The sequence below is a fragment of the Streptomyces sp. NPDC050610 genome (assembly GCF_040654875.1).
In the GTDB taxonomy this organism is placed as follows: Bacteria; Actinomycetota; Actinomycetes; order Streptomycetales; family Streptomycetaceae; genus Streptomyces.
Map to the genome: position 1 here is coordinate 57,672 of NZ_JBFAIV010000002.1, position 112,853 is coordinate 170,524.

101 protein-coding genes, 5 pseudogenes and 1 riboswitch (2 of these 107 cut by a window edge) are annotated in these 112,853 nt (G+C 70.9%); of the genes and pseudogenes, 56 read left to right on the plus strand and 50 right to left on the minus strand.

Annotated elements, in window-relative coordinates:
* A protein-coding gene (locus AB0I22_RS02495; RefSeq protein ID WP_363128753.1) for a DUF4097 family beta strand repeat-containing protein crosses the window boundary here: on the plus strand, positions 1–55 show its 3' portion. The gene continues 830 nt to the left of window position 1, outside the view; 55 of the gene's 885 nt are visible here — the last part of the coding sequence; its start codon lies beyond the left edge, outside the window; the stop codon is at positions 53–55.
* Positions 55–1,128, plus strand: coding sequence for a helix-turn-helix transcriptional regulator (locus tag AB0I22_RS02500; protein WP_363128754.1), 1,074 nt, complete (start codon positions 55–57; stop codon positions 1,126–1,128). Before AB0I22_RS02495 ends, AB0I22_RS02500 begins: the two co-directional genes overlap by 1 nt.
* A gap of 80 nt (positions 1,129–1,208) precedes the next feature.
* On the opposite strand, the gene proP is transcribed toward AB0I22_RS02500, so the two are convergent.
* The 3 genes from proP to AB0I22_RS02515 all read right to left on the minus strand — a co-directional run bounded on the left by proP (position 1,209) and on the right by AB0I22_RS02515 (position 5,709).
* Positions 1,209–2,660 (minus strand): glycine betaine/L-proline transporter ProP, encoded by a 1,452-nt coding sequence (gene proP, locus AB0I22_RS02505; protein ID WP_363128755.1) that lies wholly within the window; start codon positions 2,658–2,660, stop codon positions 1,209–1,211.
* Between the two features lie 365 nt (positions 2,661–3,025).
* Positions 3,026–3,991, minus strand: a complete 966-nt coding sequence (locus AB0I22_RS02510; RefSeq protein ID WP_363128756.1) for a zinc-binding dehydrogenase — start codon at positions 3,989–3,991, stop codon at positions 3,026–3,028.
* Between the two features lie 437 nt (positions 3,992–4,428).
* Positions 4,429–5,709 (minus strand): NADP-dependent malic enzyme, encoded by a 1,281-nt coding sequence (locus AB0I22_RS02515; protein WP_363128757.1) that lies wholly within the window; start codon positions 5,707–5,709, stop codon positions 4,429–4,431.
* Between the two features lie 819 nt (positions 5,710–6,528).
* Here AB0I22_RS02515 and AB0I22_RS02520 point away from each other — a divergent pair.
* From AB0I22_RS02520 to AB0I22_RS02530, 3 genes are all read left to right on the plus strand, one after another.
* Positions 6,529–7,482 (plus strand): ABC transporter substrate-binding protein, encoded by a 954-nt coding sequence (locus AB0I22_RS02520; RefSeq protein WP_363128758.1) that lies wholly within the window; start codon positions 6,529–6,531, stop codon positions 7,480–7,482.
* 296 nt (positions 7,483–7,778) lie between these two features.
* Positions 7,779–8,726, plus strand: a complete 948-nt coding sequence (locus AB0I22_RS02525; protein ID WP_363128759.1) for an amino acid ABC transporter permease — start codon at positions 7,779–7,781, stop codon at positions 8,724–8,726.
* A 5-nt stretch (positions 8,727–8,731) separates the two neighbouring features.
* A complete protein-coding gene (locus AB0I22_RS02530) occupies positions 8,732–9,484 on the plus strand; it encodes an amino acid ABC transporter ATP-binding protein (protein ID WP_363129082.1) in 753 nt (250 codons plus the stop codon).
* A 170-nt stretch (positions 9,485–9,654) separates the two neighbouring features.
* Here AB0I22_RS02530 and AB0I22_RS02535 read toward each other — a convergent pair whose 3' ends face one another.
* Complete coding sequence (locus AB0I22_RS02535; protein WP_363128760.1) at positions 9,655–10,425, minus strand: class I SAM-dependent methyltransferase; 771 nt, start codon at positions 10,423–10,425, stop codon at positions 9,655–9,657.
* 79 nt (positions 10,426–10,504) lie between these two features.
* On the opposite strand from AB0I22_RS02535, the pseudogene AB0I22_RS02540 reads away from it, so the two are divergent.
* Positions 10,505–11,134 (plus strand): annotated as a pseudogene (locus AB0I22_RS02540) (CGNR zinc finger domain-containing protein); the annotation flags it as partial.
* A 65-nt stretch (positions 11,135–11,199) separates the two neighbouring features.
* On the opposite strand, the gene sodX reads toward AB0I22_RS02540, so the two are convergent.
* Entirely contained in the window at positions 11,200–11,622 is a 423-nt protein-coding gene (gene sodX / locus AB0I22_RS02545; protein ID WP_363129083.1) for a nickel-type superoxide dismutase maturation protease, read from the minus strand.
* Positions 11,623–11,776: 154 nt separating this feature from the next.
* Here sodX and sodN point away from each other — a divergent pair, with 154 nt between their 5' ends.
* The gene (sodN, locus tag AB0I22_RS02550) at positions 11,777–12,172 is read left to right on the plus strand and encodes a superoxide dismutase, Ni (protein WP_363128761.1); all 396 of its coding nucleotides are present in this window, start codon (positions 11,777–11,779) and stop codon (positions 12,170–12,172) included.
* Positions 12,173–12,341: 169 nt separating this feature from the next.
* Here sodN and AB0I22_RS02555 read toward each other — a convergent pair.
* A pseudogene (locus AB0I22_RS02555) lies at positions 12,342–12,497 on the minus strand (IS5/IS1182 family transposase); the annotation flags it as partial.
* Between the two features lie 151 nt (positions 12,498–12,648).
* Positions 12,649–13,761 carry a serine hydrolase domain-containing protein gene (locus AB0I22_RS02560; protein WP_363128762.1) on the minus strand — a complete coding sequence of 371 codons (1,113 nt, stop codon included), beginning with the start codon at positions 13,759–13,761 and terminating at the stop codon, positions 12,649–12,651.
* Positions 13,762–14,013: 252 nt separating this feature from the next.
* Here AB0I22_RS02560 and AB0I22_RS02565 point away from each other — a divergent pair, with 252 nt between their 5' ends.
* On the plus strand, positions 14,014–14,625 hold the full coding sequence (locus AB0I22_RS02565; protein ID WP_363128763.1) for an HD domain-containing protein: 612 nt from the start codon (positions 14,014–14,016) through the stop codon (positions 14,623–14,625).
* 108 nt (positions 14,626–14,733) lie between these two features.
* On the opposite strand, the gene AB0I22_RS02570 is transcribed toward AB0I22_RS02565, so the two are convergent.
* On the minus strand, positions 14,734–15,492 hold the full coding sequence (locus AB0I22_RS02570; protein ID WP_363128764.1) for a MerR family transcriptional regulator: 759 nt from the start codon (positions 15,490–15,492) through the stop codon (positions 14,734–14,736).
* 327 nt (positions 15,493–15,819) lie between these two features.
* Here AB0I22_RS02570 and AB0I22_RS02575 point away from each other — a divergent pair, with 327 nt between their 5' ends.
* The 4 genes from AB0I22_RS02575 (at position 15,820) to AB0I22_RS02590 (ending at position 22,815) form a co-directional block, all read left to right on the plus strand.
* Complete coding sequence (locus AB0I22_RS02575) at positions 15,820–16,776, plus strand: hypothetical protein (protein ID WP_363128765.1); 957 nt, start codon at positions 15,820–15,822, stop codon at positions 16,774–16,776.
* A gap of 239 nt (positions 16,777–17,015) precedes the next feature.
* On the plus strand, positions 17,016–18,467 hold the full coding sequence (locus AB0I22_RS02580) for an amino acid permease (protein WP_363129084.1): 1,452 nt from the start codon (positions 17,016–17,018) through the stop codon (positions 18,465–18,467).
* 95 nt (positions 18,468–18,562) lie between these two features.
* Positions 18,563–19,450 carry a GNAT family N-acetyltransferase gene (locus AB0I22_RS02585; RefSeq protein WP_363128766.1) on the plus strand — a complete coding sequence of 296 codons (888 nt, stop codon included), beginning with the start codon at positions 18,563–18,565 and terminating at the stop codon, positions 19,448–19,450.
* A gap of 233 nt (positions 19,451–19,683) precedes the next feature.
* Positions 19,684–22,815 (plus strand): BTAD domain-containing putative transcriptional regulator, encoded by a 3,132-nt coding sequence (locus AB0I22_RS02590; protein WP_363129085.1) that lies wholly within the window; start codon positions 19,684–19,686, stop codon positions 22,813–22,815.
* 490 nt (positions 22,816–23,305) lie between these two features.
* Here AB0I22_RS02590 and AB0I22_RS02595 read toward each other — a convergent pair whose 3' ends face one another.
* The gene (locus AB0I22_RS02595) at positions 23,306–24,688 is read right to left on the minus strand and encodes a carboxylesterase family protein (protein ID WP_363128767.1); all 1,383 of its coding nucleotides are present in this window, start codon (positions 24,686–24,688) and stop codon (positions 23,306–23,308) included.
* Positions 24,689–24,820: 132 nt separating this feature from the next.
* Between AB0I22_RS02595 and AB0I22_RS02600 the strand changes: the two genes are divergently transcribed.
* Complete coding sequence (locus tag AB0I22_RS02600) at positions 24,821–25,858, plus strand: AsnC family transcriptional regulator (RefSeq protein WP_363128768.1); 1,038 nt, start codon at positions 24,821–24,823, stop codon at positions 25,856–25,858.
* Here the strand turns inward: AB0I22_RS02600 and AB0I22_RS02605 are convergent.
* The 4 genes from AB0I22_RS02605 to AB0I22_RS02620 form a co-directional block, all read right to left on the minus strand.
* Positions 25,827–27,125, minus strand: coding sequence for a sigma-70 family RNA polymerase sigma factor (locus AB0I22_RS02605; RefSeq protein ID WP_363128769.1), 1,299 nt, complete (start codon positions 27,123–27,125; stop codon positions 25,827–25,829). The genes AB0I22_RS02600 and AB0I22_RS02605 overlap by 32 nt on opposite strands.
* A 126-nt stretch (positions 27,126–27,251) precedes the next feature.
* A complete protein-coding gene (locus AB0I22_RS02610; RefSeq protein WP_363128770.1) occupies positions 27,252–27,668 on the minus strand; it encodes a YciI family protein in 417 nt (138 codons plus the stop codon).
* 149 nt (positions 27,669–27,817) lie between these two features.
* Complete coding sequence (locus AB0I22_RS02615; RefSeq protein WP_363128771.1) at positions 27,818–28,528, minus strand: amino acid transporter; 711 nt, start codon at positions 28,526–28,528, stop codon at positions 27,818–27,820.
* 166 nt (positions 28,529–28,694) lie between these two features.
* Positions 28,695–29,249, minus strand: coding sequence for a helix-turn-helix domain-containing protein (locus tag AB0I22_RS02620; RefSeq protein ID WP_363128772.1), 555 nt, complete (start codon positions 29,247–29,249; stop codon positions 28,695–28,697).
* Between the two features lie 292 nt (positions 29,250–29,541).
* On the opposite strand from AB0I22_RS02620, the gene AB0I22_RS02625 reads away from it, so the two are divergent.
* Positions 29,542–31,152, plus strand: coding sequence for an MFS transporter (locus AB0I22_RS02625; protein WP_363129086.1), 1,611 nt, complete (start codon positions 29,542–29,544; stop codon positions 31,150–31,152).
* Here the strand turns inward: AB0I22_RS02625 and AB0I22_RS02630 are convergent.
* A complete protein-coding gene (locus AB0I22_RS02630) occupies positions 31,059–31,601 on the minus strand; it encodes a GNAT family N-acetyltransferase (protein ID WP_363128773.1) in 543 nt (180 codons plus the stop codon). The genes AB0I22_RS02625 and AB0I22_RS02630 overlap by 94 nt on opposite strands.
* A 282-nt stretch (positions 31,602–31,883) precedes the next feature.
* Complete coding sequence (locus tag AB0I22_RS02635) at positions 31,884–33,293, minus strand: carotenoid oxygenase family protein (RefSeq protein WP_363128774.1); 1,410 nt, start codon at positions 33,291–33,293, stop codon at positions 31,884–31,886.
* 179 nt (positions 33,294–33,472) lie between these two features.
* Here AB0I22_RS02635 and AB0I22_RS02640 point away from each other — a divergent pair, with 179 nt between their 5' ends.
* Entirely contained in the window at positions 33,473–33,982 is a 510-nt protein-coding gene (locus AB0I22_RS02640; RefSeq protein WP_363128775.1) for an ATP-binding protein, read from the plus strand.
* Positions 33,983–33,993: 11 nt separating this feature from the next.
* Here the strand turns inward: AB0I22_RS02640 and AB0I22_RS02645 are convergent.
* Positions 33,994–34,209 (minus strand): annotated as a pseudogene (locus AB0I22_RS02645) (TetR-like C-terminal domain-containing protein); the annotation flags it as partial.
* Positions 34,210–34,211: 2 nt separating this feature from the next.
* Here AB0I22_RS02645 and AB0I22_RS02650 point away from each other — a divergent pair.
* Positions 34,212–34,574: pseudogene (locus AB0I22_RS02650) on the plus strand (zinc-binding dehydrogenase); the annotation flags it as partial.
* Positions 34,575–34,670: 96 nt separating this feature from the next.
* Here AB0I22_RS02650 and AB0I22_RS02655 read toward each other — a convergent pair.
* Positions 34,671–36,047 (minus strand): aspartate aminotransferase family protein, encoded by a 1,377-nt coding sequence (locus AB0I22_RS02655; protein WP_363128776.1) that lies wholly within the window; start codon positions 36,045–36,047, stop codon positions 34,671–34,673.
* 98 nt (positions 36,048–36,145) lie between these two features.
* Here AB0I22_RS02655 and AB0I22_RS02660 point away from each other — a divergent pair, with 98 nt between their 5' ends.
* The 3 genes from AB0I22_RS02660 (at position 36,146) to AB0I22_RS02670 (ending at position 38,318) form a co-directional block, all read left to right on the plus strand.
* Positions 36,146–37,060, plus strand: coding sequence for a LysR substrate-binding domain-containing protein (locus AB0I22_RS02660; RefSeq protein ID WP_363129087.1), 915 nt, complete (start codon positions 36,146–36,148; stop codon positions 37,058–37,060).
* 176 nt (positions 37,061–37,236) lie between these two features.
* Complete coding sequence (locus AB0I22_RS02665; RefSeq protein ID WP_363128777.1) at positions 37,237–37,611, plus strand: hypothetical protein; 375 nt, start codon at positions 37,237–37,239, stop codon at positions 37,609–37,611.
* A gap of 83 nt (positions 37,612–37,694) precedes the next feature.
* Entirely contained in the window at positions 37,695–38,318 is a 624-nt protein-coding gene (locus AB0I22_RS02670; protein ID WP_363128778.1) for an SRPBCC family protein, read from the plus strand.
* 128 nt (positions 38,319–38,446) lie between these two features.
* Here the strand turns inward: AB0I22_RS02670 and AB0I22_RS02675 are convergent, their stop codons facing one another.
* On the minus strand, positions 38,447–39,265 hold the full coding sequence (locus AB0I22_RS02675) for an RNA polymerase sigma factor SigF (protein ID WP_363129088.1): 819 nt from the start codon (positions 39,263–39,265) through the stop codon (positions 38,447–38,449).
* 331 nt (positions 39,266–39,596) lie between these two features.
* Here AB0I22_RS02675 and AB0I22_RS02680 point away from each other — a divergent pair, with 331 nt between their 5' ends.
* Both AB0I22_RS02680 and AB0I22_RS02685 read left to right on the plus strand, forming a co-directional pair.
* A complete protein-coding gene (locus tag AB0I22_RS02680) occupies positions 39,597–39,983 on the plus strand; it encodes a metalloregulator ArsR/SmtB family transcription factor (protein WP_363128779.1) in 387 nt (128 codons plus the stop codon).
* A 49-nt stretch (positions 39,984–40,032) separates the two neighbouring features.
* On the plus strand, positions 40,033–43,068 hold the full coding sequence (locus tag AB0I22_RS02685; RefSeq protein ID WP_363129089.1) for an HAD-IC family P-type ATPase: 3,036 nt from the start codon (positions 40,033–40,035) through the stop codon (positions 43,066–43,068).
* Positions 43,069–43,632: 564 nt separating this feature from the next.
* Here the strand turns inward: AB0I22_RS02685 and AB0I22_RS02690 are convergent.
* Positions 43,633–45,015, minus strand: coding sequence for a hypothetical protein (locus AB0I22_RS02690; RefSeq protein ID WP_363128780.1), 1,383 nt, complete (start codon positions 45,013–45,015; stop codon positions 43,633–43,635).
* A 104-nt stretch (positions 45,016–45,119) separates the two neighbouring features.
* Positions 45,120–46,559, minus strand: coding sequence for an LCP family protein (locus AB0I22_RS02695; RefSeq protein ID WP_363128781.1), 1,440 nt, complete (start codon positions 46,557–46,559; stop codon positions 45,120–45,122).
* A 239-nt stretch (positions 46,560–46,798) separates the two neighbouring features.
* Here AB0I22_RS02695 and tatA point away from each other — a divergent pair.
* The 3 genes and pseudogenes from tatA to AB0I22_RS02710 form a co-directional block, all read left to right on the plus strand.
* Positions 46,799–46,951, plus strand: a pseudogene (gene tatA / locus AB0I22_RS02700) (Sec-independent protein translocase subunit TatA); the annotation flags it as partial.
* 279 nt (positions 46,952–47,230) lie between these two features.
* On the plus strand, positions 47,231–48,169 hold the full coding sequence (locus AB0I22_RS02705) for a beta-ketoacyl-ACP synthase III (RefSeq protein ID WP_363128782.1): 939 nt from the start codon (positions 47,231–47,233) through the stop codon (positions 48,167–48,169).
* A gap of 378 nt (positions 48,170–48,547) precedes the next feature.
* The gene (locus tag AB0I22_RS02710; RefSeq protein WP_363128783.1) at positions 48,548–48,946 is read left to right on the plus strand and encodes a VOC family protein; all 399 of its coding nucleotides are present in this window, start codon (positions 48,548–48,550) and stop codon (positions 48,944–48,946) included.
* Here AB0I22_RS02710 and AB0I22_RS02715 read toward each other — a convergent pair.
* The 3 genes from AB0I22_RS02715 to AB0I22_RS02725 all read right to left on the minus strand — a co-directional run bounded on the left by AB0I22_RS02715 (position 48,880) and on the right by AB0I22_RS02725 (position 50,970).
* The gene (locus tag AB0I22_RS02715; protein ID WP_363128784.1) at positions 48,880–49,746 is read right to left on the minus strand and encodes a helix-turn-helix transcriptional regulator; all 867 of its coding nucleotides are present in this window, start codon (positions 49,744–49,746) and stop codon (positions 48,880–48,882) included. The genes AB0I22_RS02710 and AB0I22_RS02715 overlap by 67 nt on opposite strands.
* The gene (locus tag AB0I22_RS02720; protein WP_363128785.1) at positions 49,743–49,964 is read right to left on the minus strand and encodes a hypothetical protein; all 222 of its coding nucleotides are present in this window, start codon (positions 49,962–49,964) and stop codon (positions 49,743–49,745) included. The genes AB0I22_RS02715 and AB0I22_RS02720 overlap by 4 nt, the downstream gene beginning before the upstream one ends.
* A 94-nt stretch (positions 49,965–50,058) precedes the next feature.
* Positions 50,059–50,970 carry a glutaminase gene (locus tag AB0I22_RS02725; protein ID WP_363128786.1) on the minus strand — a complete coding sequence of 304 codons (912 nt, stop codon included), beginning with the start codon at positions 50,968–50,970 and terminating at the stop codon, positions 50,059–50,061.
* A 175-nt stretch (positions 50,971–51,145) separates the two neighbouring features.
* Here AB0I22_RS02725 and AB0I22_RS02730 point away from each other — a divergent pair, with 175 nt between their 5' ends.
* The gene (locus AB0I22_RS02730) at positions 51,146–51,739 is read left to right on the plus strand and encodes an N-acetylmuramoyl-L-alanine amidase (protein WP_363128787.1); all 594 of its coding nucleotides are present in this window, start codon (positions 51,146–51,148) and stop codon (positions 51,737–51,739) included.
* A gap of 81 nt (positions 51,740–51,820) precedes the next feature.
* Here AB0I22_RS02730 and AB0I22_RS02735 read toward each other — a convergent pair whose 3' ends face one another.
* On the minus strand, positions 51,821–52,615 hold the full coding sequence (locus tag AB0I22_RS02735) for a helix-turn-helix transcriptional regulator (protein ID WP_363128788.1): 795 nt from the start codon (positions 52,613–52,615) through the stop codon (positions 51,821–51,823).
* A 190-nt stretch (positions 52,616–52,805) separates the two neighbouring features.
* Between AB0I22_RS02735 and AB0I22_RS02740 the strand changes: the two genes are divergently transcribed.
* A complete protein-coding gene (locus tag AB0I22_RS02740) occupies positions 52,806–53,732 on the plus strand; it encodes a pyridoxal-phosphate dependent enzyme (protein ID WP_363128789.1) in 927 nt (308 codons plus the stop codon).
* A gap of 167 nt (positions 53,733–53,899) precedes the next feature.
* Here the strand turns inward: AB0I22_RS02740 and AB0I22_RS02745 are convergent, their stop codons facing one another.
* Positions 53,900–55,501 carry a Na+/H+ antiporter gene (locus AB0I22_RS02745; RefSeq protein ID WP_363128790.1) on the minus strand — a complete coding sequence of 534 codons (1,602 nt, stop codon included), beginning with the start codon at positions 55,499–55,501 and terminating at the stop codon, positions 53,900–53,902.
* Between the two features lie 98 nt (positions 55,502–55,599).
* Here AB0I22_RS02745 and AB0I22_RS02750 point away from each other — a divergent pair, with 98 nt between their 5' ends.
* From AB0I22_RS02750 to AB0I22_RS02765, 4 genes are all read left to right on the plus strand, one after another.
* Positions 55,600–55,860, plus strand: a complete 261-nt coding sequence (locus tag AB0I22_RS02750; protein ID WP_363128791.1) for a UBP-type zinc finger domain-containing protein — start codon at positions 55,600–55,602, stop codon at positions 55,858–55,860.
* A 76-nt stretch (positions 55,861–55,936) separates the two neighbouring features.
* On the plus strand, positions 55,937–56,482 hold the full coding sequence (locus AB0I22_RS02755) for a GNAT family N-acetyltransferase (RefSeq protein ID WP_363128792.1): 546 nt from the start codon (positions 55,937–55,939) through the stop codon (positions 56,480–56,482).
* 199 nt (positions 56,483–56,681) lie between these two features.
* Entirely contained in the window at positions 56,682–57,095 is a 414-nt protein-coding gene (locus AB0I22_RS02760; protein WP_116213824.1) for an anti-sigma regulatory factor, read from the plus strand.
* A gap of 16 nt (positions 57,096–57,111) precedes the next feature.
* On the plus strand, positions 57,112–58,029 hold the full coding sequence (locus tag AB0I22_RS02765; protein WP_363128793.1) for an RNA polymerase sigma factor SigF: 918 nt from the start codon (positions 57,112–57,114) through the stop codon (positions 58,027–58,029).
* A gap of 164 nt (positions 58,030–58,193) precedes the next feature.
* On the opposite strand, the gene AB0I22_RS02770 is transcribed toward AB0I22_RS02765, so the two are convergent.
* A complete protein-coding gene (locus tag AB0I22_RS02770; protein WP_363128794.1) occupies positions 58,194–58,634 on the minus strand; it encodes a hypothetical protein in 441 nt (146 codons plus the stop codon).
* A gap of 197 nt (positions 58,635–58,831) precedes the next feature.
* Between AB0I22_RS02770 and AB0I22_RS02775 the strand changes: the two genes are divergently transcribed.
* Together AB0I22_RS02775 and AB0I22_RS02780 are read left to right on the plus strand one after the other, a co-directional pair.
* On the plus strand, positions 58,832–59,800 hold the full coding sequence (locus AB0I22_RS02775) for a diacylglycerol kinase family protein (protein WP_363128795.1): 969 nt from the start codon (positions 58,832–58,834) through the stop codon (positions 59,798–59,800).
* Between the two features lie 322 nt (positions 59,801–60,122).
* Positions 60,123–60,380: a WhiB family transcriptional regulator gene (locus AB0I22_RS02780; protein ID WP_004937597.1), complete on the plus strand. Its 258-nt coding sequence runs from the start codon at positions 60,123–60,125 to the stop codon at positions 60,378–60,380.
* 130 nt (positions 60,381–60,510) lie between these two features.
* Here the strand turns inward: AB0I22_RS02780 and AB0I22_RS02785 are convergent, their stop codons facing one another.
* The 6 genes from AB0I22_RS02785 to AB0I22_RS02810 form a co-directional block, all read right to left on the minus strand.
* Positions 60,511–61,980, minus strand: coding sequence for a PAS domain-containing sensor histidine kinase (locus AB0I22_RS02785; protein WP_363129090.1), 1,470 nt, complete (start codon positions 61,978–61,980; stop codon positions 60,511–60,513).
* A 456-nt stretch (positions 61,981–62,436) separates the two neighbouring features.
* Positions 62,437–63,507 carry an SIS domain-containing protein gene (locus AB0I22_RS02790; RefSeq protein ID WP_363128796.1) on the minus strand — a complete coding sequence of 357 codons (1,071 nt, stop codon included), beginning with the start codon at positions 63,505–63,507 and terminating at the stop codon, positions 62,437–62,439.
* A 44-nt stretch (positions 63,508–63,551) separates the two neighbouring features.
* Positions 63,552–65,087: a glycoside hydrolase family 3 N-terminal domain-containing protein gene (locus AB0I22_RS02795; protein ID WP_363128797.1), complete on the minus strand. Its 1,536-nt coding sequence runs from the start codon at positions 65,085–65,087 to the stop codon at positions 63,552–63,554.
* A 9-nt stretch (positions 65,088–65,096) separates the two neighbouring features.
* Positions 65,097–65,927 carry a carbohydrate ABC transporter permease gene (locus AB0I22_RS02800; protein WP_363128798.1) on the minus strand — a complete coding sequence of 277 codons (831 nt, stop codon included), beginning with the start codon at positions 65,925–65,927 and terminating at the stop codon, positions 65,097–65,099.
* On the minus strand, positions 65,924–66,916 hold the full coding sequence (locus AB0I22_RS02805) for a sugar ABC transporter permease (protein ID WP_363128799.1): 993 nt from the start codon (positions 66,914–66,916) through the stop codon (positions 65,924–65,926). Before AB0I22_RS02805 ends, AB0I22_RS02800 begins: the two co-directional genes overlap by 4 nt.
* Before the next feature lie 224 nt (positions 66,917–67,140).
* Complete coding sequence (locus AB0I22_RS02810) at positions 67,141–68,373, minus strand: extracellular solute-binding protein (RefSeq protein WP_363128800.1); 1,233 nt, start codon at positions 68,371–68,373, stop codon at positions 67,141–67,143.
* 279 nt (positions 68,374–68,652) lie between these two features.
* Between AB0I22_RS02810 and AB0I22_RS02815 the strand changes: the two genes are divergently transcribed.
* The 3 genes from AB0I22_RS02815 to mctP all read left to right on the plus strand — a co-directional run bounded on the left by AB0I22_RS02815 (position 68,653) and on the right by mctP (position 71,626).
* Positions 68,653–69,426, plus strand: coding sequence for a GntR family transcriptional regulator (locus AB0I22_RS02815; protein WP_363128801.1), 774 nt, complete (start codon positions 68,653–68,655; stop codon positions 69,424–69,426).
* 311 nt (positions 69,427–69,737) lie between these two features.
* Complete coding sequence (locus tag AB0I22_RS02820; RefSeq protein ID WP_363128802.1) at positions 69,738–69,995, plus strand: DUF3311 domain-containing protein; 258 nt, start codon at positions 69,738–69,740, stop codon at positions 69,993–69,995.
* A complete protein-coding gene (mctP, locus tag AB0I22_RS02825; protein WP_363128803.1) occupies positions 69,992–71,626 on the plus strand; it encodes a monocarboxylate uptake permease MctP in 1,635 nt (544 codons plus the stop codon). The genes AB0I22_RS02820 and mctP overlap by 4 nt, the downstream gene beginning before the upstream one ends.
* A 60-nt stretch (positions 71,627–71,686) precedes the next feature.
* Here mctP and AB0I22_RS02830 read toward each other — a convergent pair whose 3' ends face one another.
* The 3 genes from AB0I22_RS02830 to AB0I22_RS02840 all read right to left on the minus strand — a co-directional run bounded on the left by AB0I22_RS02830 (position 71,687) and on the right by AB0I22_RS02840 (position 75,924).
* Entirely contained in the window at positions 71,687–73,033 is a 1,347-nt protein-coding gene (locus AB0I22_RS02830; protein WP_363128804.1) for a hypothetical protein, read from the minus strand.
* 113 nt (positions 73,034–73,146) lie between these two features.
* Positions 73,147–74,493: a hypothetical protein gene (locus AB0I22_RS02835; protein ID WP_363128805.1), complete on the minus strand. Its 1,347-nt coding sequence runs from the start codon at positions 74,491–74,493 to the stop codon at positions 73,147–73,149.
* 345 nt (positions 74,494–74,838) lie between these two features.
* Entirely contained in the window at positions 74,839–75,924 is a 1,086-nt protein-coding gene (locus tag AB0I22_RS02840) for a hypothetical protein (protein WP_363128806.1), read from the minus strand.
* Between the two features lie 320 nt (positions 75,925–76,244).
* Positions 76,245–76,378: riboswitch (cobalamin riboswitch) on the plus strand.
* 153 nt (positions 76,379–76,531) lie between these two features.
* On the opposite strand from AB0I22_RS02840, the gene AB0I22_RS02845 reads away from it, so the two are divergent.
* Together AB0I22_RS02845 and AB0I22_RS02850 are read left to right on the plus strand one after the other, a co-directional pair.
* Positions 76,532–78,907 (plus strand): ribonucleoside-diphosphate reductase subunit alpha, encoded by a 2,376-nt coding sequence (locus AB0I22_RS02845; protein WP_363128807.1) that lies wholly within the window; start codon positions 76,532–76,534, stop codon positions 78,905–78,907.
* A gap of 107 nt (positions 78,908–79,014) precedes the next feature.
* On the plus strand, positions 79,015–79,971 hold the full coding sequence (locus AB0I22_RS02850; protein WP_363129091.1) for a ribonucleotide-diphosphate reductase subunit beta: 957 nt from the start codon (positions 79,015–79,017) through the stop codon (positions 79,969–79,971).
* Positions 79,972–80,040: 69 nt separating this feature from the next.
* On the opposite strand, the gene AB0I22_RS02855 is transcribed toward AB0I22_RS02850, so the two are convergent.
* Both AB0I22_RS02855 and AB0I22_RS02860 read right to left on the minus strand, forming a co-directional pair.
* Positions 80,041–80,226, minus strand: coding sequence for a DUF397 domain-containing protein (locus AB0I22_RS02855; protein WP_363128808.1), 186 nt, complete (start codon positions 80,224–80,226; stop codon positions 80,041–80,043).
* Positions 80,227–80,236: 10 nt separating this feature from the next.
* Positions 80,237–81,127 carry a helix-turn-helix transcriptional regulator gene (locus AB0I22_RS02860; protein WP_363128809.1) on the minus strand — a complete coding sequence of 297 codons (891 nt, stop codon included), beginning with the start codon at positions 81,125–81,127 and terminating at the stop codon, positions 80,237–80,239.
* Positions 81,128–81,378: 251 nt separating this feature from the next.
* On the opposite strand from AB0I22_RS02860, the gene AB0I22_RS02865 reads away from it, so the two are divergent.
* The 7 genes from AB0I22_RS02865 to AB0I22_RS02895 all read left to right on the plus strand — a co-directional run bounded on the left by AB0I22_RS02865 (position 81,379) and on the right by AB0I22_RS02895 (position 91,432).
* Entirely contained in the window at positions 81,379–81,801 is a 423-nt protein-coding gene (locus AB0I22_RS02865) for an ATP-binding protein (RefSeq protein WP_363128810.1), read from the plus strand.
* A gap of 94 nt (positions 81,802–81,895) precedes the next feature.
* Positions 81,896–83,401 (plus strand): M1 family metallopeptidase, encoded by a 1,506-nt coding sequence (locus AB0I22_RS02870; RefSeq protein ID WP_363128811.1) that lies wholly within the window; start codon positions 81,896–81,898, stop codon positions 83,399–83,401.
* An 86-nt stretch (positions 83,402–83,487) separates the two neighbouring features.
* A complete protein-coding gene (locus tag AB0I22_RS02875) occupies positions 83,488–83,736 on the plus strand; it encodes a hypothetical protein (protein ID WP_363128812.1) in 249 nt (82 codons plus the stop codon).
* 1,765 nt (positions 83,737–85,501) lie between these two features.
* Positions 85,502–86,104 (plus strand): class I SAM-dependent methyltransferase, encoded by a 603-nt coding sequence (locus AB0I22_RS02880; protein ID WP_363128813.1) that lies wholly within the window; start codon positions 85,502–85,504, stop codon positions 86,102–86,104.
* 285 nt (positions 86,105–86,389) lie between these two features.
* Positions 86,390–86,776: a hypothetical protein gene (locus tag AB0I22_RS02885; RefSeq protein ID WP_363128814.1), complete on the plus strand. Its 387-nt coding sequence runs from the start codon at positions 86,390–86,392 to the stop codon at positions 86,774–86,776.
* Positions 86,773–91,086 carry a polymorphic toxin type 30 domain-containing protein gene (locus AB0I22_RS02890; protein WP_363128815.1) on the plus strand — a complete coding sequence of 1,438 codons (4,314 nt, stop codon included), beginning with the start codon at positions 86,773–86,775 and terminating at the stop codon, positions 91,084–91,086. Before AB0I22_RS02885 ends, AB0I22_RS02890 begins: the two co-directional genes overlap by 4 nt.
* Positions 91,087–91,102: 16 nt before the next feature.
* Complete coding sequence (locus AB0I22_RS02895; RefSeq protein ID WP_363128816.1) at positions 91,103–91,432, plus strand: hypothetical protein; 330 nt, start codon at positions 91,103–91,105, stop codon at positions 91,430–91,432.
* 176 nt (positions 91,433–91,608) lie between these two features.
* Here the strand turns inward: AB0I22_RS02895 and AB0I22_RS02900 are convergent, their stop codons facing one another.
* Both AB0I22_RS02900 and AB0I22_RS02905 read right to left on the minus strand, forming a co-directional pair.
* The gene (locus AB0I22_RS02900; RefSeq protein ID WP_363128817.1) at positions 91,609–91,818 is read right to left on the minus strand and encodes a DUF397 domain-containing protein; all 210 of its coding nucleotides are present in this window, start codon (positions 91,816–91,818) and stop codon (positions 91,609–91,611) included.
* Positions 91,815–92,675 (minus strand): helix-turn-helix transcriptional regulator, encoded by an 861-nt coding sequence (locus tag AB0I22_RS02905; RefSeq protein ID WP_363128818.1) that lies wholly within the window; start codon positions 92,673–92,675, stop codon positions 91,815–91,817. The genes AB0I22_RS02900 and AB0I22_RS02905 overlap by 4 nt, the downstream gene beginning before the upstream one ends.
* Before the next feature lie 186 nt (positions 92,676–92,861).
* Between AB0I22_RS02905 and AB0I22_RS02910 the strand changes: the two genes are divergently transcribed.
* The 3 genes from AB0I22_RS02910 (at position 92,862) to AB0I22_RS02920 (ending at position 94,357) form a co-directional block, all read left to right on the plus strand.
* Positions 92,862–93,332, plus strand: coding sequence for an ATP-binding protein (locus AB0I22_RS02910; protein ID WP_363128819.1), 471 nt, complete (start codon positions 92,862–92,864; stop codon positions 93,330–93,332).
* A 115-nt stretch (positions 93,333–93,447) separates the two neighbouring features.
* A complete protein-coding gene (locus AB0I22_RS02915) occupies positions 93,448–93,906 on the plus strand; it encodes a class I SAM-dependent methyltransferase (RefSeq protein ID WP_363128820.1) in 459 nt (152 codons plus the stop codon).
* On the plus strand, positions 93,899–94,357 hold the full coding sequence (locus tag AB0I22_RS02920) for a hypothetical protein (RefSeq protein WP_363128821.1): 459 nt from the start codon (positions 93,899–93,901) through the stop codon (positions 94,355–94,357). Before AB0I22_RS02915 ends, AB0I22_RS02920 begins: the two co-directional genes overlap by 8 nt.
* Before the next feature lie 35 nt (positions 94,358–94,392).
* On the opposite strand, the gene AB0I22_RS02925 is transcribed toward AB0I22_RS02920, so the two are convergent.
* The 7 genes from AB0I22_RS02925 to AB0I22_RS02955 form a co-directional block, all read right to left on the minus strand.
* Positions 94,393–94,515 carry a hypothetical protein gene (locus tag AB0I22_RS02925; RefSeq protein WP_363128822.1) on the minus strand — a complete coding sequence of 41 codons (123 nt, stop codon included), beginning with the start codon at positions 94,513–94,515 and terminating at the stop codon, positions 94,393–94,395.
* A 275-nt stretch (positions 94,516–94,790) separates the two neighbouring features.
* The gene (def, locus tag AB0I22_RS02930; protein WP_363128823.1) at positions 94,791–95,420 is read right to left on the minus strand and encodes a peptide deformylase; all 630 of its coding nucleotides are present in this window, start codon (positions 95,418–95,420) and stop codon (positions 94,791–94,793) included.
* A gap of 105 nt (positions 95,421–95,525) precedes the next feature.
* Positions 95,526–96,512 carry a hypothetical protein gene (locus AB0I22_RS02935; protein ID WP_363128824.1) on the minus strand — a complete coding sequence of 329 codons (987 nt, stop codon included), beginning with the start codon at positions 96,510–96,512 and terminating at the stop codon, positions 95,526–95,528.
* A 251-nt stretch (positions 96,513–96,763) separates the two neighbouring features.
* The gene (locus AB0I22_RS02940; protein WP_363129092.1) at positions 96,764–97,975 is read right to left on the minus strand and encodes an HD domain-containing protein; all 1,212 of its coding nucleotides are present in this window, start codon (positions 97,973–97,975) and stop codon (positions 96,764–96,766) included.
* Between the two features lie 68 nt (positions 97,976–98,043).
* Complete coding sequence (locus AB0I22_RS02945) at positions 98,044–99,636, minus strand: HD-GYP domain-containing protein (RefSeq protein WP_363128825.1); 1,593 nt, start codon at positions 99,634–99,636, stop codon at positions 98,044–98,046.
* A gap of 294 nt (positions 99,637–99,930) precedes the next feature.
* Entirely contained in the window at positions 99,931–100,341 is a 411-nt protein-coding gene (rsrA, locus tag AB0I22_RS02950) for a mycothiol system anti-sigma-R factor (RefSeq protein WP_363128826.1), read from the minus strand.
* Positions 100,338–101,033, minus strand: a complete 696-nt coding sequence (locus tag AB0I22_RS02955; RefSeq protein ID WP_363128827.1) for a sigma-70 family RNA polymerase sigma factor — start codon at positions 101,031–101,033, stop codon at positions 100,338–100,340. Before AB0I22_RS02955 ends, rsrA begins: the two co-directional genes overlap by 4 nt.
* A 362-nt stretch (positions 101,034–101,395) precedes the next feature.
* Between AB0I22_RS02955 and AB0I22_RS02960 the strand changes: the two genes are divergently transcribed.
* Positions 101,396–101,983, plus strand: a complete 588-nt coding sequence (locus tag AB0I22_RS02960) for an XRE family transcriptional regulator (protein WP_363128828.1) — start codon at positions 101,396–101,398, stop codon at positions 101,981–101,983.
* Here AB0I22_RS02960 and AB0I22_RS02965 read toward each other — a convergent pair.
* Entirely contained in the window at positions 101,910–102,587 is a 678-nt protein-coding gene (locus tag AB0I22_RS02965; RefSeq protein WP_363128829.1) for an alpha/beta family hydrolase, read from the minus strand. The genes AB0I22_RS02960 and AB0I22_RS02965 overlap by 74 nt on opposite strands.
* Positions 102,588–102,984: 397 nt before the next feature.
* Between AB0I22_RS02965 and AB0I22_RS02970 the strand changes: the two genes are divergently transcribed.
* On the plus strand, positions 102,985–103,884 hold the full coding sequence (locus AB0I22_RS02970) for a PaaX family transcriptional regulator C-terminal domain-containing protein (RefSeq protein WP_363128830.1): 900 nt from the start codon (positions 102,985–102,987) through the stop codon (positions 103,882–103,884).
* A gap of 5 nt (positions 103,885–103,889) precedes the next feature.
* Here AB0I22_RS02970 and AB0I22_RS02975 read toward each other — a convergent pair whose 3' ends face one another.
* Positions 103,890–104,708, minus strand: coding sequence for an SOS response-associated peptidase (locus AB0I22_RS02975; protein ID WP_363128831.1), 819 nt, complete (start codon positions 104,706–104,708; stop codon positions 103,890–103,892).
* Positions 104,709–104,886: 178 nt separating this feature from the next.
* On the opposite strand from AB0I22_RS02975, the gene AB0I22_RS02980 reads away from it, so the two are divergent.
* The 4 genes from AB0I22_RS02980 to AB0I22_RS02995 all read left to right on the plus strand — a co-directional run bounded on the left by AB0I22_RS02980 (position 104,887) and on the right by AB0I22_RS02995 (position 108,497).
* Complete coding sequence (locus AB0I22_RS02980; RefSeq protein WP_363128832.1) at positions 104,887–105,600, plus strand: M50 family metallopeptidase; 714 nt, start codon at positions 104,887–104,889, stop codon at positions 105,598–105,600.
* A gap of 102 nt (positions 105,601–105,702) precedes the next feature.
* Complete coding sequence (gene aroA, locus AB0I22_RS02985; protein ID WP_363128833.1) at positions 105,703–107,049, plus strand: 3-phosphoshikimate 1-carboxyvinyltransferase; 1,347 nt, start codon at positions 105,703–105,705, stop codon at positions 107,047–107,049.
* A gap of 10 nt (positions 107,050–107,059) precedes the next feature.
* On the plus strand, positions 107,060–108,070 hold the full coding sequence (rsgA, locus tag AB0I22_RS02990; RefSeq protein ID WP_363128834.1) for a ribosome small subunit-dependent GTPase A: 1,011 nt from the start codon (positions 107,060–107,062) through the stop codon (positions 108,068–108,070).
* Positions 108,071–108,173: 103 nt separating this feature from the next.
* Complete coding sequence (locus AB0I22_RS02995; protein ID WP_363128835.1) at positions 108,174–108,497, plus strand: multidrug efflux SMR transporter; 324 nt, start codon at positions 108,174–108,176, stop codon at positions 108,495–108,497.
* Between the two features lie 187 nt (positions 108,498–108,684).
* Here the strand turns inward: AB0I22_RS02995 and AB0I22_RS03000 are convergent, their stop codons facing one another.
* A complete protein-coding gene (locus AB0I22_RS03000) occupies positions 108,685–109,386 on the minus strand; it encodes a TetR/AcrR family transcriptional regulator (RefSeq protein ID WP_363128836.1) in 702 nt (233 codons plus the stop codon).
* Positions 109,387–109,503: 117 nt separating this feature from the next.
* On the opposite strand from AB0I22_RS03000, the gene hisN reads away from it, so the two are divergent.
* The gene (gene hisN / locus AB0I22_RS03005) at positions 109,504–110,298 is read left to right on the plus strand and encodes a histidinol-phosphatase (protein ID WP_363128837.1); all 795 of its coding nucleotides are present in this window, start codon (positions 109,504–109,506) and stop codon (positions 110,296–110,298) included.
* 112 nt (positions 110,299–110,410) lie between these two features.
* The gene (locus AB0I22_RS03010) at positions 110,411–110,824 is read left to right on the plus strand and encodes a CBS domain-containing protein (protein ID WP_363128838.1); all 414 of its coding nucleotides are present in this window, start codon (positions 110,411–110,413) and stop codon (positions 110,822–110,824) included.
* 146 nt (positions 110,825–110,970) lie between these two features.
* Here AB0I22_RS03010 and AB0I22_RS03015 read toward each other — a convergent pair whose 3' ends face one another.
* Positions 110,971–112,455: a catalase gene (locus AB0I22_RS03015; protein ID WP_363128839.1), complete on the minus strand. Its 1,485-nt coding sequence runs from the start codon at positions 112,453–112,455 to the stop codon at positions 110,971–110,973.
* 157 nt (positions 112,456–112,612) lie between these two features.
* Between AB0I22_RS03015 and AB0I22_RS03020 the strand changes: the two genes are divergently transcribed.
* Positions 112,613–112,853, plus strand: the 5' portion of a protein-coding gene (locus tag AB0I22_RS03020) for a Fur family transcriptional regulator (protein ID WP_030878544.1). It continues 176 nt past the right edge of the window; the window shows 241 of its 417 coding nt (coding positions 1–241); the start codon lies at positions 112,613–112,615; its stop codon lies beyond the right edge, outside the window.

Sequence of the window (112,853 nt, forward strand, 5' to 3'; positions counted from 1 at the left end):
CGAAGCCGGCACCGCCGACGCGACCGGCGCGGCCACCGAGCGGAAGGACCTCTGATGCCCCCCGTCTTCGCCCACGGGCGACTCCGCCTCTACCTCCTCAAGCTCCTGGACGAGGCCCCCCGCCACGGCTACGAGGTGATCCGTCTGCTGGAGGAACGGTTCCAGGGCTTGTACGCGCCGTCCGCCGGCACCGTCTACCCCCGGCTGTCGAAGCTGGAGGCCGAGGGCCTGGTCACGCACGCCACGGAAGGCGGCCGCAAGGTCTACTCCATCACCGGCGCGGGCCGCGCCGAACTGGCCGACCGGCAGGGCGAACTGGCCGAGCTGGAGCTGGAGATCCGCGAGTCGGTCTCCGAACTCGCCGCGGAGATCCGCGAGGACGTACGCGGCTCGGCGAACGACCTGCGCCGCGAGATGCGCGAGGCGGCCCGCGAAACCCGCGCCAAGCCCTCCGGCCCGGGCGCCGGCACCGATGCCGGCTCCTCCCGTATGGGCTTCCCCGACGCGTCCGACTTCTTCGACGGGATGTGGAACGACAAGGAGGGGTGGCAGCGCGCGAAGGAGGAGTTCAAGCAGGCCAAGCAGGAGTGGAAGGAGCAGGCCCGCCGGGCGAAGGAGGAGAGCCGCCGCGCCCGCCAGGACGCCCAGCAGGCCCGCCGCCAGGCCAAGCAGGCCCAGGACCACGCGCGGGACGAGGTGCTGCGCATAAAGGAGCGCGTACAGGAGCAGGTCCGCGAGCACGCGCGCCACGGCGACTGGCCCAGCGGCATCCTTGAGGGCGTCAGCGCGCTGGCGAAGGAACTCGGCTCACTGGCGGGCCAGCAGACCCCCGGCCGCCCCAAGCCCGACGCCGGCACCGACACCGACGTCACGACCGACCGCGTGGACCTGAACAAGGACGCCGACGGCTCGGAGGACCTGCCCGCGCCGGAGTGGGCCACCGCCGACGACGCCGCCTCCGAACACCCGGCCCGCGACCTCGACCGCCTCCTCGACCGCTTCCGCGACGACATCCGCGACGCGGCCCGCGACCACGGCATCACAGCCGACCAGCTGGCCCGGTCCCGCGCCCACCTGGCGAAGACCGCGACCCGCGTCGAAGCCCTCCTGCGCACGCGGGAGAGCTGACGGGGGACGGGGGAGACGGGGGACGGCTTCGGGCCCGTACGCATGATGCGTACGGGCCCGAAGTCAAGGTCGGAGCAGCGCTACGCGCGCGACGAGGCCACCAGCTCCGCGGCCTCCTCCGCCGTGGACACCGACGGGGGCGAGCCCGGCAGCGGCCGGCGGGCGGTCTCCTTCATGGTCACGACGGCGATGACGCCGACCAGCGCCGCGAGCATCGTGTAGTACGCGGGCATCATGTCGTTGCCGGTGCCGCTGACCAGGCCCTCGACGACCAGCGGGGTGGTGCCGCCGAAGAGGGAGACGGAGATGTTGAAGGCGATCGACAGGGAGCCGTAGCGCACGTCCGTGGGGAAGAGCGCGGGCAGCGAGGACGACATCACGCTCACGTACGGCAGCAGGCACAGGCCCAGGATCAGCAGGCCCGCGAAGACCGAGACGACGGTGCCCATCTTGATCAGCAGGAAGCAGGGCACGGAGAGCACCAGGAAGCCGATCGAGCCGGTCATCATGACCGGTTTGCGGCCGATGCGGTCGGAGAGGCGTCCGACGAAGGTGATCGCGGCCATCAGCACCACCATCACGATGATGATCGACACGAGGGCGTCGGTGGAGTCGTAGCCGATGCTGTTCGACAGGTAGGTGGGCATGTACGACAGCAGCATGTAGTCGGTGACGTTGAACGCCGCGACCAGCGCGATGCACAGCACCATCGGCCGCCACTGAGTCGTCAGTATCTGCCGGAACGGGGTGCTCTCCCGGTTCTCCAGCGCCCCCTCCGACTCCAGCTTCTGGAACGCCGGCGTCTCGTCGAGCTTGAGCCGCATGTACAGGCCGACCAGGCCGATCGGGCCCGCGACGAGGAACGGGATGCGCCAGCCCCACGACTCCATCGAGGAGTCGGAGAGCGTCACGGTCAGGACCGTGATGAGCCCGGCGGCGGCCGTGTAGCCGATCAGGGTGCCGAACTCCAGGAAGCTGCCGAAGAAGCCGCGGCGCCGGTCCGGCGCGTACTCCGCGATGAAGGTGGACGCGCCGCCGTACTCGCCGCCCGTCGAGAAGCCCTGGAGCATGCGGAAGACGATCAGCAGGACCGGGGCCCAGAAGTGGATCGACTGGTAGCCGGGGATCAGTCCGATGGCGAGCGTGCTCGACGCCATCATGATCATCGTGAGCGACAGCACCTTCTTGCGCCCGATCCGGTCCCCCAGCGGCCCGAAGACCATGCCGCCCAGCGGGCGCACCAGGAACGCCGCCGCGAACGTCGCGAACGAGGACAGCAGCTGCGCCGTGTCGTTGCCCGAGGGGAAGAAGACCTTGCCGATGGTGACCGCGAGATAGCTGTAGATCCCGAAGTCGAACCACTCCATGGCGTTGCCCAGCGCCGCGGCCTTGACCGCCCGCTTGACCGCCGTCTCGTCCGTGACCGTGATGTCGGTGCGGCGCAGCGGCGGGTTCGAGCGGCGCGCGGCAGCGCGGAAGAGGGGGCGGTGCCGGGTCACGGCCGGGGCTTCGAGTTCTTGCTGAACAGGCACGGGCGGCTTTCGGTCGGGGACAGGTTCATAGCGCAACTACCCAGTGATACCTGCTTCATCCCCGGTGACTTTCACGGACGAAAGCCACTTTCGGGCAGGACTGAAGTCCCTTGGTCGCTGCGACCACTAGGGCCGATCACCCTATTTGATGCTGGATTACCCACTTCAACCGGGGTAGGTCCGTATTGAACGGTAACAGACCGTAGTGAGGGTTACGGGCGGTAAGGCGCTTCGTCGTCCGGGCGGTTTTCCGGCGGGGTCATTCGTACCGGGTCGTCGTCATCCGGCGAGGCCATTCGCACCGGGCCGTGGTCGTTCGCCCCGGGATGCCGGTCATCCGCCGGGGCCGTCCGTCCGCGCGCGGCTCAGACCGTGAGCACGACCTTCCCGAAGAGGTCGCCGCCCGCCATCTTCTCGAACCCCTCCCGCGCCCGGTCCAGCGGCAGCACCGAATCGATCACCGGCCGTACGCCCTTGGCCGCGCAGAAGCTCAGCAGCTCGGCCAGCTCCTCCTTGGAACCCATCGTCGAACCGACGATCTTCAACTCCAGGAAGAAGATCCGGTTCAGCTCGGCGGCCTGCGGGTTCGGTCCGCTGGTCGCGCCCGACACGACGAGGGTGCCGCCCGGCCTGAGCGACTTCACCGAGTGCGACCAGGTCGCGGCGCCGACCGTCTCGATCACCGCGTCCACCCGCCGGGGCAGCCGCTCGCCCGGCTCGTACACGCCCTCGGCGCCCAGCTCCACCGCGCGCTCGCGCTTGGCCGCGTCCCGGCTGGTCGCGAAGACGCGCAGCCCGGCCGCCGCCCCCAGCACGATCGCGGCGGTCGCCACGCCGCCGCCCGCGCCCTGTACGAGCACGCTGTCGCCGGGCCGGACGCCCGCGTTCGTGAACAGCATCCGGTACGCCGTCAGCCATGCCGTGGGCAGGCAGGCGGCCTCCTCGAAGGACAGCTCCGAGGGCTTGGGCAGCACATTCCAGGCCGGCACGGCGACCCGCTCCGCGAAGGTGCCCTGATAGCGCTCGGTGAGGATCGAACGCCGCTCGTCCGGGCCCACGCCGTGGCCCGTCTGACCGATCACCGAGTGGACGACGACCTCGTTGCCGTCGGCGTCGGTCCCGGCCGCGTCGCAGCCGAGGATCATGGGCAGCGACTCCTCGCCCAGCCCCACACCGCGCAGCGACCACAGGTCGTGGTGGTTGAGGGAGGCGGCCTTCACATCGACGACCGTCCACCCCTCCCGCCCTACGACGGGGTCGGGCCGCTCCCCCGTCTGAAGGCCGTTCAGCGGCTGGTCGCGGTCGATCTTGGCGGCATAGGCAGCGAACATGATCCCAACCTAGGACGCCGGGTGCCGCCGCGATAGTGCCCATCGCCTGGGCGGCGGGCCGGTCGCCCCCGTGGAGGGCGTTACGCGGCGGGGCGCGGTCGCCGCCCCCATAGCCCGCGTTACGTGCACGGGGACAGGGGCGGGGCTGTGGGCCCGTACGGCTGTCAGCCCGTACGACTGTGGCTCCGTACGGGCACGGGCCCGCACGCCCGTAGGCCGTGAGGCCCGGGGGCGCGTCCGGCTACGGGCCCGTGGCACACCCCGCGTGTCCGCACGCCCATGAGACCCACTGAACTCCACGGGCCGGGGTGCGCAACCGCGCCCCGGCCCGTACTCCGCCTCACGGTCCACATGCCCGTACGGCCCGCGGACCGGCACGGGCCAGTACCGGCCGTACGGCCCCCGAGCCCGTACGGCCAGTACGGCCAGTACGGCCGTCAGCGGCGGGCGACGCCCTCCGCTCGGGCCGCGGCGGCCACGGCGGCCGTGACCGCCGGGGCGACCCGCTCGTCGAAGGGCGACGGGATGACGCAGTCCGCGCTCAGGTCGTCGGCGACGACGGAGGCCAGCGCCTCGGCCGCCGCGAGTTTCATGCCCTCGGTGATCCGGGAGGCGCGGACCTGGAGGGCGCCCGCGAAGATCCCGGGGAAGGCGAGGACGTTGTTGATCTGGTTCGGGTAGTCGCTGCGGCCCGTCGCGACGACGGCGGCCGCGTACTTGTGCGCGACGTCCGGGTGGATCTCCGGGTTCGGGTTGGCCATCGCGAAGATGAACGCGCCGGGCGCCATCTTGGCCACCGCCTCCTCCGGCACCGTGCCGCCGCTGACGCCGATGAAGACGTCCGCGCCGTCGAGCGCGTCGGCCAGGGAGCCCCGGAGGCCGGCCTTGTTGGTGAAGCCGGCGACCTGGCGCTTGACCTCGGTGAGGTCCGTACGGTCGGCGGAGACGACGCCCTTGCGGTCGCAGACGGCGACGTCGCCGATGCCCGCCTCGGTCAGGATCTTGGCGATGGCCACCCCGGCCGCGCCCGCCCCCGAGATGACCGCGCGCAGCTCGCCGACCGAACGGCCCGTCAGCCGCGCGGCGTTGCGCAGGGCCGCGAGCGTGACGACGGCGGTGCCGTGCTGGTCGTCGTGGAAGACCGGGACGTCGAGCCGCTCCTGGAGCCTGCGTTCGATCTCGAAGCAGCGGGGCGCGGAGATGTCCTCCAGGTTCACGCCGCCGAAGGACGGCGCGAGCCGCACCACGGTCTCGACGATCTCGTCCACGTCCTGGGTGGCGAGCGCGATCGGGATCGCGTCGACGCCGCCGAACTGCTTGAAGAGGATGGCCTTGCCCTCCATCACCGGGAGGGACGCCTCGGGGCCGATGTCCCCGAGTCCGAGCACCGCGGAGCCGTCCGTCACGACGGCCACGACCTGGGACTTCCAGGTGTAGTCGTGGACGAGTTCGGGCTTTTCGGCGATGGCGCTGCACACCTTGGCCACGCCGGGCGTGTAGGCGAGCGACAGGTCTTCCCGGTCGCGCACCGGCACGGTCGCCTGGATGGCCATCTTGCCGCCCCGGTGCAGCGCGAAGGCCGCGTCGAACGGTTCGTCACGGGTGCTGTCCGTACCGGCGTCACCATCGACGCCGGTGTCGCGGCCGACCGCACTGCTGTCGGCGCCGTTCCTGCTTTCGCTGCTGTCGCTGCGAGGATTCACAATCTCCGCTGCCACTTCTGACCCCTTTGTCATCTGTTCGTCGAGGGTTACCGCCCCAGGTTGCGGAGCGGGCGGGCACCGCGTCCGTGGCCCGGCCGGCGGATGGGCCGCCGCGCGGGGGCTGATACGGACGCCGGGCGCGCCGCACGCGCGCCCTGAGCCCCGGGTGAGGGGTGTAGCCCACCTTTCTAGCGCAAGATCCCGAGCGGTTACGAGTCGCTTTCGTCACTTGGACGACACCGGGCGGGGCCGCGTAATTCCCCAAGGGCCGAGGTCAGGGCCGGTCCTGGACCGAATCGGGGACCGGTCCGGGCTGATTCGGGGACTGTTCGGGGCCGGTTGGAGGGCCGGTTCGGGGCTGAATCAGGGTCGGTTCGGGGTCGGTTGGAGGGCCGGTTCGGGGCTGAATCAGGGCCGGGTCGCGGGTGGGCCACGGCCGGGTCAAGGCCGCAGCGAGGCCGGAGCGGGGCCGGAGCGGGGCCGGATCGCTGCTCGGTCAGAGCCAGGAGCGCACCCGACGTCACCCAGGGTCGCGGGGCGCGGGAGCAAGTGGCATCCAAGACGGACAGAACACGTCATCCACGGCGAGCATCCCGCGTATTGAGACAACCCGACTGTGAGACAGATCTCCCCTCCGCGTACCGCGCGGTGGGACTTCCGCACGAACGCTCCGGCCGCCGCACGGGAATAGCCCGTTATCCGATTTTGACATCGCAGGCCCCCCGATCGGCGCGGTCCAGATGGCAAGATGCCCAAATCACACGAGGTCGCGAGGCCCGATGGTGTGTGCTCCGACCAGTTCGGCTACTCCCCCACTCGCAGGAGGAACCAGCAATGACCGCAAGCACCACCCCGCGTCCGACCGCCGCCAGGAGCCGTTTGGCCGCTGTCGGCGCGATCGCGGTCGCCGGCGCCCTGCTGCTCACGGGCTGTGGCGATCAGACGAAGAAGTCCGGCAGCGACCGGGCGTCGGCCTCCAAGGCCCCGCTGCACGACAAGCTGCCCAAGCAGATCCAGGACGCCGGCGTCGTCAAGGTCGGCTCCGACATCGCGTACCCGCCGGTCGAGTTCAAGCAGGAAGGCCAGACCGTCGGCATCGACCCGGACGTCGCGGCGGCCATCGGCAAGCAGCTGGGCGTCGAGTTCAAGTTCAGCAACGCGACCTTCGACACCCTGCTGGCCGGGCTGCGCTCCAAGCGGTACGACGTCGCGATGTCGGCGATGACGGACAACAAGGACCGGCAGACCGGCGTGGACCCCGACACCAAGAAGAAGGTCGGCGAGGGTGTCGACTTCGTCGACTACTTCTCGGCCGGCGTCTCGATCTACACGTCCAAGGGCAAGACGCAGGGCATCAAGGGCTGGGACGACCTGTGCGGCAAGAAGATCGTGGTGCAGCGCGGCACGGTCTCGCACGACAAGGCCAAGGAGCAGTCCAAGAAGTGCGGCTCGAATCCGATCAAGATCGAGGCGTTCGACGATGACGTGCAGGCGCAGACCCGGCTGCGCGGCGGCGGCGCGGACGCGGGCTCCAGCGACTTCCCGGTGGCCGCGTACGCCGTGAAGACCTCGGGCGGCGGCAAGGACTTCGAGATGGTCGGCGACCAGATCCAGGCGGCCCCGTACGGCATGGCGCTCAGCAAGGACCAGACGCAGCTGCGGGACGCGATCAAGGCCGGGCTCGACGCGATCATCAAGAACGGCGAGTACCAGAAGATCCTCGCCAAGTGGGGCGTCGACGCCGGTGCGCTCAAGGAGGCCAAGGTCAACGGCGGCGCGGGTTCCTGACCGGACGTCGACGCGGACGGCGGCGGCTCGGGCGCGAGCCCGGCCGTCCGCCGCGCGAACAACCCGACTCTCCGCTCTCCGCGGCTCAGGCCGGGCGGCTCAGGCCGGGCGGCTCAGGCCGGGCGGCTCAGGCCGGGCGGCTCGGGCCCGGCCGCCCGCGGCACGAGTCCGGCCCGCGGCACGAGCCCGGCGGAGCGCGGCGTGAACCCAGCCCCCGCCGATAGGCCGCGCACCGGCCCAGGCCCGCCCATCCCAGCCCCGCCACCGCCGAAAGGTCCTGCTGAAAGGCGACACCCGTGACTGACAAGCTCAACAAGGCGGAGGAGCCGGCCGACGCGCCTCCTCCCACCCCCGCCGCCGTGCCGGAGGCCATCAAGGCCGTACCGGTACGGCACTACGGGCGCTGGGTATCGGCCCTCATCGCGGTCGCTCTCCTGGTCCTGCTCGTCAACGCCTTCGCCAAGGGGAAGCTGAACTGGGGCGCGGTCCCGGACTACTTCTTCGACGCCGACATCCTCAAGGGCGTCGGCAACACCATCTGGATCACGATCTGCGCGATGGTCGTCGGCGTGGTCCTCGGCGTCATCCTGGCCGTCATGCGGCTGTCGAAGAACCCGGTGACGTCGTCGATCGCCTGGGGCTACATCTGGTTCTTCCGCGGTACGCCGGTCTATGTGCAGCTGCTGGTCTGGTTCAACCTGGGCCTGGTCTTCGAGTACATCAACCTCGGGCCGATCTACAAGGACTACTGGTCGTCCTTCATGACCCCGTTCCTGGCCGCGCTGCTGGGGCTCGGCCTGAACGAGGCGGCCTATATGGCCGAGATCTGCCGGGCCGGCATCCAGTCGGTGGACGAGGGGCAGACCGAGGCGTCGCAGGCGCTGGGCATGAGCCACGCCAAGACGCTGCGCCGGGTCGTCCTGCCGCAGGCGATGCGGGTGATCGTGCCGCCGACGGGCAATGAGTTCATCAACATGCTCAAGACCACGTCGCTGGTGATCGCCGTGCAGTACTACGACCTGTTGCAGGCGGCGTCGAACGTCGGCCGGACGTCCGGCGCGACGGTGGAGATGCTCTTCCTGGCGGCGGCCTGGTACCTGGTGATGACCAGTGTGCTCAGCGTCGGCCAGTACTACCTGGAGCGGCGCTTCGCGCGCGGCTCCCTGCGCCAGCTGCCGCAGACCCCGTGGCAGAAGGTCAGGACCAACCTGCTCTCGCTGGGCACTCGGAGGGGGAACGCATGACCGCCATGGTGAAGGCCGAAGGCGTCCACAAGTCCTTCGGCCCGACGCACGTACTCAAGGGCATCGACCTGGAGGTCGCCCCCCGCGAGGTGTTCTGCCTGATCGGCCCGTCCGGCTCCGGCAAGTCCACCTTCCTGCGGTGCATCAACCACCTGGAGAAGGTCAACGCCGGCCGGCTGTCGGTCGACGGCGAACTGGTCGGCTACCGGCAGCAGGGCAACAAGCTGTACGAGCTGAAGGACCGCGAAGTCGCGGCGAAGCGGCGCGACATCGGCATGGTCTTCCAGCGCTTCAACCTGTTCCCGCACATGACGGCGATCGAGAACGTCATGGAGGCCCCGGTGCAGGTGAAGCGGGAGGCCAAGGCCGTGGCGCGGGAGCGGGCGGAGCGGCTGCTCGACCGCGTGGGGCTGGCCGACAAGGCGGCGAACTACCCGGCGCAGCTCTCCGGCGGCCAGCAGCAGCGGGTGGCCATCGCGCGGGCGCTAGCCATGGAGCCGAAGCTGATGCTCTTCGACGAGCCGACGTCGGCGCTCGACCCGGAGCTGGTCGGCGACGTGCTGGACGTGATGCGCTCGCTGGCCGAGGACGGCATGACGATGATCGTGGTGACGCACGAGATGGGGTTCGCACGGGAGGTCGGCGACTCGGTCGTGTTCATGGACGACGGGGCGGTGGTCGAGGCGGGCAACCCGCGGGAGGTGCTGACGAACCCGCGGCACGAGCGGACGAAGTCGTTCCTGTCGAAGGTGCTGTAGGGGCGCGCTCGGTGCCGTAGGGGACTGGTGCTGTAGGGGCGCCCGGTGCCGTAGAGGACCGGTCCCGTACGGGCCCGGTGCGGTAGCAGGCCGTACGAACGGCGCCGGGCGGATGCCATGAGGGCACCCGCCCGGCGCCGTCGCGCGGGGGGCCGTCATCGGCCCCGAGGTCACTTCAGGCCGAGCACCAGGCCGTCCGAGGGCGAGCGCCACACCGCCCGCGCCTCGCTGAACCCGGCCTCGCGGAGCGTACGGACGTGCCAGTCGAGCGAGGGGGTGTCGCCGTCCGCGTGCTCGCCGTAGATCTCGAACCGCTCGGCGGTCGGCCCGGCGAGCAGCGGGTCGGCGGCCACGACGTCCCACCATTCGCGCCAGTCGAGCGCGCCCTCGGCCTTGGCCCGCTCCTGCCGGGCGTGCCGCAGCGCGCGGTCGGCCGCGTTGATGCGGGGCGTGGACTCGTCGGGCATGTGGTCGGCGTTCATGAAGACGCCGCCGTCCCGGACCAGGTGCGCGAGCTGCCCGTACAGGGTGCGCAGCGGTTCGCTGTGCAGCCAGTGGAGGGCGGTGGCGGTGAGAATCGCGTCGTAACTGTCGTACGGGAGCCGGGCCGGCCAGTCGGGGTCGGTGAGGTCCGCGGTGACGAACTCGACGCGCGAGTCGCCGTCGAAGGAGCCGCGCGCGATGGTCAGCAGCGCGGGGTCGAGGTCGACGCCGGTGCCGGCGGCTTCGGGCAGCCGCTTCAGCAGCCGGTCCGAGATGCTGCCGGTGCCGCAGGCGAGGTCCAGTACCCGGGGCTTCGGGCCGACGAGCGCCTCGACCATGTCGAGCATGACGCGGAACCGCTCCTCGCGGTCCGGCATGTACCACTCCTGCTGGCGGTCCCAACTGGCCTGCCAGGCCGCCCAGTCCGCGGTGGCTATGGGCTGTGCGGTGTCCGTCATCGCGACCACTCCGATTCGTAATACCCTCGAATGAGAACCGACCATTACCGACCCTAGATCGCTCCCGTAAGGATCACAAGTGGAACTGGCCTATTACTCGGACTACGCCGTGCGGCTGGTGAACAGCGAGGAGCCCGCCCGCGGGGTCGACACGCTCACCTCCGCGGACGCGGTGCGCGAACTCTTCGGCAACGGCGCCCAGGCCGCCCGCCGCGTCGCCGACGGCGACGTCACCCGGCTCCGGTCCGTACGGGCGAGGCTGCGCGCCGTCTTCGAGGCGGCGAACGAGGACGACGAGGTACGGGCGGTGGACCTGCTCAACGCGCTGCTGATCGAGTTCCCGGTCAGCCCGCAAGTCTCCGGCCACGAGTTCCGCGACGACAACGGCCGCCCCAAGTGGCACATGCACATCGCGGACCACGCGGTGAACGCGAGCGCGAGCTACACGGCGACGGCGTGCATGGGCCTGGCCGTGCACCTCACCGAGTACGGCGTCGACCGCCTGGGCATCTGCCAGGCCGCGCCGTGCCGCAACGCGTACCTCGACACGTCGACGAACCGCTCGCGCCGCTACTGCTCGGACCGGTGCGCGACGCGAGCGAACGTGGCGGCGTACCGGGCGCGCAAACGCGAGGAGGCGGAGCGGGAACGGTCCCGTACGGACACGGGCACGACGGCCCATACGGACACGGACACGGACACGGCCGCCCGTACGGACTCACTCACGCCTCCCCGTACGGACCCGCTCGCCGCCGCCCGCCCCCAGGCGGTCGCCTACCGGGCGAACGAGGACCGCAGCACGGGACGTACCGCCGAGGCGACCCAGGACAGCAGCGCCACCGCCGAGCGCTGACCCGCGCGCGGCGGCCGGCGCAGCCGCACCACGGCGCGGGCGACCACGAACTCATCGGGCACGGCGCCGAACTCACGGCTGTCGTTCTCCACATAGGGGTTGTCCCCCAGCACCCACCAGCCGCCCTCGCGCCGCTCCACGGCGCGCTTGACGATCAGCAGATCCTGCCGGAACGGATGGCGCATCAGCACCACGTCGCCGGGCCGGACCGGCGCGCCGTACTGCACCACCAGATGGTCGCCGGGGTTCAGGGTCGGCACCATCGATGGGTTGTACACCTCCGCCAGCCCGATCCGCAGCAGTCCCCGACGCTCGCGGTCCGTCTCCTGCCCGCGCTCGTCCACCCGCTCCTGATTCACGGCACCTCCCGGTCCGGTCCTCCGTCTGTCCCAGACTGACACTGGACTTTTGTCCTAAGCACCCCGGGGCACCCGAGAAAAGCCTTCCCACAGCGAGTAATCTCGCACCTGAGAAGACGATCACGAGGAAGGACAGCACATGCTTTCCCGCCTGTTCGCCCCAAAGGTGAAGGTCAGCGCCCACTGCGACCTCCCCTGCGGCGTCTACGACCCGGCCCAGGCCCGCATCGAGGCCGAGTCGGTCAAGGCCGTCCAGGAGAAGTACCAGGCCAACGAGGACCCGCACTTCCGGGCCCGCGCCACGCTCATCAAGGAGCAGCGCGCCGAACTCGCCAAGCACCACGTCTCGGTGCTGTGGAGCGACTACTTCAAGCCCCCGCACTTCGAGAAGTACCCCGAGCTCCACCAGCTGGTCAACGACACCCTCAAGGCCCTGAGCACGGCGAAGGGCTCCACGGACCCGAAGACCGGCCAGGACGCGCTGGACCACATCGCCCAGATCGACAAGATCTTCTGGGAGACGAAGAAGGGCTGATCTCTGGTTAGGCCGTCTGACCTGCGCCTCCGTGCAGGCCCGGACGGCCCGCAGGACCGCACCCGCCCCACGGGCCGCCGAGACCGGCGTGCTCGATGGGGCGGGTGCGGTCTTCTGTTTTCGGCCATGGGTGCGCGTCGGCGATTGGGGGCGGGGGCAAAGCCCTGGGCTCGACGGTGTTGCGCTGCTCGCAGCTCTCGCGGTCGAAGACCGGTGGCCGACCGCCCCGGCTGCGCCGCAGCCTGTGGCCGGGCCGGTCCGCCGGGACCGGGATCACCGACCGGATGCCACGCTTGCGCAGATGCTCACGGATCGCGCGGCTGGAAGGCAAGGCAATCGTGTCGATCCCCCCGGCGATCGCGCCAGCGACCACCCCGCCTCGGTGTCCGGTCCGGCGGCGACGGCTCGATCCGCGCCCACGGCACGTCGGTCGACGGCATACCTGGACCAACGGCCGACCGATCCAGAAGAACTGCCTAGCCGCACAGCGCGTCGTCGAGCGCTTTGTCGATGGGCTTGCCGATGTGCTCATCGGCGGGCCAGTCGGCGAGGTTCGCGGAGAGCACCACGCGCCGCTCGCCGTCCCGCGTGGTGAACGCGAGCGTGGCGTAGCCGGGGATGCCGCCGGTGTGACCGATCGCTGTGCGCCCGCAGCTCAGCTTGCGTTCCTTGAGCCCGAGTCCGTACCGCTCGCCGGGCTCCCCGGTGGCCACGGTGCGGTTCATCTCCTTCCACTGCGCGGGCCGCAGCAGCTCGCCGGAGGTCAGCGCCGTCAGCAGCCTGTCCATGTCGCGCGGAGTGGAGACGATCTCCCCGGCCGGGCCGGCGAAGGACGGGTTGAGGGCGCTGATGTCAGCCCTGCCGAGGTAGCCGTGGGCATGTGGGCCGGGGATGGCGGAGCGGTCGCCGGGTACGGACGTGTGGCGCAGCCCCAGCGGCTCGATGATCCGGTCCCGCACCTCGGCGGCGTACGAGCGGCCGGTCACGCGCTCGATGATCAGTCCGGCGATGAGGTAATTGGTGTTGGAGTAGCCGTAGTCGGTGCCGGGCGGGAAGTCGGCGGACTTCGCCGCGGCCCGCCGCACCTGGTCGGCCATGTCGTGGTGGCGGAAGCGCGTACGGATGAGCTCATCGCCCTGCGGCAGGTCCCGTGCGATGTCGTGCAGTCCGGTGGTGTGCTGGAGCGCCATCCTTACAGTGATCAGGTCGCCCTGGGGTACCAGCCCCGACGGCAGATAGCGCGAGAGAGGGGCGTCCAGCGACACCTCCCCTTGTCCGACGAGCTGGAGCAGCGCCGCCGCCGTGAACAACTTGGTGGCGCTCCCGATGCGGAACTGCCCGTCGCGCGGCACCGGAGCCGTCCCGGCTCTCTTCGCGCCGCCGGACCCGGCCGACCAGGTCCGGCCCTCCTCGACCACCCTCACCTGCGCACCGACCGCGCCGCTCCGGGTCAGCAGGTCCAGATCGCGCTGGACCTTCCGGGCCGTACCGGCCGTACCGGAGTCGGACGCCGCCGCGGCGGGGAGGGCCACGGAGCCCACCGCCGCAGTGGCGAGCAGGCAGGTGAGCAGAGTATGGGAGATGCGCATGGTGCCCCTTGGTGTCATGTGCCGAACGGTTCCGTACGCCCACCCCACACTCTGATTCCCCGCAGGTCACGGGGGCTACCTCCCGTCCTGGGGTGGGGAGTTCCCGAACCCTGCCGTCAGGTGCGGGGAGCAACGGCCCAGTTCACGCCCACTGCACGTCGGTCAGCGACGCACCGGCCCCCGCGCGGCAGACTCTGCCGGAGAGCATCCGGTACGCGATCCGCCTCGCCGAGGCGTGAGAGGAGTCCGACGGTGGCTGAAGATCTGTCCGCGGTGGCGCGCTTCCTGTACGAAGCGGGGACTCTGAAGCAGACGAAGCGCACCGGCTGGTGGATGGCCGGCGTACGCGATCCGGAGTCGGTGGCGGAGCACTCCTGGCGCACCGCGCTGCTGGCGACGGTCATCGCGAGACTCGAAGGGGCCGACCCCGCGCGGGCTGCCTGCCTCGCGGTGTGGCACGACTCGCAGGAGACGCGGACCGGCGACGTGAACCACCTCGGAAAGAAGTACGCCGCCGGGGCCGATCCGGAGGCGGTCACGGCCGACCAGGTCGCCGGCATGCCCAAGACGCTTGCCGCGACCGTGCGGGAACTCATCGCCGAGTACGAGGGCAAGGAGTCCGCCGAGGCGGTCTGCGCTCGGGACGCCGACAAGCTGGAGTGCATGATCCAGGGCATCGAGTACAGGGCCCAGGGCTATGGGAACGCACAGCGTTGGATCGACAACAGCCGCGGCCGGCTCACCACGAAGTCGGCCGCCGAGCTCGCCGACGCGGTGCTGGCGACCGGGTCCCTGGACTGGTTGCGCACAGCACTCGGAGAGAAGCAGGTCGGAGAGGAACAGGGCGGAGAGGAGCAGGACTGACGCCGGGCCGGCCCCCGGCCCCTGGTGACCGCGGTGAAGGCCGCGGCCCCGGCCGGCGAGGCCGCGGCCGCCGTGTACGAGCACGGCCGCGGCCGGTCAAGGGGCCTGTCAGCTCAGCCGCTCCTCCGCGTACACCGCCATCGCCGCGCACTGGTACTCGGCGAGGCCGGCGGCGATCTTGTCGTAGTTCGCGCGCATCCGGGGGTCGTCGACGTAGACCCGGCCGAGGCCGTTGTAGGCCTCGGCGTTCGGGGTCCAGTAGCGGCAGACGTCCTGGTAGTGGGCGTGTATCTCGGCCTGGACGGCGGGGTGGGCGGCCGGGGCGCCGGTGGCCATGAGGTCGGCCAGGCGGATCATCTGGGCCGTCACCTCGCGCTGCCACTGTTCCTTGTCCGCGTCGGTCATCGAGCCGATGGCCGCTCGGGATTCCTCCCAGGCGGCCGGCCAGCGCTCGCGCACTTCGGCGTCGTAGGGGTCGGGCTCGAAGCCCTCGAACAGGTTCTCCGGCCTGTTGATCTTTGTCATGCCGTTGTTCTCGCTTCCCTCCAGTTCGGCGATGGTGCGCGCGACCGTGCGGCTGAGCGTCTCCAGCCGGTCCCGTTCGGCGAGCAGCCGCTGATGGTGCTCGCGGAGTACGGTCACCCGGTCGGTCCGGCTGTCCAGGACCGCGCGGATCTCGCGCAGCCCGACGCCCAACTCCCGCATCAGCAGGATCTGTTGCAACCGCAGCAGATCGGCTTCCTCGTAGTGGCGGAGCCCGTTGCTCCCGGTCCACGCCGGTGGCAGCAGGCCGATCTCGTCGTAGTGCCGCAGCGTCCGGGACGTCACCCCGGACATCCGGGTCACGTCCGCGATCGACCAGGCCATGCCACGCCTCCCATCACCGGGCCGGTCGTTCCGGCCCTGAGAACGACCGTAGAAGTTGACGCCGCGTCAACCGCAAGCCGGAACGCTCCCCTCCGCCACCCCGGCTTGGCATATGCCAAATGCATGGACAAACCCTCGGGGCGCGGATAACCGGAAGAAACCCTAAACGGTGTGGAATCAGATATTCCAGGCGACTGGTTTCGATACGCCTTAGCGATGAGTAGGGTATGGCCCGCTGCTGGTGGATCTTGCGAAAAGATCCGATTGAATTCAGTACGGACGGGACGTACGCGTGACTGGTGCCGTCTTCGGGATCGGGAGGGGATCGTGGCTGTTGACGCGTTCGAGGGGCAGTACGTGTGGCGTCCGGCGGCCGATGATCGTCAGTTGGCACGGGCTTGCATGGATGTGCGGACAGGACGCTATCTGAGTGCGCACGAAGCGCTGAAGGACGCGCGCGGCGCATTCGACCTGCGGGCCCACCGCTCCCTGGTACTCGCTTCCGAGGCGGCGGACTCGGATCTGGCCGAGCGGTGGTTAGCGGAGGAACCGGGCGCGGAAGCGGCGCTGTTGTGGGCGCGGGTCGCGATGCTCCGCGCCCTGCGGATGGCCGACGCGCACGACCGGCGGCAGGGGGCGCTCGTACGGATAGCGCAGACGGCCTGCGAACGGGCGGCCGAGCTGCTGCCCGAGGACCCCACGCCCTGGGTGATACAGCTGGCGCTCGCCCGGCTCCAGAAGGCGCGCGACCCCGCTCCGCAGGGGCTGCTGACCGCGCCGCCCGGGCCCTGGTACCTCTTCGCGCACATTCTGCGGCTCGACCCCTGGAACCGGGAGGCGCACCATCGCTTCCTGGCGTACTTCTTCACCCGCAACGGCGGGTCCGCGAGCGCGCGCTGGGACGTCGCCTCCTTCCTGAGCCAGCGCGCCCCCGCCGCCTCCGCGCTGCGCCTGCTGCCCCTGGTGGCGCTGGTCGAGGACTACGACCCCCACGCGCTGCTGGCCGACCGGACCTGGGAGCAGCCGCAGTGGCGCGCGACCGCCATGGGCATTTACCACAGCTGGTTTCCGCAGGTGGCCCAGTACCAATTCACACCGGTACTGGACCTGGCCTATCTGGCGCACGCGCTCTACATGGCCAAGTGCGAATTCGAGGCGCGCGAGGTCTTCACGGCCATGGGCCCGTACGCGTCCCGGATGCCCTGGAGCGCATTCGGCGAACCGGAGGAGCAACTGACCAAGGCGAGACGCTCGTGCGGACTTCCCGTGCCGGGAGCCGCCTGATTCGAGACTTTCCGACGCCCGATGTGAAGCATTCTTCCGTCGACTTGTTCGCAGAACGCCCACGGTAAAAATCTCGGGCCTTCCAGGGCATTTTTCAGATTTCTCCCGCCCCCCGCTCCCTCTATAGAGACTCTATAAGAAAGGCCACGGTTGTGTCCGAGCGCACGTCCCTGTCCCGCTCGAAATCACGTCATGAACCGGCCGTCGACGCCCTCGACGACGATGCCACCCTGCACGCCATGGGGTATCCGAGAAAACTCACCCGGAGATTCCGGGCCTTCGACAACTTCGCGATATCCTTCACCATCATCAACATCATTTCCGGGATCTTCTCCTCCTTCGGTTTCGGGATGAACGCCGGCGGTCCGTCGATTCTCGTCTTCGGCTGGATCGGCGTCTCCGTCATGGTGCTGTTCGTCGGCGCCTCGATGGGCGAGATCGCCTCCGCCTACCCGACCAGCGGCGCCCTCTACTTCTCCGCCGGCAAGCTCGCCAAGCGGCACCGCGGCGCCTGGTCCTGGTACACGGGCTGGCTCAACTTCGTCGGGCAGGTCGGCGGAACGGCCGCCACCAACTTCGCCGCCGCCACCTTCATCCAGGCGTTCATCTCGATGCAGTGGCCCTCCTACCAGGCCACGGCCCAGCACACGGTCGCCATCACCGCGGTGATCCTGCTGATCCAGGCGCTGGCCAACACATACACCGTGCAGCTGGTCGCCGTGCTGAACCGGATCTCCGTGTGGTGGCTCCTCGTCGGCATGGTGATCATCGTGCTCACCCTCGTCGTGATCCCCACGCACCACCAGCCCGCCTCGTTCGTGACCCATTTCGCCAACAACACGGGATTCACCAGCGGGCTGTACGGCGGAATGCTGGGACTGCTCGTCACCAGCTGGACCTTCACGGGATTCGACGGCAGTTTCCATATGTCCGAGGAAACGGTGCAGGCCACCGTCAACGCGCCCAAGGGCATCATGCGCGCGATCGCCTACTCCGCGATCGCCGGACTCATCCTCATGCTCGCCCTCATCTACGCGATCCGCGATTACGCGCACGAAGCGAGCGCCACCGCGCCGCCGGTGCAGATTCTCATCGACGCGCTCGGCGTGGGCACCGCCAAGCTGCTGCTGCTCATCGTGATCGGCGCCATGCTCTTCTGCGGACTGGCCAACATGACCAGCAATACCCGGCAGATCTTCGCCTTCTCCCGGGACGGCGCGATGCCGGGCTCCCGTTGGTGGCATTCCGTGTCGCCCCGAACACGCACGCCCGTCAAGGCGGTATGGCTCGCCGCCGCCTGCCCGCTGGTGCTGGTCATACCCGGCTGGTGGTCGCACACCGCGTTCACGGCCATTGTGAGCGTCAATGTCGTGGGGCTCTTCCTCGCCTACGGCGTGCCGATTTTCCTTCGGCTCCGGCTGAACGACTTCCAGCCCGGCCCCTGGAATCTGGGCCGCTACGGCAAGCTCGTCGCGGGCGTCGCCGTGACCTGGATCGTGATCAGCAATGTGCTGTTCATGCTGCCGCAGGCTTCGCCGATCACCCCCTCCTCCTTCAACTACGCGCCGATCGCGCTCGCGGCGGTGCTGCTGATCGCCACGGTGTGGTGGTTCGCCACCGCCCGCCGGCGGTTCCAGGGGCCGGTCAGCTACGGCAGCCCGGACGAAGTGGCCGCCATGGACCTGATCTGAACTGACCTGACCTGACCTGACTTCATCTGATCCGATCAGACGCACCTGACCTACCTGACTGTCCATCAGCCACAACGAAGGGAACCACCGAAGACATGCACCCCCTCGGCGAACTCACCGTCAGCACCGCTTCCCTGGACGAATGGCACCAGGTGGAGGAGTGGGCCGCCGAGGAGGGGTGGAACCCCGGCCGCGGCGACACGGCCGCCTTCCACCCGATCGACCCCGCGGGCTTCTTCGTCGGCCGCCTGGAACCCGGCGCCGCACCCATATCGGCGATATCGGTCGCCAACTACTCGGACCAGTACGCGTTCCTGGGCTACTACATGGTCCAGCCCGACCACCGCGGGCAGGGCCTGGGCCTGGCCACCTGGCGCGCGGCCTTCCAGCACGCCGGCACGCGGACGGTCGGCCTGGACGCGGTCCCCGCCCAGCAGGCCACGTACAAGCGGGCCGGGTTCGAGGCCGTCTACGACACCATCCGCTACACGGGCCGCCCGCGCACGGGAGGCGGCTCCGCCCGTAGCGGCGCCTCAGCCGCACCCGGCACATCAACCACCTCCGTCACCGCGGATCACCTCGACGCCCTCGCGGCGTACGACCGGCAGTGCTTCCCCGCCGACCGCCGCGCCTTCCTCGTCCGCTGGCTGACGGCCGACGGTCATATCGCGCGCGTACACCTGCGCGACGGGCACATTGCCGGATACGGAGTGATACGTCCCGCCCGCGACGGCCACCGCATCGGCCCGCTCTTCGCCGACACCCGCGAGGCCGCCGAGGCGCTCTTCGACAGCCTCACCGCCGGTCTCGGGCCGGAAGAAACGGTTGCCCTCGACATCCCCGAACCGCAGCGCGCCGCCCATGACCTCGCCGCGGCGCGCGGGCTGGCGCCCAGCTCGCACACGGTGCGTATGTACGCCGGGCCCGCGCCGTCGGTCGGGACAGCACGTACGTACGGCGTCACGAGCCTCGAACTGGGCTGAACGCGGGCCGCGCACGGGGCGTTTCGGCCAAGAAAATGGATCAAGCAGTGGCGTCTGGTTGCCATTGTTGAAGGTGTGCCATTCTTTGGTAAAAGGAGAGCGGAGCGGACCCGGCGAAGGGAACGCTGGTGGATTTCGAAGTTCTCGTCCTGGGCCCAGTCGACCTGCGGATAGCCGGCCGCCATGACGGCCTGGGCTCCGCCAAGGGCCGTACGCTCCTCGCGGCCTTGGCCGTGGACGCGGGTCGGCCGGTTCCGCTCGACACACTGGTCCACCGGCTGTGGGACCACCGCCCGCCGGCCCGGCCGCGCGCCAGTCTGCACGCGTACGCGTGCAAGCTCCGGCGCCGGTTCCGCGACGCCGACGGCCGCAATCACCTGATCCAGCAGGCCCACGCGTACGCGCTCGACATCGACCCGGACAGCGTGGACTGCCACCGCTACCGGCGGCTGACCGCACAGGCGCGCAGCGTCGCGGACGACGGCGACGACGCTCAGGCGCTGGCCCTCTTCCAGCAGGCGGAGACCCTGTGGCGAGGCGAACCGCTCGCGGGCCTCACGGGCCTGTGGGCCGACAGCGTCCGCGCGAGCCTGGAGGAGCGGCGTCTCGCGGCGATCCTGAACCGCGCCGCGGTCGAACTCCGCATGGGCCGCTTCGCCGACCTCGTGGGCGACTTGTCGATACTGCTGGAGCAGCATCCCACCGACGAGACCTTGGTTGGCATGCTCATGGCTGCGCACTATGGCTGCGGCCGCCAGGCCGACGCGCTACGTACGTACGAGGCCACCCGCCGCCGCCTCAGCGAGGAACTGGGCGCCGACCCTGGCGAGCCCCTCCGCCGCATCTACCACCTCATCCTGAACCAGGCCCCGGTCCGCGAACTCCTCACCCCGCACGCCCCGGCCCCCGCGACGGCCACGCCCGGGACCGCCGCCCCACCCACCAACCTGCCGACGCACGCGGAACTGGTGGGTCGGGAGGCGGAGTTACGGACCATCGTGGACTCGGCGTCCGGGGCCCCCTCCGGGGGCACATCCAGGGGCACGTCGGGGAGCACGTCCAGGGGTGGGCCCAAGGGCATGGCCGGGACCGGTGGCACTGTCATCGCATTGCAGGCTATTTCGGGTATGGCCGGAGTCGGCAAGTCGCTCCTGGCCTTCCATGCCGCGCGGCGGCTGAGCCCGCACTACCCAGAGGGCCTGATCCACCTCGATCTACGCGCCCACTCCCCCAACGGGCAGCCGCTGACGCCCACCGCCGCGCTCACCGGACTCCTGCGGCTCTTCGGGGTGGAATCGGCCGGAACGCCGCGCGGCCTGGACGAACTCACCTCCCGCTGGCGCACCTTGCTGAGTTCGCGGCGCGCCGTGATCATCCTGGACGACGCCGCCGGCCCGGCCCAGCTCCGCCCGCTCCTGCCCGCCGGCTCGTCCTCGCTGATCATCATCACCAGCCGTCGCCGACTCGCGGGCATACCGGGGGTCCGCCCGGTCTTCCTGGACCTGCTGCCGCACGATGACGCCATCGCGCTGTTCACGGAACTGGTCGGAACCGAACGCACCTCGCGTCACGAGGAAGTGGCCGAAATAGTGCGCTTATGCGGCCACTTACCGCTCGCCATCGAATTGGCCGCAGGCAGGTTGATCTCCCGCCCGTCGTGGACCACGAACCACCTGCTACAACGGCTCTCGCGCAGCCGGGGCAGACTCGATGAAATCCGGGACGTACATACCGACATAGCCCGAGTGTTCGAGTTGTCCTACAATGCTCTGACCAATGACGAACGAACGGTCTTCCGCCTTCTCGGACTCCGGCTCGGGCCCACATTCGACGTCTACGCCACCGCCGCTCTCACCGGCCTGCCGCTCGGCAGAACCGAGCGGATCATAGAGAGCCTCCTCGACGCACACCTCCTCCAGGAACCCACAGCGGACAGGTTCACCGCGCACGACCTGCTGAGCGAATACAGCCTCATGCTGGCCAGCCAAGACCCGCAGGAAGAGCGTGATTTGGTACGGGCGAGACTGATCACCTACTACCTCGCCGCGGCGGATCGAGCCGACCGAATTATCAATCCGCGCCGCCCGAAGATCGACATTCATCATGCCTTCCCCTCGGACCAACTGCCGTCGTGGCAAGGGGTTTCAGAGGCAAAGTCGTGGCTGTCGGCGGAGCACAGCGCCTTGATCGCGGCCGAGGAGCACGCGCGCTCCCACGGAAACCCGCGCCAGGCAGCCCAGTTCAGCCATGTACTGGCAGCCTTCCTGGACTCTGACGGGTATTGGGCCGAGGGCCAGGTCATTCACCAGCACGCCGCTCTGCACTGGCGCGCGACAGGCGCGCCGCAGGCCGAGGCCAGAGCCCTGACCGACCTGGCCACCACCCACGCCCACGCCGGCCGCTACGCCCAGGCGGCGTCCGCGTGCGAACGCGCGCTGGACCTGGCCCGCGCCATCGGCGACACCAATACGGTGGTGGACGCACTCCAGCAGTTGGCCGTGCTGCACTGGTACCGCGGCCAATCGCTTCTGATGCTCTCGGTGGCGCGCGAAGCCCTGAGGATCAGCGTGCGTTCGGCGGACCGCTGGAACGAGGCGCGCAGCCGAAACAACACGGGTATCGCGCAACTGCACTTGGGGCACCCAGCCGAAGCATTGCAGGACTTCCAGGAGTCACTTGCCCTGTTTCGTGACGAAAACGACGTCAGAGGGCAGCTTCAAGCCCTCAACAATAGCGCGGAGGTCCAGCTCCACATCGGAGAACGCGAATCAGCAAGGGAATCTTTCACGCAATCGCTCGCCATCGCCCTTGAATCCGGAAGTCGCGCCGAGCAGGGAATTGCTCAACTGAATCTCGCGAACTCTTTTCGCCTACCGGAAGAGCTGAGCGAAGCCTTATCCGGATACCAGTCCGCGCTCCTTTGCTTCCGCAACCTAGGCGACCGTCGCAACGAAACGATCACAGAGATTGGGATCGGCGACGCCCTGCACGAATCCGGTCGGTACGAAGAGTCCGCGAACCATCACCGGAACGCCCTGGAATTGGCGCGCAGCATCGGCGCGAGCCTGGAAGAAGGACAGTCGCTGCGAGGTCTGGGAGCGGCGGAGCGCCGCCTCGGCCACGCGGCTGCCGCCGCTGATCACCTCACGGCCGCCCTGAAGATCGCCTGCGAGATCCACTCCCCTGAGGACGAAGCCAGGGCGTGTGCGGAGCTCGCCGAGGTACGGGCGCAGATGGGCCGACGCGAGGCCGCGCGGGCGCTGTGGCAGCGAGCGCGCCGCCGCTTCGAAGGGCTGGACGCGTCCGAGTGCGCGCGGCTGGACCGCCGGATCGAGGAGTTCGAGCGGGAGGCCCCTGCGGCCTGATCCTCAGCCGCAGGTCAGCAGGGCGAAAATGCCCCTACGGCTACCGCTTGACCGTTTTGCACCCCACCTTTGTGCTGCAACTTCCCTTTATATTTGCAGAGCCCTCTCCTGGCTGATTAGCATCCTGCGTGTCCTACCCGAGGATGCACCCCAGTAGAGAACAAAAGGTACACGTGGATGCAACTCCAGTCCCGCCGGCTGTTGAATATCGGATCGTCTCGCCAGTCGGACATTCCGAGAACTCCTCAGCTCTTCACGCCGACCCTCAAAATGGTGCCCCGTACAACGGTTCGATAAGCATCATAGTCAAGGGCCGCGACCCCCGGCCCCAGGCACCCGAGGCAAGCGTCTGCATGCCATCCGAGCAGCCGGATGAATCCTCGTCGGCAGGCCGTGGGAACCGCACCACGCCGCCCCTGACGAAATAGAAACTTAGCAACAGCCGCGGAACGGGCCGCCAATTCCTTGGCGGCCCGTTCTGCGCGCCCCGCTAACCGAACCGCTTCACCTCTCCCCCACCCCCCGCCCCGTAAGCCGCCCAAGGCTCCAAGCCCTCGCCGTTCGGGGAGCCCGTGGCGGCGAAGGCCGCGAAGGCGGAGGCGAAGGAGGCGGAGAGGGCGTGGTCGGCCGGGGTCGGTTGGCCGAGCATGGGGCTGTCGGCAAAGGCCGTGAACGTACCGAAAAGGAACGGGAGTTCAGCGCAGTGGGTCGCGCCCAGGTCCGAGCCGCCCGGCGCCTCGCGGTCGAATTGGTAGACGTAGGCCGGGGTGCCCTGCGCGGCGCGGTCCGCGGCGATTTTCAGGGTGATGCCGCGCATCATGCGTTCTGTCAGCGTCTGCGCGAGTTCGCCGGCTCCGACGAAGGCCGTCATCTCGTCCTTCACCGTGCCGATCAGCAGCCGGGTGTCCTCCAGCCCCCCGTCCGCGACCGCCTGCGGCAGCGGGCGTGACGGCATGCCGGCTCCGCCGAGCACCGGGTAGAGGGGCGGGCCGATGCGGCCCGGTACGGCGAGTTCGGCGGAGAGTTGGGCGTATGCGGCGAGGAGGCGTTCGACGGGGAGTTCGCGGAGGGCGTCGCCGGGGTTGGGGGCGCTTTCCACGCCGAGGAGGCGGACCAGCGCCGCCGTGTGTGCGGTCGCCTCGTCCGGGTCCTGCGGGTCCATGCCCCACGGGCCGCTCTGGGCGATCACGCCGCGGATCAGCGGGCGGGTCTCGGGTACGAGCGCGAGGGCAAGCGACGAGTACGCGCCCGCCGACTGGCCGCCGACCGTGATCGCATCCGGGTCGCCGCCGAACGCCTCGGCGTTGGCGTGCACCCAGCGCAGCGCCGCCGCCTGGTCGCGCATGCCCACGTTGTCGGAGTCGGACTCCGGCAAGTGGAGGTAACCCAGCGGACCCAGGCGGTAGTTGGCCGTTACGACCACGATGTCGCCCAGGGCTGCCAGCCGCGCGCCCTCGTACCAGTCCCAGCCGCCCGATCCCGAGGTGAAGCCGCCGCCGTGGAACCACAGCAGCACCGGGCGGCGGCCCCGCCCCGACTCGTTCAACAGCCCCGCCGGGGTCCATACGTTGAGGTTGAGGGATTCCGCCTCCGCCCAGTTCGGGGTGCGGCGGCCCATCACCGCCTCAAGCCTCGACGCGTTCTGCGGCACGGACGGGCCCGGGCGCGCCGCATCCCGGGGCTCGGACCAGCCCTCGTGCGGCCGCGGCGGCGCGAAGCGGAGCTTCCCCACCGGCGACGCCGCGTACGGGATGCCGCGGAAGGCCGCCACCGCGCCTTCCGTCACTCCGCGCACCTGCCCCCGGCCCGTGGTCACGACCGGTCGCCGCTCCCCGTCCGCAGTCGCGCCGTCCGGCACCGCGCTGTCCGCCATCCTCGTCACCTCTCCTGTGCGTTTGCCGTACCGGTCTCGCGACCGGGCACGAGATCGTTCTACGGCCTCTGGTCGATTGTGGCCACGATTCTCTGCTCTGTAGAAGAAATACGGACATGGAAACGGCCTACCATGCCGAATGTGCGCCACTCCCTCGACGAGACAGACCGTCTGATCACCGCCGTCCTCCTCGCCTCGCCCCGCGCCTCCTGGCGCACCGTGGGCGCGTGCCTGGGCGTCTCCGAGCGCACCGTCGTGCGCAGGGCCGCGCCGCTGTTCCACGACGGCACCCTGCGGGCGACCGCGGTGCGCAGCCCTGCCCGCTTCGCCGGTCTGGTCCCGATGGCCCTGCGCATCCGCTGCCGCCCCCAGCGCATCCGCGCGGTCGCGGCCACGCTGGCGCGGCGGCACGACACGGTGTGGGTGGACATCATGGGCGGCGGCGACGAGATCTGCACGATCGCGTTCCTGGAGGGGCCCGACGCCCGTAACGCGCTGCTGCTGCGCGATCTGCCCGCCACCGCCGCCGTGGACTCGTGGACCGCGCACAGTCTGATGCGCGTCCATCCGGCGTCGCTGCGTTGGACGGCCGGGCTGCTGACCGCGGAGCAGCTCGCCTTCCTCGCCCCCGCCGCCGTGCCGGAACCCCCGCGCGGCCTCGCGCCCGTAACCGCCGTCGACGACGCGCTCGTCGAGGCGCTGGCGGCGGACGGCCGGGCCACGTACGGGGAGTTGGGGCATCGCGCGGGTGTCTCCGCGCTCACCGCGCGCCGCCGGCTCGACGCGCTCGTACGCGACGGGTCCGTACGGCCGGCCACCGAGGTGGATCTCGCGTTGCTGGGCGTTCACGCCGAGGCGCTGCTGTGGATCACGGTGACGCCCGGCGGCCTGGAGGCGACGGCGCGGGCGCTGAGCGATCACCCGCAGGTCCGGTTCGCGGCGGCCACCACCGGGCAGGCCAATCTGCTGGTCGCGGTGGCCGCGGCCGACCTCGACGCGCTCTATTCCTTCCTCACCGGCACGGTCGGCACAGCCGGTGCGGTCAGTACAACTGCAACAGTCGGCGCGGTCGGCGCGTTGGAGCGGATCAGCGGCATCGAGACGGTCCCGATCCTGGCGACCGTCAAGCGGACCGGGATCATCCGGCGTTCCCAGCACTCAACCTGGTAGCGCGCGCCTGGAGGTAGCGGCGTTCGGGCAGGCTGGCGGTGCGCCGCGCGGCCGACTGGTACGCGGTCCGCGCCGCTTCGAGGTCGCCCGCCCGTTCCAGCAGGTGGGCGCGGACCGCGTCGAGGCGGTGGTGGCCCGCCAGCCGGGCGTCGGCGTCCAGGGTCGCGAGCAGGCCGAGCCCGGCCCTCGGGCCGTGGACCATCGCCAGCGCGACGGCACGGTTGAGCGTGACCATGGGGCCCGGCGCGAGGCGTTCGAGGAGTTCGTAGAGTGCGAGGATCTGCGGCCAGTCGGTGTCCTCGGACCGTTCCGCCTCGTCGTGGAGCGCGGCGATCGCCGCCTGGAGCTGGTACGGGCCCGGCGGCGTACGGGACGAGAGAGCCCGCCCGACCAGCGCTGTTCCCTCGTCGATGGCCTCGCGGTCCCACCTGCCGCGGTCCTGTTCGGCGAGCGGCACGAGGTCGCCGTCCGGGCGGGTGCGGGCGGGGCGACGGGCGTCGACGAGCAGCATGAGGGCCAGCAGCGCCGCCACCTCGCCGTCCTCCGGCAGGAGTCTGTGGACGGCGCGGGTGAGCCGGATGGCCTCGCCGGACAGCTCGGCCCGTTGCAGGCTGCTGCCGGAGGTGGCCGTGTACCCCTCGTTGAACAGCAGGTACAGCGTCGTCAGGACGGCGGCCAGGCGCTCTTGGCGTTCCGGGTGGTCGGAGTGGCCAGGGCCGCCGGAGTGACCAGGGTCGCCGGAGTGGCCAAAAGGAGCATCGCCGAAAGGAACGCCGGAGGACTTGATGCGCTTCTTCGCCCGGCTGATCCGCTGCGCCATCGTCGCCTCGGGTACGAGGTGGGCGCAGGCGATCTCCGCGGTGGTCAGGCCCGCTACGGCGCGCAGGGTGAGCGCGATCTGGGCGGCCGGGGTCAGTTCGGGGTGGCAGCACAGGAAGAGCAACGCCAGCGTGTCGTCCTCGGACGGCGCGCGCCCCTCGCCGGGCGGGGGCGCGCTGAACTCGTCGCGCGGCGTCAGAGCGGCGGCGTTCTCCTCACGGCGACGGCGGGCCTCTTCGCCGCGCAGCTCGTCGGTCAGGCGGCGGGAGGCGACGCGGATCAGCCAGCCGCGCGGGTTGTCCGGCCTGCCCTGACCGGGCCACTGGACGGCGGCGGCGAGCAGTGCCTCCTGCACCGCGTCCTCGGCCGCGTCGAAGTGCCCGTACCGCCGCACGAGCGCGCCGAGGACCTGCGGCGCCAGACTGCGCAGCAGGTCCTCGTCCCCCATGACGTCACCGCTCACGGCGGCCCGGCCCCGACGCCGGCGGAGACGCCGTCACCGCCGGCGCCCCACACATTCCGGCCTCCCACACGTTCCGGCCCTCCCCGGCGGCACCCTCGACGCCTCCGGCCCTCACATCTCGTCCCCACCGATCTCTCCGATCGGCCGCACCACCACCGGGTAGTTCGGCGCGCCCTCCGGCATGGGGCAGGCGTACGCGCGGGCCGCGATCTCGGTGGCGCGCTCGATGTTCTCGACGTCGACCACCCAGTACCCGCAGAGGACCTCCTTGGCCTCCCCGTACGGCCCGTCCGAGACGACGGGCGTGCCGTCCTTCGCCGCGGTGACGAGCTTGGCCTGGGAGGGCTCGGTGAGGCCCTGCGCGTCGACCAGTTCGCCCGACTCGGCCAGGTTGTCGTTGATCGCCTGCATGTGGCCGTACATCGCCTGGATGTCCTTCTCCGTCCACGCCGGTTCGCCGGGGGCCGGGGAGCCGCTCATGGCGTCGTAGTCGGACTGCTTGCCGAGCAGCATGATCAGGTACTTCATCGTCCTCACCGTTTCTCTCGCACCGACGCCCGGTGGGCGCCTCGTACCGGCACCCGGTGGGCGCCTCTCACAGGAGACGTCGGAGCGGCCGGGCCGTTCTCGACACCTCGCCGCCGGTGTTTTCGCGCCACCCGAAAGGCCCACCGGGCTCACCCATTGGGCGACGGCTCCAACCGCCGCGACCAGGGATGACGCCCGTACGTACGCTCCAGAGCGGCCGCCAGCCAGCACCGCCCCCCAGCGGAGAGGACCGGCAGCGCCGCGGCGAAATCCTCCTCGTCCTTCGGGCGGGGGTCCCTCGCCTTGTAGTACAGCTGCACCTCGGGCGCCAGATACGGAACGGACTCGGGCGTCAGCGCGCCGAGCGCCTCGACGGGGCGGCGCACCCGGCTGTCGCGGTGCGAGATCCACTCCGTGCCCGTGCCGTCGCTCTCGTCGAGCATGATCTGAATGCGCCAGGGCTCGGCGGGGCCGGGGCGGCACCAGATGTCGTGGACGTGGTCCGGCAGGATCTCGCCCGCCGCCCAGGGCCGGAGGGAGCCGGGCGGGTCGGCCGCCCACCACTGCCAGCCGCGCAGCGCGCGCTGCGCGGCGAGCTGGTCGCGGCGCAGCAGCAGGACGTCGATGTCGCCGTGATCCCGGAAGGCGCGGCCGACGGCGAGTTCGATGGCGTACCCGCCGGCGATCCACCACGGCGCTCCGCGCGCGGGCCGGGACGAGCCCGCGCCCCCGGCCGGGCCTGCGGTCCCAGCCGAGCCCGCGGTCCCGGCCGAGCTCGCGGTCCCGGCCGAGAAGAGGGCGGTCACTTCGGGCAGGGGCGCGGGTTCCCAGCGCCCCCATGGCGTATCGGTACCTGTCATGCCGACATCCTCGGGTACGAGCGGCCGTTGGCCGCTGGTTCGCCCGTACAGGCCCGGATGCGGCCGGACACAGGCCCCGCGACGCCTGCGCGGCGTCGCGTCGCGTGGCGTGGCGGGAGAGCGGGACAGTGCGTTCCGGGGGCGAGTGCGTCCGGGGCGCGGTCGCTCACCGTCCGTGGGCGGCGACCGCCTGTTCCGCGGCCGCGCGTACGTCGTAGTCGGCGCGGGCCGACGCGATCTCGGCCTGGTGCCGCTCGGTCCAGGTGACGAGGGACTGGATGGTGGCGTGCAGGGTCGCGCCGAGCGGCGTGAGGGCGTAGTCCACGCGCGGCGGCACCACGGGGTGGACGGTGCGGCGTACGAGCCCGTCGCGCTCCAGTTGACGCAGCGTCACCGTCAGCATGCGCTGGCTGATGCCGTCGACCTCGCGGCGCAGTTCCGTGAAGCGCAGCGAGCGGCGGTCCAGGAGGGCGATGACCAGCAGGGACCACTTGCCCGCGATGCGGTCGAGGATCTGGCGGACCTCGCAGTCCTCCCTGGTGTCCCACTGCCGGGCGTCCCACTCGCAGACCTCGTCGGTGCACTGATCGGGATCGCCGCAGCCGTCGGGTTCGCCGCGTTCGCCAGGGTCGCCGCACTGCCCAAGGGCGTCCTCGGTACCCGCAGGTGCGTCCTCGGTACCCGCGAGGTCAGTCGGTGACTTTGAAGTGCCTTCTTCCACAGTGGGCCATGGTTCCCCAGGATGGGGCTGGTTACAAGAGAGAACCGACTTCCTCGGAGGCCCCGCCACGGCCCGTCGCGGCCGTCGCAGCCCTGCCCCGCCGCAGCCCTGCCTCGCCACAGCCATGCCCCGGCGAACCGCCCCGCTCCAAAGTCCCCATCCGCCCCCGAGGTCCCCACCCATCCCGAGGAGCCGACCCGTGCCCACCCCCTCCCCCGAACCGCCCGACTCGACGGAACCGGGCCCCGGGCCAGAACCGGGACCCGGACCGGAACCCGGCGGCGACGCCCTCATCAGCGGCCGCGCCCGCGCCGTGCTGCTCGTGCTCTGCGGCGCGATCTTCCTTGAGGGCGCCGACCTGGCGATGATGAACGTCGCCCTGCCGTCCATCCGCGCCGATCTGGGCCTGTCCACCGGTTCCCTCCAGTGGGTGATGAGCGGGTACGTACTCGGCTACGGCGGCTTCATCCTGCTCGGCGGGCGCACGGCGGATCTGCTCGGGCGGCGGCGGATGTTCCTGCTCTGGCTCACCGTGTTCCTGGCCTTCTCCGGGCTGGGCGGCCTCGCGAGCGACGGCTGGATGCTCCTCGTGGCCCGCTTCGTGACGGGTGTGGCCGCAGCCTTCACCGTGCCCGCGGGGCTGTCGATCATCACCACGATGTTCCCCGAGGGCCCGCGCCGGGCCAAGGCGCTGCTGATCTACGCGGGGACGTCGGCGGGCGGCTTCTCGCTCGGGCTGGTCGTGGGCGGGCTGCTGACCTCGATCGGCTGGCGGTGGGTGTTCTTCGCCCCCGTCGCCTTCGCCGCCGCGATACTCCTCGCCGCCCTGCGCCTCATCCCGCACGAGCCCCGCACCGGGCCGGGCCCCGCGGGTCCGGGGGCCGTACGCGGCTTCGACCTGCCCGGCGCGGTGAGCGTGACGGGGGCGATGCTCCTGATCGTCTTCGCCGTGGTGCGGCTGGAGCACGGCGCCGAGGAACTGGGCCGCACGCTCGGCGCGTTCGCCGCGGGCCTCGCGCTGCTGGGGGTGTTCGTGATCGTCGAAAGGCGGTCGGCGGCGCCGCTGGTACGGCTCGGGGTGCTCCGGTCGGGTCCGCTGATCCGGGCGAATGTGGGCGCGATGATGTTCGTCGGTTCGTTCTTCGGCTTTCAGCTTCTCGCCGTCCTCTACCTCCAGGAGCAGCGCGGCTGGTCGGCGATGCGTACGAGCCTGGCCCTGCTGCCGCTCGGTGTGGACGCCGTGCTGGCGCCGACGCTCACGCCGCTGCTGGTGCGGCGGTTCGGGAATGTGCGAGTGATCCTCGGGGGGCTGGTGCTCGCCATCGCGGCGTACGCGCTGTTCCTCCCGCTCGGCGCGGACTGGTCGTACGCGCTGATGGCTCCGGCCTTCCTGCTGATCGGGCTCGCCTTCGCGCTGAGCTACGGACCGCTCACCATCGCGGCCACGGAAAGCGTCCCGAGATCCGAACAGGGGCTCGCGGGCGGCCTGTTGTACACCTCGACGCAGTTCGGCGCGGCGCTCGGACTCTCGGTGGCCTCCACCGTCGACGTCGCCTTCACGGGCCCCGGCCACACCCCCGGCGCCGCGCTGGAGGGGCTGCGGGCGGCACTGGTCGTACCGGTCGTCACAGCCGTGATCGGCGCACTCGTCACAGCCACGGGCCTGCGGCGGCGTACGCGCAGGCCCGGGCCGGTCGCCGGAGGCGGAACCGGCACGGGCATCGGCACCAGCACCAGCAGTTACGCCGCCACCAAAACCGAAACCGAATGCTGTGGCGGATCCGGATCCGCCACAGGATGCTGCCGAGACTACGAACCCAAATCCCGTCTCCACGCCTCTAGCTCGGGTCTTCTTCCGCCCGGCGAAAGCTCCCCGAACTTCGTCCATCCCCAGGACCGGTAGGCCGTACGGGCCGGGATGTTCGACGGCTCGACCAGTACGGTCACCAGTTGGGCGGTGCTACGGGCGAGCAGTTGCTCCTGGAGGCGGGTGGCGACGCCGTTGCGGCGGAACGCGGGGAGGACCATGAGTTCGGCGACGGCGAAGACCCGGCCGAGCGCGGTGAGTTCCTCGATCTCGTGCGAGACGCCGCCCCGGAAGCCCTTCCAGAACTCGCCGTCGCGGTCGGGCGGGAAGCCGTAGACGCAGCCGGCCAGGCCCGCGCCACCGGCGATGATCATGTCGAAGCCGGGCCGCTGGACGTGTTCCTCGAACCGGTCGAGGAACGCCCGCCGGTCGTGGAACTCCTGCCCCATCGCCCCGCGGTACGCCGCCGCGTACAAATCCGCGACTGCCTCCCGCTGTTGATCGGCCTGCCAGCGCGTCAGGCGCCGCAAGAAGACCTCGCTCATACGTTCCTCCCCGCCCGCGGCCCGCTCCCGGCCCGCCCGTACCGCCGACCCCCGGTCGCCGCCGGGGCACCACAGGCCACCGACATGGTGTCAGCGCAAGGGCGTTGGGGAAAGCACGCCCCCGCACCCGAACCCGGCCCTGAACCCGGCCCTGAACCTGGGCCTGACCCCGGACTTGAGCCCGGACCCGAATCCGGACCTGGACCCCGAACCCCGGCCCAGGCCCGTATGCACACCGCGGCAGGCCGCGCCCGGCCCGCTCAGCCCGTCATCGCCCCGCCATCACCCCGCGTCCGGCAGCCAGTTGCCGTGGAAGCCGATCGGCACCCGTACGGGCAGGTGCACCCGCGCCACCGGGTCGCCCGTGATGTCCTGCGCGGCGAGTACGACGAGGTCGGTCGCGCCGCGCGCCGGGTCGAAGACGTACGACAGGAGCCAGCCGTCGTCCTCGGCGGAGTCCGGGCTCGCGGGCACGAAGACGGCCTCGCCGCAGTCCTCCCCCGGCGCACTCCGGCGGATCTCGCTGGTGCCGCGCTCCAGGTCGTACTTGACCAGCCCCGCGCCCACCTGGCCGCCCGCGGCCGGCGCCCCCTGATCGGTGAGGTGCCGGCGGGCGCCGTCGCCCGCGTAGCCGTCCTCCGGGGCCAGGACGCCGTAGCCGTACCGGTGCGGCGCCGTGTGCCGGCGCGGGTCGACCCGCGGGAACTCCATCGGCCGGTCGTCGAGCCGCTCGCGCGCCACGGACCCGGCGGCGAGGTCGACGGTCCACCGTTCCAGCAGCGGCGGGGACTCGTCGGGGCCCGTGCCGCCCTTGCCGAAGAGCCGGTCGTAGCGGCAGAGGCGGACGGTGATGCGGCCGTCCTGCTCGTAGGCGTTCATGGGGTGGAAGACGAAGCAGGGGTCGACCTCCAGCCAGCGCACGTCCGCCGCGCCGCCGTCGCGCGGCAGCACGCCCAGCCGGGGCTGCCGCTCGGGGTCCCAGACGTAGGGGACGCCGGTGCCGTCGGCCGCGGCCTGGGTGCTGAAGACGACGGGCAGGTCGTAGAGGAGCACGTAGGAAGCCGTGAGCGAGAAGTCGTGCATCATCGGCCGTCCGTCGACGGGTATGTCCACCGAGCGCCGTACCCGCCCATCCGCGCCGACGACGATGTACGTCACGTACGGGTACGCCCAGCAGTACGCCACCGCGTGCAGCTCGCCGTTGGCCGGGTCGATGACGGTGTGCGCGGCGAAGCCGCCCCGGAGGGTGCCGCCGAAGTCGTGCGGGCCGATGGTGTTCAGTTCGCCGTCGAGTTCGTACGGCAGCGGGCCGCCCTCGACCGTGGCGAGATAGCGGCCGGCGAAGCGGGTGATGTGCGTGTTGGGCGATGCGTCCATGTCGAGGTGGCGGGGGCCGTGCGGCATCTTCTCCCCCAGCCGCAGGGCCACCGCGTCGCTGCGGACCCAGCGGTTGCGGTACCACTCGGCCCGGCCGCCGCGCAGCCGCACGCCGTGCACCATGCCTGTGCCGGTGAACCAGTGGTGGGTGGCCGGGTCGTCCACGACCATCGGGTTGGGGCCGTTGCGGAGGTACCGTCCGTTCAGGGCATCGGGTATGCGCCCGCTGACCGGCAGCCCGCGGGCGGTGACCTCCTCGCTCACCGGGGCGTACAGGCCGTTCAAATACGGGTTTCCGGGGTCCGTACGATCCATCGTGACCGCCTCCTCCGCAGCTCCCCTCCACCGTCCAGCGAATCCGCGGTTCCGTCGAGTGCGCGCTCCGCATACCCTCGTGCTCCGGAGTGCTCATGAGCCGCTGATCGCTGGGTAAGCGTTTCTCGGGTGAGAATCCCTAGAACGAGATTTCGGCGGAAGAAAAGAGGCGGCGGCACATGGTGGTCATGGAGTCCCAGCAGTCCGACGCCGCTGGGGCCCGTCTTGCCGCAGCGGAGTTTCTGGCCAGCGACTGCCCGTGGGCCGACCGGGACGCGGTGATGCTGGTCGTCTCGGAGCTGGTCACGAACGCCATCCGGCACACCTCGGGCTGGTGGCGGCTGTGCCTGGAGGCCTGCCAGGGCCGGCTGGTGCTGGAGATCGACGACTCCAGCCCCGCCCCGCCCGTACCGCGCACCCCGGACCTCGGCGGGGGCGGCGGGCTCGGCTGGCACATGGTGCAGCGGCTGGCGACCTGTCTCGAAGTGAATCCGCACGCGGCGGGCAAGACGGTACGGGCGACCTGGCTGCGGCCCGCGGGGACGGGGATACCGCAGCCGGCGGACGGCTTCCGGGAAGACGGGCTCCGGGGAGACAGGTTCCGTGAAGACGGGCTCCGGGGAGACGGCATCCGGGAAGACGGCATCCGGAAGTCGGAGGAGCGGGCCGTCCAGCCGCTCAACCAGTGACGCGGTGACGCCTACGGGCGCGGGCTCCGGACCTCTTCCCGGATAGCCACCGCCTGCCGCCGCTCCCCCACACCCACCAGCAGGTCCTCCAGCTCGGCCGCGAACAGCCGGTCGGGGTCGAAGCCCATGCCGCCGAAGCGGCCCGCGAGCTCCAGGGACAGGACGCCGTGCAGCCGCATCCAGAACGCCAGGACCCGGCGGAGTGCCGCGGGCGTGGCGGGGTGGCCCTCGGGTCCGCCTGCTCGCGCCCGGCGGGGTGGACGCCGTCTTCGACCACGTGGGCGCCCGGAGCGCCGTCGAATCCTGGGGCTCCTGGCCGATCCTGAAGCTGTTCGGCCGAGTGCGGCTGTGGACCGCGCTGCCCAACCGCCGCAGCGCCTGCTTCTTCAACAGCTGAGCCGGCCGCACGTACGCGAAGAACCGGCTCCGGGCCCGTATCGCCGCCGACCTCGCCCAGGAGGTCTTCGCGGCCCTCCAGCGCGGCGGCATCAAGCCGCGCATCGCCGCCCGGCTGCCACTGGCCGAGGCAGCCGAAGCGCTGCGGCTCGCCGAATCCGGGACCGTCGCGGGAAAGGTCGTCCTGCACCCGTGAACGTACGGGCAGGGAAACGCCCCTCGCTCAGCGTCCGGCGCGGGCCGCTCGGAGTCCGGTGCAGGTTGCTCAGGCTCAGCGTCCGGCGCGGGCCGCTCAGAGTGCGGCGCTGGCGTCGCCGATCGCCTGGTCCAGGACTTCCAGGCCGAGCGAGAGCTCGTCCTCGGTGGCGGTCAGCGGCGGCGCGATCCGCAGGACTCCGCCCATGCCGGCGATCTGGACGATGTTGGTGTGCAGGCCGAGTTCGAGGCAGCGCCGGGTGACCCGGGCGCCCAGCTCGTGCGAGCTGCGCTTGGTCTCGCGGTCGACGACGAGTTCCACCCCGGCCAGCAGCCCCCGGCCGCGCACGTCGCCGACGACCTCGTGGCGGTCGGCGATATCCGCCAGGCCCCGGTGGAGGAACGCGCCGAGCGAGCGGGCGCGTTCGTCGAGCCTGCCGTCGAGCAGGACGTCGAGGACGGTGTTGCCGACGGCGGCCACCAGCGGGTCGGCGGCGTGCGTGGTGAAGAACAGGAACCCGCGCTCGTACGCCTCCCGCTCGATCTCGGCGCTGGTGACGACGGCCGCGAGGGGCAGCCCCGCGCCTAGCGTCTTGGACAGCGTGAGGATGTCGGGGACGATGCCGTCGCGCTCGAAGGCGTACCAGGTCCCGGTGCGGCACAGGCCGGTCTGGGCCTCGTCGAGGATCAGCAGCATGCCGCGCTCCCGGCACTTCTCGTGCAGGGCCGCGAAGTAGCCGAGCGGCGGCTCGATGATCCCGCCCGAGCTGAGGATCGGCTCCACCAGGCACGCGGCGAGGCTGCCGGTCGACTGGGCGTCGATGAGGTCGAAGGCGAAGTCGAGCTGGCGGCGCCAGTCCAGGGAGCCGTCGGCGGTGGTGAAGTCGGGCCGGTACGTGTTCGGCGCGGGTATCGCGAAGTTGCCGGGCGCGGCCGGGCCGTAGCCCTTGCGGCCCGCGCTGTACGTGGCGGAGGCGGCGGCCTGCGTCATGCCGTGCCAGGAGCGGGCGAACGAGACGATCTCGTGCTTGCCGGTGACCAGCTTGGCCATCCGGATCGCGGCCTCGTTCGACTCCGCGCCGGTCGTCAGCAGCAGTGACTTCTCCAGCGGCGCGGGCAGCGTGCCGGCCAGCCGCCGCGCGAGGTCGACCACCGGGCGGCTGAGCATGCCGCTGAAGAGGTGGTCGAGGGTGGCCACCTGGCGCTGGACGGTTTTGACGATCTCCGGGTGCGAGTGGCCCAGCACCGCGCTCATCTGCCCGGAGGTGAAGTCGAGGAGCTTCCGGCCGTCCTCGGTGTAGAGGAAGCTCCCGGCGGCGTGGTCGATGATCTCGCGGGTGAACTCGCCGCCGTAGCGGACCACATGCCTCTCTGCGTCGGCCCAGAAGGACTCGGCGGAGGACGCGTCCGCGACGGGGGCGGGAGCCGGGACAGCGGGTGTGGCGGAGGGCGAAGCGGGGGTCGAAGCAGCCATGCCGCGACCGTAGGGCGCGCGGAAGAGGCGCGTCCATCTCACGATTCCGGCCGTCCTGTTCGGCTCGACCGCACAGTGCGCACGACAATGACGGCGTGATGAATCCCTGGAGGCTGCGGCTGCTGACCCGGCTGGACACGCTGGGCACGGTCCGGGCGGTCGCCCATGCCGCCAACATGAGCCCGTCGAGCGTGTCCCAGCAGCTCGCCGTGCTGGAGGCCGAGACCCGCACCCAGTTGCTGGAACGTACGGGGCGCCGGGTGCGGCTGACCCCGGCGGGGCTGATCCTGGCGCGGCGGGCGCGGGCGATCCTCGACCACATGGACAGCGTCGAGGCGGAGCTGCGCGGCTTCGGCGAGGAACCGGCGGGGCTGGTGCGCCTCGCGTCGTTCCAGAGCGCGATCCACACGCTGGCCGTGCCGGCGGTGACCCGGCTGGCACGCGCGTACCCGCACCTCGACGTGGAGCTGCTGGAACTGGAACCGCACGCGAGCCTGCCCGCGCTGCGGGGCGGCGACGCGGACATCGTCATCACGACCACGGACTTCGACGAGCTGCCGCTGGGGCCGGACCTCGATCTCGTGCCGCTGGCCACGGACCCGATCCGGCTGGTGCTGCCGCCCGATCACCCCGCGGTGCGGGGCGGGGCCGTGGACATCGCGGCCTTCGCGGACGAGCCGTGGGCGTTCGACATGCCCCAGTCGTACATGGCCAATCTCGCGCTGCGGCTGTGCCGCCAGTCGCGGTTCGAGCCGCGGGTGGTGGGCCGGTTCAGCAACTACATGATGGCCCTCCAGCACGTCGAGGCCGGGCTGTCCATCGCGCTGCTGCCCGGCCTGGCCGTCGACCACAGCCGCTACCGCGTGGCCACCCGGGAGCTGGCGGCCCCTGTGACGCGCACGATCACGGCGGCCGTCCGCCGCGGGTCGCCGCCGCGCGCGGCGGTGCGGGTGGTGCTGGACGCGCTGCGCGTTTCCGAGCCGCCGGCCGGCCCTCTGGCCGCCCCTCGCTAACTGGCCACTCAAACTTTCGTTAGGGGTTGTAACTCAACCCCTTGACGACGCATGTTCACTGTCGTTATAACTTCTAACGAAAGGCAGAGCAGTTAACAATCCCGGTGGTGCGGCGCCTCGAACCCGACCGTCCGCCGCACCTCGCACGTCGGCCACTCGCACCCGAGGAGAACGTCATGTCAGCCATGTCCACGGCGCCCGCGGCCCCCACCGGCACGGACCGGCGCGTCCCTCCGGCGGTGACCGTCAGCGCATGGGCGGTCCCGGTGATGGTCCTCGGGCAGTTCGCCCTGCTCGCGTCCGTACCGGTCGCCATCGCGCTGATCGCCGCCCTCGCCCGGGTCCGCGACCGGGCGGTGCGCGGGGCGGCCGGGCTCCTGGCCGCCGTCTTCGCGATCCCGCTCGTGGTGTGGCTGGTACGTCCCGACGGCGCGCAGAGCCTCTCCAAGGACATCCACCCCGGATTCGTCGCCCTGATCGTCGCCGCGTCGGCCGCGCTCATCCTCGCCGTGCACCGCGCGGCCCGTATCCGGCGCGCCTCGGAGCGGTGACGACGGCCCGACGCCGCCCCGGCCACAGCCTCCACCCACCGCCGTCTCACCCACCCGATCACCCGCCCGACAAGGGGAACCCCATGCCCAGCGCCCGCGCCGCCCTGTTCGCCGTCCCGCTCGCCCTCGGCGTCCTCGGCACCGCCGTCGCCCCCGCCGGGGCCACGTCCCACCACCACCGCCCCAGCACCTCCCTCACCTGCCGCGGCGAAGGCGTCGACCCGAAGGCCGCCGTCCGCTACAAGATCGCGACCCTGATCCACGCGCCGCTGAGCACCGTCTGGAAGCTCCAGACCCAGGTGGAGCGCTGGCCGTCCTGGCAGGCCCACGTCGAGGGCGTGAAGCGGCTCGACCACGGCCGCTTCCGCGAGGGTTCGGCGTTCCACTGGACGACCCCGGTCCCCGCCACGTCCTCGACCCCCGCGTCCACCATGGGCATCACCTCGACCGTCCAGCAGCTCAAGCGCAACTCCTGCCTCCGCTGGACGGGCCCCGCGGACAGCGAGGGCATCCACATCGACGGCACCCACGTCTGGAACTTCACCAAGGTCAGGGACGGCGTCCTCGTCCGCACCGAGGAGACCCACACCGGTCCCCAGGTCGACGCGAACGTGCCCGAGGCGACCGCGATCCTCAAGGCCGGCCTCGACACCTGGGTGAGCGAGCTGAAGACCGCCGCCGAGGCCCGTAGCGGCTGCCGGCACTGAGCCGCGCGAGCGCGCCGCTGCCCTCCTCACGCACAGCGCGCGAGGAGGGCAGCGGACTCGGCCGGGCGCTCTCCCGGCGGAGGGGTTCTTACAACAAGGCGCCTATACGGATATACGGATATACGGACCTACGAGGCCGGCTGGGCCAGCAGGCCCGCGCGGAGCCGGGTCAGGATGCGGGAGAGCAGCCGGGAGACGTGCATCTGGGAGATGCCCAGCTCCTCGCCGATCTCCGACTGGGTCATCTCGCCGCCGAACCGCATCCGCAGGATCTGCCGGTCGCGGTCGCCGAGCCCTTCCAGGAGCGGCTTGAGCGCGGTGACGTTCTCGACGCCCTCCAGCCCCGGGTCCAGCTCGCCCAGCCGGTCGGCGAGGGCGTTGCCGACCTGCTCGGGGGCGTCGTCGGCGGGCATGTCGATGGAGCCGGCGGTGTAGCCGTTGCTCGCGACGATGCCCTCGATGACCTCTTCCTCGCTGAGGCCCATGTGCGCGGCGAGGTCCGAGGCGGTCGGAGTGTGGTCCAGCCGCTGCGCCAGTTCGGCGGCGGCCTTGGCGAGGTCCACCCGCAGCTCCTGGAGCCTGCGCGGCACGTGGACGGCCCAGCTCGTGTCGCGGAAGTGCCGCTTGATCTCGCCCAGGATGTACGGCACGGCGAAGGTGGTGAATTCCACCTCCCGGCTCAGGTCGAACCGGTCGATGGCCTTTATCAGACCGATCGTGCCGACCTGGACGATGTCCTCCATCTGGTCGGCCCGGTTGCGGTAGCGGGCCGCGGCGAACTTCACAAGGGACAGGTTGATCTCGATAAGAGTGTTACGCGCGTACTGGTACTCGGCCGTCCCCTCCTCCAGTACCGCGAGGCGGTCGAAGAAGAGCCGCGACAAATCGCGTGCGTCGCGCGGCGCCACCGCGGCAGGCTCCTCGATGTACGGCAGCTCGCCCACCATCGCAACTGTCCTGACCGTCTCGCCCGCGATAATCACGTCGCCCTCCCTGGCATTCTCGTGTCAGCGATGGCGCGCCTACCCGAAGTCTTCGGCGCTATGCATGGCTTGTCGCGGCGAGAACGACAAGTGGGTTCACGGACCCAAACGTTACTTGGCGGTAGGGCCCGGGGTTCCGGGCCATCGCGCCGGGTGTCGCCGCAGCCTTCCCATCCACCGTCCGATCCGCCTTCCGATCCGCCTTCCGATCCACGACGGCAGGCGGTTCCGACGCCTAGAATGACCCTTTCGGGGCGTCGGGACAGCCCCGGCCGACAGGGGCAGGAGAGCGACAGTGGCGGCAGGCTTCCGGAGAACCGAGGGCACGGAGGGCGTGCAGGACCCGCCCGCCCACGTCCTGTCGGAGGCGGCCGCGGCCTTCGGTCTGCTGGCCTCCTCGGCACGGCTGCACATCGTGTGGGCGCTGGCGCAGGGCGAGAGCGACGTCAGCGGGCTCGCCGAGCGGGTGGGCGGCGCGCTGCCGGCGGTGAGCCAGCACCTGGCGAAGCTGAAACTGGCGGGGCTGGTGCGGTCGCGCCGCGAGGGCCGCCGGGTGGTCTACCTCGTGGACGACCCGAACGTGGTGACCATCGTGCGGCTGATGGTCGGGCAGCTCGCCGCCCGCGACGCCGACGCCGATGCCGGATCGAGGTCCGGGCGCGTGCGTGGCCTGGGTGCCTGAGGCCGTCGCCGGCCCCGGTTCCACGAGCTCGACCGCACGGACCGCAGCCATCCGGACCAGGGGCGCGGGCAGCACACTTCAGGCGCTGCGCGCCCTGGAGAGCGGGCCGCGCGGGCTGCTGGAGTCGGAGGCCGCGGAGCGGCTCGCGCTGCACGGCGGCAACACGGTGCCGGGCCGGCGCCCCACCCCCTGGCCCCGCCGCTTCGCGCGCAGCCTGCGCGACCCGTTCACCGCCGTCCTGCTCTGCCTCGGCCTGATCTCCGCGACCGCGGCCTCCTGGGGCACGTCCCTGGTGATCGCGGTGCTGGTCACGGTCAGCTGCGCGCTGCGCTCGACCGGCGAGCACCGCGCCGACCGGTCGGCGGCGGCGCTGCGCAGCCTGGTCGCCACCACCGCGACCGTGCAGCGACGCCAGGACGAGGCGGCCGAGGCGGCCCCGCCGCGCACCCGCGAACTGCCGGTCGACGAGCTGGTGCCGGGCGATGTGATCCGGCTCGGCCCCGGTGACCTGATCCCCGCCGACGTACGGCTGCTGCGGGCGACCGGGCTCACCGTGCACCAGGCCGCGCTGACGGGCGAGTCCGTGCCCGTCGCCAAGCACGCCCCGGACGCCGCCGGGCGCACGGGCGTCCCGCCGAAGGTGTCGCGGGCCGCGGACGCCGTCCCCTTCGACCAGCCCCACCTCTGCTTCCAGGGCAGCAGCGTCGCCTCGGGCAGCGGCACGGCGCTCGTCGTCGCCACCGGCTCGGACACGGTCTTCTCCGGTACGTACGCCCGCCGGCGGCGGCAGCGGCCCGCGACCGCCTTCGACCGCTCGGTGAACGGGATCTCCTGGACCCTCATCCGGTTCATGCTGCTCACCGCGCCGCTGGTGCTGCTGGTCAACGCGCTGGTGCGGGGGCGCGGCATGGAGACGCTGCCGTTCGCCGTCGCGGTCGCGGTGGGGCTCACGCCCGAGATGCTGCCGGTCATCGTCACGACGGCGCTGGCGCGCGGCGCCGCCCGCCTCGCGCGCGGCGGCAAGGTCATCGTCCGGCGGCTGCCCGCACTGCACGACCTCGGCGCGGCCGACGTCCTGTGCATCGACAAGACCGGCACCCTCACCCAGGACCGCCCCGCCGTCGACCGCGCCGTGGACGCGGACGGCGCGCCCGACCCGGACGTGCTGCACTGGGCCGCCGTCAACGCCCTGTGGACCTTGCAGCTCGCCGAGCTGCCCGCGCCCGACGCCCTCGACGAGGCGATACTCGACGCCGATGAAGAGCACGGCTCGACCGCCGACGACACCACCGGCATCGACGCCCTCCCCTTCGACGCGGCCCGCCGCCTGTCGACCGCCGTCGTACGCGCGCCCGGCGGCCGTACGGGCCAGGTGACGCTGGTCGTCAAAGGCGCCGTCGAGGATGTCCTGGAACGCTGCTCGCATGTCGCGGCGGGGGGCGCGGAGGAGCCGGACGGGGCCGGTCCGCACGCCCGCCGCGCGCTCGGCTGCGAGGAGGGCGCGCGTACGGACGTACACGCCGCCGAGCCGCTGGGACCCGGGGCGCGGGGCCCCGAGGGGGCGGTACGCCCGTACGGCGTGGAGCGCGGCGAGGAACTCCGCGCGGTGGCGGACGACGGCGCGGTACGAGCCGAAGGCGGTTCTGTACGGGCCGAAGGCGACGCCATTCGGGCCGAAGGCGACGGGGTACGAGCCGAAGGCCACGCGGGTGACGCCGTGCGCCCGTACGGCCAGGAGCACAGCGGCGGTATCGGTACCGGTACCGCCGACGGCGCGGGCGGTCCAAGGCCCGGGCTCCGGATCGTCGGCGCCGGCCCGGCGGAGCGCCGCGGCACCGCCGGGGCGCGCGCGCTCGACGACGGCGAGCGGGCGCGGCTGGCGCGGCTGGCCGAGGAGAGCGCGGCCGACGGGCTGCGGGTGCTGGCGGTGGCGCTCGCCGACCGGCCCGCGCGCGGCCGTCCGTTCACGACCGCCGACGAGCGCGGTCTGACCTTCATCGGCTTCGTCTGCCTGCGCGACACCCCCGCGCCGACCGCCGCCGACGCGCTCGCCGTCCTCGCCCGGCGCGGCGTCGACGTCAAGGTCCTCACCGGCGACCACCCGGGCACGGCGGCCCGCGCCTGCCGCGACCTCGGTCTGGAGCCCGGCGAGGTCGTCACGGCGGCCCGTATCGACGCGTCGGACGACGCGGCGCTCGCCGAGCTGGCCGCCGGTACGACCGTCTTCGCGCGCTGCTCGCCCGAGCACAAGGCGCGCGTCGTGGCGGCGCTGCGGTCCGCCGGGCACACCACCGGTTTCCTCGGCGACGGCGTCAACGACCTGGCCGCGCTGCACGCCGCGGACGTCGGGATCTGCCCGCGCGACGCGGTGGACGTGACGCGGGAGGCGGCCGACGTCGTCCTCGCCTCGAAGGACCTGACCGACCTCGACCAGGCGATCGTCACCGGCCGCCGCTCGACCGTCAACATCGCCGCCTATCTGCGGATCACGCTGTCCTCGAACTTCGGCAACGTCATAGCGATGCTGGCGGCCGGGCTGATGCTGCCGTTCCTGCCGATGCTCCCGGCCCAGGTGCTCGTGCAGAACCTCTGCTTCGACGCCGCGCAGCTCGCGCTCGCCTTCGACCGCCCGGGGCCCGGCGCGCACCGCCGGCCCACGGTGCTGCGCCCGCGCGCCCTGACCCGCTTCGTGTCGGGCTTCGGCCTGCTGAACGCCTGCGCGGACCTGGCCACCTTCGGAGTGCTGGCGCTGGCCGTGCCCGCGCTGGCCGCGGGGGCGGGCCAGGAGGCGTTCCACGCCGGGTGGTTCACGGAGAACCTGCTGACGCAGGCGCTGGTCATCCTGCTGCTGCGCAGCGGGCGGCGCGCCTCCGTGCCGGTGCGGGCGGCGACCGCCGCGCTCGCCGTCCTGGCGCTCGCGCTGCCGCTGTCGCCGCTCGCGCCCGCGCTCGGCATGACGGCGCTGCCGCCCCTGTACTACGGGCTGATGGCGGTGGTGCTCAGCGTGTACGGGACGGTGCTGGCGCTCGCCGCAGCGCGGTACGACCGGCGAGCGGCGGCACGGGAGGCAGCGGCCCGGGGCTGAACCCCGCGACCGGCCGCGCACCGGCCCGGTCACCGGCCGACGCCGTACCCGTCGACCACTGCCGCGCGCGTCGGCCGCGGCCGAACACGCCGGTCACGGCCGTACCCACCGACCGCTGACTGACGCGCCGACCGCGGCGCGGTACGACCGGCGAGCGGCGGCACGGGAGGCGGCGGCCCGGGGCTGAACCCCGCGACCGGCCGCGCACCGGCCCGCTCACCGACCGGCGCCGTACCCGTCGACCACTGCCGCACGCATCGACTGCGGCCGAACACGCCGGTCACGGCCGTACCCACCGACCGCTGCCGTATGCGCTGGTCACGGCCGTACGCGCCGACCGCTGCCGTACGCGCTGGTCACGGCCGTACGCGCCGACCGCGGCGGTCACGGCACCACCGGCCGCCACCGGCCGCGGCGCCGAAGCCCCCGTCACGGCCGTACTCTCCGGCCAGGACGTCGTGCGCCGGACACGGCCCCGCCGCATCCGCCCCGCCCGGACCGTAACCGCCGACCACGGTCAGGCTCAGCGGCCGCCCACCGCGCCCCGGCGGCCGCCCGCCACCGTCACCAGTCGCCGCCGAACCCGCCGCTGTCGCCGAAGCCGCCCCCGTCGCCGCCGCCGAAGCCGCCGCCGAAGTCGCCGGGGTTGAAGTCGCTGCCGGAGTTGTCGCCGCCGTCGAAGCCGCCGCCGCCGTCGTCGCCGCCGGACGGGCCGGAGTCGGCGTAGGCCGGGCCGGACATCATCGAGCCGAGCATGGTGCCCATGAGCAGGCCGGGCAGCATGCCGCCGCCGAAGTAGCCGCCCGCCCACGGCCCGTACGCCGGTCCGGCGTTCCAGTACGGCTGCGGGCCGTCCGCGGTCTGGACGGTGCGGGACATGGGCTCCTCGCCGTCGGCCAGCCGGGCGGCGTCCGCCGCGCAGGCCGGTACGGTCCGCTGGGCGCCGCCCGCCGGGGCCCACTCGACGTCCTGCACGGACGGGCCGTGGCGCGGGTCGAAGAAGCAGGGCACGCGGCGCTCGGGCAGCGGCTTCTTGGCGCGCCGCGCGGCGAGGGTGGCCAGCGCGAACCGGCCGTCCTCCAGGGCCTCGGTGACGCCCTGCACGTCCTGCGGCTTGGCGGCCTCGCCCATCCGCGACTTGGCGGTGTCGTACGCGTCGAGGGCGTGGGTGTAGTCCTCGCGCATCGCGTCGTCGGCGCCGGGGCCGCCGGGCGTGAAGTCGAGCCGGTCCAGCTCCTCGCCGAAGGCGGTGATGTCCTCGTCGACCACCACGCGCAGCGTCTCCAGCTCGGCGCGCTCGCGCTCCTCGCGCTTCTTCTTGCTGCGGCGGTAGAGGGCGTACGCGCCGCCGCCGCCCGCGACGACGATGGCGGCGCCGGTGATCAGCCCGGCCGTGCTGGACCCCGAGTCGGAGTCGGAGCCGCCGCTCCAGGAGTCCGGGGCGTGGCCCTTGGCCTGGTCGTCGGCCTGGTCGACGAAGCGGTTGAGCATGCCCTTGGTGTCGTTGCCGTAGGAGGTGCGCACGGCGTTGGAGAGGTTCTGCACGGAGTTCCGGGACATCACGCGGGCGTCGGCGCCCGCGTTGAAGCCGGTGTCGCCGAGGTGGATGGCGTAGACGCCGGTGATGCCGGTGAGGCCCCGCAGACTGTTCAGCAGCTTGTCGTTCTTCGGGAACTCGGAGGTCTCGGGCAGGACCGCGACGAAGACCGGCTTGCCCGCGTCCTTGATCTTCTTGGCGAGCGCCTCGGCGTCGGCCTCGGGGAGCTGGTCCTTGACGCGCGGGTCGACGTAGACGGGGCTCTTGCGCAGCTCATCGGCGACCTTGGGGAGGCCGGTGGAGGAGTCGGCGTGGGCCGGCGGCGCGAACAGACCCGCGCCGGCCAGCGCGAACAGGGCGGCGAGCAGGGCCAGCAGTGGCCTGGGCAGCGCCCTACGGGTGGCGGGCATGGGGGTTCTCCTCCGTGCGGTACGAAACATATGGGTGCGATACAGAAATTACTCGCCGTTTACTCGGAAACGGATCACGCGGGTGGACGGTTCCCATGGCTCGGTCACCCGTACGACAGGTCGGCGCAGGGGTCGGTGTCCGCCGAGCGGGACTTCTCCTTGACCTTGGTGGGCGCGTCGGGCGTGGCGTCCTTGCCGTCCTTGGAGCTCTCCGGGGACGCCGCGTACGTCTGGCCGACCACGACGGCGACGCCGTCGGCGGTGACCTGCTGCAGCTGCGCGCCGGGGAAGAGACCGGCCACGGTCTTCGCGTGGGCCTCGGCGCCGGGGCCGTACTGGACGACGGTGCCGGTGTGCGTCTGCGACTTGGCCGTGTCGGTGCCGGTGACGGTGAACTTGTGGGACTTGAGCTCGTCGGCCGCGCGGGCGCCGAGGCCGGGGACGGTGGTGCCGTTGTAGACGGCGACCGCCACTCCGTCGCCGGAGACCGACTCCTTGGACGGGCCGCCGTCCTTCTTCGGCTTCTTGGGGTCGTCCTGCTTGCCGCCCGCGTACTCGCCGTCGAGGGTGCGGTCCGCCCGCAGGGTCGCCCACAGGTTGTCGGCGTTGGGCTGGACGATCGCGACCCGGGCGCCCTGGTAGCGCCAGGGCACGGTGATGAAGTTGATGTTGTGCAGGTCGATGTTCTTGAGGGACATCGCGAAGGAGAGCAGCTTGTCCGCCGAGCCGAGGCCGGGGTCGACGATCAGGGACTTGGTGGCCGCGTCCGCGAGCGGCAGCAGCGTCGTCGGGTTGAGCCCCTGGCCCTTGATCTTCTTGATCAGGCTGGAGACGAACGCCTGCTGCCGCTGGATGCGGCCGATGTCGGAGCCGTCGCCGATGCCGTGCCGGATGCGCACGTAGTCGAGCGCCTTCTGGCCGGAGACGGTCTGCTCGCCCTTGGGGAAGATCTGCTCCCCGCGCGATTTCCGGTTGGGGTTGAGGTCCCCCTGGTAGACGTCCTTCGGCACGCACACCTTGACGCCGCCGACGGCGGAGGTCATCGCGGAGAAGCCCTCGAAGTCGACGACGACGGTGTGGTCGACGCGCATGCCGGTCATCTTCTCGATGGTGTTCTGCGAGCAGGCCGGGTTGCCCTTGGGGCTCTGGCCGACGGAGAAGGCGGCGTTGAACATGGTGTTGTTCTGCTCGTGGGTCCAGCTGCCGTCGGGCAGCTTGCACGGCGGTATGTCCACGAGGCTGTCGCGGGGTATGGAGACCCCGACCGCGTGCTTGCCGTCGCCGTAGATATGCAGCAGGAACGCGGTGTCGGAGCGCCCCACGTCGTCCTTGTCGCCGCCGCCGAGCTTGTCATTTCCGCCGGTACGCGCGTCGGAGCCGATAATCAGCACGTTCTGTCCGGCTGCGCTGCTCTTCGGGCGTTCTCGGGCGATTCCGTCGGCGGCGAAGGTGTTGATATTCCCGTTGAGCTTGAAGTAGACCCACCCGGCCCCCGCGGTCGCCAGCACCACCAGCGAGACCCCGATCACCAGGAAGAGACGCATGCGCCTCTTCTTCGGTTTGCCCCTATTGCCACGAGTATTCCCACGAGCTCCGCGAGCCCCACGCGTCCCGCGATTCCCGGTCATGTACGCACCACCTTGCTCACGTGCCTCTTTCACACGGGCTTCCGGGAAATGAGACGGACTACCACGGGCATTGATTGTTCAGTTGCGCAATCTAGCAAGTAATGTGGGGTGCTCAGTGACCCCCGTTGGGACGAGTGAAGAGAGGTGGGGCCGCCGTGCTGCGCAATGCCCTTGAGCCCTGGCACCTGCTCATCCTGGTGCTGGTGATCGTCGTGATCTTCGGTTCGAAGAAGCTCCCGGACACCGCACGCGCACTGGGCAAGTCCCTGCGCATCATCAAGAGCGAAACCAAGGCCCTCAAGGAGGATTGACACCTGGCCGACCTGCGGGTTGCGCCAGTTCTGGCGGCCGAACGTTGGTGGATCACGTGCCCGCGCACCGGGCTCGTACGGTCGAGACTTGAACAGTCGGGATGTGTACGTTCGAGACCTGTGTCCGGGGGACGCTCCGGGTGCCCCTGGGCGCCCCCGGGCTCCTGCTGAGCCTGTGCCTGCGAGCATCTGTGCGTCCCCACGAGGCTTGAACCGTCCCACGTCTGACCGCCCCAGGCTGGAACCATCCAGCAGCTCCAGCAGGAGGAACCTCCGATGACCGGGTCGCGCGTACTCGCCCTCGGCCACTATCAGCCGGCCAAGGTGCTGACCAACGACGACCTGGCGGCCATGGTCGACACGGACGACGAATGGATCCGCACCCGCGTCGGCATCCGCACCCGCCGGATCGCCGAGCCGGACGAGACCGTCGACGCGATGGCCGCCCACGCCGCCGCCAAGGCGCTCGCGAACAGCGGGCTCGCGGCCTCCGACATCGACCTCGTGCTCGTCGCCACCTGCACGGCCGTGGACCGCAGCCCCAACACCGCCGCCCGCGTCGCCGCCCGGCTCGGCCTCGCCGCGCCCGCCACCATGGACGTCAACGTCGTCTGCGCGGGCTTCACGCACGCCCTCGCCACCGCCGACCACGCGCTGCGCGCCGGGGCCGCCGCCAACGCGATCGTCGTCGGCGTCGAGAAGTTCACCGACGTCGTCGACTGGACCGACCGCAGCACCTGCGTCCTGGTCGGCGACGGCGCGGGCGCCGCCGTGGTGACGACGGCGGCCGAGCCCGGCATCGGCCCGGTGGTCTGGGGCTCCGTCCCGGAGATGGGCCACGCGGTCCGCATCGAGGGCACCCCCTCGCGCTTCGCGCAGGAGGGCCAGACCGTCTACCGCTGGGCCACGACGCAGCTGCCGCCCATCGCCCGCAAGGTCTGCGAGCGGGCCGGGGTCGAACCGGCGGACCTGGCGGCCGTCGTCCTCCACCAGGCCAATCTGCGCATCATCGAGCCCGTGGCGCGGAAGCTGGGCGCCGTCAACGCCGTGATCGCCACCGACGTCACCGAATCCGGCAACACGTCGGCGGCCAGCATCCCCCTCGCGCTCTCCAAGATGATCGAGCGCGGCGAGATCGCGCCCGGCGCCCCGGTCCTCCTCTTCGGCTTCGGCGGCAACCTCTCGTACGCGGGCCAGGTCATCCGCTGCCCTTGAGGGACCGCCGGGCCCGGCCGGAGCGGGGAACGGTCCGAGCGGGGAGCCGTCGGAGCGGGAAGCGGTCGGCGTCCGCCGGGGGCGCGGCATCCGATCGGCGTCCGTTCGACTCGACGCGGCGCGCGCCGAGTCCGTCCGGCAGGCGTCCGATTCGCCTACGTCCGTCCACGTCCGGCGCGGGGCCGACTCGGCTTCCGTCGGCGCGGGGCCGGGCCGGGCCGGCTTCCGTCCGGCGCATGGCGCGGTCGGCTACCGCCCGGCGCCGCAGGGCACGGCGCCCGACGCTCTCCCGCCCGGCACGGGGCCCGGTCGGCTTCATCCGGCGCGGCGTCCGATTCCTTCAAGACCCGGCGCCGGCCCGGTGCCTAACGTGCCGGCATGACACCTCGATTCGACCTCGTCTCCCTCGTCACCCCCGACCTCCCCGCCTCCCTCGCCTTCTACCGCAGGCTCGGCCTGGACATCCCCGCCGACGCCGACGGACAGCCGCACGTCGAGGCGGCGCTGCCGGGCGGGCTGCGGATGGCGTGGGACGCGCTGGAGACCATCCGTTCCTTCCAGCCCGGATTCGACCTGCCGCAGGGGCCCGGCCGGGTCTCGCTCGCCTTCGCCTGCGACGGCCCGGCGGAGGTCGACAAGGTCTACGCCGAGCTGGTGGGCGCGGGCCACGAGGGGGACAAGGCCCCCTGGGACGCTCCCTGGGGCATGCGCTACGCCATCGTCCTCGACCCCGACGGCAACTCGGTGGACCTCTTCGCCCCGCTGCCCGCCGGCTGATCCCCCGCCGCCGGGGCGCCGAGCAGCACGCTCAGCGGGACCCCGGCCAGGGCCTTCACGTCGCGTGCGAGGTGGGCCTGGTCGGCGTAGCCGGTCTCGGCGGCGACCTCGGCGTACGGGCGTCCGGCCCGTGCCGAGTCCAGCGCCCGGTTCATGCGCAACACCCTGGCCAGCGTCTTCGGCCCGTACCCGAAGGCGGCCAGGCACCGCCGGTGCAGCTGCCGCTCCCCCAGCCCGACCTCGGCGGCCAGCGCCGCCACGGACAGCCCGGCGCGCATCGCCTCGACGGTCCGGGCGATCACGGGATCGTACGGGCGGGGGCCGGAGCCAGGACGGTACGGGCCGGGGCCGTACGGGCCGGGGCCGGCCTGCCGCGTACGGGCGGGCACGCGGCGCTCCGGCGCGAGACGCTCCGCCGCGAGGCGTTCCAGCGCGAGGCGTTCCAGCGCGCGCCCCGGCAGCGGCGCGTCCGCGAGCCGCTCGGTGAGCCGTCGCACCTCGGGGCCGGGCCACAGCGCCGCGAGCGGTACGCGCCGGTCGCGCAGTTCGTGCGCGGGGACGCCGAGCAGCGGCGGGCCCGTACCGGGTGCGAAGCGCAGCCCGGAGCAGCGGTCGCCGGGCTGCTGGGAGGGCAGGTGGGCGCGGGTGTCCGGCCCGGCGACGACCAGCCGGCCGCCCATCCAGAGCAGGTCCACGCAGCCGTCGGGCAGCACCCGGCCGGGCTCCTCCGTGGCGGTGCGCGTCCACACCACGGCGCCGTCCACGACGGCGGAGGGGTGTTCGCGATAGTGATCGCTCATGGGACTTCGCGCAGGAAGAGCGCCCCGCAGGAGTGGCACATCTTCACTTCGCCGGTGCCCCAGGCGTCGGCCGAGCGGGTGGCGGCCACCGGGGAGAGTTCGCGCCCGCACATGGCGGTGGCGGCGTGCCGGCGCACCACGTGCCAGAGCCTGACCTCGGCGTCCGGCTGCCCGGCCGAGGCCCCGTCCTCGTACTCCGCGCGCAGCTCGTGGTCCATGGCGGTCGCACCTCCTCGTGTCTCCCACGATGCTCTCGCGGCGAAAGGCACACCACCACCTGCGGACCGGTCAGGGCACTGGTCGGGGCGCCGGTCAGAACACCGACCAGCCCGTGAGCGTCGTGAAGTGGTCGAGGGCCGCGACGCCGGCCACGGAGTTGCCGCGGGAGTCCAGCGCGGGGCTCCAGACGCAGAGCGTGCAGCGGCCGGGGATGACGGCGACGATGCCGCCGCCGACGCCGCTCTTGCCGGGCAGGCCGACGCGGTAGGCGAAGTCGCCGGCCGCGTCGTACGTGCCGCAGGTCAGCATGACCGCGTTGACCTGCTTGGCCTCCCGGCGGGGCAGCAGCCGGGTGCCGTCGGCGCGCAGCCCGTGCCGGGCGAGGAAGCCGCCGGCGAGCGCGAGGTCGCGGCAGTTCATCTCGATGGAGCACTGCCGGAAGTAGTGGTCCAGGACGGTGGGGACGTCGTTTTCGAGGTTGCCGTAGCTGGCCATGAAGTGGGCGAGTGCGGCGTTGCGGTCGCCGTTCTCGCCCTCGGAGGCGGCGACCTCCAGGTCGAAGCCGACGTCGCGGTTGCCGCTCTCGGCGCGCATCAGCTCCAGCGTGGCGGCCCCGGCGTCGCCGGTCAGGGTCTGGAGGCGGTCGGTGACGACGAGGGCGCCGGCGTTGATGAAGGGGTTGCGGGGGATGCCGTTCTCATATTCGAGTTGCACCAGCGAGTTGAAGGGATTTCCGGACGGTTCCGTGCCGACCCGTTCCCAGATCATGTCGCCGCCCTCGGCGAGCACCAGGGCGAGGCTGAACGCCTTCGAGATGGACTGCACGGAGAACGGGGTCTTCCAGTCCCCCACGCCGTACACACCCCCGTCGACGTCGGCGACCGCTATCCCGAAGGCGTTCGCGTCCACGCAGGCGAGCGCCGGAATGTACCGGGCGACCTGGCCGCGTCCGACCAGCGGCCGGACGAACGCGGCGACCTCTTCGAGTACGGCCTCGTAATCCACTGGCCCGAGCTTCCTGTCCCTACGGCGTCGACGTACTGATCCGGACGCGGCCGGATCGGCTCGCACGATATCCGAACGCCTGGCCCACCTGCGAACTTTCCGGTACAAGCAGGTCATACGGGCAGACGCGACCGGCGTCCGCCCTACCGGAAAGCCCTACCGGAAAGGAGGCGGCATGGCCCCACCCATGTCCGCGAGCAAGTTCATCGACGCCCTGAAGGACGAGGGCCTCACCGTCGTCGAGGTCGGCGACTGGCGCAATCACAACCGCGCCGGGCACGGCGACTGGGGCCCGGTCAACGGCGTGGTCATCCACCACACCGCGACCAAGGGCACCCAGCGCACCGTCGATCTCTGCCGCAAAGGCCACTCGGAGCTGCCGGGGCCGCTGTGCCACGGCGTCATCGCCAAGGACGGCACCGTCCATCTCGTCGGCTACGGGCGCGCCAACCACGCCGGGCGCGGCGACGACGACGTGCTGCGCGCGGTGATCGCCGAGAAGAGGCGGCTGCCGCGCGTGAACGAGGCCAACACCGACGGCAACGTCCATTTCTACGGCTTCGAGTGCGAGAACCTCGGCGACGGCGAAGACCCCTGGCCCGAGGCCCAGCTCACCGCGATCACCAAAGCCGCTGCCGCCATCTGCCGCCACCACGGCTGGACCGAACGTTCCGTCATCGGCCACCTGGAGTGGCAGCCGGGGAAGATAGACCCCAAGGGCTTCACGATGGACTCCCTGCGCGACCGCGTCCAGGAACGCCTCAAATAGCGCCCGGAGCGGCGAGCGGGGCGTGAGGAGCCGCGCCGGACCACGGTGCGGCGGCCGGGAGAGGCCGCCGCACCGTGCCGCTCACGCGAGTTCCGGCGGCACGCTGTACCGCTCCATGACCGCCTTGGAGGTGGAGGCCTCCAGGAAGCGCAGTTCCCAGGGCCCTGTGTTGATGTCGAAGTCCTTGCCGAAGCCGACCCATTTGCCGGCCATGCGGCGGCCGGTCGGCTCCACCAGCATTTGCAGCGCCCCGTGGTAGGCGGCGCCCTGGTAGTAGCCGTCACCGGCCGTCTGCTCGGTCCATGTGCCCGTGACCACGCTCTGCTCCACCGTGAGATCCAGCGAGAGCGGGGAATCCGGGTTCGACGAGGCTCCGCGCAGCGACCGCCCCGTCAGCCGCTTGCCGTGCTGGAGGAGCACCACGTAGTGCTTGCCTTCGAACAGGACGTCCCGGCCGGACGAGTAGAACTCGTACCGCGACAGCCACACGCCTCCGTAGGCGAGCCCGGCCGCCCGCGAACCCGGCTGGGGGCCCACCGCCGCTGCGGGGACGCCCTCGGAGCCCTCGGCGCCCGGCGCCATGTCGTACCCGCCTCTGCCGTCGCCGCGCACCCTGGCCATCGGCGCCTGGAGCCCGAACCCGAGCACTTCGACCGGCACCCCGGTGACCCGCTCCAGAGCACGGACGTACACCGGCCTCGGCGTCCTGCTGGCCCCGGCCTCCCAGCGCTGTACGAGCCTCTTGCTGGCCTCGTTCGGCTCCCCCAGCTCGGCGCCCGCCCGGCGGAGCGCCTTCGCCAGGTCGTCCTGGCTCAGCCGCAGGCCGATCCGCACGGCGCGTAAGGCGTCATTCGGCACGTGCACGGCGGTAGTCATGACCTGCACGCTAGCCCTGCCCCGCCGCCGATGACACCGACTCGACGCCTTCGCGCCGCCGCACCGGCGAAGGCGCGACCAGGGACGCCGCCTGATGAGCGTGAGGACGCGCCGCGACAGCCGCCGCACACCTGGGGCCCTGCCCGGGGCCGCCACGCGGCCGTACGCCCTCAGCGGTCAGAATGGGCAGGTGAACCCGCCTCTGGACATCGAGACCGCCCTCCGGCCGCGGCTGCCGTCGCCGCTGCGGGAGGTACGGGACGAGCGGTTCGCGCGGCGGGGGCTGCGGCTGCTGCTCAAGCGGGACGACCTCATCCACCCCGACCTGCCCGGCAACAAGTGGCGCAAGCTGGCGCCCAATCTGCGCGCGGCCTCCGAAGCCGGCCTGCGCACCCTGCTGACCTTCGGCGGCGCCTACTCCAACCACCTGCGCGCCACCGCCGCCGCCGGCCGCCTGCTGGGCTTCGCCACCATCGGCGTCGTACGCGGCGAGGAACTGGCCGACCGCCCGCTGAACGCCTCCCTGACCCAGTGCGCCGCCGACGGCATGCGGCTGCTGTTCGTCAGCCGCGGTACGTACCGCCGCAAAGCCGAACCCGAGGTGCTCGCCGAACTCCTGCGCGCCGCCGCCCCCGGCGAGGAGTGCTTCGTCATCCCCGAAGGCGGCAGCAACGCCGCCGCCGCGCACGGCTGCCTCTCGCTCGGAGAGGAGCTGCGCGGCGCCGCCGACGTCGTCGCGGTCGCCTGCGGCACGGGCGGCACCCTCGCCGGCCTGGCCGCCGGACTGGCGGGCGCGGGATCGGCCATCGGCTTCCCCGTGCTCCGCGGCGGCTTCCTCGCCGACGACGTCGAAAGCCTCCAGCGCGCGGCGTTCGGCGCGCGCCACGGCGACTGGCACCTCGACGAACGCTTCCACTGCGGCGGCTACGCCAAGCGCTCCGCGGGCCTCGACGCCTTCACCGACGACTTCACCGCCCGCCACGGCCTCCCCCTGGACCGCGTATACGTGGCCAAGGCCCTGTACGGCCTGACGACGCTGGCCGAGGAAGGCGCCTTCCCCCACGGCACCACCGTCGCGGCCGTCATCACGGGCCACCCCACTCCGCCCAACACCTGACCCAAGCCCCCATCAAGCCCGTCCGGCGATTGAGGACAAGCCCCACCCATCCAGCCCGTCCGGCGATTGAGGACCGGGGTCCGGGGCGGAGCCCCGTGAACGGCACCGGGGCGCAGCCCCCGCAATCGGCACTCCCAGGGCGGAGCCCCCTTGGCGAAGCCCCCTTGTCACTCCGCGGCCTCCTCGCGGTAAGCGGCGGCCTCCTCCAGGTCCAGCCGCCTGAGCAGCGTGCGCAGCATCTCGTCATCGATGCGGCGCGCGTCCCGCAGTTCCACGAAGACCCGGCGCTCGGCGCCGATCATCTCCCTGGCCAGCCGCCGGTACGTCTCGTCGGCCGATTCCCCCGTGGTCTCGTTCACCGTCCCGAGCCGCTCCCACACGGCGTTGCGGCGGCGGTCCATGACCGTACGGAGGCGGTCGGCCAGCGGCTGCGGGAGCGCGTTGCGGTCGTCGGCGAGGAGTTCGGTGAGCCTGCGCTCGGCGGCGGTGGAGGCTTCGTTCTGGGCCTGGGCCTCGGCCAGGGTCTCGGCCTGGACGTCGCGGCCCGGCAGCTTCAGGCGGCGGATCAGGGCGGGGAGGGTGAGGCCCTGTACGACCAGGGTGGCGATCACGGTGGTGAACGTCAGGAACAGCACCAGGTTGCGCGCCGGGAAGTCGGTGTCCTCGTGCGTGGTCAGCGGGATGGAGAAGGCGATGGCGAGGGAGACCACGCCGCGCATGCCGGCCCAGCCGACGATGACCGGCGCCGTCCAGTTGGTGTCGGGTTCGCGTTCGCGTACGCGGGCGGACAGGGCCCGCGGCAGGAACGTGGCGGGGAAGACCCAGACGAAGCGGGCCGCCACGACGGCGACGAAGACGGCCGCCGCGTACCAGATGGCCTCCGCGACGCCGTATTCGCCGAGGCCGGCCAGGACGACTCGAAGCTGGAGTCCGATGAGCGCGAAGACGGAGGACTCCAGGACGAAGGCGACCATCTTCCAGACCGCCGCCTCCTGGAGCCTGGTCGCGAAGTCGACCTGCCAGGAGCGGTGTCCCAGGTAGAGGCCGACGGTCACGACGGCGAGCACCCCGGACGCCTCGAAGCGCTCGGCGGCCGCGTACGCGGCGAAGGGGATCAGCAGCGAGAGCGTGTTCTGGAGGAGGGGTTCCCGCAGCCGTGTGCGCAGCCAGTGCAGCGGCCCCATCAGGATGAGGCCGACGCCGATGCCGCCGACCGCCGCGAGCCCGAACTCCTTGACGCCCTCGCCCCAGGTCGCCCCTTCCCCGATCGCCGCGGCGAGCGCCACCTTGTAGGCGGTGATCGCGGTCGCGTCGTTCACGAGGGACTCGCCCTGGAGGATCGTGGTGATCCGCGAGGGCAGTTTCAGGCGGCGGGCGATGGCGGTGGCGGCGACCGCGTCCGGCGGGGCGATCACCGCGCCCAGCACGAGGGCGACGGTGAGCGGCAGGTCCGGCACCACCAGGTAGGCGACGTAGCCGACGGCGAGGGCCGCGAAGAGCACATAGCCGACCGAGAGCAGCGCGACCGGCCGCAGGTTGGCCCGCAGGTCCAGGTACGAGCTGTCGAGCGCGGCGGTGTGCAGGAGCGGCGGCAGCAGGAGCGGCAGCACGATGTCCGGGTCGAGGGTGTAGTCCGGCGCCCCCGGTACGTACGAGGCGGCGAGCCCGACGGCGACCAGCAGCAGCGGCGCGGGGACGGGCCATCGGCGGGCCACGCCCGCGACGGCCGCGCTGACCGCGACGAGCATCAGCAGTGGCATGACGTCCATCGGTTATGCCCTCATCCTCATCATGTGCTGTTCCCGGCTCCCTCTCGTCCCGTCCGCGGCGGCTCCGCCGGTCGCCTACCCGATCTAACCTGGTCATCATGAGCGAGTGCCCCCACCTTCCCGAGCTGCCGCGCCCCGAGCCGGCTCCGCTGAGCGCCACCTGCACGGAGTGCCTGGCGGCGGGCAGCCATCCCGTGCAGCTGCGGCTGTGCCTGGTGTGCGGGCATGTCGGCTGCTGTGACTCTTCCCCCTTCCGGCATGCCACGGGGCACTTCGAGGAGACCGGGCATCCGGTGATGCGCAGCTTCGAGCCGGGTCAGAGCTGGCGCTGGTGCTTCACGGACCAGCGGGTCGTCTGAGGCCGCCGCCCGCCCCTGCGGCCCCCTCCCCGGCGGTGCCGACCGCGTTGTCGGACCGTCCGGTTAGCATGCAGTCATGATCCGAGCCGCCGCCCCCGCCGACGTACCCGTCATTCACGCGATGATCCGCGAACTCGCGGCGTACGAACGGGCCCTGGAGGACGCGAGGGCGAGTGAGGAGCAGCTGTGCGAAGCGCTCTTCGGGGAGCACCCCGCCGTCTTCGCTCTGGTTGCGGAGAGCGACGAAAACGGCGCCGCCGCGGACGGCGGTCCGGTCCAACCGGTCGGCTTCGCGCTGTGGTTCCGTAACTATTCGACGTGGACGGGCACGCACGGTATCCACCTGGAGGATCTCTATGTGCGGCCTGAATCGCGCGGTGGAGGTCACGGAAAGGCGCTTCTCGCCGCTCTCGCGCGTATCTGCGTCGAGCGTGGGTATCAGCGTTTCGAGTGGTCAGTGCTGGATTGGAACAAACCGTCGATCGACTTCTACCGGGCCATCGGCGCCGAGCCGATGGACGGGTGGACCGTACAGCGGTTGTCCGGGGAGCCGCTCCACGCTCTCGCGGCGATAGCGGAGAGTGACGGAAACGCCAACAGGACGACTTCTCTTTCGATTTGAGGCCGCAGACCCCTAGCCACTGTCCGTACTCATGGGTTTACCATGAGTGACAGTCGTGGGGCTGCGGCACCACGACCCGGATCGCGATAGCGTCGCGGGCGAACCGTGTGCCGCGCCGGCCCTCCCAGCCTTCGTCACGAGGACTGCGGGACCGGCGCTCGTAACAGCTCAACAAGCTTGTGCCACCTTGGAGGTGAGGGTGTCCCAGATCGCAGGCGAGCCCGGGACTCAGGACTTCGTGGAAGTCCGGCTGCCCGCTGCGGGTGCCTACCTGTCGGTACTGCGAACGGCGACAGCCGGCCTCGCAGCCCGTTTGGATTTCACTCTCGACGAGATCGAGGATCTGCGCATCGCCGTCGACGAGGCGTGCGCGATCCTGCTGCAACAAGCCGTTCCCGGCAGTGTTCTCAGTTGCGTCTTCCGCCTGGTCGGGGACGCTCTTCGGGTGACCGTCTCGGCGCCCACCACGGACGGCCGCGCTCCTGAGCGCGACACCTTCGCCTGGACGGTGCTCTCCGCGCTGGCCGGTGAGGTCGACTCGACGGTCGCGGACGACCGTACGGTCAGCATCAGCCTGCACAAGAAGCGTGGCGCAGGTCCCGGACAGCCGTGACAGAAGAGGGGGCTCCGTGAGTACTGCATCATCGCGGGGAGTGCGTACCCCGGGCATCCCGCAACAGCCTGCCCGGCCGCACCCGGCGGACGTGGAGCCGGAGCAGCCCGGCGACCGACCAGAGCGGGCGGACCACATGGATCAGCACCAGCATCAGACGTGGCACCAGCACCACGACCCCCGTGATCGCAGTGGTGCGCGAGCGCTCTTCTTCGAACTGCGGGAGCTTCCGGTGGGCTCGCCCGAGCGGGCCGAGCTGCGCAATCACCTGGTGCGGCTGCATCTGCCGCTGGTGGAGCACCTGGCGCGGCGGTTCCGCAATCGGGGAGAGCCGCTGGACGACCTGACCCAGGTCGCCACGATCGGTCTGATCAAGTCCGTGGACCGGTTCGACCCGGATCGCGGCGTGGAGTTCTCCACGTACGCGACGCCCACGGTCGTCGGCGAGATCAAGCGGCACTTCCGGGACAAGGGCTGGGCGGTGCGGGTGCCGCGCCGGCTCCAGGAGCTGCGGCTGGCCCTGACCACGGCGACGGCCGAGCTGTCCCAGCAGCACGGCCGCGCGCCCACGGTGCACGAGCTGGCCGAGCGGCTGAGCATCTCCGAGGAGGAGGTGCTGGAGGGGCTGGAGTCGGCCAATGCCTACAGCACCCTCTCCCTGGACGTGCCGGACACCGACGACGAGTCGCCGGCCGTCGCGGACACCCTGGGGGCGGAGGACGAGGCGCTGGAGGGCGTCGAGTACCGCGAGTCCCTCAAGCCGCTGCTGGAGGATCTTCCGCCGCGCGAGAAGAAGATCCTGCTGCTCCGCTTCTTCGGCAATATGACGCAGTCGCAGATCGCGCAGGAGGTCGGCATCTCGCAGATGCACGTCTCGCGGCTGCTGGCCCGGACGCTCGCGCAGCTCCGCGACAAGCTGCTCGTGGAGGAATGACGCGCGCCTGGCGGCGAGCAGGCCCGGCCGGGGCGCTTCTACGGCTCCGGGTCGGCTGCCCGGTCACCGGTCGGCTTGGCGCGACCTGTCTCACGAGCCGCTGAGCGGCCCGGCGGGTCATCCGTTCCGGCTTCGATACGGCCTCAGGAGTAGCCGGAAACGCCTCACGCGTCGCGGGGGCCGATGCCCAGTGCCTCGGTGGCCGTCGGGTTGACCAACAGGGCCAGTACGACCACGGCGACGGCGGCGAGCGCCGCTCCGACGGCGATCAGCGCGCCGCCGTTGCTGATGAGCGTCCAGGCGACGGGCAGCGACAGCAGCTGCGTGATCATCGCGGGGCCGCGGCTCCAGCGCCGCCGCAGCAGCAGCCCGCGGGCGGCGGTCAGCGGCAGCGCGGCCAGTACGAGCACGGTCAGCCCGCCCGTCTCCGCCTGCATCCGGTTGTCGGGGTCGCCCACCAGCCCCATGACCAGCATGTAGACGCCGAGGCCGACGAGGGCCACGCCTTCGACGGCGGCGAGCGCCGCCGCCGCGGTCAGCCGGGCCGGTCGCGGGCCGGCCGGTGCGGGGGCTGGGGCGGCGTTGGGGCTCTGCTTGGCACTCACCCCTGCAGGGTAGCCCGACCGGCCCGTGAGCGGCCCGCCAGGCGGTTGACCGGGCCGGGTCCGTACGGGGCCGGGGCGTGGGTTCGTACGAGGCCGGGGCCCCGGTCCGTACGGGACGGCGGCGGACGAGCCGGGAGGCAGGGTGGGAGATGGGCCAGGAGCGGGACACATACCCACAGGTAGGTAGTCTGGCGCCCATGCGCGCGCTTCTCGTGGTCAATCCGTCGGCAACCACCACCAGTGCCCGCACCCGCGATGTCCTGGTGCACGCGCTCGCCAGCGACCTGAAGCTGGAGGTCGCGACCACCGAGTACCGGGGGCACGCCCGCGACCTCGCGCGCCGGGCCGCCGAGGACGGCAACACCGAGCTGGTCGTGGCGCTCGGCGGCGACGGCACGGTGAACGAGGTCGTCAACGGCCTGCTGAGCGGCGGCCCCGATCCGGCGGACCGGCCGCGGCTCGCCGTGGTGCCCGGCGGTTCGACCAATGTCTTCGCCCGCGCGCTGGGACTGCCCAATGACGTCGTCGAGGCGACCGGCGCGCTGCTGAACGCGCTGCGCGAGGGCAGCGAGCGCACGGTGGGCCTCGGGCTGGCGTCGGGAACTCCGGGCACGGATGACGAGGGCGTTCCGGAACGCTGGTTCACTTTCTGTGCGGGTCTGGGATTCGACGCCGGAGTGATCGGGCGGGTGGAACAGCAGCGTGAGCGCGGCAAGCGTTCGACCCATGCCCTGTACGCACGACAGGTGATGCGGCAATTCATGGGCGAGGCGAACCGCCGGCGCGGCACGATCACTCTCGAACGGCCGGGCGAGGATCCGGTCGAGGATCTCGTCGTGTCGATAATCTGCAACACCTCGCCATGGACCTATTTCGGCAACAGGCCGGTTTACGCGACCCCCGAGGCGTCCTTCGACACCGCTCTTGACCTGCTCGCATTCACCAGGCTGTCCACTCCGTCGGCGACTCGGCACGTGGCTCAGCTGATGACGTCAACGCCGGAGCGCGGCCCGCGCGGCAAGCATGTGGTGGGGATGCACGACTTGACGGCCTTCACCTTGCATTCCCAGGTGCCACTGCCCTTCCAGATGGACGGCGACCACCTGGGACTGCGAACGAGCGTGACGTTCACAGGCGTACGCCGGGCACTGCGTGTGATTGTGTGAGTGGTAGGGGCTAAAGTCCTTCCACTCGAACGTTTAGGCTGGGTTCCACCCCCTGGAAGTACGGCTGTGACCTAGCCGACACCGAGGAATCCAAAAAAACTTTCCGGAAGGGGTTGTATCCGCCGCCGAGGTTTGCGACTCTCTTCATGGCGATCGGGACGGCCGCTCATCACCGGCCCCCATGAGAGCCCGAACCCCCTCCTCTTTTCTAGGACCACACGCGTTCTTTCGACGTGGCGTCGGCCCTTCATTCGCGGGGGGATTCGTGAAAGCGTTCACATTCACAAGCGACGTAACCGCAATACGAGGAGAGGTAGCAGCCATGGACTGGCGTCACAACGCCGTTTGTCGTGAGGAAGACCCGGAGCTGTTCTTCCCCATCGGCAACACCGGTCCTGCGCTGCTGCAGATCGAGGAAGCCAAGGCCGTCTGCCGCCGCTGCCCCGTCATGGAGCAGTGCCTGCAGTGGGCGCTTGAGTCCGGCCAGGACTCCGGCGTCTGGGGTGGCCTCAGCGAGGACGAGCGCCGCGCAATGAAGCGCCGCGCCGCCCGCAACCGGGCGCGTAACGCTACCGCCTGACGACGCCCCTCGGCCCCCGAGCCGCAGCGCGCAGTACCCCCGATGCGCACAGCAACGTGAGTTGTGGAGCCCCGGACCGTATCCACGGTCCGGGGCTCAGTGCTGTGCGGTGCGGCGCCTTCGGCGATTCTCAGTGCTTCTCGCCGCGCACCGGGATGTCGAGGATGACGCGCGTGCCCCGCTCCGGCGCGGGCACCATGTCGAACTTCCCGTTCAACTCGCCTTCCACCAGCGTTCGTACGATCTGGAGACCGAGGTTCCCGGCGCGCTGCGCGTCGAAGCCCGGCGGCAGTCCGCACCCGTCGTCCTGCACGGTGACCCGCAGCCGCGACTCCTCGCGCGCGGCGGCGCGCACCGCCAGCACCTCGACCGTGCCCTGCTCCCCCGGCCCGAAGCCGTGCTCCAGCGCGTTCTGCAGGACCTCGGTGAGCACCATGGACAGCGGGGTGGCGACCTCGGCGTCGAGGACGCCGAACCGGCCGGTGCGCCGGCCGGTGACCTTGCCCGGGGCGATCTCGGCGACCATGGCCAGGACGCGGTCGGCGATCTCGTCGAACTCGACCCGCTCGTCCAGATTCTGGGAGAGCGTCTCGTGCACGATCGCGATCGAGCCGACCCGGCGGACCGCCTCCTCCAGCGCCTCCCGCCCCTCCCCCGAGCCGATCCGGCGGGCCTGGAGGCGCAGCAGCGCGGCGACGGTCTGGAGGTTGTTCTTCACCCGGTGGTGGATCTCCCGGATGGTCGCGTCCTTGGTGATCAATTCGCGTTCGCGACGGCGCAGTTCGGTGACGTCGCGCAGCAGTACGAGCGAACCGATGTGGTTGCCCTTCGGCTTGAGCGGGATGGCGCGCAGTTGGATGACGCCGTCGTCGCCCTCGACCTCGAACTCGCGCGGCGCCCAGCCGCTGGCGAGCTTGGCGAGACCCTCGTCGACGGGGCCGCGGGCGGGCGCCAACTCGGCGGTGGCCTCGCCCAGATGGTGGCCCACGAGGTCGGCGGCGAGGCCGAGGCGGTGGTAGGCGGAGAGCGCGTTGGGGCTGGCGTACTGCACGATGCCGTCGGCGTCGAGGCGGATCAGGCCGTCGCCGGCGCGCGGCGAGGCGTCCATGTCGACCTGCTGGCCGGGGAAGGGGAAGGCGCCGGCGGCGATCATCTGGGCGAGGTCCGAGGCGCTCTGGAGGTAGGTCAGCTCCAGCCGGCTCGGGGTCCGTACGGTCAGCAGGTTCGTGTTGCGGGCGATGACCCCCAGCACCCTGCCCTCGCGCCGGACCGGGATGGACTCGACGCGTACGGGCACCTCCTCGCGCCATTCCGGGTCGCCCTCGCGGACGATCCGGCCCTCGTCGAGCGCGGCGTCCAGCATGGGCCTGCGGCCGCGCGGCACCAGGTGGCCGACCATGTCGTCCTGGTACGAGGTGGGCCCGGTGTTGGGCCGCATCTGGGCCACGGAGACGTACCGCGTGCCGTCGAGGGTGGGGACCCACAGGACGAGATCGGCGAAGGAGAGGTCGGAGAGCAGCTGCCACTCCGAGACCAGCAGATGCAGCCACTCCAGGTCGGAGTCGCTGAGGGCGGTGTGCTGGCGGACCAGGTCGTTCATGGAAGGCACGGCTGTGAGCGTACCCGCGTTCCCCCGAAAGCCCGTTTCGGGCGGTAAGGGGGCGTGGGCGGCGGCCGGTCGGAGGGGCCGCCGGACCGGGGGTTCCGCCCCGTCCGGGGCCTCATTACTTCGTCCCGCGCATAGACAGCGGCGAATGGTCTAGTCCACAATGGTCGGGTAAAGCCTCCGCTCTCCCCGCACAGGAGGGCGGATCGAGGACCGTGGCGCTCTCTGCCCTGACCGCGTCCCGGACCTCAGTCGGCCTCACCGGCCGCGGGGCCCGCACACCTCGCACCGCCGGTCGGCCGATGTCTGCTCCGGGCTGCGGTGCCGGTCGGGTTGAGGGTCCCGTCCTGGCGCCGCGGCCCGAAGTGTTTTCCGCCCCCCAAGCCTCCGCACGACAACACAGGGCCCCTCACCCGGCGCGGGTGAGGGGCCCTGTCGTCCGTACGGGCCTCAGCGGGTCTCGGTGACCTTCGCCAGCGCGCGCGGGGCGTCCGGGTCCTGGCCGCGGGCGATGGTGACCTCGTAGGCCAGGAGCTGCAGCGGAAGGATCTCCAGGATCGGCTGGAGCTCCTCGGGCACGCCGTCCGTGGGCAGGGCGAAGCCCGCGGACGCCTTGGCGACCTCGGCCTCGGCGCCGATGACGACGAGGTCCGCGCCACGGCCGCGGAGCCGCTCCAGGACCGGCTGGAGCGCCTCGCCGCCCTTGCCGTCCGTGACGATGGCGATGACCGGCGAGATGGCGTCGATCATGGCGAGCGGGCCGTGCAGCAGGTCCGCGCCGGAGTAGGAGAGCGCCGGGATGTAGCTGGTCTCCATCAGCTTCAGCGCGGCCTCCTTCGCGGTCGGGTAGCCGTAGCCGCGCGAGGTCAGCACCATGCGCTCCGCGAAGCGGTAGCGGCCGGCGAGCTGCTTGACCTCCGCGCCGCGCGCGAGGATCTGCTCGGCCAGCTCGGGCAGGGCCTTGGCGGCCGAGCCGTCGCCGCCGCGCAGCCCCTCGACGAAGAGGTAGAGGGCCAGCAGCTCGGCGGTGTACGTCTTGGTGGCCGGGAGCGCCTTCTCCGGGCCGGCCAGCACGTCGATGTGGAACTCGGAGACCGCGGCCAGCGCCGAATCGGCGTTGTTGGTGACCGCCAGGGTGATCGCGCCGGCCTCGCGGGCCGCCTTGGTGGAGGCCACCAGGTCCGGCGAGCCGCCGGACTGACTGACCGTGATGACCAGCACGTCGGTGAGGTCCGGCTGGGCGCCGTACGCCGTCGTGGTGGACATCGAGGTGAGGCCGCACGGGATGCCGAGCCGCACTTCCAGCAGGTACTTGGCGTACAGCGCCGCGTTGTCGGAGGTGCCGCGCGCGGTGAGGAGCACGAACCGCGGCTTCTTCGCGGCGACGGCCTCCGCGATCTCCCGGATCTTCGGCGCGCCCTCGTCGAGGATGCGGCGCAGCACGGCGGGCTGCTCGACGATTTCGCCGGACATGATCCGGCCCGGCTGCTCGCTGTGCCGGCCGGGAGTCGTGGCGGACATGCTGGGTGCCTCCAAATGGCTGTGTAGCGTACGAACCACGGGGCTCAGCGCCCGGCGCCCTTGCCGGTGATGACCTCCGCGGCGGCCCGTCCGCAGACGCGGGCGGCCCCGTGAGTCGCGATGTGCGGCGCTCCGGCCGGCGGCGCCTGGGGCACGCCCATCTCGACGACGGCCGTGTCCGGCCGGGCGGCGAGCAGGGCTTCCAGTGCGTCGGCCATCCAGGGGTGCCGGTGGACGTCGCGTACCACTGCGACGATCCTACGTTCCGCGGCCGCTTCGAGCACATTTGCGATCATTGCGGGCGTCCCCTGTGCGGCGGCGAGTTCGCCGTCGTACGTGCCCGTCGCGGTGCCCGGGAGGAGCTTCGCGAGCTCCGGGCCGGGCCCCCAGGGCGTCTCGTCGCCGACGGCGATGTTGGCGACGGGGGTGAAGGCGGCGACGTAGGCGGGCTCGGTCAGCGGTTCGTACGAGCCGGTCACCCGCAGTGCGCGGCGGGCGGCCGTGAGTCCGACCTCGGGGGCGGGCGCGGTCCCCTCCTGCGCCGCCGCGCCCGCCTCCGAGGTCCAGCGCGCCAGGGCGCGCACCCGGGCCGCGGCGTCGGCGAGCCGCTCCTCGGAGAGCTCGCCCGCGCGGACGGCGGCCACGAGCGCGTCGCGCAGCCGCAGCACGGTGTCCGCGTCGGCCGTGTTGCCGCCGACGCAGATGGCGTCGGCGCCCGCGGCGACGGCGAGCACGCTGCCGTGCTCGATGCCGTAGGTGCCGGCGATGGCGTGCATCTCCATGCCGTCGGTGACGATCAGCCCGTCGAAGCCGAGGCCGCCCTCGCTCTCGGGGGCGCGCAGCAGGCCGTGCAGCGTGGTCGGGCTGAGGGTGGCGGGCAGGCTCGGGTCGAGCGCGGGCAGCAGGATGTGGGCGCTCATCACGGACTTGGTGCCGGCCGCGATGGCGGCCCGGAAGGGCGTCAGCTCGCGGGCGTAGAGGGTGCCGAGGTCGGCGCCGATGCGCGGCATGTCGTGGTGCGAGTCGACGGCGGTGTCGCCGTGGCCGGGGAAGTGCTTGGTGCAGGCGGCGACGCCGGCGGACTGCATGCCGTCGACGTAGGCCGCGGTGTGCCGGGCGACGAGGTGCGGGTCGGCGCCGAAGGACCGTACGCCGATGACCGGGTTGCCCGGGTTGGAGTTGACGTCGGCGGAGGGCGCCCAGTTGAGGTTGACCCCGCACTCGGCGAGCCGTCGGCCCAGCTCGCGGGCCACGGCCCGGGTGAGCTGCGGGTCGTCGACGGCGCCGAGCGCGAAGTTGCCGGGGAAGGAGGAGCCGGTACGGACCTCCAGCCGGGTGACGTCCCCGCCCTCCTCGTCGATGGCCACGAGGATGTCGGGGCGCTCGGCGCGGAGCTGCGCGGTGAGGGCGGCGAGCTGCTCGGGCGTGGCGACGTTGCGGCCGAACAGGGCGACGGAGGCGAGTCCCTCGCCGATTCTGCGCAGCAGCCACTCGGGGGCCTCGGTGCCGGTGAAGCCGGGTTGCAGAACGGTGAGCGCGTCTCGGGTCAGGGTGTCGGTGTCGCGTGCGAGCGTCGTCATGGGCGAGCGTTATCCCTTCACTGCGCCGGAGGTGAGTCCGCCGACTGCCTTGCGCTGAAGGATCAGGAAGACGAGGAGGATGGGGAGGGCGAACAGCGAGGAGGCGGCCATGGTGGCGCCCCAGTCGTCGCCGAAGGTGGTGCGGAATCCGGTGAGCCAGACCGGGAGGGTCTGCGCGGAGGGGTCCTTGCTCAGGATGAGCACGAGCGGGAACTCGTTCCAGGCGGTGATGAAGCCGAAGAGCGAGGTGGACATCAGACCGGGGGCCAGCAGCGGGAAGACCACCTTCACGAACGCCTGCCTGCGGGTGCAGCCGTCGACCATCGCGGACTCCTCCAGCTCCTTGGGCACGGCGGCGATGAAGCCGCGCAGCGTCAGGATGGTGAAGGGCAGCACCATGATCGTGTAGAAGGCGGTGAGCGGCACCAGGCTGTTGAGCAGGTCCGCGTCGCGCACGATCAGGTAGACGGCGATGACCATGACCTCCCAGGGGGCCATCTGCGCCATCATCATGATCAGGATGGTGCTCTTGCGTCCCTTGAAGCGCATCCGGGCGATCGCGAAGGACGCGGAGACGCCGATCACCAGCGAGAAGACGACCGCGAGCACGGTGACCGTGAACGAGTTGCCGACCAGCGTCCAGAAGCCGTCCGCGTTGATGGCCTTGGTGAAGTGGGCGAAGGTCGGGTTGGTCGGGAACCAGACCGGGACCTCGCTGATGACGTCGTTGTTCTGCTTGAAGGCAGTGGCGAACATCCAGTAGACGGGGAACACGAGCCCGATGAAGAGAACGACCGCGGTCGCTCCCGGCCAGACCCGGCCCAGAAGTGAGCGCCTCACAGGTCGTCCTCCTCTTGCCTCAAGACGATGCGGAAGTAGTACGCCATCAGCGCCAGCAGGATGAGGATGGTGAGGATGGAGATCGCCGCACCCACCCCGAAGTGCTGGCTGCCCATGCCCTCCACGAACGCGTGGACGGGCAGGGTCTCGGTGAGGTGGTCGGGGCCGCCCTGGTTGATGGCGTAGACCTGCGCGAACGCCTTGAAGACCCAGATGACCTCAAGGAAGGTCGTGGCCAGGAAGAAGGGCCGCAGCATCGGGAACGTCACCGAGGTGAAGCTCTTCCAGGCGCCCGCGCCGTCCAGCGAGGCGGCCTCGTAGAGCTCCTTGGAGATGGTGGTCGTCGCCGCGTAGAGGTTGAAGGCGACGAAGGGGACCGACTGCCAGACGATCAGCACGATGATGACGAAGAACGTCGAGAACTGGTCGCCGATCCAGTTGTAATGCGCCATCGAGTGCCAGCCGAACTGGTCCAGGACGTAGTTGACGACGCCGTAGCGCTCGTCGAAGAGCCACTGGAAGACGGTGGTCGCGGCGATGACGGGCATCGCCCAGGCGAGCGCGAGGCCGAGCATCAGCAGCAGGCGCATCTTCTTGCCGAGCCGGGCGAGCAGCAGCCCCACCAGGGCACCGATCACCATGATCAGGACCACGTTGACGACGGTGAACAGGACCGTCCGGAGCGTGACGCTCCAGAAGTCGGAACCGCCCAGCTGGCCGGCGTAGTTGTCGAACCCGGTCCACTCCGTGACGTGCTGGATCAGCTGCCGCGGATTGAGGTTCTGAAACGAGATGACGCCGTTGTTGACCAGCGGCCAGCCGAGCAGCAGCACCGTGACGAGCGCCGCCGGCAGGATCAGGAGGTACGGCGTCGCGCCGCCTCTCGCGCCCTGGCCGGCGCCGCGGGGGCGCTTGCCCGGTGGCGGCCCGGCGCTCCCGGCCCCAGGGGCGACGAGGTCCGTCGGGACCTCTTTCGACTCGATGGACATGGGGTTCTTCTTCCTGCGCCGAGCGCGCCGTGCGTGGTCGTACCAGGGGCCCGTACGGACCCGGCCGGAGCCGAAAGCCGAAACGCGAGCCGGGAGGCCGGTGCCGCGGCCGGGGAGCCGTCAGCCTGGGGCCGAATAAAAGGGGGCGTACGGACGGAAGTCCGTACGGACCGGGATGCGCCGGTCCGTACGGAGGTGTCGTGCGGGCGCGGGGCCCGCCCGGCTCACTGCTTCTGGCTGAGCCGCTTGTTCATGTCGGGCTCGACCTGCTTGGCGGCCTCGTCGGCGGACTTGCCGCCCAGAACGGCCGTCATGTACGCCTTGATCGGGTTCGGCTCGTTCTCCACCGCGGCCCACTCGGGGACCAGCGGGGTGGTGCCGCCGCCCGCGACGGCGGGGGTCATCGCCTCGGCGGCCGCGTTGCCCTTGACGCTGTCCATCAGGGACTGCTTGTTCGGGACGTTGCCGGCCTCCTTGGCCAGCGCGCCCTCATTCTTGTCGGACAGCGCGACCTTCAGGAACTCCTTGGCGAGGTCCTGCTTCTTGCTGCCCGTGGCGACCGCGAGGTTGGAGCCGCCGAGGAAGACGCCCTCGGGCTTGTCCGCGGTCTCACCGGGGAGCGTGAAGTAGCCGATGTCCTTCTTGATGGCCGGGTTGGTCTCGATGGAGACGTTCGCCTCCCAGCCCATGCCGATGAACGCGCCGGTCTTGCCCTTGCCGAAGACCTGGCCCTGCTGCGGGTTGGCCTCGTCCTTGTCCTTGGGGGCCGTGCTGAACGCCTGGTACTGCTTGTAGATGTCCATGGCCTTGGCGATCTTCGGGTCGGCAAGGTTGCTGACGAGCTTGTTGCCTTCCTTCTTCACCGGGTCGACGCCCTGGCCGATGATCAAGCCGTCGAGGACGTACCAGCTCTGGCCGGGCAGGTAGATCGGGTCGGCGTTGCCCTTCTTCTTGATCGCGTCGAGGTCCTTGAGGAACTCGGTACGCGTCTTGGGCGTGTCCTTGATGCCGGCGTCGGCCCAGATCTTCTTGTTGTAGACGACGACGCGGTTGGCGGCCCACCACGGCGCGGCGTACTGCTTGCCGTCGTAGACGGAGGACTTGTTGATGGACTCCGTCCAGTCGGAGCCGATCTCCTTCTTGAGGTCGGACAGGTCCTCCAGGCCGCCGGTCTGCGCGTACATCGGCGTCTGGGTGTTGCCGATCTCGACCACGTCCGGCGGGTTGGACTCGGAGAGCGCCGTGGTCAGCTTCTGCTGGATGCCGTTCCACTTCTGGATGGTGATCTTGAGCTTGGCGCCCGTCTTCTCCTCGAACTCGGCCTGGACGTCCTTGGTCCACTTCGGCGGATTCGAGCCATCCATGAACCAGACGTTCAAGGTCTCGCCCTTGAAACCGTCGGCACCAGACTTCTTGTCGCCGTCGCCGGACCCACAGGCCGCAACACTCACCAACATGGCCGCGACACCTGTCGCCGCTATGAGCCCACGCTTCACAGCACTCTCCTCAAGGACCGACTGTGGTCTTTAATGGTTTAGACCAGTTCCCGCAGCTTGGCCTAGACCTTTTGGGGTGTCAAGGGTGTATAAGAGTCGCTGTCAGGTCCGTTATCGGACCGACACCTGAGGTCGGACGCTTCGGCACAGGTCCACTCGGGCCGTGTCCGTGCCACGATGTGACGCGAATGGACGGAGGAGCCGGTGACGGCAGCAGGTTCGGAGTCGGGAAGGCGCACCTTGACGACCGACGGAGGCACCACGGAGGGCGGCGCCGTCGGCGCCGCCGGTGTGACGCGCACCGCGCGCGTCCCCAAGTACTACCGCCTCAAACGGCACTTGCTGGAGATGACCGAAACCCTACCCCCGGGAACCCCTGTTCCTCCAGAGCGCGCACTGGCCGCGGAATTCGACACCTCCCGCACGACGGTACGCCAAGCACTCCAGGAACTCGTCGTGGAGGGGCGCTTGGAGCGCATCCAGGGCAAGGGCACCTTCGTCGCCAAACCAAAGGTATCGCAGGCCCTCCAACTCACGTCCTACACCGAGGACATGCGGGCCCAGGGACTCGAACCCACCTCCCAGCTCCTGGACATCGGCTACGTCACCGCCGACGACCGGCTCGCCGGGCTGCTCGACATCACCGCGGGCGGCCGGGTGCTGCGCATCGAACGGCTGCGGCTCGCGAGCGGCGAACCGATGGCGATCGAGACCACGCACCTGTCGGCCAAGCGCTTCCCCGCGCTGCGCCGCAGCCTGGTGAAGTACACCTCCCTCTACACGGCACTGGCCGAGGTCTACGACGTGCACCTGGGCGAGGCCGAGGAGACGATCGAGACCTCCCTGGCCACCCCGCGCGAGGCCGGCCTGCTCGGCACGGACGTGGGCCTGCCGATGCTCCTCCTCTCCCGCCACTCGCGCGACGCGCGGGGCGAGCCGGTGGAGTGGGTGCGCTCGGTCTACCGGGGGGACCGGTACAAGTTCGTGGCGTTGTTGCGGAGGCCCACGGACTGAGGGGCGGGGATGCCGGTCCGGCCGGGGGTACGGGGGTTGCCCCCGGGACAGCACAGCGTGGCGCTGCTGCGGAGGCCGACGGACTGAGGGGCCCCCGCGGACTGAAGCGGCGGCCGACCGGACCGAAGCGAAAGCCTGCGGGTCGAAGCGGCTTGGCAGGTTGGCGGGTTGACGCGCGTACCCGCCTGACCTGCGGGTCCGTGAAGCGTGTCCGTACCGATATGCGGACGGGGGGTGACGTCCGGAGGGCGGCTCCTCTAGATTTCCTGCGCATTACGCAGAAGATCGGTCAAGGGGACGGAGCGCGTGCCATGTCGGAACCACCCGAGGCCGAGCGGAGGCCGGTCGTCACGGCGCCGCTCGTCGTGGCGGGCGTCTGCCTCGTCATCCCCTTCATCGCGATTCTGTGGGTCGGCTCGTACGCGAAGACCGACCCAACCTTCATCGGCATCCCGTTCTTCTACTGGTACCAGATGGCCTGGGTGCTGATCTCGACCGCGCTCACCTCCATCGCGTACGTCATCGTCCGCCGCCACGAGCGGAACCGTAGGGCGGGTGCGTCGCGATGAACCACGGCGTGAACGGCGTCGCGCTCGGCGTCTTCATCTTCTTCTTCGTGGCCGTCACGGTCATGGGCTTCCTCGCCGCCCGCTGGCGGCGCGCGGACAACGCTGCGAGCCTCGACGAATGGGGCCTCGGCGGCCGCAGCTTCGGCACCTGGATCACCTGGTTCCTGCTCGGCGGCGACCTCTACACCGCGTACACCTTCGTCGCCGTGCCGGCGGCCGTGTACGCGGCGGGCGCGGCCGGGTTCTTCGCGGTCCCGTACACGATCCTCGTCTACCCGCTGATCTTCACCTTCCTGCCCCGGCTCTGGTCGGTCTCGCACAAGCACGGGTACGTGACCACCTCGGACTTCGTGCGCGGCCGGTTCGGCTCCAAGGGGCTCTCGCTGGCCGTGGCGCTGACCGGCATCCTCGCCACGATGCCGTACATCGCGCTGCAGCTCGTCGGCATCCAGGCCGTCCTGGACGTGATGGGCGTCGGCGGCGGCGAGAACACCAACTGGTTCGTCAAGGACCTGCCGCTGCTCATCGCCTTCGCCGTGCTCGCCGCCTACACCTACTCGTCCGGGCTGCGCGCACCCGCGCTGATCGCGTTCGTGAAGGACGGCCTGATCTACCTCGTCATCCTGGTGGCGATCATCTACATCCCGATCAAGCTGGGCGGCTTCGACGACATCTTCGCGAAGGCGGGCCACGCGTTCGAGCAGATCAATCCGGCCACCGGGAAGCCGCGCGGCGAACTGGCCAGCGGCGACAAGTCGCAGTGGGCGTACGGGACGCTGGCGCTGGGTTCGGCGCTCGCGCTGTTCATGTATCCGCACTCGATCACCGCGACGCTCTCCAGCCGCAGCCGCAACGTGATCCGCCGCAACACCACCATCCTGCCGCTGTACTCGCTGATGCTGGGGCTGCTGGCGCTGCTCGGCTTCATGGCGATCGCCGCCGGCGTCAAGGTGAAGAACGGCCAGTTGGCGATTCCGCAGCTGTTCGAGGACATGTTCCCGGACTGGTTCGCGGGCGTCGCGTTCGCGGCCATCGGCATCGGCGCGCTGGTCCCCGCGGCCATCATGTCGATCGCGGCGGCCAACCTCTTCACGCGGAACATCTACAGGGACTTCCTCAAGCCCGAGGCCACGCCCGCGCAGGAGGCCAAGGTCTCCAAGCTGGTCTCGCTGCTGGTGAAGGTCGGCGCGCTCGCGTTCGTCCTCACCATGGACAAGACGGTGGCGATCAACTTCCAGCTGCTGGGCGGCATCTGGATCCTCCAGACCTTCCCGTCGCTGGTGGGCGGCCTGTTCACGCGCTGGTTCCACCGGTGGGCGCTGCTCGCCGGGTGGGCGGTCGGCATGGTCTACGGCACGGTGGCCGCGTACGGGGTGGCGAGCCCCACGCAGAAGCACTTCGGCGGCAGCAACGACCAGATTCCGGGCATCGGCGAGATCGGCTACATCGGGCTCACCGCGTTCGTGCTCAATGTCCTCGTGACGGTCGTGCTGACGTTCGTCCTGAAGGCCGTGAAGGCCCCGGACGGCGTGGACGAGACCTCGCCGTCGGACTACACGGCGGACTCGGGCGACCCTGGCGTGCGGACGGAGCTGCCGCCGGCCACGGCGGGCGCGCCGGGCGGGCACTGACGCGTAGGCGTACGGAGGGGCCCCGGTCGTTTTCGGCCGGGGCCCCTCTGTTCGTTCAGGTCAGGAATCGACGCGGCGGACGAAGACGTCCCCGAACCCGTTGGTGTCGCCGGGAACCAAGTTGCCGTCGGCGGAGTAGAAGGCGGCGGTGCGGCCCTCGGCGTCGGTCTCCACGCCGCCCGCCCCCGTCGCGGACGGATCGTCGTCGGCGCCGAGGCCCACCAGCTCGACGTGTCCGGTCTCCCGGTCGCGTACGAACACGTCGGCGGCCTTGTTGGCGTCGCCGGGCACGAGGTTCGTCGCCGAGGAGGTGAAGAACAGCAGCCTTCCGTCGTCGGCGAGCTTCCCCCCGGTGGAGTCGCTGTCGGCCTGGCTCCCGTCCTGCGCGAGCGACTCCAGCGTCGTCGTGCCGTCGTGGAGGTCCCGGACGTAGACCCGCCCTTCGCGGAGCGGAGCCTCCTTCACCACGCCGGGCCAGTAGCTGCTGAAGGCGGCGTACCGGCCGTCCGGGCTGAGCGAGGTGACCCTGCCCCCGTAGGTCTTTCCCTCCCAGTTCACGGTCAGCGCCTGGGTCCGCCCGGTGCGCAGGTCGTGGACGAAGGAGGGGTACTCCCTGGGCTTGGCGACCGAGGGCCCGCCGGGCTCCCGGCGCACCGGCTCGCCGGGCTCCAGGTTGAACGCCTTCGAGGTGAAGGCGATGTGCCGGCCGTCCGCGCTGATGACCGGCTGGGCGGACGCGCGGTTCGCCTGCGTTCCGTCGCTCGCGACGCTCACCCGGCGCGTGGTGTGCGTACGCCGGTCGTACGCGAAGATGTCCTGCACGTCGTTGGTGTCGCCCGGCACCAGACCGGCGCGGCGCGAGGCGAAGGCGACGACGCGGCCGTCTGCGCTGATCGACGGCATCCAGGCGCTGTAGGTCTGCGGGCCGGGGGCCGGACCGGCGCCGACGCGCTCGGTGCGGCCGGTGCGCCGGTCGCGTACGAACACGTCCTGCGCGCCGTTGTCGTCACCGGGCACCAGGTTGGCGGCGTACGAGGCGAACGCGACATACCGGCCGTCGGCGCTGATGGAGGCGTCGGACGACCAGCCGTCCGCTTGTGTGCCGTCCGCGGCCACGCTGACGCGCTCGACCCGCTTGGTCCGCAGGTCCTTGACGAAGACGTCCTCCTCCGCGTTGGTGTCGCCGGGCACCAGGTTGGCGGCGGCGGAGGTGAATACGGCGAAGCGGCCGTTGCCGGAGATCGCCTCGGTGGAGGAGGCGGCGTCGGCCTGTGTCCCGTCGGCCGCGACGCTCACCCGCTCCGTGTGCGGCGGCGCACCGGGCCCCGCCCAGGCCGCCCCCGCAGGCAGCAGCACCGCCGCGCAGACCGCGGCTCCCACGACGGTGCCGCGCTTGAATCTGCCCATTCCGTGTCCCTTCCGGACATCGATCGCCGCCGGGCCGAGAGAATCGGCCCGGCGGTCGGCCAAGTGTTGGGCCGTTTAAGGAAGTTGATCGGCGCTGTCCGCGCCATCGGCTTTCAGTGTCCGAGGCGCCGGACGAAGACGTCCGAGACGTCGTTGGTGTCGCCGGGGACCAAGTGGCCGTCGTCGGAGTCGAAGACGGCGACGCGGCCTGCGGCGTCGACGGCGACGGAATCCGTCCACATCGTGGACTGGCTGTCGTCGGCCGCGAGACTCACCAGCTCGACGTGCCCGGTCTCCCGGTCGCGTACGAACACGTCGCCGGTGTTGTTGGCGTCGCCGGGCACGAGGTTGGCCGCCGAGGAGTGGAAGAACAGCAGCCGGCCGTGGTCGGCGAGCTTCCCCCCGTAGGAGGCGCTGTCGGCCTGGCTCCCGTCGGGCGCCAGCGACTCCAGGGTCGTGGCCCCCTTCTGGACGTCCCGGACGTAGACCCGCCCTTCGCGGAGCGGAGCCTCCTTCACCACGTTGGGCCAGTAGCTGCCGAAGACCGCGTACCGGCCGTCCGCGCTGAGCGAGGTGACCCGGCCCCCGGCGGTCTTCCCCTCCCAGCTCACCGTCAGCGCCTGGGTCCGCCCGGTGCGCAGGTCGTGGACGAAGGAGGGGTACTCCCTCGGTTTGGCGATCCCGAGCCCGCCGGGTTCCGGCCGCGCCGGCTTGCCTGGCTCCAGGTTGAACGCCTTCGAGTAGAAGGCGACGTGCCGGCCGTCCCCGCTGACGACCGGGAAGTACGACGACAGGTTGCCCTGGGTGCCGTCGGTCGCGACGCTCACCCGGCGTGTGGTGTGCGTACCGCGGTCGTACGCGAAGACGTCCTGCTCCCCGTTGGTGTCGCCCGGCACCAGATCGGTGCGGCCCGAACCGAAGGCGACGACGCGGCCGTCGGCGCTGATCGACGGGCTCCAGGCGTCGGGGCTCGGCGTGCCGGCGACCGTGCCGCCGCTGACGCGCTCGGTACGGCCGGTGTGCCGGTCGCGTACGAACACGTCCTCCGCGCCGTTGTCGTCGCCGGGCACCAGGTTGGCGGCCGCGGAGGTGAACGCGACATAGCGCCCGTCGGCGCTGACCGAGGCCTCGGACGAGGCGGCGTCCGCCTGCGCGCCGCCGGTGGCCACGCTGACGCGCTCGACCCGCTTGGTCCGCAGGTCCTTGACGAAGATGTCGGCAGCGCCGTTGGTGTCGCCCGGCACCAGATTGGCGGCGGCCGAGCTGAAGACCACGTACCGCCCGTCGGCGGAGATCGTCTCGGTGGCGGAGTAAGCGTCGGCCTGCGTCCCGTCGGCCGCGACGCTCACCCGCTCCGTGTGCGGCGGCGCACCGGGCCCCGCCCAGGCCGCCCCCACCGGCAACAACGCGGCCGCACAGACCGCGGCTCCCACAACGGCTACACGCTTGGATCTGCCCATCTCGCGTCTCCCCCAGTTCAGAATCTGACGTGCCGGATGAAGCTGTCCTGCGCTTCGTTGGTGTCCCCGGGCACCAAGTGGTCGTCTCAGGCCGGAAGGGCGAGTGCGAGGGCGGCCGGGCCGATGACGCCCGCGCGTCCGAGTAAGTGCCCGGGTACGTCCATTCCGGCTCTCCCCTCCCGAGACTCTTCCGTGGCCGCCGAGCCAACTCTGTCGGCCGTACACGGTCAACGCATGGGACGGTCGACAGGACCGCAATACGCCTGTTGCAGCAGGGGAAACCGAGGCTCGTGTCCTACCCCGTGCCATGCCCGGCGGCCAAGGGGTGAACGGCGTCGGTCTTCGTCACTCCCCGAGACTCCGGATGAAGACGTCCGAGGCCCCATGGGCGCCGCCGGACGCCGAGCCGCTGTCGACGTGCGCCGAGCCGCTGTCGCCAGGTGCCGAGCGGCTGTCATCGGGCGCCAGACGGCTGTCGTCGGAGTCGAGGACGGCGGTGCGTCCTCCGGTGCTCGGATGGTGCACATAGGAAGAGCGCTCGCGGGACTTGGCGACCGTGGGTGCGGTGGCGTCCAACGCCGGCGACGGCGACTGTCCGGCGCCGCGGTAGGGGGCCCGTGGCGTGACGGCGATGCGCCTGCCGTCCGCGGCGACGACCGTCCAGGCGGTCGCCGCGCCCGCCTGGGTCCCGTCGCTCGCGACCCTCGCCCGCCGCGTGACGTGCGTACGCCGGTCGTACGTGAAGACGTCCCGCACGCCGTGGGCGCCGCCCGGCGCCAGGCCGTCGCGGCCGGAGGCGAAGGCGACGACGCGGCCGTCGGCGCTGATCCCCAACGCCCGCACGTCGCGGGCCGCTCCGGCGCTCGTAGCGCCCGTACCGCCCGTACTGCCCGTACTGCCCGTACTGCCCGTACCGCCCGTACTGCCCGTACCGCCCGTACCGTCGGAGACGTCGGCGCCGTCGCCGGTGATCCGCTCGGTGCGGCCGGTGCGGCGGTCGCGTACGAAGATGTCGTCCACGCCGTTGGCGTCCCCCGGCACGAGGTTGGCGGCCGCCGAGGAGAAGGCGACGTAGCGGCCGTCCGCGCTGATCGCGGGGTTCGCCGACCAGGAGTCGGCCTGCGTGCCGTCGGCGGCGACGGTGACGCGCTCCACCCCGCCCGTCCGCAGGTCCTTGGCGAAGATGTCCGCCTGGCCGTTGGTGTCGCCGGGCACCAGGTCCGCGGAGTCCGAGGCGAAGACGGCGTAGCGGCCGTCCGCGGAGACGGCCGCGCCGCCGGAGGAACCGGCCGGCCGCGCGCCGTCGGAGGCGGCGGCGGCGATCCGTTCCGTACGCGGCGCCTCCGGCCAGGCGGCGGCGGCCGCCACCGGCAGCAGCACCAGCGCGCACATCCCTGTCCCGACGACGGCTGTGCGGGTGCGTTTGCCCATCTCGTCCCCTCCTGGGGTGCCGCTTGCCCGTGGCTCTCGCGTCCGGTCCCCGCCGCCGCGGACGAGCCAACTCCGCCGACGGTGGACGGTCAACGGATCGGGCGCGGGACCAGACGTCAATACGCTTGTTGCAGCAGGGAAAACCGGGGCTCGTGTCATGCGCAGGCAGCGGGCCGGGGCCCGCGCGCATGGCGGAAAATCGGCGAAAACGCGGTGGGGACCCGGCAGAATCGCGGGGGAAGCGCGACGGCGCCACTAGCACATTCACCCCACTTCCTGCGGAGAGCGACACAAGATGTGGGGGTGCGTGCGACCGCCAGCACAAGATGTATGCTCATGCTCGCTGTCGTCGCAGGGGAATCCGGTGCGAATCCGGAACTGTCCCGCAACGGTGTATGTGTGCGCATTTACGTACCCATGAGTCCGATGACCTGCCGAGAGCACGCCCCTGGCCGAGCCGCCATACCCGGCCTGGGCGTCGAATACGTCCGGGCCTCGCGGGTTGGGCCGGTGGACGCGGTGCGGCGTGCCCTTTTCCGGGTCGCGCCCGTACGCGCCCGTCGCCCCCTCCCTCCTGGCCCCCTGCCGAGCGAGGGAGAGCCACACCGTGACCATCGCGCCCGCCGATCCGGTTTCAGAGGTAGCGTCCGACGGCCCGGGTACCGCGCTGCTGCGTACCCTGACCGACCTCACCGCCGATCTGCCCGCCACCGACCCGGGCAAGGTCGCCGCCGCCGCGCTGCGCGGCCGCCATCCCGGTTCGGACGCGGCCGAACTGCGGTCGCTGGCCACCGAGGCCGCCGCCGGCCTGATCGCCGAGGAGCCCGAGTACTCCCGGCTGGCCGCGCGGCTGCTGACCCGGGCCATCGCCGACGAGGCGGCCGGCCAGGGCGCGCTCTCCTTCTCCGCCTCCGTCGCCACCGGCCACCGCGAGGGGCTGATCGCGGACGAGACCGCCGCGTTCGTCACGGACCACGCCGCCCGGCTCGACGCCCTGGTGGAACGGGCCCTCGCCGACGGCGCCGACGACCGCTTCGGCTACTTCGGGCTGCGCACGCTGCACAGCCGCTACCTGCTGCGCCACCCGCTGACCCGGCAGGTCATCGAGACCCCGCAGCACTTCCTGCTCCGGGTCGCGTGCGGCCTCGCCGAGGACCGATCCGTACGGGCCCTGGACGACGTCGCCGAGCTGTACCGGCTCACCAGCACGCTGTCCTACCTGCCCTCCTCCCCCACCCTCTTCAACTCCGGCACCCGGCACCCGCAGATGTCGTCCTGCTACCTGCTGGACTCCCCGCTGGACGAGCTCGACTCGATCTACGACCGCTACCACCAGGTCGCACGGCTCTCCAAGCACGCCGGCGGCATCGGCCTCTCGTACAGCCGCATCCGCTCCCGCGGCTCCCTGATCCGCGGCACCAACGGCCACTCCAACGGCATCGTCCCGTTCCTGCGGACCCTCGACGCCTCCGTCGCCGCCGTCAACCAGGGCGGCCGGCGCAAGGGCGCGGCCTGCGTCTACCTGGAGACGTGGCACGCGGACATCGAGGAGTTCCTGGAACTGCGCGACAACACCGGCGAGGAGGCCCGGCGCACCCACAACCTCAACCTGGCGCACTGGATCCCCGACGAGTTCATGCGCCGCGTCGAGGCCGACGCCGACTGGTCGCTGTTCTCGCCGGCCGACGCGCCCGAGCTGGTCGACCTGTGGGGCGACGAGTTCGACGCCGCGTACCGCGCGGCCGAGGCCGCGGGCCGGGCCGTCAAGCAGATCCCGGCGCGGGTCCTCTACGCCCGGATGATGCGCACCCTCGCGCAGACCGGCAACGGCTGGATGACGTTCAAGGACGCCGCCAACCGCACCGCGAACCAGACCGCCGAGCCGGGCCGGGTCGTGCACTCCTCCAACCTGTGCACCGAGATCCTGGAGGTCACCGACGACGGCGAGACGGCCGTCTGCAACCTCGGCTCGGTGAACCTCGCGGCGCACCTGGGCACGGACGGCGAGATGGACTGGGAGCGGCTCGACGCCACGGTCCGCACCGCCGTCACCTTCCTCGACCGCGTCGTGGACATCAACTACTACCCGACCGAGCAGGCCGGGAACTCCAACTCCCGCTGGCGGCCCGTGGGTCTGGGCCTGATGGGCCTCCAGGACGTCTTCTTCCGGCTCCGGCTGCCCTTCGACTCCCCCGAGGCCGCCGAGCTGTCCACCCGCATCTCCGAGCGGATCATGCTCGCCGCGTACGAGGCGTCCGCCGACCTCGCCGAGCGCCACGGCCCGCACCCGGCCTGGTCCGCGACCCGTACCGCGCGCGGCGTGCTCCACCCGGACCACTACCCCGACGCCGAGCCGACGTGGGCCGACCGGTGGGCGGCGCTGCGCGCCCGTATCGCGAAGACCGGCATGCGCAACTCGCTGCTGCTGGCCATCGCGCCGACGGCCACCATCGCCTCGATCGCGGGCGTGTACGAGTGCATCGAGCCGCAGGTCTCCAACCTCTTCAAGCGCGAGACGCTCAGCGGCGAGTTCCTCCAGGTCAACGCCTACCTGGTGGAGGACCTGAAGAAGCTCGGCGTGTGGGACCGCACGACGCGGGACGCGATGACGGAGGCCAACGGCTCGATCCAGGAGCTGGGCTGGATCCCCGCCGAGGTGCGCGACCTGTACCGCACCGCGTGGGAGATCCCGCAGCGCTCGCTGATCGACATGGCGGCGGCCCGTACGCCCTACCTGGACCAGAGCCAGTCGCTGAACCTGTTCCTGTCCTCGCCGACGATCGGCAAGCTCAGCTCGATGTACGCGTACGCCTGGAAGCGCGGCATCAAGACCACGTACTACCTGCGCTCGCGCCCGGCGACGCGCATCGCGCAGTCGGCGCGCGCGGCCGCCCCCACCCCCGTACCGCAGCAGGCGAGCGACCCCGACGACGCGATCGCCTGCTCCCTGGAAAACCCCGAGTCCTGCGAGGCCTGCCAGTAATGACCACCACCCCTGAGAAGACCGCGGCCGAGACGAAGGCTGCCGAGACGACCGAAAAGATCGCGAAGAACCTCCTCGACCCGGGCTTCGAACTCACCCTGCGCCCGATGCGGTACCCGGACTTCTATGACCGCTACCGCGACGCGATCAAGAACACCTGGACCGTGGAGGAGGTCGACCTCCACTCCGACGTCGCCGACCTCGCCAAGCTCTCGCCGGGCGAGCAGCACATGATCGGGCGGCTGGTGGCGTTCTTCGCGACGGGCGACTCGATCGTGTCGAACAACCTCGTCCTGACGCTCTACAAGCACATCAACTCCCCCGAGGCACGGCTGTACTTGAGCCGTCAGCTCTTCGAGGAGGCCGTGCATGTCCAGTTCTACTTGACGCTCCTCGACACCTACCTCCCCGACCCGGAGGACCGCGCGGCGGCCTTCGACGCGGTGGAGGAGATCCCCTCCATCCGGGAGAAGGCGCAGTTCTGCTTCAGGTGGATGGACTCGGTCGAGAAGATCGACCGCCTGGAGTCGAAGTCGGACCGCCGCCGGTTCCTGCTCAACCTCATCTGTTTCGCGGCGTGCATCGAGGGCCTGTTCTTCTACGGAGCCTTCGCCTACGTCTACTGGTTCCGCTCCCGCGGCCTGCTCCACGGCCTGGCGACCGGCACCAACTGGGTGTTCCGTGACGAGACGATGCACATGAACTTCGCGTTCTCGGTCGTCGACACCGTCCGCGAGGAGGAGCCCGACCTCTTCGACGACGAGCTGGAGCGCCAGGTCACCGACATGCTCAAGGAGGCCGTGGAGGCGGAGCTCCAGTTCGGCCGCGACCTGTGCGGCGAGGGCCTGCCGGGCATGAACACCGAGTCGATGCGCGAATACCTCCAGTGCGTCGCCGACCAGCGCCTGCTCCGCCTGGGCTTCCCGGCCGTGTACGGCTCGGAGAACCCCTTCTCCTTCATGGAGCTCCAGAACGTCCAGGAGCTGACCAACTTCTTCGAGCGCCGCGCGTCCGCGTACCAGACGGCGGTGGAGGGCTCGGTCTCCTTCGACGACGACTTCTGATCGTTCCGGGTTCGAGGTGAGGGCCGACGCGCCGGCGGGGGGGGGTGACTCCGCCGGCGCGTCGGCGTTTCAGCTTTCGGCTTTGACGGTCCTCAGGAACGCGCTCCAGGCGGGACGGCTCGTCGCGAGTGCGGTGCCCGGGGCTTCACTCTCACGGAGACGGATGCGGCCGTCGATGTCGGCAGTCACCTCGACGCACTCACCACTGGTGGCGCCTCCGCTGAAGCTCGACTTCTGCCACTGATGCTCTGGCATGGCATTCCTTTCACGGCGCGTACAACAGATGCTGAATGAGCCCGAGGGAGTCTTTCCGCACATGGAACTCGGGTTCGACTCTCAGGTCAATCGGCGGCAGGGCCACAGCGCTCAAGCGGCTGAAGGCATCGGAGAACTGGGCAAGTTGCGCCTGACCACTGACGAACGGTGAGGAGATGGGGTGCTCCACGTAGACAGTGTTCAGCTCAGGCACGGCACCCTCGAATACCACGAACGGCGCACCGAAGGGGGCCGGGTAGGCAGCGGCCTTGAAGGGCAGGATCTCAATACACACATGCGGCAGTCGGGCCATCTCCACCAGATGCTCGACCTGGCGTCGCATCACTTCCGCGCCCACGAACTGCATATGCAGAGCCGCCTCATGGATGACCGCGTGGAAGGCTGTCAGGGAACCACCTGTGAGCATGCGCTGGCGGTGCTGCCGGAATTCGACGGATAGCTCCATAGTCTGCGGTGATGCTTCCGGCTCACCGCCTTTGAACAACGCTCGGGTGTACTCCGGGGTCTGAAGCACGCCCGGCACGTATAGCCATTGGAAGGTCTTGCACCCGGCACAGGACGCCTCCAACTCCGCGAGGTCAAGGGCATCCGCTGACAGCACCTTGCGATAGTCGGACCACCACCCCCTGCCTGTCGATGCCCCCATGGCCACCAGCCCATCAACCAGGGATTCATTCTGGCAACCATAGGCGGCAGCCAATGCACGGATCTTCGCCTCAGGAATGGCCGTTCGAGCCGCTTCGATGTGCCCCAGATGCGGCGCGCCGAGCCCCGCGAAGGATGCGGCCTCCGCGACCGACAGGCCTCCCACATCACGTAGTCTGCGCAGCTCGACACCCAACCTTCGTTGTCGCTGCGTCGCGTTGGCCCGAAGACCCATGTCGCCTCCCTAACGATTGCGAGCAGTCTGCCCGCCAGCGGGCGAACGGGGCCACTCGTTGGGAGCAAATCCTCCGATCTGGTTGCCGATCGGAAACCCAACTCTCTACCGTCAGAGACACATCGCCCGCTTCGGCGCTACACGCCGGATTGCATTGCAGGCACGCCCAGGTGACGCCACCTCACTGTGATGCCCATACCGAAACCGTGTCGCGTCAAGGCCGGCCCCTTGGTGACCAAAGGAGTCACGCCATGTGTCCCAGCACCGCGACCGCCGAACCGCGCCCCGACTTCTCTCTCGTCTTCCCGCCCCGCCCCGGATGGGTCCGTACCGCCCGTGACGCCATGCGGACCGCGCTCGCGGCCGCCGACCGGGCGGATCTCGCCGACGTGGCCGTCCTGCTCACCTCCGAAGCCGTCACCAATGCGGTCAACGCCTCTATCGGCAGCGGGTGTTCGGCGCCCGTGACCCTCTACGCCGAGTGGGACGCCAAGGGAGCGCTGCGCGTCCTGGTCCACGACGGTGCGCCGGGACTGCCCGAGGAGGGTGTGCCGAGCGACGCGCAGGAGAACGGGCGGGGGCTGCTGCTCATCGGGGCGTGCGCTTCCGAGTGGGGGGTGTGCGCGCACGGGCCGGGGCCCGGGAAGGCCGTCTGGTTTCAGCTCGCTGGGTGATCCATGGGACGGGCGGCGCAACCCGCGCCCCGGCGGGACGTCTGGTCGGCGAAGGCACTTTCCGGTGCCGGAGTACCGACCGAAGGAGAGTCCTATGCAGTTGGCCGGCCGCCGTACGGGCACGGGCGGGGTCACGGGGCTCAGCCCCGTGCTGCTCGCCGCCACCCGACCTGTGCGCAAGCCGCGTTCCTCGACCCTCCTGGCCGCATTGGCGGGCAGCCTGGCGCTGTCCGCCCTCGCCACCGGGCCCGCGTCGGCCGCCATCGGCGGCACCGGTGTGGGCGACCCGTACTTCCCCGACGACGGCAACTCCGGCTACCACGTCTCGCATTACGACGTGCACGTCGGCTACGACCCCGCCCATGTCGACCACCTCGACGGCGACACCACCGTCACCGCCACCGCCGACGAGGCCCTCGACGGCTTCAGCCTGGACCTGAAGGGCTTCACGGTCGCCTCCGTCACCGTCAATGACACCCCGGCCAAGACGTTCTCCCGCTCCGGCGCCCACAAGCTGGACATCACTCCCGCCCAACAGCTCGCCAAGGGAGCAAAGTTCACGGTACGCGTGCGCTACGCGGGCAAGCCGGTCGGCAGCAAGTGGCAGCGCATGAAGGACGGCGGCGCGTACGTCTCGGGCTCGCCGCACTCGTCGCGGGACTGGTACCCGAGCAACGACCACCCCTCGGACAAGGCCACCGTCCAGCTCACCGCGACGGTCCCCGACGGCTGGACCGCGATCGGCAGCGGGCTGCCGGGCAAGACCACCACCGGCAGAACCGCCGACGGCAAGGCCACCAAGACCTTCCGCTGGCACGAGGACAGTCCGATGGCCACCTATGTGACCGCCTTCGCCGTCGACAAGTTCACGGTGCACAAGTCGAAGCTGAAGGACGGCAAACCCGTCGTCATCGCCTACAGCCCCGGCGCCAATACCAACCAGGAGTGGGAGGACCAGCTCCCGGAGATCATCGACTTCTTGTCGTCGAAGTTCGGCCCGTACCCGTTCTCCTCCGCCGGCGGAATCGTCGTCGACGGAGGAGACGGCCCTATGGCCATGGAGACGCAGAGCCGCCCCACCTACAAGGGGTCGATGCCGGACGAGGCAATGGCACACGAGATCGCCCACCAGTGGTTCGGCGACAGCGTCTCGGTGGCCGACTGGCGCAACGGCTGTCTCAAGGAGTGCTTCGCCCAGTACTCCAACCAGCTCTATCACGAGCACTTCCTCGGTTCCGACCTCGACAAGGGCTACTACCGCGACACGGTGGAGGAGAACAAGAACGACCCTACGTACTGGAACGTCAAGCTCTACGACCCCGGAAAGGGCGAGGAACTCGACGGGGCGCTCTACGCGAAGGGGGCGCTGATGGTGCACGCCCTGCGCCGCACCGTCGGCGACAAGGCGTTCTTCGCGACCCTGAAACAGTGGACCCACGACCACCGTGGCGGCAGCGCAACGTGGGCGCAGTTCGAAGCGCTCGCCCAGAAGACCTCCGGAAAGGACCTCTCCGGATTCTTCAACGCCTGGGCACACAGCACGAAGATCCCGGAGAAGAAGTACCTCTACCCGGGATCACTGGCAAAACTGGCGAAATAGCCCCCTGATCAGAACCCAATGAACAAACGGGGTGCGGCAACCCACCAAGATGCCGCACCCCGTACCCCCGCGCCTCCTGCACCCCGTTGCCCCCTAAACCGCGGGGCGACGACAAGCCGGGCAAGGGGTTCGACGTCCTGCTGACCTTGGTCACCACCGGCGGTTCGGACGTACTGGCCGCCGGCCTGGGCGTTGAGGTCGAGGCGTCGGTGGCGGCGATCGCCACGGGCGTGCCGACTGGTGCAGTCTACGAGGGCGTCTTCTCGATGACCATCGACGCGGTCCGAATCTGCTGCGCCAACTGCAACGATCTTCTGCCGTTCATGCCGAATTAGTTCTGCTCAGAGCGACTCGACCAGCTTCACAGACTCCGCAACAGGAAGCAAAGGATACTGCCGCCTAAGCGTCCGGGCAGCTACCAGGACCCCACTTTCCTCTCGAAGTCTCCGGAGTTCCACCTCATCCACGGAGCCACGAAACTCGTCGAGCGAGGCAAATCGCCCACTGAACCAGTCCCGCCGCTTTCGTTGTCCGGCATAGGCTTCAGCGATTCCTGGGAGAACAATTCCCACCACAAGAAAAACTCCCAGCAACGGCTTACTACCGACCTGGTAGGAAAACACCGCGGCTACAAAGGCAGCAAAAGATCCACACCACAATCCGACGCGCAACCCATACATAGGCTGTCAGGCTCCTTCACGGTCAGGCTGTTCAGGCTGTTGCGTCCGGCCACTTTCCTGCGGGGAAGGCGCTCTTGGAGTGCGTTCCACCTCCAACCTTTGACATACTGGTTCATTCTTTCTTGGAACGGGCCATTTACTAACAGCGCGTCCACGCGGAGGCATAGGAGGCGGCGGTGGCGGGATATCGCTGGAGGACCCTTGTTGGGTCCCACTCCGCGTGAGCAACTCCCGGTTCTCCCGGTAGTGCCGCCTACCGGCCATCGGCACCCAAACTGCCGCAATCACGCACAGTACTCCGATGCAGAAAAGCGGAACGCTCCCCTCCGTGAACCGCCCTGCCGCCATGCCCCAACCATTTATCAGCATCAGACCAAAACCGATCAGGCTGAAGATAACCCTGAAGGAGCGGGAGGCGGGGGCCGCTATCTGCTCGTAACCCTTGATCGCGCTGCGCGCACGCCCTGCCTCCAGCGCGTCAGGGCTCAGAGCGGCGCGCATCGACGCGTTCCCTCGCCAACCGTTTCGAGGAACGGTGGCGGACGCAAGATGCAATCTCGAATTCTCCGCACGGCGACGGGCAAGCGGATCGTCATCCCGAAGAAACGTGAGGCGGTAGCGGCGGGACCGACTGTCGACCTTCATTTCGTGGAGCTGATATCCCAGCTCGTAGGCGACCGCCGTCGCAGTATCCATTCGAGAACGCTGACTTCTATAGAACTGCAATTCAACTCGCCCTCTGCCGTCGAACTGCTCCATGAGTTCGCCGCGTCCCATCAGCCACGCCTCGCTTCCGACATACTGGTCTCCTACCGAGCGCTACTCAGACGGAGGCCACTATACCCGGGCGGATGCCACGGCCGGGTTGCCTTAAGCAGCCCCGGATTCAAGAATGCCCCATTGCTCACAAATATCCGCTCCGCCGAGCTGATTTCCGAGGCGAGTGCCCAATTGATGGCCATATAGAGAGCGTTCAACAGCCCCATAACGGCCTCACACTTGCCAACCATTTCAACCATGGCTTTTGTGATTTCAACGGCCGCTCTCGCAGAGGCGGATCATTTCGTCCGGAGCGGATGCGAGGTGGACGCGCGGGCGGAAGCGCCGGCATTGCAGGAAGACTTAAGGAGGACTTCTGCCAGTCGAGCGTAGGCAAGATCGGCATCGTTTAGACGTTGTGAAGGATTCGGCGGATGAGTTCGGGCGACTCGGCGGGGGCGAGCGCCATGGATTTCATGCGGCCCAGTACGAAGCGGTGTTTGTCCAGTTGGACCGTATCGAGCTCATACGTCCACCGTGCCCGCACTTTGCGGTTTCGGCAAAGAACTTTGCCTCGCCGCCGAAACCAGCGCACCTTGGCGTCGGCGGTGGTCGCCCTCCGTCGACCACCCCCGCACAACCGACGAGAGGACCGACCGCCATGGACGCCCAGCACTGGGACGACATGTACCGCAGCCGCGATCAGGTATTCAGCGGCAACCCCAACGCAGTGCTCGTCGCCGAGGCCAGCGACTTGTCACCGGGCCAGGCGCTCGACGTCGGGTGCGGCGAAGGCGCCGACGCGCTCTGGCTGGCCCGGCGGGGCTGGCGGGTCACCGCGGTCGACGTGTCCGAGGTCGCCCTGCGACGCGCCGCCGCCGCTGCCGCCGACGTCAGCGGGCGCGTGGCGTGGGCGCGGGACGACCTCACCACCACCCCGCCCCCGGTACGCGCCTTCGACCTGGTGTCCATCCACTACTTCCCACTCCGCCGCGAGCCAGGACACTCGGCGCTGTACGGGCTCCTGGACGCCGTCGCGCCCGGCGGCACCCTGCTCTTCGCCGCCCACGTCCTCTCGGACCTGATCGACCACCGGGACGGAGACTTCGACCCCGCCGACTTCTACCAGCCCGACGACATCGCCCAACTGCTCGGCCCCACCTGGAACATCCTGATCAACGAAACCCGCCCCCGCACCGCCCCGGCCCCTCCCGGCACCCACCACACCCACGACGCCGTCCTCCGAGCGCTGCGCCTGTCATGAGCGGCCGTATACGGCTGAATCAGACACGCCGCTCCGCCGACCCCCTGTCATCTTTTTGGCAGTCCCGCAAGAGGGCCGCTGGTCTCCGGGCCCGGCATGGCTGTGCCCCCTGCCCGCCCCTGTCCCCATAACCCCATGCCCCATGTCCGATGTCACCCCGAAAGCCCTCCCCCCTTTACCCACCCATTGCGCACCATTGGCCGCCTCATGGCGCTCGCTTCCTAAGGTGAAGGTTTGCGCGGAGGTTGGTTTCGCGGGTGCATGGTTTCGCGGGGGAGGCACGCGGTGGGCGAGGGGCACGACAGCGGCAAGGTCCTGAACATCAAGACGGCTGACATCAAGTCGGCCGCGCCGGTTTTCCGGAAGCAGGGCGAGAAGCTGAGCGACGCGCTCAAACTGCTGATCACGACGTTGGACGGGTACGACGAGCCGTGGGGCGACGACAAGCCGGGCAAGGAGTTCAGCAAGCAGTACGTCCCGAACCAGAAGAAGCTGGAGCAGGCGACGGGCATCGCCGTCCTGGGCCTGGTGAGCATCCACGAGGCGCTCGACGACATGGCGGACGGGCATGTCGACAACGATGAGCGGATCGCCGGGATCTTCGCCAAGGAGAAGCACCAGGACGGCGGCGAGCACGGCAAGGGCTCCGAGCACGGCAAGGGCCCCGAATGAACGTCGAGGAAGAGGCCAAGAAGATCCTCCTCAAGCTCGGCATGTGGTGGCCGGATGCCAATTCCGGGACGCTGCGGCACGCCGCGGACGCGTGGCGGACGTTCGCCGGCAGCGTCGACGACGTACGGGGCGCGACCAACCGGTCGGCCACCTCCCTCATCCACAACAACACGGGTGAGGCGATCGACGCCTTCAGGACGTTCTGGGAGCGCTACGCCAAGGGCGAGGACGGCGGCTGGCTGAGCGACCTGTCGAAGGCGTCCGAGAAGACGGCCAAGGGGCTGGAGAAGTTCGCCGACGTAGTCGATGACGCCATCAAGACGCTGTGGGAGCAGATCGGCATCGACGCGCTCGCGATCGCGGGCGGGGTCCTGCTGACCGTGTTCACCGCCGGCGGTTCGGACGAACTGGCCGCCGGAATCGTGGAGATGGCGGCCAGTCTGGGCATCGAGGTCGAGGCGTCGGTGGCGGCGATCGCCGCGGGCATGCTGACCGGTGCGGTCTACGAGGGCGTCTTCTCGATGACCATCGACGCGGCCGTCGCCCAGCCGGTACGGATCGCGCTGGGGCAGCAGCACGGATTCAGCCTGACCGAGGTCTCCCACGCCGCGGAGACCGGCATGATCTGGGGCGGGTTGTTCGGCGCCGTGGGCCCGATCACAGCACGGGCGGGACAGTTCGACGGGTACAAGAACCTGCTGCGCCCGGACCTGCGCCCCCACCTGATCGAGGAGGGCCCGCTCGCCCGCCCGGCGGGCAAGACCCCCTGCAAGGGGGAGCCGGTGGATGTGGCCACCGGGGCGATGCTGATGTCGCAGACGGACGTGGAGCTGCCGGGGAGCCTGCCGCTGCTCTTCGAGCGTACGCATTTGTCGTCGTACCGGGCGGGTACGTGCTTCGGTCCCACCTGGGTCTCGACGCTGGATGAGACGTTGCAACTGGACGCGCGGGGTGTGGTGTTCGCGGCGGCGGACGGGGCGCGGCTGGTGTATCCGGTGCCGCGGCCGGGCGAGGCGGTGCTGCCGTCGAAGGGGGCTCGCTGGCCGCTGGAGTGGGACGGCACGCCGGACGGCGTCATCACCGTCACCGACCCGTACACCGGTGTCGTACGCACCTTCAGCCACATCGCGCCCAGCGCGGCCGAGGGCGCGGTGCAACTGCCCCTGGAATCCTGGCAGGACCGCAACGGCGCCCGTATCGACGTGGAACGCGCGGAGGGCGGGGTCCCGGTAGGGCTGCGGCATTCGGGCGGCTACTACCTCGCCGTGGACACGCGGGGCCCCCGGATCACGGCACTGCGCCTGCTGGACGAGGCGCCGTCGGCGTACGAGCAGGGGCCCTCGGCAGCCCCCGCCGGCGGGACGGTGGTGATGCGCTACGCCTACGACGCGACGGGCAACCTCACCGAAGTCGTCAACTCCAGCGGCAAGCCCCTGCGCTTCACCTACGACTCCGAAGACCGGATCACCTCCTGGACCGACCGCAACGGCACCTCCTTCGGGTACGTCTACGACGGCCGGGGCCGGGTGATTCGTACCGAGGGCAGCGACGGGGTCTTCAACGGCTCCTTCGCCTATGACGACGGCGCGCGCACGACGACGTACACGGACTCGCTCGGCCGGGAGACGGTCTGCCGGTACAACGCGGACGGCCAGGTGATCGCGGAGACGGACCCCCTGGGCCACGTCACGCTGACCGAGTGGGACACCCGGGGCGAGAATCCCATCTCCGCTACGGACCCCCTGGGCCGTACGACGCGCTACGTGTACGACGCGGCGGGCAACCTCACCGAGCTGACGCTGCCGGACGGCGCCACGGCTCGGGCCACGTACAACGAGCTGCGCCGGCCGCTGGAGGTGCTGGAACCCGGCGGCGCGACGTGGCGGCATACGTACGACGAGCGCGGCAACGTCCTGACGACGACGGACCCGGCCGGGGCGGAGACGCGCTACGCGTACGGCCCGGCGGGCCACTTGGCGTCGGTGACGAACGCGCTGGGCCACACCCGTACGGTCTCGTGCGACGCGGCGGGCCTGCCGGTAGCGGTGACGGACGCGCTGGGGCACACGACCACGGTGACGCGGGACAGCTTCGGCCGCGTTACGGAATCCACCGATCCGCTGGGCCACACGATGCGGATGGCCTGGACGACCGAGGGCAAGCCGAGCCGACGCGAACTGCCGGACGGCACACGCGAGACCTGGCAATGGGACGGCGAAGGCAACCTCCTCACCCACACCGACCCCGCGGGCAACACCACGCACCAGACCTCCACCCACTTCGACGTCCCGGCGACGCGCACGGACCCGGACGGCACGTGGTACGCCTTCGCGTACGACACGGAGCTGCGGCTGACGGAGGTGACCAACCCGCAGGGCCTGACCTGGTCATACGCGTACGACGAGGCAGGCCGCCTGGCGTCGGAGACGGACTTCAACGGCCGGACGCTGGCGTACGAACACGACGCGGCGGGCGGCCTGACGTCGCGGACGAACGGCGCGGGCGAGGTTCTCCGCTTCGAGCGGGACGCCCTGGGAAGGGTGGTGGAGCAGCGCGGCGGCGACGGTGACGAGATCACGACGTATGCCTACGACGCGGCCGGCGCGTTGGTCGGGGCGACGAACGCGGACGCGGCACTGGTCATCGAGCGGGACGCGCTGGGGCGAGTACTGACGGAGTCGGTGAACGGCCGTACGACGAGGTACGCGTACGACGTGCTGGGCCGCCGCACGCGTCGGGTGACGCCGACCGGCTTGTCGTCGGAATGGACGTACGACAAGGAGGACCGCGCGACCGCCCTGCGCTCGGACGCGGGGACACTGGCCTTCGCCTACGACGCGGCGGGAAGGGAAACCGAACGGGCCCTGGCCGGCGGTGCGACCCTGACACAGACCTGGGACAAGAACGACCGCCTGACCACCCAGACAATCCGCGCCGCCCAAGCGGACGACCTGCTGCAACACCGCGCCTACGCCTATCGCCCCGACGGCTACCTCACCGAAATCCGCGAACTGACCTCAGGCACCCGCCGTTTCAACCTGGACGCGATGGGCCGAATAACGGGCGTCAACGCCCACGGCTGGACAGAACGCTACGCCTACGACGGCGCCGGCAACCTGACACAAGCCGAGGCCCCGGCACACGAATCACCGGACGAACGGGAATTCACCGGCACCCTGCTCCGGCGGGCGGGCCGTACTCGGTACGAACACGACGCGCAGGGCCGCCTGACCCGCAAAACCCGCAAACTCCTCAACGGCCAGACGAAAACCTGGACATACGAGTGGAACGCGGAGGACCGCCTCACGGATGCGGTCACCCCGGATGGCGAAACCTGGCACTACACGTACGACCCGTTGGGCCGCCGAATAGCGAAGCAACGCCTCGGCGAAGACGGCAAGGTGGCGGAGGAAACAACCTTCGCCTGGGACGAAAGCCGCCTGGCAGAACAACTCTCCCCCACCGGCCGAGCCACCACCTGGGACTACGCCCCCAACACCCACCGCCCCCTGACCCAGACGGACCACCGCCCGCTGACCCGGGCGGCGGGCGAGTCGCTGATCTCGAAATACGCGGAATCCTCGGACCCGACCGAGGCCACCCGCTTCCACGCCATCATCACCGACCTGGTCGGCACCCCGACGGAGCTGGTCACCGAAGCGGGCGAGGTGGCCTGGCAGCACCGCACAACATTGTGGGGCACGCGCTTCCCCACCCCAACGGACACCAGTACCGTCGACTGCCCTCTCCGCTTCCCGGGCCAATACGCTGACGCGGAGACCGGCCTCCACTACAACTACTTCCGCTATTACGATCCAGAATCCGCCCGCTACATCAGCCCGGACCCGTTGGGCATCACTCCAGCACCCAACCACCACGCGTATGTCCGTAACCCGCATACCTGGACAGACGGTCTGGGCCTTGAGGGCTGCCCTACACGCATCAAGGACGGTGGGTGGGATCTACGCGATAGAAATCCGATGGACATCGTCCCGTCGGATGCGCAGAAGCGCACCCTCACGCCCGACTCCAATGGTGGAGCGCAGGCGGGAGTTGAATACAAGTGGACGGACAGCGAGACGGGAAATGTCGTCCGAATGCGAGTCCACGGCCCAGACGGAAACGCCCCGACTGGTTCAAACGCCCATAACGGGGATGTCTACCGAGTCTCAATCGGAGGGAAATACCAGGACGTCGAGGGCAACCTGTATCATCGACAAGTACATAACCCAAACAGTCCTCACTATAACCCATCCGCCGCGAACGGAACGCACGTTCCGTGGCCCAGCAATTATCCGCTTCCTTACTGACTCAAGGTGATTCGACTTGTCTGCTCACGCCGATCGGTTGGTGGAAATTATTCGACTCGTCGTCGACTCGGATGCGCGACATCGGGAACTCGGGGCAGATAAAGTGACAGACTGGGTGGGCAGCTATTCTCGCGATGATGTTGCATTGATGGCCTCCATTCTTTCCGTCTGCGCCGCCTGCGAGCAGGACACTTCCACATTGGAATCCCAACTGAATGCCCTGTTGAGTCTAGGGGCGAGCGGCTTTCTCCAAACCGAAAATATGGCACGTTTGCATGAGGTCAATCGTGATGCATTGCCAGGGGGCTTGGGGGATTACATTGACGACTTGCTGGAGGCGGACTGACGGCGTTCCCTGCCGACGGCTCCGTCAGGAGCCATGGCCACATCTATGCGGTTGGTGCCCTCGTTGCCGTTCGAGGACTTCTGCCAGGTCAGTAGGGGCACATTCACGCAAGGCCCCGCGCCCTATACGACCGTTTGCGCGTGGCCATGGGGATTACCCCGTCGAACGCGACTGGCTCACACACGCGACGGCCCCGCGCCGAACCTGTCAGACTTGATGCCCGATATGAGCGTGCGCAGCACCTCCGGCCTGGTGGAGAGCACAGTGCCGGGGGCGTCGCTCTCGCAGACGCAGACAGCTCCGTCAGGAGTTGCGGCCACGTAGATGCAGTTGGCGCCCTCATTGCTGTATGAGGACTTCTGCCAGGTCAGCGGGGGCATCTTCATCCCTTGCGAGTCTCTTGTGCGATGCGGTGGATCAGGTCCCGCGACCGGGTCGTGCCTAGGGCTCGGGATTCCATGCGGTCCAGTACCGAGGTGTACTTCGTCAACTGCGCTTCGGCGTCAAGGAAGTCGCAGCCCATCTCTGTGTCGACCACCACCGTGTCCAGCTGCGGCACAAGGCCGCCGGCATACGTGATGGGCTGGCCCGAGATGGGAAACGAGGCTTCGCCGAATGGGATGACCAAGACGGAGATGTGGCCGTGCTCGCTCATCTCGTTGAGATGGTCGAGTTGCTCGCTCGTGACACTCGGGCCGCCATGGCCCATTCGTAGGGCCGCTTCGTGCACGATCGCAGTGTAGGGGGCCGGGCTGGCCCCGAAGAGGATCGCTTGGCGTTTGATGCGGTACGAGACACGGTGCTCGACTTCATGCGGGCGCAGCGGCGGAAGGTTCTCGCGGAATGTCGCGCGAGCGTATTCCGTGGTCTGGAGCAGTCCGGGGATATGGACCACTACCGCGACGCGCACCGCTGTCGAGTGATGTTCGAGTTCGGCGAGGTCCAGCAGCGCTTTCGGGAGGAGTTCCCGGTACTCCTCCCACCAGCCGCGCTTCCTCGTGCCGGTCATACCGGCGAGCGCGTCGACGTAATCCGGGTCCGAGCATGTGTAGTTGCCGGCCAAGGTGCGCACGCGTTCCGCGCTCACCGCGTACCGGCCCGCTTCGATGTTGCTGATCCTCGCCTGATTGCCACCGAGGAGGCCGGCGGCAGCGGTTGAGGACAGCCCCGCCCGTTCCCGTAGTTTGCGCAGCTCAGCACCCAGACGTTGCTGCCTCAGCGTGGGGGAGCTGACCGACGGCATGCGTGCCCTCTCTTCGCTCGAACAGAATGCCCCTCGTCACTCACACGAGGGGACCTGTAAGGCATTCCTCTATGTTGATGGAATACCTTACATATCAGGCGCTACGGTGTGGCCTGACTCGCCCCTTCAACTGCCAGTGCCACGCAGTCGAACGGGCTCCAACTCCACCTCCCATCAGGAGGCTCCATGGCAACCGTATCTTCACAGCAGCCCTGGACGTACACCCTCGATCTCCCCCACGACCCGCGCGCAGCCGGCGTGGCGCGGACCACCCTGCGGGCCGTGCTGTTCCGGCACGCCATAAGTGAACTCGTCGACGTCGCAGAGCTGTTGACCAGCGAACTCGTCACCAACGCCTACCTGCACTCCGACGGGCCGGCTTCCCTGCGGCTGCACAGTACCGGCCTGGAGGACGAACGGCTGCGGGTGAGTGTGTGGGATACAAACCCCGACATTCCGACGACGTTCCGCGAACGGGTCGCTCCGCCGCGGGACTGCGACCGAGAAGGGGAGGGCGGGCGCGGACTGCTGCTTGTACAGATGTGCGCCGACAGATGGGGAAGCCATCTGCTCGACGACGAACTCTGCGGCAAACGCGGCAAGATGCTCTGGTTCGAACTCGATGCCAATGGCAGCACGTATAGGACTGCCGCCTAGCCTCAGGGGCGGGCGTCATACCGGCGTCAGAGCGGACGCGAATCGGCCGGGCGGCAGCGGGCCTTGATGTGGACGCGTTCGCCCTGGGGCTGAGGATGCCGAGGAATTCCACCGAGTGCTCGTCGCCGAGGCCGGCGACTTGTCACCGGGCCAGGCGCTCGACGTCGGGTGCGGCGAAGGCGCCGACGCGCTCTGGCTGGCCCGGCGGGGCTGGCGGGTCACCGCGGTCGACGTGTCCGAGGTCGCCCTGCGACGCGCCGCCGCCGCTGCCGCCGATGCCAGCGGGCGCGTGGCGTGGGCGCGGGACGACCTCACCACCACCCCTCCCCCGGTACGCGCCTTCGACCTGGTGTCCATCCACTACTTCCCACTCCGCCGCGAGCCGGGCCACTCGGCGCTGTACGGGCTCCTGGACGCCGTCACCCCCGGCGGCACCCTCCTCTTCGCCACCCACTCCCTCTCGGACCTGGCCGCGCACCGGAGTGTGGACTCTGATCCCGCCGACTACTACCAGCCCGACGACATCGCCCAACTCCTCGGCCTCGAACCGGAAAGAGTTACGTTCCATGATTGAGTTCATTTTCTCCGTCCGCCCAGACCAGGGAGACCCCACCGGGTTCGACTTGGGGGACATGCTCTGCGTGGGCGACTCAGGGGAGGAGACATCATCAGGCAAGAGCCCTGACCAAGGCATGATGATCTACATTTCGGTCGCGCAGCTCCTCGCTGAACTTTCAAGCTTCTTCGAGGCGCCGGGCGTCAAAGCCTTGAGGTATACCGGGGTCGACACCTCGTTCGGGTTGACGTTCCGAAGAAAGGCCAGAAAAAGTATCTCGGTGGCGGGGGCCGGCGGAATCTTTACGGAAGCGGACGAGGTCGACCTGGCCGAGTCCGCCCTCCGGGCAGCTGAGGAGTTTTCAGCTGCCCACGTGAGTCAACTGCCGGCCAACGACGCCGCCTACCAGGATTACCAGGCGGCGCTGGCCCAGTTCCGTCGGATAGTCTCACAACGCACGCGGAACTAGCAGAAATTGGTGCCGAGCCAAGATTCGTCCCGCAATCAGGGGGCAGGCGCGGGCTGTTGCTTGTACAGATGTGCGCCGACAGACAGGGAAGCTATCTGCTCGGCGACGAACCCTGCGGCAAACGCGGCAAGATGCTCTGGTTCGAACTCGATGCCCATGGCAGCACGTATAAGACTGCCGCCTAGCCGCAGGGGCGGGCGTCATACCGGCGTCAGAGCGGACGCGAATCGGCCGGGCGGCAGCGGGCCTTGATGTGGACGCGTTCGCGGGCGCGCGCCGACCTCACCGCCACCCCGCCCCCCGGCCGGTGCGTTCGGCCTGGTGAGCGTCCACTACTTCCCGCTCCGCCGCGAGCCGGGGCACTCGGCGCTGTACGGGCCCCTGGACGCCCGCGCTGAGCCGCCCCGTAGCAGAGAAAGAAGCCGCCGGAAGATCAGCCGTTCTCGACCACCGGGTACCGCGGCGTCCCCTCTTCCATCTGCCGCAGCGCGTCCTTGCGGTCGCGCTTGGAGAGGCGGTCGATGTAGAGGTAGCCGTAGAGGTGATCGGTCTCGTGCTGGAGGCAGCGGGCGAAGTAGCCGGTGCCCTGGACGGCGATGGGGTTGCCCTGGGCGTCCTGGCCGCGGACGATCGCGTAGTCGGGGCGGGCCAGGGACGCGTAGGCCGTGGGGACCGACAGGCAGCCCTCGTTGGAGTCGTCGAGGACGCGCTCGGCGGCGGGCAGTTCGTCGAGGACCGGGTTGCAGACGGCGCCGACGTGCCGGACGCCCTCGTCGTCGGGGCAGTCGTAGACGAAGACCTTGAGGCCGACGCCGATCTGGTTGGCGGCGAGGCCGACGCCCTCGGCGGTGCGCTGGCTCGCGAACATGTCGTCGATGAGCTGCGCGAGGTCGTCGCCGAACTCGGTGACGTCCTCGCACTCCTTGTGCAGCACCGGATTGCCGACGACGGTGATCGGCCGGGACGTGCCGCGCTCGCGGTGCGCGGCCTCGCGCGCCTCGGCGTCCACCGTGTCGTCGAAGAACTCGTCGACCGACTGCCGCTCAGTGTCTTGCTGCGCCATGTTCGCCGCACGCCTCTCTAAAAACCCACGCTACAAAATCAGGGCAGCCGAAAACGCTGCTGATACAGGGTACGGGGCCGCCGGAGAGGTCGGCGGACCTCTCGGTCAGCAGACCTCTTCCAGATCCCGCCACTCGCGCGAGTCCGGGCTGTCGGCGACCCAGCCGTCGAGCAGGCCCCGTACGAGCCCGGAGGGGGCCGCGATGCCGCATTCGCGCTCGGGCACCCAGAGCGAGCCGGAGCCGGCCGTGCGGTGGCCCAGCGGGCCGGGGTGGCCGGGTTCGCTGTGGTCGTGGGGGTCGAGGTGCTCGCCCTCGCCCTCGTCGCTGGGCATCCGGCTCTCGGAACACGTACGGCACAGCAGACGCACGGAGGAGGACCAGTCCTCGGCCGCGAACCCGGCGTCGGCGGCGAGCCGCTCCAGGGCGTCCCGGTCGGCCTCCGTGGCGGCCTCCAGGAGGACCACCCAGGTGGGTACGGGCGAGGGGGCCCATAGCTCGATCTCGTCGAAGACGGGGTACGAGGGGCCCGCGGCGGTGGTGCGCTCGCCGTGCGGAACGCCGTCGTGCAGCACGACCTCGCCCCAGCGGCGTCCGGAGGACGGCAGCGGGATGGACAGCACCTCGATACGGGCGGGGTCCAGGCGGCGGCCCCAGACGACCTCGGCCTCGCCCTCCGGCGAGAGCCGTACGGCGGCGCTGCCCAGTTCCATGCCGAGCGGTTCGCCCGAGGGCGCGCCCTCACCGGGCACCCGGAGCCCGTACGCCTGCCAGGCCCGGCGGGCCAGCGGCCAGTCCTGGAGGGCGGTGGCGGCGATGCCGACGTTCCACCAGTCGGGGGCCCCGGCCTCGCGGTCCAGGAGGGCCACGGCCCGCAGCCCGGCGGCGCGCGCCTGGTCCCAGTCGTGCCGGAACTTGTGCAGCAGCGCCAGGTTGAACCAGGACTCCGAGAGCCACGGCTCCATGTCGGCGGCGCGCGTCAGCAGCGCGCCCGCGTCCTCGTACCGGCCGTCGCCGATGAGAGTGAACGCGCGGTCGGTCGCCTGCCGCCAAGAGGCGGAAGGCCGATGCCGTACCTTGCCGAAGATCCTCACGATTCCCGCCTGCCGGTTTCTCCTTGGTCCCGCGCCCAGCCGCCACAGCGGGCGGCGACGTCCTCCCTGACGACAACCTGCCACACATTGACGGACATCTCAGCCCGGCCCCTCTGTTCCCGTTCGAGGAGGGGACCCATCACACCTTCTTGCCATCTGCGATGCGTCCGACACCCCTGTCTTCGCATCCAACCATGCCCCTTCGGGCGGGCGCTCATTACCCATGGGTTCCGTTGATCTTCCTCGGCCCCTTACCGGATGCCGCCGCCGCGCGCCAGAACGCGTGCCAGGGCCTCCACCACCACGGGCGCGTGATCCCGCGCGGTGGCCAGGCGCAGCCGCTCCAGGGCGCGCAGCGGGCCGTGCGGGCCGTCGTCCGCGAGGCGGCCGACAAGGTCGTCGTAGGCGTTGACGGTACGGACGATACGGGCGGTGACCGGCTGGTCGCGGTACGGGTCCGCCTGCCGTTCCACCACCGCGGCGACCTCTTCGGGCACTCCGGTCTGCCGCACCACCGCGCCGCCCAGCAGGGCGATCCGGCGCTGTTCGGCGGGCGGCAGCGGCTCGGTGGCCCCGGCGGGCACCGGGTCGACCAGGGACAGCTGGCCGATGTCGTGCATCAGGGCCGCGTACTCCAGCACGGTGAGCTCCGGCTCGGACAGCCCCAGCTCGCGGCCGACGGCCCGGCCGAGCGCGGCGACGCGGCGGGCGTGGCCGGCGGGCGTGTAGCCGGCGATCTCGGTGCAGCGGGCGAGGGAGGCGATGGTCTGCGCGTACGTGGCCCGTACGGCGCCGTGGCGGCGCAGGGAGAACTGCGTCAGCAGCAGGGGCACGCAGAAGACGGGCAGCGCCCACAGCCCGGCGACGGCGACCGCGAGCGCGATGACCACGCCGGTGGCGCAGATCGCGGAGCCGACGCCGAGCAGGCCGCGCAGTTCGTCGCGGAGCAGCGGCCCGTACGGCCAGCCGGTGCGGGCGCGGGCGAGGGCCGCGGAGAGCACGGCGTCGCACAGGGCGGTGAGGGCGAGCAGGAGCAGCAGGAAGGGTGCGTAGTACGGGCCGTGGCCGGGCCACCGGGTCAAGGCGCCGGTGTTGTAGAGCGGTTGGAAGCAGGTGGCGGCGAAGGCGACGGTCAGCAGGCGGCGTACGAGGTGGTCCAGTACCGGACCACGGCCGGCCGCCAGGCGGGGCACGGCCCCGGCGAGGGTGGCGGCGAGGACGACGGCGAGCACTTGGAGGGCGCCGTGCGAGGTGGGGTGGCGGTCGGTCTCGCCGAGCAGCGCGTAGGCGAGCGCCACGGCGGCGGCGAGCGGCGCGGGCTCGCGGCCCCCTGCGCCCTGCCGGGCCAGTTCGCCGACGGCGATCAAGGCGCCGAAGGCGAGTGCGACTTGGGGGTCGGTGACGCCGCTCCGGAGGGTTCCGGCGAGGGACACGGCGGCGAGCGCGCCCGCTACGGAGTACAGGACGGCGACGCTGAGAGGGGCGTGCGGGGCGTACGGAGCGGCGTACGGGCGCGACGCGCTCTCCCGGCTCACCGGGCGCCGCCCCTCGGCCCCGGAGGCGGCCCTGGAGTCGGTCCCGGGGGCGGCCCTGGAGTCGGTCCCGGGGGCGGTCCGGGAGGCGGTCCCGGAATCGGTCCCTTAGTCGCTCCCGGAGGCTGTCCCTGAGTCGTCCCCGGGGGTGCTCCTGAAGACGGCCGCTCGGGCGGGCCGTCGGCGGCGCGAGGCACGCCCGGCCCGCCGCCGCCGACGGCGGCGCGGGGCGCCCCGACCCGCTGCACAGCAGCCGGCGGGGCCTCTGAAGGGACGTTTCCGCTGAGGTCGTCGGGGGTTTCCCCGACAGCGTCCGCGGTGACCGCCGGATGCCAGCCGTGGCGGTCGAGGGCGCGCGCGAGGGCGCCGACCATGAGGGGGTCGAACTGCGTTCCGGCGCAGCGCCGCAGCTCCTCGACGGCCGCCGGTACGGGCCGCCCACGCCGGTACGTACGGGTCGACGTCATCGCGTCGAAGGCGTCCGCGACGGCCACCACCCGCGCGAACAGCGGGATGTGACGGCCACTCAGCCCGTAGGGGTAACCGCTCCCGTCGAGCCGCTCGTGGTGGTGGAGGATCGCCGCGCGGGCCTCGTCGAGGAAGCCGATGCCGCGCACCATCTCGTGCCCGTACTCGGGGTGCAGCTCGATGACGCGCCGCTCCTGCGGGGTGAGGGGGCCGTTCTTGCGCAACAGCCGGGTGGGGACGCCGAGTTTGCCGACGTCGTGCAGGATGCCCGCGAAGCGCAGCGCTTCGAGGCGGTCGCCGTCCATGCCCAGTTCGCGGGCGATCAGCACGGACGCGCGGCCGACCCGCTCGCTGTGGCCGCGCGTGTACCGGTCCTTGATGTCGACGGCCTGCACCAGGGCCCGGATGGTGGCCTGGTGGGCGGCGCGTTCGCGGTGGTACTGGGCGAAGACCCAGCAGGAGATGTACATCGGCAGCAGCACGAGCAGGGCGGCCGCCGGCCCGTACGTGGAGTGCCAGAGGACCGCCATCATCAGCCCGGCCAGCCCGTGCACCAGGTGCGGGGCGAGCGAACCGAGCAGCGGGGCGCGCCAGGCGGTGCGCGGGGAGCTGCGTTCGGCGGCGACCAGGATGCCGCCGTCGAGGGCGGCGGAGACGGCGGAGAAGGCCAGTGCGGCGGCCGCGGCGGGCAGCAGGACGTGCGGGAAGTCGGGGGCGGTGATCGCGCGGTGGGTCCCGAGCGCGAAGACGTGGGAGGCGGCGTGGACGGCGAGCGAGAGCCGGGCGGCGTGCCAGAGCCGCCGCACGCGGGCCGGGCTCCGCTCGACGGGGGCGGCGAGGGCCCCGGGCACCGCGACGAGCCCGGCGAGGGGCGGCGGCAGCAGGAAGGCCGCCGCCAGCAGCACGGGGAAGAACGCGCCGGCGCCGGTGGGCGCGGCTCTGCCCGCCGGGGGGCGGCGGGTGAGCCGTTCGCACAGGGCGTAGAGCGCGGCGAGCGCGAGAGCGGTGGCCCAGGGGGCCCGGGGCGTATCGCGGTCGATCCGCAGCGCCGGGGCCGCGCAGAGGGCGGCGGTGAGCGCGACGCACAGGATGTACGCGCGGGCCGTGGCCGGAAGTGTGCGCATGGAGCCCTCCCCGTCCGTCCGCCTTGCGCGTCGAGATGGGGAGAATAGGCCGGGCCGCCAGGGGGAGGGGCCGCATCCGCGAATTGGCCCGAGCGAACCGGCCGGAAGCACACCTTCAGGTGAAAAGTACGGCCATGCGATGACAGCCGAGGGCGGTGTCAGGTATCGGACACCGCCGCGTGGAACGGCAGGGGCACCCCTGGATCAGGTGGCGGACAAGCCCCGGAGGGGGCCAGGTAACCGAGGGGGTCAGGCGGCGGACAGGCCCCAGAGGGGGTCAGGTGGCCGAGGGGGTCAGGTGGCGGACAGCCCCGGAGGCTGGACGCCGAGCCGGGACTCGGCGTCGCCCTTGGCCCCCTTGGTCCCCTCAGCCTCGGCCGCCCGCGCTTCCGCGGCCCTGGCCTCCGCGGCCCGCGCCTCGGCCACCACGTCCATGTCCGGCACCGTCTGACCGGAACGGATCAGCTCGATCCGCCCCATCACCTTGGCCCGGAGGTCCGCCGGTACGTCGTCGTGCCCGCAGCAGCGCTTGACGAGCTTCTTCACCGCCTGCTCCAGGCCGTACTTCTCCAGGCAGGGCGAGCACTCGTCGATGTGCACTTCGAACTTGGCGCAGTCGCCGTCCGGCATCTCATGGTCGAGGAACTCGTAGAGATGGCTGAGGATCTCCGAGCAATCCGTCTCGTGCGGCTCTCCGCAGCTCATGAGTCCGAGCCTTTCCCGTCGTGCGACTCGTCCGACGCGTTCGAAGCGGTCGCGGCTCCTGCCGGGACGAGCCCGCGCTCACGGGCGTAGTCCTCCAGCATGCCGCGCAGTTGGCGGCGCCCACGGTGCAGGCGCGACATGACCGTGCCGATGGGCGTACCCATGATGTCGGCGATCTCCTTGTACGCAAAGCCCTCGACGTCCGCGAGGTACACCGCTATGCGGAACTCCTCGGGGATCGCCTGGAGGGCGGCCTTCACGTCGGAGTCCGGCAGATGGTCGAGCGCCTGCGACTCGGCGGAGCGCAGCCCGGTCGACATGTGCGACTCGGCGCGCGCCAGCTGCCAGTCCTCGATCTCCTCCGAGCCGCTGCGCAGCGGCTCGCGCTGCTTCTTGCGGTAGGAGTTGATGAACGTGTTGGTGAGGATGCGGTACAGCCACGCCTTGAGGTTCGTGCCGTCCCGGAACTGGTGGAAGGACGCGTACGCCTTGGCATACGTCTCCTGCACCAGGTCCTCGGCGTCCGCGGGGTTGCGCGTCATGCGCAGCGCCGCTGAGTACATCTGGTCGAGGAAGGTGAGAGCGTCCCGCTCGAAGCGCGCGTTGCGCTCCACGGCGCTCTCCGCGGGCGTCGCGGACTCCCGCGGCCGGCCGTCATCGGTCCCTGCGTCGGTCCCAGTGACCGGACCCACCTCCTCCAAGACGGTGGCGGGACCGGATGCGGACCCGCTCGAATCGGAGAATAGACGACGATCCGGTCCGGCCGCCGCTCCAGCCATACCGGCCTGGTCCACCCGAAGCGTCGACCACTGGACGTCGGCGGCCTGCGGGCGTGACGGGCATGCGATCGAACCCATGCGGGAAGTCCCCATTCCTCTGAGCGTGCCTGTACGTACGTACCTACGCCCCGCACAACAGCAGCCACCCGCCTCCCATTCCCGCGCCGCCCCGTTCCCGGCGACCGGAACCGCGGAACCGCGGAACGGCGGAACGGCGGAACGGCGGAACGGCGGAACCGATTGACAAACTTGCTTGCCGTTCCTGCAATGAGGGGATGAGCGGCTACGAAGAGGTACTGGCGGACGTCGGCCCGCGGCTGCGGCGCGTGCGCCAGGAGCGCGGGGTCACGCTGACCGAGCTGTCGCAGGAGACCGGGATCTCGGTCTCCACGCTCTCCCGCCTGGAGTCCGGCGGCCGGCGCGCCTCGCTGGAGCTGCTGCTGCCGCTCTCCCGCGCCTTCCAGGTGCCGCTGGACGAGCTGGTGGGCGCCCCCGAGGTCGGCGATCCGCGGGTACGGGCGGCGCCGCGCCGGGTGGAGGGGATGACGGTCGTGCCGCTGACCAGGCAGCCGGGCGGCCTCCAGGCGTTCAAGATGGTCATCGACCCGAGCGACGCCGAACCGGACCTGCGGACGCACGAGGGGTACGAATGGCTCTACGTGCTCTCCGGCCGGCTGCGGCTGCTCCTGGCCGACCAGGACCTCCAGCTGCGCTCCGGGGAGGCCGCCGAGTTCGACACCCGGCTGCCGCACTGGTTCGGGGCCGCGGTGGACGCGCCCGTAGAGGTGCTCAGCCTTTTCGGGCGGCAGGGCGAGCGGATGCACGTACGGGCCCGTCCAACCACGACGCGACGGACTCAGTGAGCCCCGCCAAGGCCTCGTCCTGGGTGATGCCGGCCCTCTTGGGCACGGCGAAACCGTGGTCTCCGTAGGGCACGGTCACGACGTCGACGCCCTCCGGGAACTCCTCCGGCCGCCCGAACGGATCACGCCCGCCCTGCACGACGAGCGTCGGCAGCGGCCCGGGCGCGGCCAGCTCCGCGGCCCGGGACTTCTCGGGCTTGCCGGGCGGGTGCAGCGGAAACGACAGCGCCAGCACGGCGAAGGCCCCGAGCTCCACCGCCGTCCGGCACGCGACCCGCGCCCCGGCGCTCCGCCCGCCCGCGACGACGGGCGGCCCGGCCGCGGCGAGTACGGGCCACAGCGCGGTCCAGGCGGCGTCGAGCGCCTTGGGGGCGGGGGCCACCTTCTTCCCGGCCACGCGCCAGGGCTGCTCCACCAGGGCGACGGTCACGCCGCGGTCGGGCAGCGCGGCCGCCAGCGCCCGCAGGTCCCGCGCCTCGATCCCGCCGCCCGCGCCATGCCCGAGGGCCAGTACGAGTCCGGGCTTACGGGCCCTGGCCCAAGTGACGCGCGCGTCGCCGGCGGGGGTGGGAACTGTCTGGGATTCCGTCTCGATCTCGGTCACCCGGTCATCTTGCCGGTCCCTCAATCGCCGGGCGGGCTGACCGGACTCGGCGCGTTCCGGCGCGCCCCGGCGCGCCTCAAAGACGGCCTCAAACGCCGGCCGGGCTGACATGCCCCGGCCTCCCCCTGCATCAACAAGGCCGCACCCAATCCAGCCCGGCCGGCGCTTGAGGCCACCCTGCGGCCCAGCCGCCCCTGAGCCGCACCCAGCCAGCCCGGCCGGCGCTTGAGGCCGCCCTTGAGCTCGGCCGATCCAGCCCGGCCGGCGCTTGAGGCCGTCTTCGCGCACCGGCCCAGGCAGCCCGCCCGGCGATCGCGGCATGGAACCGGCACACAATGGACCCCCCACAGCGCAAGGGGCGGCAAGCCCAGCGGCCCCGAAACGGAGGAAGCCCCCGATGAAGCACAGCCGCGGCCCGGAGCCGGAAGCGGAGCGTCCGGAGATCCCGACACGGCTGCTGGTGCATGCCCTCGTCCGCGAGGACGGGATCGTGGACGCCGGTGAGCTCTACGCCGTCGCCGCCCGGCTCGGCATGACCGACCAGCAGGTCCGGCTGTGCGTCAAACGCCTCGTCACCGAGGGCGGGTTCACGCAGGAGGGCCGGGGCCGCAAGGCCGTCCTGCGGGCCGTGGCCGATGACACCGGGGCCATCGCCCCGGACGCGGACCACGTCCGTTACGCCTACTGCCAGGACGGCGGCCACGCCCCCTGGGACGGGACGTGGCACCTGTTCGCCTTCGCCATCCCCGAGGCGCGCCGCACCGCCCGCGACGCGCTCCGGGAGACCCTGCTCCATCTGGGGGCGGCCCCGGTACAGGGCGGCCTGTACGTCTGCGCCAACCCCGTCGCCGAACTGGTCGAGGCCCGCGCCCGGCACCTCGGCGTGCTCGACACCGTCACCTTCCTCACCAGCACCGACCTCCGCGTCGGCGAGACGGACGAGCCCCGGAAGCTGGCGGCCGCCATCTGGCCCCTGGACGAGATCGCCGCCCGGCACGAACGCCTCGCCGCCTTCGCCGGTACCTGCGCCGCCCGGCTGTCGTCGGAGGAGCCGCTGTCCGGGACGGAGCAGCTCACCCTGGCCGTGGAGCTGGCCGCGGAGTTCGGGCGCGCCATGGATCCGGACCCGCTCCTGCCGCCGGAGCTGCTGCCGCAGCCCTGGCCGGGCAGCCACGCCCGCCGCCTCGCCCAGGAGTGCTGGATGGCCCTCCAGGCCCTCCCGGACGCCCAGGAGGCGCCCACACCCCGGCTCTTCCGCCTCTACAGCGACGCGCTCGCCCCGCGCGGCGGGCGATAGGAGCGTCAGAACAGCGTGCCCGCCTCCGGAGCCTCCAGTTCCGCCAGCAGCTCCGGGCCGTTGTTGCGGACGTTGCTCACGGCGGTGCCCACCGGGTACGCCCGTACGCCGCCCGGCGGCGGCGGAGCCAGCAGCGGCCGCAGTTCGTCCGCGTCCGTGCGCGCCGGGTCCAGCCACGCGTCCCACCGGTCGGCCGGAAGGGCGAGCGGCATGCGGGGGTGGATGTCGGCCAGCGACCGCGGCCCCTCCCCTTCCCCGGCCCCCGCCAGCGGCGTCGTCTCGGCCTCGGTGGTGATCACCGTGCAGGTCGCCCACCACGCCTGGGGGTGGTCGGGCGGCAGCGTGGCGTCGCGCCAGAACTCGTACAGCCCGGCCATCGCCATGACCGATCCGTCGGCCGGCGTCACGAAGTACGGCTGCTTTCGCGGCCGCTTCTTCCGGCCCTGCTCCTCAAGCTGCCGCTCCGCGGCCTCGGTGACCCACTCGTAGTAGCCGTCGGCCGGTATGAGGCAGCGGCGGGCGGTGAAGGCCCGCCGGAAGGACGGCTTCTCGTGCACCGTCTCCGCCCGCGCGTTGATCATCTTGACCCCGACGTCGGGCGACTTGGCCCACGACGGCACGAGTCCCCAGCGCAGCGGCCGCAGCTGGCGAACCGGACGCGGGTCCGCGGCGTCTTTAAGAGGGCGTTCGAGCACCGCGTACACGCTCGCCGTCGGCGCGACGTTCCAGTCGGGAGCCAGCGTCTCCGCCGTGACCCACTTCTCCACGTCGAAGGCTCCGACGAGATCCTCCGGCCGCCGACTGGCCGCGTACCGCCCGCACATACCCGCTCCCTGACTGCCCCGGCCGCCGCCCGGCACCGGGCCTCCGCGCCCGGTCCGGCCCGCGCACCGCTCACGACCGACTCGTATACGACTCACGTCCAACCCTGACAGACACCGCTTCCTCGCCCGCCATGGCCGGGTGCCACACTTCCACGACCGACCAAGGAGCCGCCCCCGTATGGACAGCACGCGAACCGCCGATCTGTGGGACCGCGTCTTCGGCACCCAGCCGGACCCCTCCTCGTGGCTGGTGATCGTCACCGCGGCCGTCGCGCTCGCGGCGGTGGCCCCGCGTCCGGTGTGGCTGCTGACCCGCAACGCGATCACCATCGCCCACGAGGGCGGCCACGGCCTCATAGCCCTGCTCAGCGGCCGCCGCCTGGACGGCATCCGGCTGCACTCGGACACCTCCGGGCTGACGGTGAGCCGCGGCAAGCCGACCGGCCTCGGCATGATCCTGACCGCCGCCGCGGGCTACACCGCGCCGTCCCTGCTGGGCCTGGCCGGGGCCTGGCTGCTGGCCGCGAACCACATCACGGCCCTGCTGTGGGGCGCGACGGTGCTGCTCCTCGCGATGCTGGTGATGATCCGCAACGCGTACGGGGTGCTGACGGTGGTGCTCGCCGGGGCGGCCTTCGTGCTGGTGTCGTGGCTGACGGGGCCGGACGTGCAGGCCGCGTTCGCGTACGGCGTCGTCTGGTTCCTGCTGCTGGGCGGCGTGCGTCCGCCTTTCGAGCTGCAGCGCAAGCGCCGTTACGGCGGGGCGCCGGACTCCGACGCGGACCAGTTGGCCCGGCTCACGCACGTACCGCCGCTGCTGTGGCTGTCGCTGTTCCACGTCGTATCGCTGTGCTCGCTGATCGGCGGCGGCCGCTGGCTGCTCGGGCTGTGACCGCTTCCGCAGCATCGGCCCCCTTACCAGCCGTACGTTTCGCCCAAGTTTCGACATATTTGATCAAGTTTCTCCCTACCGGAGAGCCACTAAGGTAAAGACATGACCGAGAGCCCCGCGCACCCCGCCCTCTGGCCCGCCCCGCTCGCCACCGGGGCCGTCGACGCGACCGTCACCGTGCCCGGTTCGAAATCGGTCACCAACCGCGCGCTCGTGCTGGCCGCCCTGGCCGCCGAGCCGGGCTGGCTGCGCCGCCCGCTGCGCTCCCGCGACACCCTGCTGATGGCCGAGGCGCTGCGCGCGATGGGCGTCGGCATCGAGGAGGGCGTCGGCCCGGACGGCAGCGGCGAGGCCTGGCGGGTGATCCCCGCCGGACTGCACGGCCCGGCCACCGTCGACGTCGGCAACGCCGGCACCGTGATGCGCTTCCTGCCGCCCGTCGCGGCCCTCGCCGGCGGCCCGATCCGCTTCGACGGCGACCCCCGGTCGTACGAGCGTCCGCTGGGCGGCGTCATCGACGCGCTCCGCACGCTCGGCGCCCGCATCGACGACGACGGCCGCGGCGCGCTCCCGATGACCGTGCACGGCGGCGGCGCCCTGGACGGCGGCTCGGTGCGCATCGACGCCTCCTCGTCCTCCCAGTTCGTCAGCGCCCTGCTGCTCTCCGCGCCGCGCTTCAACCAAGGCGTGGAGGTCCGCCACGTGGGCGGCGCGCTGCCCTCGATGCCGCACATCCGGATGACCGTGGACATGCTGCGGATGGCGGGCGCGCGGGTGGACACCCCCGAGTCCGGCGGCGAGCGCGACATGTGGCGGGTCTCCCCCAGCGCCCTGCTCGGCCGCGACCTCACCGTCGAGCCCGACCTCTCCAACGCCCAGCCGTTCCTCGCCGCGGCGCTCGTCACCGGCGGCCGGGTCACCATCCCCGACTGGCCCGAGCGCACCACGCAGCCCGGCGACGCGCTCCGCGAGATCTTCACCGCCATGGGCGGCTCCTGCGAACTGACCGAGGAGGGGCTGACCTTCACCGGCACCGGCTCCGTGCACGGCATCGACATCGACCTCGGCGAGGTCGGCGAGCTGACCCCGGGCATCGCGGCCGTCGCGGCCCTCGCCGACTCCGAGTCCGTACTGCGCGGCGTCGCCCATCTGCGGCTGCACGAGACGGACCGGCTGGCGGCGCTCGTCAAGGAGATCAACGGGCTCGGCGGCGACGTCACCGAGACCGCCGACGGGCTGCGCATCCGCCCGCGCGCGCTGCACGGCGGCGTCTTCCACACCTACGACGACCACCGGCTGGCCACCGCCGCCGCCGTCCTCGGCCTCGCCGTCGACGGGGTCCAGGTCGAGAACGTGGCGACGACCGCCAAGACGCTCCCCGACTTCCCCGAGATGTGGAACGGGATGCTCGGCTCGGTGACCGGGGCGACGACGGTGTCGAGGGCCTGAGACCGCCGCGATGCGCCGCTACGGCAAGAACCCCGACGAGGACGACATCCGCGTCCGCCCCAACCGCAAGGGCAACCGCCCCCGCACCAACATCCGCCCCAAGCACGAGGACGCCGCCGAGGGGTTCGTCCTCACCGTCGACCGCGGCCGGCTCACCGTCCTCGTCGAGGACCGCACCATCCACGCGATGAAGGCCCGCGAGCTGGGCCGCAAGGGCGTGGTCGTCGGCGACCGGGTCGCGGTGGTGGGCGACCTCACCGGGGCCAAGGACACGCTCGCCCGGATCGTACGGGTCGAGACGCGCACCTCCGTGCTGCGCCGTACGGCCGATGACGACGACCCCTTCGAGCGGGTCGTCGTCGCCAACGCCGACCAGCTCGCGATCGTCACCGCGCTGGCCGACCCCGAGCCGCGCCCGCGCCTCATCGACCGCTGCCTGGTGGCCGCCTACGACGCCGGGCTCGAACCGCTGCTCGTGCTCACCAAGGCGGACCTGGCGTCCGCCGACACGCTGCTGGAGTCGTACGGGACGCTCGGCGTCCGGTACGTCGTCACCAGCCGCGACGAGCTGTCCGACGGCGCCGCCGCGGACCGGGTGCGCGAGTGGCTCACCGGCCGCATGACCGCGTTCGTCGGCCACTCCGGGGTCGGCAAGACGACGCTGGTCAACGCCCTGGTCGCCAAGGACCGGCAGCGGGCCACCGGCCATGTCAACGCGGTCACCGGGCGCGGCCGGCACACCACGACGTCCGCGCTCGCCCTGCCGCTCCCGGACGGCGACGGCTGGCTGATCGACACCCCGGGCGTACGGTCCTTCGGACTGCACCACGTGGACCCCGCGCGGGTCGTGCTGGCCTTCCCGGACCTGGTGCCGGGCACCGAGGGCTGCCCGCGCGCGTGCGGCCACGACGAGCCGGAGTGCGCGCTCGACCAGTGGGTGGCCGACGGGCACGCCGATCCGGCCCGGCTCTACTCCCTGCGCCGGCTGCTCGCGACGCGGGAGCGGCGGGAAGGCGATTGATCGTCTACGTTTGCGAATGACCGCGCACGGCGGCTGTCTCGGCGCACCGGCGCCGACACGGTCGCGGACGCGGACGCGGAAACCGACGCGGGAGGAAGAACTGATGGCGTGGCTGCTGGTCGTGGTCGCCGGTCTGCTGGAAACCGGCTTCGCCGTCTGCCTCAAGCTCTCGCACGGCTTCACCCGGCTCTGGCCCACCATCGCGTTCGCCTGCTTCGCGCTGGGCAGCTTCGGCCTGCTGACGCTGTCGCTGCGCAAGCTCGACGTGGGCCCCGCGTACGCCGTGTGGACGGGCATCGGCGCGGCGGGCACCGCCATCTACGGCATGATCTTCCTCGGCGACCTGGTCTCCACGCTGAAACTCGTCTCGATCGGGTTCGTGATCCTGGGCGTCATCGGCCTGCAACTCTCCGGCTCGGCGCACTGACTCATATGAGACGCACCGCGGCTCACCGGCTCGGCGCATCAACACCGCCGGACGCCCCGCGGCTCACCGGCTCGGCGCACTGCCCGTATGAGACGCCCCGCGACTCTCCGGCTCGGCGCACCCACACCGCCGGACGCCCCGAGGCTCTCCAACTCGACGCACTGACGCGTATGAGGCGCGCCGCCGCTCACCAGTCGTGGCCGAGGAGCGCCCGCACCAGCCGGGCCACCTGCTCCGCGGCGGCCCGGTCCGCGGCCGTCGCGCCGGGCGCGGCGTCGCCGGGGGCTTCCGGTGCGGCCTGGTCGCCCGGGTCCGCCGGGGCGATCACGTACGAGAGCGTCATACGGACCGCCGCCTCGCAGGCCCGTACGGCCTCGCCGACCGTCCCCGCGCCCTTGACCGCCCCCTCCTCCAGCACGCCGACGGCCCGGTCCCGGACCAGTTCGGCGAGCACCTGGGGCGGGGGCACGGCGCCGCGCTCCGGCTCCGGCCGCGGCGCGGCGCGCCACGCCGTACGGGCCGGGACCGCGGGCGTCGCCACGGCGGGCAGCCGCTCGCTGCCGCAGCCGGTGAGGGCGGCCCGTACCAGCGGATTGGCGCGGGCCGCGCGGAGGGTCCAGGCGGTCACGGCGGCGCAGCAGTCCCCCGCGTCGGCGTCGTCGCGGGCCGCGGTGTCTGTGAGGGCCCGCGTCACGCCGCCCAGATAGGCGTCGGCCTCGCGCCGCACGAGGGCGCGCGCCAGACCGTCCTTGCTGCCGAACTCGTTGTAGAGGGTCTGCCGGGAGACCCCTGAGGCCGCCGCGACGTCGACCATCCGGACCCCGGCCCACGGCCGGGAGACGAGTGCGGAGAAAGCTGCGTTCAATAAGGCTTCACGCGCTGTAGGCATCGTCGCCTCCCCGGCCGGGCTGTCCGCCCGGCGGCTGTGGGCACAGAATTGACTCGCCGCCAGGCGGTGTCAAGGGACTTAGCGGGCAACGGGCGGGGACACGGGTAGTGTTCGGCTATGCCCGACTTCCACGATGATCTGCGTCTCGCCCATGTCCTCGCGGACGCCGCCGACGCGGTGACCATGGACCGGTTCAAGGCGCTCGACCTGAAGGTCGAGACGAAACCGGACATGACGCCGGTGAGCGAGGCCGACAAGGCGGCCGAGGAGCTGATCCGCGGTCATCTCCAGCGGGCGCGGCCGCGCGACGCGGTCCTCGGCGAGGAGTACGGCAGCGAGGGCACCGGCCCTCGCCGCTGGGTGATCGACCCCATCGACGGCACCAAGAACTACGTACGCGGCGTGCCGGTCTGGGCGACGCTGATCTCGCTGATGGTCCAGGGCGAGGGCGGCTACCAGCCCGTGGTGGGCCTGGTGTCGGCGCCCGCGCTGGGCCGCCGGTGGTGGGCGGCGAAGGACTCGGGCGCGTTCACCGGCCGCAGTCTGCTGTCGGCCTCGCGGCTGACCGCCTCGCGGGTGGAGCGGATCAGGGACGCGTCGTTCGCGTACTCCTCGCTCTCGGGCTGGGAGGAGCGCGGGATGCTGCCGGGCTTCCTGCGGCTGGCGGGCGACTGCTGGCGGACCCGCGGCTACGGCGACTTCTGGCCGTACATGATGGTCGCCGAGGGGGCGGTGGACATCTGCGCGGAGCCGGAGCTGTCGCTGTGGGACATGGCCGCGAACGCGGTCATCGTCGAGGAGGCGGGCGGGCGCTTCACGGGGCTCGACGGGCGGCCGGGACCGCACAGCGGTGACGCCGCCGCTTCCAACGGGCTCCTCCATGACGACCTGCTGGATTATCTGCGCCCCTGACGCTCCCCTTGTTGTGGCCGTAGTCGGCGTGTGACTATGAGAGCCCCCACGCTTGTGAACTTGTGAATCTCTTCACGGAGCGGATTCGTTCACCAAGGAGGTGGCTCCGCCCATGCTCGTCCGCGACGCCATGAGCACGGTGGTCCTCACCATCGGCCCCACGCACACACTCCGCCAGGCGGCCCAGTTGATGTCCGCCCGCCGGGTGGGCGCGGCCGTGGTCCTGGACCCCGACACCAGCGGGCTCGGCATCCTCACCGAGCGGGACGTGCTCAACGCCGTCGGCGCCGGCCAGGACCCGGACCGCGAGACCGCCCACACCCACACCACCGCCGACGTCGTCTTCGCCGGCCCCGACTGGACGTTGGAGGAGGCCGCGTACGCGATGTCGCACGGCGGCTTCCGGCATCTGATCGTCCTCGACGAGAACGGACCGGTCGGGCTGGTGTCGGTACGCGACATCATCCGCTGCTGGGCCGTCGCCCCGGCCGAGGCCCCGGCGGAAGCGGCCGCGGTCCCGGCCTGAGCCCGGCCCGCGGCCATGCGTCCGTACGGGCCGGGTCCGCCGGGCTGGAGCGCCCGTACGCCCATACGGCGCCGCGCCCGTAACGGCGTGCGGAGAGGCCGGAGCCCCATGGCGTCCGGCCTCTCCGGTCCATCGACAAGCGTCCGTCAGCCGCGCAGGGCCTGGACGGCGGCCTCCAGTCGCTTGCCGAAGTCGGGGTCCGCCTGGCGGAAGTTGTCGATGGCGCGCTTGGCGATGTCCTCGCGCGACACCTTCGAGATGAAGCCCGCCAGGTTGTCGATCAGGCGGCCCTTCTCGTCCTCCGACATCAGCCGGTAGAGGTTGCCCGCCTGCACGAAGTCGTTGTCCTCGGCGTGCGAGGGCGCCTCGGTCTGCCCGGTCTGGCCGGTGACGGAGCTGGGCTGCCACACCGCCTGGTCGGTCTGCTTGGGCCCGCCGAAGCTGTTGGGCTCGTAGTTCTTCGACCCGCCGTGCCGGCCGTCGTACGCGTATCCGTCGCGGCTGTACGTACGGGCCTCCGTGGCGTGCGGGCGGTTCACCGGCAGGTGGTCGGCGTTGATGCCGACGCGGTAGCGGTGGGCGTCGCCGTAGGCGAAGAGGCGGCCCTGGAGCATCTTGTCGGGGGACGGGCCGATGCCCGGCACGAAGTGCGCCGGCGAGAAGACCGACTGCTCGACCTCGGCGAAGATGTTCTCGGGGTTGCGGTTGAGCTCCAGCTTGCCGATCTCGATCGGCGGGTAGTCCTCGTGCGGCCAGATCTTGGTCAGGTCGAACGGGTTGAAGCGGTACTTGGCCGCCTCGGCCGCCGGCATGATCTGCACCTGCACGGTCCAGGACGGGAAGTCGCCGTTCTCGATGGACGTGCGCAGGTCGCGCTGGTGGCTGTCCGCGTCCTCACCGGCGAGCTTCGCGGCGTCGGCGGCCGTCAGGTTCTTGATGCCCTGGTCGGTCTTGAAGTGGTACTTGACCCAGAAGACCTCGCCGGCCGCGTTGTTCCACTGGTAGGTGTGCGAGCCGTAGCCGTTCATGTGGCGGAACGAGGCCGGGATGCCGCGGTCGCCGAAGAGCCAGGTCACCTGGTGGGTGGACTCCGGGCTCAGCCCCCAGAAGTCCCAGACGTTGTCCGCCTCCTGCGAGCCCGTGTACGGGTCGCGCTTCTGGGTGTGGATGAAGTCGGGGAACTTGATGGCGTCCTTGATGAAGAACACCGGGGTGTTGTTGCCGACGAGGTCGTAGTTGCCGTCCTCGGTGTAGAACTTCAGCGCGAAACCGCGCGGGTCGCGCACCGCGTCCGCCGAGCCGAGGTTGCCCGCGACGGTGGAGAAGCGCAGGAAGGTCTCGGTCTGCTTGCCCACCTCGGAGAGGAACTTCGCGCGGGTCCACTGCGACACGTCGCGGGTCAGCGTGAAGGTGCCGTACGCGCCGGCGCCGCGGGCGTGCACGATGCGCTCCGGGATGCGCTCGCGGTTGAAGTGCGCGAGCTTCTCCAGCAGCGACTGGTCCTGAACCAGGACCGGCCCGCCGATGCCGGCGGTCTCGCTGTTCTGGTTGTCCGCGACCGGCGCGCCGGCCTCCGTGGTCAGCGGTCCGGTGGTCTCGCTCTGAACCGACACGTGTGCCTCCTGATTCATGTCCTGTCCCTTGGCCTCAGCCGCACCTTGGCCTCAACCGAAATCGATCCTACATTGGACATTGTCTAAGTCAAGAAGAACTGGAAAGTCATACGGATTCCGGCTGTGGACCGGTCCGCTGCTACCCTGGTCCTTATCTGACTGATAGGTGATTGGCATGAGTGACCTGCTGGAACGGCTCCGGGGACGCGGCTGGCGACTGACCGCGCAGCGACGCGTCGTCGCCGAGGTCCTCAACGGGGACCACGTGCACTACACCGCCGACGAGGTGCATGCGAAGGCGGCCGACCGACTGCCCGAGATCTCCCGCGCGACCGTGTACAACACGCTCGGCGAACTCGTGTCGCTGGGCGAGATCATCGAGGTCAGCACGGACGGCCGCGCCAAGCGGTACGACC

What these genes read in the sequence shown, in the direction of transcription:
- AB0I22_RS02860 (WP_363128809.1), bottom strand. Translation starts at nt 81,127, where the DNA reads ATGGGTCTTCGGGCCAACGCGACGCAGCGACAACGAAGGTTGGGTGTC.
- AB0I22_RS02665 (WP_363128777.1), top strand. Translation starts at nt 37,237, where the DNA reads ATGTCAGCCATGTCCACGGCGCCCGCGGCCCCCACCGGCACGGACCGG.
- AB0I22_RS02500 (WP_363128754.1), top strand. Translation starts at nt 55, where the DNA reads ATGCCCCCCGTCTTCGCCCACGGGCGACTCCGCCTCTACCTCCTCAAG.
- AB0I22_RS02735 (WP_363128788.1), bottom strand. Translation starts at nt 52,615, where the DNA reads ATGACTACCGCCGTGCACGTGCCGAATGACGCCTTACGCGCCGTGCGG.
- AB0I22_RS02520 (WP_363128758.1), top strand. Translation starts at nt 6,529, where the DNA reads ATGACCGCAAGCACCACCCCGCGTCCGACCGCCGCCAGGAGCCGTTTG.
- AB0I22_RS02720 (WP_363128785.1), bottom strand. Translation starts at nt 49,964, where the DNA reads ATGGACCACGAGCTGCGCGCGGAGTACGAGGACGGGGCCTCGGCCGGG.
- AB0I22_RS02780 (WP_004937597.1), top strand. Translation starts at nt 60,123, where the DNA reads ATGGACTGGCGTCACAACGCCGTTTGTCGTGAGGAAGACCCGGAGCTG.
- AB0I22_RS02900 (WP_363128817.1), bottom strand. Translation starts at nt 91,818, where the DNA reads ATGAAGATGCCCCCGCTGACCTGGCAGAAGTCCTCATACAGCAATGAG.
- AB0I22_RS02795 (WP_363128797.1), bottom strand. Translation starts at nt 65,087, where the DNA reads ATGACGACGCTCGCACGCGACACCGACACCCTGACCCGAGACGCGCTC.
- AB0I22_RS02840 (WP_363128806.1), bottom strand. Translation starts at nt 75,924, where the DNA reads ATGGGCAAACGCACCCGCACAGCCGTCGTCGGGACAGGGATGTGCGCG.
- rsgA (WP_363128834.1), top strand. Translation starts at nt 107,060, where the DNA reads ATGCGCCGCTACGGCAAGAACCCCGACGAGGACGACATCCGCGTCCGC.
- AB0I22_RS02605 (WP_363128769.1), bottom strand. Translation starts at nt 27,125, where the DNA reads ATGGGGGACGAGGACCTGCTGCGCAGTCTGGCGCCGCAGGTCCTCGGC.
- AB0I22_RS02970 (WP_363128830.1), top strand. Translation starts at nt 102,985, where the DNA reads ATGAAGCACAGCCGCGGCCCGGAGCCGGAAGCGGAGCGTCCGGAGATC.
- AB0I22_RS02715 (WP_363128784.1), bottom strand. Translation starts at nt 49,746, where the DNA reads ATGAGCGATCACTATCGCGAACACCCCTCCGCCGTCGTGGACGGCGCC.
- AB0I22_RS02995 (WP_363128835.1), top strand. Translation starts at nt 108,174, where the DNA reads ATGGCGTGGCTGCTGGTCGTGGTCGCCGGTCTGCTGGAAACCGGCTTC.
- AB0I22_RS02615 (WP_363128771.1), bottom strand. Translation starts at nt 28,528, where the DNA reads ATGACAGGTACCGATACGCCATGGGGGCGCTGGGAACCCGCGCCCCTG.
- AB0I22_RS02945 (WP_363128825.1), bottom strand. Translation starts at nt 99,636, where the DNA reads ATGCGCACACTTCCGGCCACGGCCCGCGCGTACATCCTGTGCGTCGCG.
- AB0I22_RS02705 (WP_363128782.1), top strand. Translation starts at nt 47,231, where the DNA reads ATGACCGGGTCGCGCGTACTCGCCCTCGGCCACTATCAGCCGGCCAAG.
- AB0I22_RS02595 (WP_363128767.1), bottom strand. Translation starts at nt 24,688, where the DNA reads ATGGCGGACAGCGCGGTGCCGGACGGCGCGACTGCGGACGGGGAGCGG.
- def (WP_363128823.1), bottom strand. Translation starts at nt 95,420, where the DNA reads ATGGCGCAGCAAGACACTGAGCGGCAGTCGGTCGACGAGTTCTTCGAC.
- AB0I22_RS02580 (WP_363129084.1), top strand. Translation starts at nt 17,016, where the DNA reads ATGGGGTATCCGAGAAAACTCACCCGGAGATTCCGGGCCTTCGACAAC.
- AB0I22_RS02535 (WP_363128760.1), bottom strand. Translation starts at nt 10,425, where the DNA reads ATGACGGACACCGCACAGCCCATAGCCACCGCGGACTGGGCGGCCTGG.
- AB0I22_RS02640 (WP_363128775.1), top strand. Translation starts at nt 33,473, where the DNA reads ATGGTGGTCATGGAGTCCCAGCAGTCCGACGCCGCTGGGGCCCGTCTT.
- AB0I22_RS03015 (WP_363128839.1), bottom strand. Translation starts at nt 112,455, where the DNA reads ATGAATCAGGAGGCACACGTGTCGGTTCAGAGCGAGACCACCGGACCG.
- AB0I22_RS02890 (WP_363128815.1), top strand. Translation starts at nt 86,773, where the DNA reads ATGAACGTCGAGGAAGAGGCCAAGAAGATCCTCCTCAAGCTCGGCATG.
- AB0I22_RS02865 (WP_363128810.1), top strand. Translation starts at nt 81,379, where the DNA reads ATGTGTCCCAGCACCGCGACCGCCGAACCGCGCCCCGACTTCTCTCTC.
- mctP (WP_363128803.1), top strand. Translation starts at nt 69,992, where the DNA reads ATGAACCACGGCGTGAACGGCGTCGCGCTCGGCGTCTTCATCTTCTTC.
- AB0I22_RS02530 (WP_363129082.1), top strand. Translation starts at nt 8,732, where the DNA reads ATGGTGAAGGCCGAAGGCGTCCACAAGTCCTTCGGCCCGACGCACGTA.
- AB0I22_RS02570 (WP_363128764.1), bottom strand. Translation starts at nt 15,492, where the DNA reads ATGGCCTGGTCGATCGCGGACGTGACCCGGATGTCCGGGGTGACGTCC.
- AB0I22_RS02975 (WP_363128831.1), bottom strand. Translation starts at nt 104,708, where the DNA reads ATGTGCGGGCGGTACGCGGCCAGTCGGCGGCCGGAGGATCTCGTCGGA.
- AB0I22_RS02870 (WP_363128811.1), top strand. Translation starts at nt 81,896, where the DNA reads ATGCAGTTGGCCGGCCGCCGTACGGGCACGGGCGGGGTCACGGGGCTC.
- AB0I22_RS02980 (WP_363128832.1), top strand. Translation starts at nt 104,887, where the DNA reads ATGGACAGCACGCGAACCGCCGATCTGTGGGACCGCGTCTTCGGCACC.
- AB0I22_RS02635 (WP_363128774.1), bottom strand. Translation starts at nt 33,293, where the DNA reads ATGGATCGTACGGACCCCGGAAACCCGTATTTGAACGGCCTGTACGCC.
- AB0I22_RS02730 (WP_363128787.1), top strand. Translation starts at nt 51,146, where the DNA reads ATGGCCCCACCCATGTCCGCGAGCAAGTTCATCGACGCCCTGAAGGAC.
- AB0I22_RS02745 (WP_363128790.1), bottom strand. Translation starts at nt 55,501, where the DNA reads ATGGACGTCATGCCACTGCTGATGCTCGTCGCGGTCAGCGCGGCCGTC.
- AB0I22_RS02630 (WP_363128773.1), bottom strand. Translation starts at nt 31,601, where the DNA reads ATGAGCGAGGTCTTCTTGCGGCGCCTGACGCGCTGGCAGGCCGATCAA.
- AB0I22_RS02510 (WP_363128756.1), bottom strand. Translation starts at nt 3,991, where the DNA reads ATGTTCGCTGCCTATGCCGCCAAGATCGACCGCGACCAGCCGCTGAAC.
- AB0I22_RS02710 (WP_363128783.1), top strand. Translation starts at nt 48,548, where the DNA reads ATGACACCTCGATTCGACCTCGTCTCCCTCGTCACCCCCGACCTCCCC.
- AB0I22_RS02610 (WP_363128770.1), bottom strand. Translation starts at nt 27,668, where the DNA reads ATGAAGTACCTGATCATGCTGCTCGGCAAGCAGTCCGACTACGACGCC.
- AB0I22_RS02790 (WP_363128796.1), bottom strand. Translation starts at nt 63,507, where the DNA reads ATGTCCGCCACGACTCCCGGCCGGCACAGCGAGCAGCCGGGCCGGATC.
- AB0I22_RS03000 (WP_363128836.1), bottom strand. Translation starts at nt 109,386, where the DNA reads ATGCCTACAGCGCGTGAAGCCTTATTGAACGCAGCTTTCTCCGCACTC.
- AB0I22_RS02670 (WP_363128778.1), top strand. Translation starts at nt 37,695, where the DNA reads ATGCCCAGCGCCCGCGCCGCCCTGTTCGCCGTCCCGCTCGCCCTCGGC.
- AB0I22_RS02585 (WP_363128766.1), top strand. Translation starts at nt 18,563, where the DNA reads ATGCACCCCCTCGGCGAACTCACCGTCAGCACCGCTTCCCTGGACGAA.
- aroA (WP_363128833.1), top strand. Translation starts at nt 105,703, where the DNA reads ATGACCGAGAGCCCCGCGCACCCCGCCCTCTGGCCCGCCCCGCTCGCC.
- AB0I22_RS02695 (WP_363128781.1), bottom strand. Translation starts at nt 46,559, where the DNA reads ATGCGTCTCTTCCTGGTGATCGGGGTCTCGCTGGTGGTGCTGGCGACC.
- AB0I22_RS02880 (WP_363128813.1), top strand. Translation starts at nt 85,502, where the DNA reads ATGGACGCCCAGCACTGGGACGACATGTACCGCAGCCGCGATCAGGTA.
- AB0I22_RS02905 (WP_363128818.1), bottom strand. Translation starts at nt 92,675, where the DNA reads ATGCCGTCGGTCAGCTCCCCCACGCTGAGGCAGCAACGTCTGGGTGCT.
- AB0I22_RS03010 (WP_363128838.1), top strand. Translation starts at nt 110,411, where the DNA reads ATGCTCGTCCGCGACGCCATGAGCACGGTGGTCCTCACCATCGGCCCC.
- AB0I22_RS02820 (WP_363128802.1), top strand. Translation starts at nt 69,738, where the DNA reads ATGTCGGAACCACCCGAGGCCGAGCGGAGGCCGGTCGTCACGGCGCCG.
- AB0I22_RS02600 (WP_363128768.1), top strand. Translation starts at nt 24,821, where the DNA reads ATGCCGAATGTGCGCCACTCCCTCGACGAGACAGACCGTCTGATCACC.
- AB0I22_RS02910 (WP_363128819.1), top strand. Translation starts at nt 92,862, where the DNA reads ATGGCAACCGTATCTTCACAGCAGCCCTGGACGTACACCCTCGATCTC.
- hisN (WP_363128837.1), top strand. Translation starts at nt 109,504, where the DNA reads ATGCCCGACTTCCACGATGATCTGCGTCTCGCCCATGTCCTCGCGGAC.
- sodN (WP_363128761.1), top strand. Translation starts at nt 11,777, where the DNA reads ATGCTTTCCCGCCTGTTCGCCCCAAAGGTGAAGGTCAGCGCCCACTGC.
- AB0I22_RS02920 (WP_363128821.1), top strand. Translation starts at nt 93,899, where the DNA reads ATGATTGAGTTCATTTTCTCCGTCCGCCCAGACCAGGGAGACCCCACC.
- AB0I22_RS02835 (WP_363128805.1), bottom strand. Translation starts at nt 74,493, where the DNA reads ATGGGCAGATCCAAGCGTGTAGCCGTTGTGGGAGCCGCGGTCTGTGCG.
- AB0I22_RS02785 (WP_363129090.1), bottom strand. Translation starts at nt 61,980, where the DNA reads ATGAACGACCTGGTCCGCCAGCACACCGCCCTCAGCGACTCCGACCTG.
- AB0I22_RS02775 (WP_363128795.1), top strand. Translation starts at nt 58,832, where the DNA reads ATGCGCGCGCTTCTCGTGGTCAATCCGTCGGCAACCACCACCAGTGCC.
- AB0I22_RS02805 (WP_363128799.1), bottom strand. Translation starts at nt 66,916, where the DNA reads ATGTCCATCGAGTCGAAAGAGGTCCCGACGGACCTCGTCGCCCCTGGG.
- AB0I22_RS02675 (WP_363129088.1), bottom strand. Translation starts at nt 39,265, where the DNA reads ATGGTGGGCGAGCTGCCGTACATCGAGGAGCCTGCCGCGGTGGCGCCG.
- AB0I22_RS02960 (WP_363128828.1), top strand. Translation starts at nt 101,396, where the DNA reads ATGAGCGGCTACGAAGAGGTACTGGCGGACGTCGGCCCGCGGCTGCGG.
- AB0I22_RS02755 (WP_363128792.1), top strand. Translation starts at nt 55,937, where the DNA reads ATGATCCGAGCCGCCGCCCCCGCCGACGTACCCGTCATTCACGCGATG.
- AB0I22_RS02925 (WP_363128822.1), bottom strand. Translation starts at nt 94,515, where the DNA reads ATGGGCATCGAGTTCGAACCAGAGCATCTTGCCGCGTTTGCCGCAGGG.
- AB0I22_RS02750 (WP_363128791.1), top strand. Translation starts at nt 55,600, where the DNA reads ATGAGCGAGTGCCCCCACCTTCCCGAGCTGCCGCGCCCCGAGCCGGCT.
- AB0I22_RS02690 (WP_363128780.1), bottom strand. Translation starts at nt 45,015, where the DNA reads ATGCCCGCCACCCGTAGGGCGCTGCCCAGGCCACTGCTGGCCCTGCTC.
- AB0I22_RS02850 (WP_363129091.1), top strand. Translation starts at nt 79,015, where the DNA reads ATGCGGTACCCGGACTTCTATGACCGCTACCGCGACGCGATCAAGAAC.
- AB0I22_RS02660 (WP_363129087.1), top strand. Translation starts at nt 36,146, where the DNA reads ATGAATCCCTGGAGGCTGCGGCTGCTGACCCGGCTGGACACGCTGGGC.
- AB0I22_RS02855 (WP_363128808.1), bottom strand. Translation starts at nt 80,226, where the DNA reads ATGCCAGAGCATCAGTGGCAGAAGTCGAGCTTCAGCGGAGGCGCCACC.
- AB0I22_RS02560 (WP_363128762.1), bottom strand. Translation starts at nt 13,761, where the DNA reads ATGCGCATCTCCCATACTCTGCTCACCTGCCTGCTCGCCACTGCGGCG.
- AB0I22_RS02655 (WP_363128776.1), bottom strand. Translation starts at nt 36,047, where the DNA reads ATGGCTGCTTCGACCCCCGCTTCGCCCTCCGCCACACCCGCTGTCCCG.
- AB0I22_RS02830 (WP_363128804.1), bottom strand. Translation starts at nt 73,033, where the DNA reads ATGGGCAGATTCAAGCGCGGCACCGTCGTGGGAGCCGCGGTCTGCGCG.
- AB0I22_RS02810 (WP_363128800.1), bottom strand. Translation starts at nt 68,373, where the DNA reads ATGTTGGTGAGTGTTGCGGCCTGTGGGTCCGGCGACGGCGACAAGAAG.
- rsrA (WP_363128826.1), bottom strand. Translation starts at nt 100,341, where the DNA reads ATGAGCTGCGGAGAGCCGCACGAGACGGATTGCTCGGAGATCCTCAGC.